119 protein-coding genes and 1 pseudogene (1 of these 120 only partly in view) are annotated in these 111,993 nt (G+C 74.8%); 57 read left to right on the top strand and 63 right to left on the bottom strand.

Annotation, left to right across the window (positions count from 1 at the left end):
• From BD833_RS13470 to BD833_RS13460, 3 genes are all read right to left on the bottom strand, one after another.
• Positions 1–619, bottom strand: partial view of an HpcH/HpaI aldolase/citrate lyase family protein gene (locus BD833_RS13470; protein WP_166533652.1) — the 5' portion only. It extends 335 nt beyond the left edge of the window; only the first 619 of its 954 coding nucleotides appear in the window; it begins with the start codon at positions 617–619; its stop codon lies beyond the left edge, outside the window.
• A gap of 89 nt (positions 620–708) precedes the next feature.
• Complete coding sequence (locus BD833_RS13465) at positions 709–1,668, bottom strand: DMT family transporter (RefSeq protein ID WP_243737652.1); 960 nt, start codon at positions 1,666–1,668, stop codon at positions 709–711.
• Positions 1,665–2,567: a PhzF family phenazine biosynthesis protein gene (locus BD833_RS13460; protein WP_243737651.1), complete on the bottom strand. Its 903-nt coding sequence runs from the start codon at positions 2,565–2,567 to the stop codon at positions 1,665–1,667. Before BD833_RS13460 ends, BD833_RS13465 begins: the two co-directional genes overlap by 4 nt.
• A 24-nt stretch (positions 2,568–2,591) precedes the next feature.
• Here BD833_RS13460 and BD833_RS13455 point away from each other — a divergent pair, with 24 nt between their 5' ends.
• From BD833_RS13455 to BD833_RS13445, 3 genes are read left to right on the top strand one after another with little or no spacing between them, the layout of a single operon-like run.
• Entirely contained in the window at positions 2,592–3,830 is a 1,239-nt protein-coding gene (locus tag BD833_RS13455; RefSeq protein ID WP_166533651.1) for a magnesium transporter MgtE N-terminal domain-containing protein, read from the top strand.
• Complete coding sequence (locus tag BD833_RS13450) at positions 3,823–4,350, top strand: DUF1003 domain-containing protein (RefSeq protein WP_166533650.1); 528 nt, start codon at positions 3,823–3,825, stop codon at positions 4,348–4,350. The genes BD833_RS13455 and BD833_RS13450 overlap by 8 nt, the downstream gene beginning before the upstream one ends.
• 34 nt (positions 4,351–4,384) lie before the next feature.
• Positions 4,385–5,170 (top strand): DUF4184 family protein, encoded by a 786-nt coding sequence (locus tag BD833_RS13445; RefSeq protein WP_166533649.1) that lies wholly within the window; start codon positions 4,385–4,387, stop codon positions 5,168–5,170.
• On the opposite strand, the gene BD833_RS13440 is transcribed toward BD833_RS13445, so the two are convergent.
• Positions 5,163–5,831 (bottom strand): DUF6518 family protein, encoded by a 669-nt coding sequence (locus BD833_RS13440; RefSeq protein ID WP_166533648.1) that lies wholly within the window; start codon positions 5,829–5,831, stop codon positions 5,163–5,165. The two genes, BD833_RS13445 and BD833_RS13440, sit on opposite strands and share 8 nt — an antisense overlap.
• Positions 5,832–5,900: 69 nt before the next feature.
• Between BD833_RS13440 and BD833_RS13435 the strand changes: the two genes are divergently transcribed.
• Entirely contained in the window at positions 5,901–6,422 is a 522-nt protein-coding gene (locus BD833_RS13435; RefSeq protein ID WP_166533647.1) for a GNAT family N-acetyltransferase, read from the top strand.
• Between the two features lie 10 nt (positions 6,423–6,432).
• Here BD833_RS13435 and BD833_RS13430 read toward each other — a convergent pair whose 3' ends face one another.
• The 4 genes from BD833_RS13430 to BD833_RS13415 form a co-directional block, all read right to left on the bottom strand.
• A complete protein-coding gene (locus tag BD833_RS13430; RefSeq protein ID WP_166533553.1) occupies positions 6,433–6,660 on the bottom strand; it encodes a hypothetical protein in 228 nt (75 codons plus the stop codon).
• A 33-nt stretch (positions 6,661–6,693) separates the two neighbouring features.
• Positions 6,694–7,008, bottom strand: coding sequence for a hypothetical protein (locus tag BD833_RS13425; protein WP_166533646.1), 315 nt, complete (start codon positions 7,006–7,008; stop codon positions 6,694–6,696).
• Between the two features lie 503 nt (positions 7,009–7,511).
• Positions 7,512–7,823 (bottom strand): AzlD domain-containing protein, encoded by a 312-nt coding sequence (locus BD833_RS13420; RefSeq protein WP_166533645.1) that lies wholly within the window; start codon positions 7,821–7,823, stop codon positions 7,512–7,514.
• Positions 7,820–8,509 (bottom strand): AzlC family ABC transporter permease, encoded by a 690-nt coding sequence (locus tag BD833_RS13415; protein WP_166533644.1) that lies wholly within the window; start codon positions 8,507–8,509, stop codon positions 7,820–7,822. Before BD833_RS13415 ends, BD833_RS13420 begins: the two co-directional genes overlap by 4 nt.
• Before the next feature lie 167 nt (positions 8,510–8,676).
• Between BD833_RS13415 and BD833_RS13410 the strand changes: the two genes are divergently transcribed.
• Positions 8,677–9,828, top strand: coding sequence for an Mrp/NBP35 family ATP-binding protein (locus BD833_RS13410; RefSeq protein WP_166533643.1), 1,152 nt, complete (start codon positions 8,677–8,679; stop codon positions 9,826–9,828).
• An 88-nt stretch (positions 9,829–9,916) separates the two neighbouring features.
• A complete protein-coding gene (locus BD833_RS13405; RefSeq protein WP_166533642.1) occupies positions 9,917–10,339 on the top strand; it encodes a thiol-disulfide oxidoreductase DCC family protein in 423 nt (140 codons plus the stop codon).
• A gap of 8 nt (positions 10,340–10,347) precedes the next feature.
• Here BD833_RS13405 and BD833_RS13400 read toward each other — a convergent pair whose 3' ends face one another.
• The 4 genes from BD833_RS13400 to sigE all read right to left on the bottom strand — a co-directional run bounded on the left by BD833_RS13400 (position 10,348) and on the right by sigE (position 13,494).
• On the bottom strand, positions 10,348–10,710 hold the full coding sequence (locus BD833_RS13400) for a twin-arginine translocase TatA/TatE family subunit (RefSeq protein ID WP_166533641.1): 363 nt from the start codon (positions 10,708–10,710) through the stop codon (positions 10,348–10,350).
• Between the two features lie 80 nt (positions 10,711–10,790).
• Positions 10,791–12,122 carry a S1C family serine protease gene (locus BD833_RS13395; RefSeq protein ID WP_243737650.1) on the bottom strand — a complete coding sequence of 444 codons (1,332 nt, stop codon included), beginning with the start codon at positions 12,120–12,122 and terminating at the stop codon, positions 10,791–10,793.
• Positions 12,123–12,340: 218 nt separating this feature from the next.
• The gene (locus BD833_RS13390; RefSeq protein WP_166533640.1) at positions 12,341–12,907 is read right to left on the bottom strand and encodes an anti-sigma factor family protein; all 567 of its coding nucleotides are present in this window, start codon (positions 12,905–12,907) and stop codon (positions 12,341–12,343) included.
• Positions 12,904–13,494 carry an RNA polymerase sigma factor SigE gene (sigE, locus tag BD833_RS13385; RefSeq protein ID WP_166533639.1) on the bottom strand — a complete coding sequence of 197 codons (591 nt, stop codon included), beginning with the start codon at positions 13,492–13,494 and terminating at the stop codon, positions 12,904–12,906. Before sigE ends, BD833_RS13390 begins: the two co-directional genes overlap by 4 nt.
• Before the next feature lie 198 nt (positions 13,495–13,692).
• On the opposite strand from sigE, the gene BD833_RS13380 reads away from it, so the two are divergent.
• Positions 13,693–14,352, top strand: coding sequence for an O-methyltransferase (locus BD833_RS13380; RefSeq protein ID WP_243737649.1), 660 nt, complete (start codon positions 13,693–13,695; stop codon positions 14,350–14,352).
• A 75-nt stretch (positions 14,353–14,427) separates the two neighbouring features.
• On the opposite strand, the gene glgC is transcribed toward BD833_RS13380, so the two are convergent.
• The gene (gene glgC, locus BD833_RS13375) at positions 14,428–15,648 is read right to left on the bottom strand and encodes a glucose-1-phosphate adenylyltransferase (protein WP_166533637.1); all 1,221 of its coding nucleotides are present in this window, start codon (positions 15,646–15,648) and stop codon (positions 14,428–14,430) included.
• Positions 15,649–15,720: 72 nt separating this feature from the next.
• On the opposite strand from glgC, the gene glgA reads away from it, so the two are divergent.
• The 4 genes from glgA (at position 15,721) to BD833_RS13355 (ending at position 20,017) form a co-directional block, all read left to right on the top strand.
• Positions 15,721–16,893, top strand: a complete 1,173-nt coding sequence (gene glgA, locus BD833_RS13370) for a glycogen synthase (protein ID WP_166533636.1) — start codon at positions 15,721–15,723, stop codon at positions 16,891–16,893.
• A 232-nt stretch (positions 16,894–17,125) separates the two neighbouring features.
• Positions 17,126–18,112 carry an ABC transporter substrate-binding protein gene (locus tag BD833_RS13365; protein ID WP_243737648.1) on the top strand — a complete coding sequence of 329 codons (987 nt, stop codon included), beginning with the start codon at positions 17,126–17,128 and terminating at the stop codon, positions 18,110–18,112.
• Between the two features lie 13 nt (positions 18,113–18,125).
• Positions 18,126–19,208 (top strand): FecCD family ABC transporter permease, encoded by a 1,083-nt coding sequence (locus BD833_RS13360; RefSeq protein WP_243737647.1) that lies wholly within the window; start codon positions 18,126–18,128, stop codon positions 19,206–19,208.
• On the top strand, positions 19,205–20,017 hold the full coding sequence (locus tag BD833_RS13355) for an ABC transporter ATP-binding protein (RefSeq protein WP_166533635.1): 813 nt from the start codon (positions 19,205–19,207) through the stop codon (positions 20,015–20,017). Before BD833_RS13360 ends, BD833_RS13355 begins: the two co-directional genes overlap by 4 nt.
• Positions 20,018–20,229: 212 nt before the next feature.
• Here BD833_RS13355 and BD833_RS13350 read toward each other — a convergent pair whose 3' ends face one another.
• Together BD833_RS13350 and BD833_RS13345 are read right to left on the bottom strand one after the other, a co-directional pair.
• Positions 20,230–21,078 carry a 5-oxoprolinase subunit C family protein gene (locus tag BD833_RS13350; RefSeq protein WP_166533634.1) on the bottom strand — a complete coding sequence of 283 codons (849 nt, stop codon included), beginning with the start codon at positions 21,076–21,078 and terminating at the stop codon, positions 20,230–20,232.
• Complete coding sequence (locus BD833_RS13345; protein WP_243737646.1) at positions 21,079–21,708, bottom strand: 5-oxoprolinase subunit B family protein; 630 nt, start codon at positions 21,706–21,708, stop codon at positions 21,079–21,081. It lies immediately after the preceding gene.
• A gap of 157 nt (positions 21,709–21,865) precedes the next feature.
• On the opposite strand from BD833_RS13345, the gene BD833_RS13340 reads away from it, so the two are divergent.
• On the top strand, positions 21,866–22,921 hold the full coding sequence (locus tag BD833_RS13340) for a hypothetical protein (protein ID WP_166533633.1): 1,056 nt from the start codon (positions 21,866–21,868) through the stop codon (positions 22,919–22,921).
• A 72-nt stretch (positions 22,922–22,993) separates the two neighbouring features.
• Positions 22,994–23,734 carry a GAF domain-containing protein gene (locus tag BD833_RS13335; RefSeq protein WP_243737645.1) on the top strand — a complete coding sequence of 247 codons (741 nt, stop codon included), beginning with the start codon at positions 22,994–22,996 and terminating at the stop codon, positions 23,732–23,734.
• 19 nt (positions 23,735–23,753) lie between these two features.
• On the opposite strand, the gene BD833_RS13330 is transcribed toward BD833_RS13335, so the two are convergent.
• Positions 23,754–24,530: a LamB/YcsF family protein gene (locus tag BD833_RS13330; protein WP_243737644.1), complete on the bottom strand. Its 777-nt coding sequence runs from the start codon at positions 24,528–24,530 to the stop codon at positions 23,754–23,756.
• Positions 24,531–24,582: 52 nt separating this feature from the next.
• On the opposite strand from BD833_RS13330, the gene BD833_RS13325 reads away from it, so the two are divergent.
• The 3 genes from BD833_RS13325 (at position 24,583) to BD833_RS13315 (ending at position 29,064) form a co-directional block, all read left to right on the top strand.
• Positions 24,583–25,701, top strand: a complete 1,119-nt coding sequence (locus tag BD833_RS13325) for a spore photoproduct lyase family protein (protein ID WP_166533631.1) — start codon at positions 24,583–24,585, stop codon at positions 25,699–25,701.
• 135 nt (positions 25,702–25,836) lie between these two features.
• On the top strand, positions 25,837–27,504 hold the full coding sequence (locus BD833_RS13320) for a SpoIIE family protein phosphatase (protein ID WP_166533630.1): 1,668 nt from the start codon (positions 25,837–25,839) through the stop codon (positions 27,502–27,504).
• A gap of 57 nt (positions 27,505–27,561) precedes the next feature.
• A complete protein-coding gene (locus BD833_RS13315) occupies positions 27,562–29,064 on the top strand; it encodes a phytoene desaturase family protein (RefSeq protein WP_166533629.1) in 1,503 nt (500 codons plus the stop codon).
• A 7-nt stretch (positions 29,065–29,071) separates the two neighbouring features.
• Here the strand turns inward: BD833_RS13315 and BD833_RS13310 are convergent, their stop codons facing one another.
• From BD833_RS13310 to dapE, 9 genes are all read right to left on the bottom strand, one after another.
• On the bottom strand, positions 29,072–30,538 hold the full coding sequence (locus BD833_RS13310; protein WP_166533628.1) for a hypothetical protein: 1,467 nt from the start codon (positions 30,536–30,538) through the stop codon (positions 29,072–29,074).
• A gap of 217 nt (positions 30,539–30,755) precedes the next feature.
• Positions 30,756–30,923, bottom strand: coding sequence for a DUF3117 domain-containing protein (locus BD833_RS13305; RefSeq protein ID WP_012947303.1), 168 nt, complete (start codon positions 30,921–30,923; stop codon positions 30,756–30,758).
• 142 nt (positions 30,924–31,065) lie between these two features.
• Positions 31,066–31,617 carry a DNA-3-methyladenine glycosylase I gene (locus tag BD833_RS13300; protein WP_166533627.1) on the bottom strand — a complete coding sequence of 184 codons (552 nt, stop codon included), beginning with the start codon at positions 31,615–31,617 and terminating at the stop codon, positions 31,066–31,068.
• A gap of 85 nt (positions 31,618–31,702) precedes the next feature.
• On the bottom strand, positions 31,703–32,110 hold the full coding sequence (locus BD833_RS13295; RefSeq protein WP_166533626.1) for a hypothetical protein: 408 nt from the start codon (positions 32,108–32,110) through the stop codon (positions 31,703–31,705).
• 57 nt (positions 32,111–32,167) lie between these two features.
• A complete protein-coding gene (locus BD833_RS13290) occupies positions 32,168–33,064 on the bottom strand; it encodes a DMT family transporter (protein ID WP_166533625.1) in 897 nt (298 codons plus the stop codon).
• Positions 33,065–33,140: 76 nt separating this feature from the next.
• Entirely contained in the window at positions 33,141–33,593 is a 453-nt protein-coding gene (locus tag BD833_RS13285; RefSeq protein WP_166533624.1) for an SRPBCC family protein, read from the bottom strand.
• Positions 33,586–33,954 carry a DivIVA domain-containing protein gene (locus tag BD833_RS13280; protein ID WP_166533623.1) on the bottom strand — a complete coding sequence of 123 codons (369 nt, stop codon included), beginning with the start codon at positions 33,952–33,954 and terminating at the stop codon, positions 33,586–33,588. Before BD833_RS13280 ends, BD833_RS13285 begins: the two co-directional genes overlap by 8 nt.
• Before the next feature lies 1 nt (position 33,955).
• On the bottom strand, positions 33,956–34,786 hold the full coding sequence (locus BD833_RS13275; protein WP_243737643.1) for an LOG family protein: 831 nt from the start codon (positions 34,784–34,786) through the stop codon (positions 33,956–33,958).
• Complete coding sequence (gene dapE / locus BD833_RS13270; protein WP_166533622.1) at positions 34,783–35,895, bottom strand: succinyl-diaminopimelate desuccinylase; 1,113 nt, start codon at positions 35,893–35,895, stop codon at positions 34,783–34,785. Before dapE ends, BD833_RS13275 begins: the two co-directional genes overlap by 4 nt.
• Before the next feature lie 104 nt (positions 35,896–35,999).
• Here dapE and dapD point away from each other — a divergent pair, with 104 nt between their 5' ends.
• Entirely contained in the window at positions 36,000–36,989 is a 990-nt protein-coding gene (gene dapD, locus BD833_RS13265) for a 2,3,4,5-tetrahydropyridine-2,6-dicarboxylate N-succinyltransferase (protein WP_166533621.1), read from the top strand.
• 107 nt (positions 36,990–37,096) lie between these two features.
• On the opposite strand, the gene BD833_RS13260 is transcribed toward dapD, so the two are convergent.
• Positions 37,097–38,212: an alpha/beta fold hydrolase gene (locus tag BD833_RS13260; RefSeq protein WP_166533620.1), complete on the bottom strand. Its 1,116-nt coding sequence runs from the start codon at positions 38,210–38,212 to the stop codon at positions 37,097–37,099.
• Between the two features lie 161 nt (positions 38,213–38,373).
• Between BD833_RS13260 and BD833_RS23270 the strand changes: the two genes are divergently transcribed.
• On the top strand, positions 38,374–39,081 hold the full coding sequence (locus BD833_RS23270) for a hypothetical protein (protein WP_208092638.1): 708 nt from the start codon (positions 38,374–38,376) through the stop codon (positions 39,079–39,081).
• Between the two features lie 84 nt (positions 39,082–39,165).
• The gene (locus tag BD833_RS13250; protein WP_166533619.1) at positions 39,166–40,749 is read left to right on the top strand and encodes a zinc-ribbon domain-containing protein; all 1,584 of its coding nucleotides are present in this window, start codon (positions 39,166–39,168) and stop codon (positions 40,747–40,749) included.
• Positions 40,750–40,828: 79 nt separating this feature from the next.
• Here the strand turns inward: BD833_RS13250 and dapC are convergent, their stop codons facing one another.
• Together dapC and fdxA are read right to left on the bottom strand one after the other, a co-directional pair.
• The gene (gene dapC, locus BD833_RS13245) at positions 40,829–41,917 is read right to left on the bottom strand and encodes a succinyldiaminopimelate transaminase (RefSeq protein ID WP_279536020.1); all 1,089 of its coding nucleotides are present in this window, start codon (positions 41,915–41,917) and stop codon (positions 40,829–40,831) included.
• Between the two features lie 29 nt (positions 41,918–41,946).
• Positions 41,947–42,273 carry a ferredoxin gene (gene fdxA / locus BD833_RS22745; RefSeq protein ID WP_208092637.1) on the bottom strand — a complete coding sequence of 109 codons (327 nt, stop codon included), beginning with the start codon at positions 42,271–42,273 and terminating at the stop codon, positions 41,947–41,949.
• A gap of 222 nt (positions 42,274–42,495) precedes the next feature.
• Here fdxA and BD833_RS13240 point away from each other — a divergent pair, with 222 nt between their 5' ends.
• Positions 42,496–45,342, top strand: a complete 2,847-nt coding sequence (locus BD833_RS13240) for a bifunctional diguanylate cyclase/phosphodiesterase (protein ID WP_166533617.1) — start codon at positions 42,496–42,498, stop codon at positions 45,340–45,342.
• Positions 45,343–45,398: 56 nt separating this feature from the next.
• Positions 45,399–46,178, top strand: a complete 780-nt coding sequence (locus tag BD833_RS13235) for a GNAT family N-acetyltransferase (RefSeq protein WP_166533616.1) — start codon at positions 45,399–45,401, stop codon at positions 46,176–46,178.
• Here BD833_RS13235 and BD833_RS13230 read toward each other — a convergent pair.
• The 8 genes and pseudogenes from BD833_RS13230 to BD833_RS13200 all read right to left on the bottom strand — a co-directional run bounded on the left by BD833_RS13230 (position 46,102) and on the right by BD833_RS13200 (position 53,263).
• Complete coding sequence (locus tag BD833_RS13230; protein ID WP_166533615.1) at positions 46,102–46,518, bottom strand: hypothetical protein; 417 nt, start codon at positions 46,516–46,518, stop codon at positions 46,102–46,104. The genes BD833_RS13235 and BD833_RS13230 overlap by 77 nt on opposite strands.
• A complete protein-coding gene (gene mshB / locus BD833_RS13225) occupies positions 46,515–47,402 on the bottom strand; it encodes an N-acetyl-1-D-myo-inositol-2-amino-2-deoxy-alpha-D-glucopyranoside deacetylase (protein ID WP_166533614.1) in 888 nt (295 codons plus the stop codon). Before mshB ends, BD833_RS13230 begins: the two co-directional genes overlap by 4 nt.
• Positions 47,403–47,522: 120 nt before the next feature.
• On the bottom strand, positions 47,523–47,837 hold the full coding sequence (locus tag BD833_RS23540) for an ABC transporter ATP-binding protein (protein WP_279536019.1): 315 nt from the start codon (positions 47,835–47,837) through the stop codon (positions 47,523–47,525).
• Between the two features lie 147 nt (positions 47,838–47,984).
• Positions 47,985–48,422 (bottom strand): annotated as a pseudogene (locus tag BD833_RS23535) (ATP-binding cassette domain-containing protein); the annotation flags it as partial.
• Between the two features lie 121 nt (positions 48,423–48,543).
• On the bottom strand, positions 48,544–49,572 hold the full coding sequence (locus BD833_RS13215; RefSeq protein ID WP_166533613.1) for an ABC transporter ATP-binding protein: 1,029 nt from the start codon (positions 49,570–49,572) through the stop codon (positions 48,544–48,546).
• Positions 49,572–50,564, bottom strand: coding sequence for an ABC transporter permease (locus tag BD833_RS13210; RefSeq protein ID WP_166533612.1), 993 nt, complete (start codon positions 50,562–50,564; stop codon positions 49,572–49,574). The genes BD833_RS13215 and BD833_RS13210 overlap by 1 nt, the downstream gene beginning before the upstream one ends.
• Positions 50,557–51,480 carry an ABC transporter permease gene (locus BD833_RS13205; protein WP_166533611.1) on the bottom strand — a complete coding sequence of 308 codons (924 nt, stop codon included), beginning with the start codon at positions 51,478–51,480 and terminating at the stop codon, positions 50,557–50,559. Before BD833_RS13205 ends, BD833_RS13210 begins: the two co-directional genes overlap by 8 nt.
• 142 nt (positions 51,481–51,622) lie before the next feature.
• Entirely contained in the window at positions 51,623–53,263 is a 1,641-nt protein-coding gene (locus tag BD833_RS13200) for a peptide ABC transporter substrate-binding protein (protein ID WP_208092636.1), read from the bottom strand.
• Positions 53,264–53,645: 382 nt separating this feature from the next.
• On the opposite strand from BD833_RS13200, the gene BD833_RS13195 reads away from it, so the two are divergent.
• The gene (locus tag BD833_RS13195; RefSeq protein WP_166533610.1) at positions 53,646–53,816 is read left to right on the top strand and encodes a CsbD family protein; all 171 of its coding nucleotides are present in this window, start codon (positions 53,646–53,648) and stop codon (positions 53,814–53,816) included.
• A 90-nt stretch (positions 53,817–53,906) separates the two neighbouring features.
• Here the strand turns inward: BD833_RS13195 and BD833_RS22740 are convergent, their stop codons facing one another.
• On the bottom strand, positions 53,907–54,662 hold the full coding sequence (locus BD833_RS22740) for a (deoxy)nucleoside triphosphate pyrophosphohydrolase (RefSeq protein WP_208092635.1): 756 nt from the start codon (positions 54,660–54,662) through the stop codon (positions 53,907–53,909).
• Between the two features lie 27 nt (positions 54,663–54,689).
• Between BD833_RS22740 and BD833_RS13185 the strand changes: the two genes are divergently transcribed.
• The 6 genes from BD833_RS13185 to BD833_RS13160 all read left to right on the top strand — a co-directional run bounded on the left by BD833_RS13185 (position 54,690) and on the right by BD833_RS13160 (position 58,872).
• Positions 54,690–55,172: an RrF2 family transcriptional regulator gene (locus tag BD833_RS13185; RefSeq protein WP_424945171.1), complete on the top strand. Its 483-nt coding sequence runs from the start codon at positions 54,690–54,692 to the stop codon at positions 55,170–55,172.
• A gap of 49 nt (positions 55,173–55,221) precedes the next feature.
• Positions 55,222–55,770 (top strand): adenylyl-sulfate kinase, encoded by a 549-nt coding sequence (cysC, locus tag BD833_RS13180; protein WP_166533608.1) that lies wholly within the window; start codon positions 55,222–55,224, stop codon positions 55,768–55,770.
• A gap of 227 nt (positions 55,771–55,997) precedes the next feature.
• Complete coding sequence (locus tag BD833_RS13175) at positions 55,998–57,671, top strand: nitrite/sulfite reductase (protein WP_166533607.1); 1,674 nt, start codon at positions 55,998–56,000, stop codon at positions 57,669–57,671.
• Positions 57,668–57,847 (top strand): hypothetical protein, encoded by a 180-nt coding sequence (locus BD833_RS13170; RefSeq protein ID WP_208092670.1) that lies wholly within the window; start codon positions 57,668–57,670, stop codon positions 57,845–57,847. The genes BD833_RS13175 and BD833_RS13170 overlap by 4 nt, the downstream gene beginning before the upstream one ends.
• Positions 57,844–58,554, top strand: a complete 711-nt coding sequence (locus tag BD833_RS13165) for a phosphoadenylyl-sulfate reductase (RefSeq protein WP_166533606.1) — start codon at positions 57,844–57,846, stop codon at positions 58,552–58,554. The genes BD833_RS13170 and BD833_RS13165 overlap by 4 nt, the downstream gene beginning before the upstream one ends.
• A gap of 24 nt (positions 58,555–58,578) precedes the next feature.
• The gene (locus BD833_RS13160; RefSeq protein WP_166533605.1) at positions 58,579–58,872 is read left to right on the top strand and encodes a 4a-hydroxytetrahydrobiopterin dehydratase; all 294 of its coding nucleotides are present in this window, start codon (positions 58,579–58,581) and stop codon (positions 58,870–58,872) included.
• Between the two features lie 18 nt (positions 58,873–58,890).
• Here the strand turns inward: BD833_RS13160 and BD833_RS13155 are convergent, their stop codons facing one another.
• From BD833_RS13155 to BD833_RS13140, 4 genes are all read right to left on the bottom strand, one after another.
• The gene (locus BD833_RS13155) at positions 58,891–59,274 is read right to left on the bottom strand and encodes a VOC family protein (RefSeq protein ID WP_166533604.1); all 384 of its coding nucleotides are present in this window, start codon (positions 59,272–59,274) and stop codon (positions 58,891–58,893) included.
• 97 nt (positions 59,275–59,371) lie between these two features.
• On the bottom strand, positions 59,372–61,630 hold the full coding sequence (locus BD833_RS13150) for a PhoX family protein (protein WP_166533603.1): 2,259 nt from the start codon (positions 61,628–61,630) through the stop codon (positions 59,372–59,374).
• A gap of 167 nt (positions 61,631–61,797) precedes the next feature.
• Entirely contained in the window at positions 61,798–62,202 is a 405-nt protein-coding gene (locus tag BD833_RS13145; protein ID WP_166533602.1) for a DUF3037 domain-containing protein, read from the bottom strand.
• Complete coding sequence (locus BD833_RS13140; protein ID WP_166533601.1) at positions 62,199–63,053, bottom strand: HipA family kinase; 855 nt, start codon at positions 63,051–63,053, stop codon at positions 62,199–62,201. Before BD833_RS13140 ends, BD833_RS13145 begins: the two co-directional genes overlap by 4 nt.
• A 159-nt stretch (positions 63,054–63,212) precedes the next feature.
• Here BD833_RS13140 and BD833_RS13135 point away from each other — a divergent pair, with 159 nt between their 5' ends.
• Both BD833_RS13135 and BD833_RS13130 read left to right on the top strand, forming a co-directional pair.
• A complete protein-coding gene (locus BD833_RS13135; protein WP_166533600.1) occupies positions 63,213–64,775 on the top strand; it encodes a putative bifunctional diguanylate cyclase/phosphodiesterase in 1,563 nt (520 codons plus the stop codon).
• Positions 64,776–64,816: 41 nt separating this feature from the next.
• Positions 64,817–65,362 carry a DUF1990 family protein gene (locus tag BD833_RS13130; protein ID WP_243737642.1) on the top strand — a complete coding sequence of 182 codons (546 nt, stop codon included), beginning with the start codon at positions 64,817–64,819 and terminating at the stop codon, positions 65,360–65,362.
• Here the strand turns inward: BD833_RS13130 and BD833_RS13125 are convergent.
• The 3 genes from BD833_RS13125 to BD833_RS13115 are packed head-to-tail and all read right to left on the bottom strand — an operon-like array spanning position 65,359 to position 67,879.
• Positions 65,359–66,096: a hypothetical protein gene (locus tag BD833_RS13125; RefSeq protein WP_166533599.1), complete on the bottom strand. Its 738-nt coding sequence runs from the start codon at positions 66,094–66,096 to the stop codon at positions 65,359–65,361. The two genes, BD833_RS13130 and BD833_RS13125, sit on opposite strands and share 4 nt — an antisense overlap.
• An 8-nt stretch (positions 66,097–66,104) precedes the next feature.
• Positions 66,105–67,007 carry an ABC transporter ATP-binding protein gene (locus tag BD833_RS13120; protein ID WP_166533598.1) on the bottom strand — a complete coding sequence of 301 codons (903 nt, stop codon included), beginning with the start codon at positions 67,005–67,007 and terminating at the stop codon, positions 66,105–66,107.
• 47 nt (positions 67,008–67,054) lie between these two features.
• Positions 67,055–67,879 carry a formate/nitrite transporter family protein gene (locus tag BD833_RS13115; RefSeq protein ID WP_166533597.1) on the bottom strand — a complete coding sequence of 275 codons (825 nt, stop codon included), beginning with the start codon at positions 67,877–67,879 and terminating at the stop codon, positions 67,055–67,057.
• 165 nt (positions 67,880–68,044) lie between these two features.
• On the opposite strand from BD833_RS13115, the gene BD833_RS13110 reads away from it, so the two are divergent.
• Entirely contained in the window at positions 68,045–68,575 is a 531-nt protein-coding gene (locus tag BD833_RS13110; RefSeq protein ID WP_166533596.1) for a DUF6817 domain-containing protein, read from the top strand.
• Here the strand turns inward: BD833_RS13110 and BD833_RS13105 are convergent.
• Positions 68,532–68,945 (bottom strand): DoxX family protein, encoded by a 414-nt coding sequence (locus BD833_RS13105; protein WP_166533595.1) that lies wholly within the window; start codon positions 68,943–68,945, stop codon positions 68,532–68,534. The genes BD833_RS13110 and BD833_RS13105 overlap by 44 nt on opposite strands.
• A gap of 233 nt (positions 68,946–69,178) precedes the next feature.
• On the opposite strand from BD833_RS13105, the gene BD833_RS13100 reads away from it, so the two are divergent.
• From BD833_RS13100 to BD833_RS13080, 5 genes are all read left to right on the top strand, one after another.
• Positions 69,179–70,156 carry an ABC transporter ATP-binding protein gene (locus tag BD833_RS13100; protein ID WP_166533594.1) on the top strand — a complete coding sequence of 326 codons (978 nt, stop codon included), beginning with the start codon at positions 69,179–69,181 and terminating at the stop codon, positions 70,154–70,156.
• 23 nt (positions 70,157–70,179) lie between these two features.
• Positions 70,180–71,013, top strand: coding sequence for an ABC transporter permease (locus BD833_RS13095; RefSeq protein WP_166533593.1), 834 nt, complete (start codon positions 70,180–70,182; stop codon positions 71,011–71,013).
• A gap of 37 nt (positions 71,014–71,050) precedes the next feature.
• Positions 71,051–72,250 carry a sensor histidine kinase gene (locus BD833_RS13090; protein ID WP_166533592.1) on the top strand — a complete coding sequence of 400 codons (1,200 nt, stop codon included), beginning with the start codon at positions 71,051–71,053 and terminating at the stop codon, positions 72,248–72,250.
• Positions 72,247–72,864, top strand: a complete 618-nt coding sequence (locus tag BD833_RS13085) for a response regulator transcription factor (protein WP_166533591.1) — start codon at positions 72,247–72,249, stop codon at positions 72,862–72,864. Before BD833_RS13090 ends, BD833_RS13085 begins: the two co-directional genes overlap by 4 nt.
• A gap of 157 nt (positions 72,865–73,021) precedes the next feature.
• Positions 73,022–74,479 (top strand): M1 family metallopeptidase, encoded by a 1,458-nt coding sequence (locus BD833_RS13080; protein WP_166533590.1) that lies wholly within the window; start codon positions 73,022–73,024, stop codon positions 74,477–74,479.
• A 43-nt stretch (positions 74,480–74,522) separates the two neighbouring features.
• Here the strand turns inward: BD833_RS13080 and BD833_RS13075 are convergent, their stop codons facing one another.
• Positions 74,523–75,245, bottom strand: a complete 723-nt coding sequence (locus BD833_RS13075) for an FAD-binding oxidoreductase (RefSeq protein ID WP_243737641.1) — start codon at positions 75,243–75,245, stop codon at positions 74,523–74,525.
• Entirely contained in the window at positions 75,238–75,843 is a 606-nt protein-coding gene (locus tag BD833_RS13070; RefSeq protein WP_166533589.1) for a sulfite oxidase-like oxidoreductase, read from the bottom strand. Before BD833_RS13070 ends, BD833_RS13075 begins: the two co-directional genes overlap by 8 nt.
• A 178-nt stretch (positions 75,844–76,021) precedes the next feature.
• Between BD833_RS13070 and BD833_RS13065 the strand changes: the two genes are divergently transcribed.
• The 5 genes from BD833_RS13065 to BD833_RS13045 all read left to right on the top strand — a co-directional run bounded on the left by BD833_RS13065 (position 76,022) and on the right by BD833_RS13045 (position 83,288).
• Entirely contained in the window at positions 76,022–76,720 is a 699-nt protein-coding gene (locus BD833_RS13065; protein ID WP_243737640.1) for a succinate dehydrogenase cytochrome b subunit, read from the top strand.
• Positions 76,721–76,732: 12 nt separating this feature from the next.
• A complete protein-coding gene (locus BD833_RS13060) occupies positions 76,733–78,679 on the top strand; it encodes a fumarate reductase/succinate dehydrogenase flavoprotein subunit (protein ID WP_166533587.1) in 1,947 nt (648 codons plus the stop codon).
• A 22-nt stretch (positions 78,680–78,701) separates the two neighbouring features.
• Complete coding sequence (locus BD833_RS13055; RefSeq protein WP_243737639.1) at positions 78,702–79,511, top strand: succinate dehydrogenase/fumarate reductase iron-sulfur subunit; 810 nt, start codon at positions 78,702–78,704, stop codon at positions 79,509–79,511.
• A gap of 108 nt (positions 79,512–79,619) precedes the next feature.
• The gene (locus BD833_RS13050; protein ID WP_166533586.1) at positions 79,620–80,585 is read left to right on the top strand and encodes a hypothetical protein; all 966 of its coding nucleotides are present in this window, start codon (positions 79,620–79,622) and stop codon (positions 80,583–80,585) included.
• A 153-nt stretch (positions 80,586–80,738) separates the two neighbouring features.
• Positions 80,739–83,288, top strand: a complete 2,550-nt coding sequence (locus BD833_RS13045; protein WP_166533585.1) for a putative bifunctional diguanylate cyclase/phosphodiesterase — start codon at positions 80,739–80,741, stop codon at positions 83,286–83,288.
• 6 nt (positions 83,289–83,294) lie between these two features.
• Here BD833_RS13045 and BD833_RS13040 read toward each other — a convergent pair whose 3' ends face one another.
• The 5 genes from BD833_RS13040 to BD833_RS13020 form a co-directional block, all read right to left on the bottom strand.
• On the bottom strand, positions 83,295–84,200 hold the full coding sequence (locus BD833_RS13040) for a DUF1028 domain-containing protein (protein ID WP_166533584.1): 906 nt from the start codon (positions 84,198–84,200) through the stop codon (positions 83,295–83,297).
• A 46-nt stretch (positions 84,201–84,246) separates the two neighbouring features.
• Positions 84,247–85,236, bottom strand: a complete 990-nt coding sequence (locus BD833_RS13035; RefSeq protein WP_166533583.1) for an LLM class flavin-dependent oxidoreductase — start codon at positions 85,234–85,236, stop codon at positions 84,247–84,249.
• Positions 85,237–85,384: 148 nt separating this feature from the next.
• Positions 85,385–86,005, bottom strand: coding sequence for an LURP-one-related family protein (locus tag BD833_RS13030; RefSeq protein WP_208092633.1), 621 nt, complete (start codon positions 86,003–86,005; stop codon positions 85,385–85,387).
• Positions 86,006–86,114: 109 nt separating this feature from the next.
• Entirely contained in the window at positions 86,115–86,441 is a 327-nt protein-coding gene (locus tag BD833_RS13025) for a PspC domain-containing protein (protein ID WP_166533582.1), read from the bottom strand.
• Positions 86,442–86,536: 95 nt separating this feature from the next.
• The gene (locus BD833_RS13020) at positions 86,537–86,989 is read right to left on the bottom strand and encodes a nuclear transport factor 2 family protein (RefSeq protein ID WP_166533581.1); all 453 of its coding nucleotides are present in this window, start codon (positions 86,987–86,989) and stop codon (positions 86,537–86,539) included.
• A gap of 136 nt (positions 86,990–87,125) precedes the next feature.
• On the opposite strand from BD833_RS13020, the gene BD833_RS13015 reads away from it, so the two are divergent.
• From BD833_RS13015 to BD833_RS12980, 8 genes are all read left to right on the top strand, one after another.
• Positions 87,126–87,665, top strand: a complete 540-nt coding sequence (locus tag BD833_RS13015; RefSeq protein WP_166533580.1) for a dihydrofolate reductase family protein — start codon at positions 87,126–87,128, stop codon at positions 87,663–87,665.
• A gap of 79 nt (positions 87,666–87,744) precedes the next feature.
• On the top strand, positions 87,745–87,975 hold the full coding sequence (locus tag BD833_RS13010; RefSeq protein WP_166533579.1) for a hypothetical protein: 231 nt from the start codon (positions 87,745–87,747) through the stop codon (positions 87,973–87,975).
• Between the two features lie 117 nt (positions 87,976–88,092).
• Positions 88,093–88,602, top strand: coding sequence for a hypothetical protein (locus BD833_RS13005; protein ID WP_166533578.1), 510 nt, complete (start codon positions 88,093–88,095; stop codon positions 88,600–88,602).
• A 123-nt stretch (positions 88,603–88,725) separates the two neighbouring features.
• Positions 88,726–89,316, top strand: coding sequence for a carboxymuconolactone decarboxylase family protein (locus BD833_RS13000; protein ID WP_166533577.1), 591 nt, complete (start codon positions 88,726–88,728; stop codon positions 89,314–89,316).
• Positions 89,313–90,182, top strand: coding sequence for an RNA polymerase sigma-70 factor (locus tag BD833_RS12995; protein WP_166533576.1), 870 nt, complete (start codon positions 89,313–89,315; stop codon positions 90,180–90,182). Before BD833_RS13000 ends, BD833_RS12995 begins: the two co-directional genes overlap by 4 nt.
• A gap of 192 nt (positions 90,183–90,374) precedes the next feature.
• Complete coding sequence (locus BD833_RS12990) at positions 90,375–90,761, top strand: DoxX family protein (protein ID WP_166533575.1); 387 nt, start codon at positions 90,375–90,377, stop codon at positions 90,759–90,761.
• 43 nt (positions 90,762–90,804) lie between these two features.
• Positions 90,805–91,698, top strand: coding sequence for an NAD(P)-binding domain-containing protein (locus BD833_RS12985; protein WP_166533574.1), 894 nt, complete (start codon positions 90,805–90,807; stop codon positions 91,696–91,698).
• Between the two features lie 103 nt (positions 91,699–91,801).
• On the top strand, positions 91,802–92,986 hold the full coding sequence (locus BD833_RS12980; RefSeq protein WP_166533573.1) for an NAD(P)/FAD-dependent oxidoreductase: 1,185 nt from the start codon (positions 91,802–91,804) through the stop codon (positions 92,984–92,986).
• Between the two features lie 16 nt (positions 92,987–93,002).
• On the opposite strand, the gene BD833_RS12975 is transcribed toward BD833_RS12980, so the two are convergent.
• Together BD833_RS12975 and ychF are read right to left on the bottom strand one after the other, a co-directional pair.
• The gene (locus tag BD833_RS12975; RefSeq protein ID WP_166533572.1) at positions 93,003–93,200 is read right to left on the bottom strand and encodes a hypothetical protein; all 198 of its coding nucleotides are present in this window, start codon (positions 93,198–93,200) and stop codon (positions 93,003–93,005) included.
• Positions 93,201–93,298: 98 nt separating this feature from the next.
• Positions 93,299–94,372 (bottom strand): redox-regulated ATPase YchF, encoded by a 1,074-nt coding sequence (gene ychF, locus BD833_RS12970; protein ID WP_166533571.1) that lies wholly within the window; start codon positions 94,370–94,372, stop codon positions 93,299–93,301.
• A 55-nt stretch (positions 94,373–94,427) separates the two neighbouring features.
• Here ychF and BD833_RS12965 point away from each other — a divergent pair, with 55 nt between their 5' ends.
• Complete coding sequence (locus BD833_RS12965) at positions 94,428–94,787, top strand: cupin domain-containing protein (protein WP_166533570.1); 360 nt, start codon at positions 94,428–94,430, stop codon at positions 94,785–94,787.
• Here BD833_RS12965 and BD833_RS12960 read toward each other — a convergent pair.
• Positions 94,762–95,964, bottom strand: a complete 1,203-nt coding sequence (locus BD833_RS12960; RefSeq protein WP_166533569.1) for an MFS transporter — start codon at positions 95,962–95,964, stop codon at positions 94,762–94,764. The genes BD833_RS12965 and BD833_RS12960 overlap by 26 nt on opposite strands.
• Before the next feature lie 57 nt (positions 95,965–96,021).
• On the opposite strand from BD833_RS12960, the gene BD833_RS12955 reads away from it, so the two are divergent.
• Positions 96,022–96,999, top strand: coding sequence for an ArsR/SmtB family transcription factor (locus tag BD833_RS12955; protein WP_166533568.1), 978 nt, complete (start codon positions 96,022–96,024; stop codon positions 96,997–96,999).
• 119 nt (positions 97,000–97,118) lie between these two features.
• The gene (locus tag BD833_RS12950) at positions 97,119–98,348 is read left to right on the top strand and encodes an HNH endonuclease signature motif containing protein (RefSeq protein ID WP_166533750.1); all 1,230 of its coding nucleotides are present in this window, start codon (positions 97,119–97,121) and stop codon (positions 98,346–98,348) included.
• Positions 98,349–98,506: 158 nt separating this feature from the next.
• Here the strand turns inward: BD833_RS12950 and BD833_RS12945 are convergent, their stop codons facing one another.
• The 8 genes from BD833_RS12945 to BD833_RS12910 all read right to left on the bottom strand — a co-directional run bounded on the left by BD833_RS12945 (position 98,507) and on the right by BD833_RS12910 (position 106,843).
• On the bottom strand, positions 98,507–99,166 hold the full coding sequence (locus BD833_RS12945) for a response regulator (protein ID WP_166533567.1): 660 nt from the start codon (positions 99,164–99,166) through the stop codon (positions 98,507–98,509).
• Complete coding sequence (locus BD833_RS12940) at positions 99,163–100,413, bottom strand: sensor histidine kinase (RefSeq protein ID WP_243737638.1); 1,251 nt, start codon at positions 100,411–100,413, stop codon at positions 99,163–99,165. The genes BD833_RS12945 and BD833_RS12940 overlap by 4 nt, the downstream gene beginning before the upstream one ends.
• Positions 100,410–101,252: an ABC transporter permease gene (locus BD833_RS12935; protein WP_166533565.1), complete on the bottom strand. Its 843-nt coding sequence runs from the start codon at positions 101,250–101,252 to the stop codon at positions 100,410–100,412. The genes BD833_RS12940 and BD833_RS12935 overlap by 4 nt, the downstream gene beginning before the upstream one ends.
• Positions 101,249–102,169, bottom strand: coding sequence for an ABC transporter ATP-binding protein (locus BD833_RS12930; protein WP_166533564.1), 921 nt, complete (start codon positions 102,167–102,169; stop codon positions 101,249–101,251). The genes BD833_RS12935 and BD833_RS12930 overlap by 4 nt, the downstream gene beginning before the upstream one ends.
• 100 nt (positions 102,170–102,269) lie before the next feature.
• Complete coding sequence (locus tag BD833_RS12925) at positions 102,270–102,692, bottom strand: MmcQ/YjbR family DNA-binding protein (protein WP_166533563.1); 423 nt, start codon at positions 102,690–102,692, stop codon at positions 102,270–102,272.
• A gap of 34 nt (positions 102,693–102,726) precedes the next feature.
• Entirely contained in the window at positions 102,727–104,997 is a 2,271-nt protein-coding gene (locus tag BD833_RS12920; RefSeq protein WP_243737637.1) for an ATP-binding cassette domain-containing protein, read from the bottom strand.
• Between the two features lie 68 nt (positions 104,998–105,065).
• Positions 105,066–105,884 (bottom strand): ABC transporter permease, encoded by an 819-nt coding sequence (locus BD833_RS12915; protein ID WP_166533561.1) that lies wholly within the window; start codon positions 105,882–105,884, stop codon positions 105,066–105,068.
• Entirely contained in the window at positions 105,881–106,843 is a 963-nt protein-coding gene (locus BD833_RS12910; protein ID WP_166533560.1) for an ABC transporter ATP-binding protein, read from the bottom strand. The genes BD833_RS12915 and BD833_RS12910 overlap by 4 nt, the downstream gene beginning before the upstream one ends.
• 106 nt (positions 106,844–106,949) lie before the next feature.
• On the opposite strand from BD833_RS12910, the gene BD833_RS12905 reads away from it, so the two are divergent.
• From BD833_RS12905 to BD833_RS12885, 5 genes are all read left to right on the top strand, one after another.
• The gene (locus tag BD833_RS12905) at positions 106,950–107,702 is read left to right on the top strand and encodes a TetR/AcrR family transcriptional regulator C-terminal domain-containing protein (RefSeq protein WP_166533559.1); all 753 of its coding nucleotides are present in this window, start codon (positions 106,950–106,952) and stop codon (positions 107,700–107,702) included.
• Positions 107,703–107,784: 82 nt separating this feature from the next.
• Positions 107,785–109,284 carry an AlkA N-terminal domain-containing protein gene (locus tag BD833_RS12900; protein WP_243737636.1) on the top strand — a complete coding sequence of 500 codons (1,500 nt, stop codon included), beginning with the start codon at positions 107,785–107,787 and terminating at the stop codon, positions 109,282–109,284.
• Complete coding sequence (locus BD833_RS12895; RefSeq protein ID WP_166533557.1) at positions 109,284–109,814, top strand: methylated-DNA--[protein]-cysteine S-methyltransferase; 531 nt, start codon at positions 109,284–109,286, stop codon at positions 109,812–109,814. Before BD833_RS12900 ends, BD833_RS12895 begins: the two co-directional genes overlap by 1 nt.
• 66 nt (positions 109,815–109,880) lie before the next feature.
• Positions 109,881–110,990: a DNA recombination protein RmuC gene (locus BD833_RS12890; RefSeq protein WP_166533556.1), complete on the top strand. Its 1,110-nt coding sequence runs from the start codon at positions 109,881–109,883 to the stop codon at positions 110,988–110,990.
• A gap of 533 nt (positions 110,991–111,523) precedes the next feature.
• Complete coding sequence (locus BD833_RS12885; RefSeq protein WP_166533555.1) at positions 111,524–111,850, top strand: DUF6542 domain-containing protein; 327 nt, start codon at positions 111,524–111,526, stop codon at positions 111,848–111,850.
• The last annotated feature ends 143 nt before the right edge of the window (positions 111,851–111,993 follow it).

Here is a 111,993-nt window from a genome sequence, read left to right as displayed (position 1 = left end):
CGTCGATGGCCTGCACGCCGCGGGCGCGGGCGGCCATGAGGATCTGCATGAGGATGTAGTGGAAGGGGTCGCCCGGGTAGTCCGGGTGCAGCGCGCCCACCACCAGCGACTTCATGTTGATGCTGGCCATGAAGTCGGCCGGGCCGAAGATGATCGTCTCGATCCGGTCGCTGGCGAACGCGATGTCGTTGACGTTGATCAGGCCCTGCGCCGTCTCGATCTGCGCCTCGATGCCGATCTTCCCGATCTCCAGGCCGTTGGCCTTCTCGATCTGGGTCAGGAGCAGGTCCAGCGCCTTCACCTGGGCGGCGTCCTGGACCTTCGGCAGCATGATCGCGTCGAGGTTGGCCCCTGCTCCGCCGACGACCTCGAGCACGTCCTGGAACGTCCACTCCGTCGTCCAGTCGTTGACGCGGACGGTGCGGATCTTGTCGCCCCAGCCGCCCTCGTTCAGCGCCGCGACGATGTTCTTGCGGGCGCCGGGCTTGGCCAGCGGCGCGCACGCGTCCTCGAGGTCGAGGAACACCTGGTCGGTGGGGAGGCCCTTCGCCTTCTCCAGGAACCGGGGGTTGCTGCCGGGAACGGCGAGGTTGGAACGGCGGGAACGGAGCTCGGCCACAGTGCCTCTCTTCGTGCAGACGACGGCGTCTTCAGCACCCGGAGGGTAGCGACGGCGCTGCCTGGCCGCGCCGGGGAGTGATCAACCCCTCAGGTGGCCGGCTCGACCAGCGTGGTCGGTCGGCCGGCCCGCACCACGAGCGCGACCCCGGCCACCACCAGCACCACCCCGGGCAGCGCCAGCAGCGGCGGCACCTGGCCGAGCAGGACGAGCGCGAACAGCAGGGCACCGGGCACCTCGAGGAGCACGGCGAGGCTGACGACCGTCGGCCCCACCGACGACAGCACCAGGTTGAGCAGCGTGTGGCCGAACAGCTGCGCGGACACGGTGATGCCGGCGATCAGCCACCAGTCGCGCGCCTCGAACCCGGCCAGCGGCGCGTCGACCAGGAGCGCCGCTGCGGCGATCACCACCGCGCAGACGGAGTAGCAGACCACCGCGTACGCCGAGGTGGCCAGCCGCTGCCGGGCCCGGGCGCCGGCCAGCACGTAGCCCCCGGCGCAGACGGCACCGAGCAGCGCGAGGGCGTCCCCGGCGAGCGCCTCGCCGCTCACCGTGACGTCCACCCCGACGATCAGGACGACGCCGGCGAACGCGAGCAGCAGCCCCCACCACACGGCCGCGGGCAGCCGGACACCGGAGATCCGGGCGGCCAGCGCCGTCCAGATCGGAGTGGTGGTGACCAGGGCGACCGACGCCGCGACGGTGGTCAGCGACAGGCTGGGCAGCCAGGCGGCGAAGTGCGCGGCCAGGAACAGGCCGGCCACCACGGAGCTGCGCAGGTCCCGCCAGCGCAGGCCGGTCAGCGTCGAGCGCTCGCGGGTCAGCAGCACCGGCACGAGCGCGGCGGCGCCGGCGGCGTTCCGCCAGAAGGCCAGCGCCAGCATCGGCGCGGTCACCATCGCGGTCAGCGGCGCGGACAGCGACACCCCCACGACCGCCAGCGACAGCAGCCCGACGTCCCGGCCGCCGGGCCGGTGCAGCGCCCACGCCGCGGCCGACCGGTCGGCGTGCGCGGTCCCGCCGGAAGCGGCAGGTGCCCCGCTCACGGCACCCGGATCCGGCCGGTCGCCACCGGCAGGACGGCGCCGCGCACGGTGGCCGCGGTCGCCCGCCGGCCGGTGGCGGTGACCGTGCACTCCAGCACCGACGGCCGGCCGAGCCGCTCGCCCTGGTGGATGACGTAGGACGACGTCCCGTCGCCGGCGAGCAGCCCGGTCTCGACCAGCCAGACGCCGGCGCCCAGGGCGGCCGAGCCGGTGGCCGGGTCCTCGCCCCAGCCCAGGTCGCGGCCGAAGACCCGCGCCCGGGCCGTGGCGGTGGCGGCGTCCCAGGACAGCACCGACACCCCCTCCCTCACCTCCAGCGCGGCCAGCGCCGCCGGGTCGGGCCGGGCCCGGTCCACCGCGTCCGGGCACACCGAGAGGTAGCCGAACGGCAGCCCGCACCCGGCCACCTCGACCGGCACCCCGGTCGTGTCGTCGCCGCTGAGCCCCATCGCCTCGGCCAGGGCGACCGCGTCCGGGCCGTCGGCCAGCGTCGGGCGGCCCCCGGAAAGGACCGCGCCGTCACCCTCGACGACCACGTCCAGCACGCCGGCGCCGCACTCCTGGCGCAGCGTCCCGGCCGGCAGCCGCCCCGCGCGGACCAGCGTGTGCGCCGCGCCCACGCTGGGATGACCGGCGAAGGGGAGCTCGGCGAACGGCGTGAAGATGCGCACCCTGTAGTCGGCCGCCGGACCGCCGGCCGACCCAGGGTGGTCGGCGCCCGGCTCGGTGGGGGCGGAGAGGAACGACGTCTCCGAGAGGTTGAACTCGTTCGCCAGCGCCTGGCACTGCTCGGTCGAGAGCCGGTCGGCGTCGAACACCACGGCCAGCGGGTTACCGGCGAACGCGCGGGGCGCGAAGACGTCGACGATCTCGTAATCCAGCATCTCCGGGCCGTTCACGGCGCCGACGGTAGCCTTCCGCCCGTGACGACGGTGAGCAGGGCGTACGTCTCCCGGCTGGCCGGGCTGACCGTGTTCGACCCGAACGGCGACCGCGTCGGCAAGGTGCGCGACGTCGTCGTCGCCCTGCGGGTGGGCAGCGCCTGCCCGCGGGTGCTGGGCGTGGTCGTGGAGGTCGTCGCCCGCCGCCGGATCTTCGTGCCGATGGGCCGGGTCACCACGCTCGACCCGGGGGCGGTGATGCTCTCCTCCGGCACGCTGAACCTCAAGCGCTTCGAGCAGCGGGCCGGCGAGACGCTGGTGCTGGGCGAGCTGCTGGACCGGCAGGTGCGCATCAACGAGTCCGGCCGGCCGGCCCACGTCGTCGACGCGGGCATGGAGCAGACCCGCACCGGCGACTGGCTGCTCACCCGCCTCGCCGTCCAGGAGCCCGGCCGGATCGGCCGGCGGGGGCAGCTGCACCAGCTGGAGTGGGACGAGGTCACCGGGCTGGCGCTGCCGGAGACGGGGCAGGGCGCGGAGACGCTGATCGCCACCTACCGGGAGCTCAACGCCGCGGACATGGCGCATGCCCTGCAGGAGCTGCCGATCAAGCGCCGGCACGAGGTCGCCGAGGCGATGGACGACGAGCGGCTGGCCGACGTCCTCGGGGAGCTGCCCGAGGCCGAGCAGATCACCATCCTCGGCACCCTCCACGAGGGCCGGGCGGCCGACGTGCTCGAGGAGATGGACCCCGACGACGCCGCCGACCTGCTGTCCGAGCTGCACGACGTCGACCGGACCCGGCTGCTCGAGCTCATGGAGCCCGACGAGGCCGAGTCGGTGCGGCAGCTGCTCAAGTACTCCGAGGACACCGCCGGCGGGATGATGACCAGCGAGCCGGTGATCCTCGCCCCGGACGCCACGATCGCCGAGGCGCTGGCGCGGGTCCGCCAGGAGGAGATCACGCCGTCGCTGGCCAGCCAGGTCTACGTCTGCCGCCCGCCGTCGGCGACGCCGACCGGGCGCTACCTCGGGCTGGCGCACATCCAGCGCCTCCTGCGCGAGCCCCCGTCGACGCTGGTCAGCGGGGTGCTGGACGACCTCGAGCCGCTGAAGCCGGAGGCCCCGCTGGCCGAGGTCACCCACTACTTCGCCACCTACAACCTGGTGGCCGCACCCGTGGTCGACGCGCAGGGCCGGCTGGTCGGGGCGGTCAGCGTCGACGACGTCCTGGACCACCTGCTGCCCGAGGACTGGCGGGAGCGGGCCCGCCGTGGCTGACGGCCCCCGGCTCGACGTCCCTCGTGGTGGCGCCCGGCGGTTCGGCAGCTTCCTGCGGCTCAACCCGGACGCGGTCGGGCAGTTCGCCGAGAGCATCGCGCGCTTCCTGGGCACCGGCCGGTTCCTGGCCGTGCAGACGATCCTCGTCGTCGTCTGGATCGCGCTCAACGTCTTCGCCGTGCAGCTGCGCTGGGACCCCTACCCGTTCATCCTGCTCAACCTGGCCTTCTCGACCCAGGCCGCCTACGCCGCCCCGCTGATCCTCCTGGCGCAGAACCGGCAGGCCGACCGCGACCGGGTGCAGGCCGAGGAGGACCGCGCCCGCGCCGCGTCGACGCGCGCGGACACCGAGTACCTCGCCCGCGAGCTCGCGTCGGTGCGCGTCGCCGTCGGCGAGCTGGCCACCCGTGACTTCATCCGCAGCGAGCTGAACCGGCTGATGCCCGAGGACGGCGGCGACGACGGCGAGCGCAAGAAGAAGGCGAAGAAGCGCCGGGAGCAGGCCGACCCGGTGGCCTGACGGGCGCCGGGGCGCCGCGGCCCAGGGTGCGGCCGTGCCCGTCACGCTGGTCCACCCGGCCGCGGTCCTGCTCTTCCTGCGGACCCCGCTCGTGCCCTCGGCGCTCGTGGCCGGGGCCGTGGCACCCGACCTGCCGTACTACGTCTCGCTGCAGTGGATCGGCGGGGACTACAACCTCACCCTGACCCACACGGCCTCCTCGGTCCTCTGGCTCGACCCCCTGATCGCGCTGGCCCTCCTCGCCGTGTTCCACCTCGTGCTCGTGCGGCCCCTGCTGGCGCTGCTCCCGCCCGTCGCCGCCGGGCGGGCGTGGCCCGCGTCGCAGGGCTTCTCCTGGCGGGGCGCCGCCGCGGCCTGGATCGTCCCGTCGGTCGTCGTGGGTTCGGCGACCCACCTGGCGTGGGACGCGCTGGGCGACGTGCTCGGGTACGGGTGGTCGCCGCGGCTGAACCTCGTCGGTGGCGTGGTCGGGGCCGCGGCGCTGCTCTGGTGGCTGGCCCGGTGGTGGCGGGTCACCCGTCCGGTGCCGCTCCCGCCGGGGACCGTGCTCCCGCGCGGGCTGCGGATCGCCGTCGTCGGTCTCCTCGGGGGGCTGGCCGTGCTGGCCGGTGGGCTCGGCGCGGGGCGGTACCTGCCGGAGGTGCGCGAGTCCCACCGCGTCCAGGGCACCGAGAGCATCGCGGCGGTCGTGCAGGACGAGGCCAGGATCTTCGTGGCGGACGCCGGCAGCGCCCTCGGTCCGGGGGTGGCGGTGTACGCCGGGGTGTGGCACCTCGGCCGGCCGGTCGCGCACCGCCGTCGGCCGCAGCGGGTCAGATGACCCCGGTGTCGTAGAGCAGCCGGTTCACCAGCTCCTGCGCCAGCCAGGCCATCGGCAGCAGCAGCCCGAGGGCCCACAGGCGGGTGCTCCGGTGCCGGGGCAGGACGAGCACGACCACGAGGACGACGACGACCTCCGCGACCGCCTGGACCGGGTGCAGCACCACGGCCGAGCCCGTCCACACCAGCCAGACCCCGCGCAGCGCCCCGTTCACCAACGCCGTGCCGGCCGCCAGGGCGAGGACGGCCCCGGCGAGCGGGCCGGGCCGCCGGGCGGCCCACGAGACGACCGCAGCGAAGGCCGCCACCGCGCTGGCCGACAGCAGCAGCCAGGCGGCGATCAGCGCGGGCTGGTAGCCGAAGCCGAGCACGAACACGGCCCAGGAGTAGTAGGCGGCGGTCATGGCGGCGAAGAACACTGCGGCCCGCACGGCGGCGGTACCGACGCCGGGCGCGAACCGGCCGATCAGCGCCACCACCAGCACCCACGCCGCGGGGTAGGTGCCGAGGTCGCCGGCCCACTGCCAGCCGGACTCGTCGCCCAGCTTGGCGGCCACCCCGGCGAGCGCGCCGAGCACGGCGAAGCCGCACAGCCGGCGCAGCTCTCCCCTGCGGGAGGGTGGCGCCGTCGTTCCCGCGGTCGGTTCGGCCAGGTCGGTCACGGCGCCGATCCTGGCCGATGCCGGCCGGGATCGGCCGTCCCGGCACGCGGATCCGGCTACCGTCGGCCGATGGACCGGCCGATCGTGCTCCCGATCGAACCGCTGCGGTCGGCCCGCCTGGACCTCGAACCGTTGTCGGTCGACCACGCCGACGAGGCGGCGCCGCTGTTCGCCGATCCCGCCCTGCACACCTACACCGGGGGCTCGCCCGCCGGCCTGGACGAGCTGCGTTCCCGGTATCGCCGCCAGTCCGTCGGCTCCTCCCCCGACGGCCGGGACAGCTGGCTCAACTGGATGCTGCGCGACCGGCGGAGCGGCCGCCTGGTCGGCACCGTGCAGGCGACCGTCACCCCGGACCGCGACGGACCGGCCGCCGACCTGGCGTGGGTCGTGGCGACGGCGCACCAGGGACAGGGCTGTGCACGGGAGGCAGCCGCGGTGGTGGCGGACTGGCTCCACGAGCATGGCGTCCACCGCCTGCGAGCCGCCATCCACCCGGACCACGAGGCGTCTGCGGGAGTGGCCCGCGGTCTCGGGCTCGAGCCGACGGACACCGTCGTGGACGGCGAGGTCCGCTGGCAGCGTGGATGAGGGCTGCGACTCAGCCCGCCACCACGAGCGCGGTCAACAGCGCGGCGGGCACGAAGTCCACGACGCGGGCCACCCGCGGCTGCTCGACCCACGTGAGGGGCACCCACAGCCCGGCCAGCTCGAGCAGGTAGCAGCCGGCGGAGTCGCTCCGGACGGGGAACGGTGGCCGAATGCCTTTCTCAGGGCATCCGCCGACCAGATCCCGGGACTGCTCGACATGGGCGACGGTCCTGTCCACGACGGACCAGGACCCTGACGGACATCGCTGCGACTACCGGCTCTCCCACGTCTCCAGCAGGTCCTCGGCATCACCCGGCAGCGGCACCTGTGCTCCGCCCTCGAGCTCGACGAGGTACAGCGACTCGTTCACCACCCCCGCGGCGCCGGCGTCGCCCGCGTAGGCCCATCGGTTGTGCGGCCCCGGAACGCTCTCCGCCTGCCCCGCTACCAGACAGGAGGCGTAGACGAACTGGAAGAGGGTCATCGGACCGCCGGTCGCAGGCCTCAACACGAGGAGCCGCGCCCGCGTGCCGGACGGGTGGACGAAGGTCTGCTCGGCGACGTCGAGTTCCGTCGCGGAGACCATCTCGCGCCCGCACGGACGATGAGGGGAAGCCTGGTCCGCAGCCACGGTGCGCGAGTCGGACCCAGCCAGTTCCCAGGGCGCGGGGAGCCACGGCTCGTCGAGCCGGGGGGCCTCCTCGGCCATCACGACCCCGTCGTCCCGGTCGTCGCCAGAGGGAGCCCACAGGGTCGCGGCTCCGACGGCGACGGCCAACGACGCGACCACCGCCGCGGCCGCCGGGTGCCTCACACGGCCGCGCGGCTGCTCGGAACCCGCTCCATCCGCGGATGCCGGCGGAGACGAAGACGACTCGCGGCGTTCCCAGCCGGCGCCGTGAGCGTCCACCCTTGCCGTGCCTCCCTACCCGGCTCCCGGCGACCTCGCGGATCGCTGGAGACACGGGACCAGGTGGCGGAAGTTACGGCACCAGATCGATCCGCACCAGCATCGGCCCCTGCGTGAACCGGCCGGAGCTGCCCCCCGCCCGACATCCAGCTGCCGTGCCGGGCGTCGCACGCCACCGCTCACCCCACGACGACGTGCACGAGCGCGCCGGCCGCGCCGGCGAGCAGCAGCACCACGATGAACGGCGCCCGGAGCGCGAGGGCCAGCGCGGCGACGGCCAGCCCGGCCAGCCGCCCGTCGACGACGATCTCGTCGCCGCTGGTCAGCCCCTGCACCACCACGAGCGCGGCCAGCAGCGCGGCGGGCACGAAGTCCACGACGCGGGCCACCCACGGCTGCTCGACCCACGCGGCGGGCACCGACAGCCCGGCCAGCTTGAGCAGGTAGCAGCCGGCGGAGGCGACGAGGACCGCCGTCCAGGTGGCGCTCACGACGCCACCGCCCGGCGCGGCCGGCCGGCCAGCGCGACCGCCACCACCGCGGTCACCACCTGCACGCCGGGCGGCACGAACGGCGTCAGCGCGAGCGCGACCACCGCCCCGCCCAGGGCCACCCGGCGCTGCACGGCCGGCTCGGGGAACGCCCGGCCCAGCCGGGGCCACAGCAGGGCGAGGAAGGCGGCCGGGACGACGGCGTCCAGCGCGGCCCGTGCGGTACCGCCGAGCGCGGCGGCGCCCAGCGCACCGACGACGGTCGTCGCGTTCCAGGTCAGGTACAGCGTCGCGCCGCCCACCAGGAACGCCAGCCCGGCCATGGCCCGGTCCGGAGCCGCCAGCGCGAGGGCCGTCGTCTCGTCGATGACCCAGTGCGCCGTCCCGGCGCGACGCAGCCGGCCGCGCGGCCGCAGCAGCGGGACCAGCCGCACGCCGTAGACGGTGTTGCGGGTGCCGAGCAGCAGCGCGCTGCCGACGGCGGCGAGGGCACTGCCGCCGGCTCCGAGAACGCCGATCAGGGCGAACTGGGAGGCGCCGGTGAACATGACGGCGGAGAGCACCAGCGCCTGCCAGACGTCGAGCCCCGCGGCGTCGGCCGCGGCGCCGAACGCCACGCCGTAGAGCCCGACGGCGAGCCCCAGCCCCACGGCGTCCCGCAGCGTCTGCGCACGGTCCGGGGGCACGACGCGACCCTAGTGACGCTCCCCGGTGCGTCCCGGATCACCCTCCGCCGACCGGGGCGGGACGTCTCCCGCCGTACAGTGGCAGGCGACCGATCGCGCAGGTCGCCGCGGCTGACGCCGACCGCCGGATGCCGGTCCCCCGCTTCACGAGGAGACAGACGAACACGATGTCCGACCAGCTGACCGGTACGCCGGCGCTCGACGCCGTCAACGCCGCTCTGGCCACCGTCCAGGACCCCGAGATCAACCGCCCGCTCCCCGAGCTGGGCATGATCAAGGACGTGCGGATCGGGCCGGACGGCTCGGTCGCCGTGGAGGTCTACCTCACCGTCGCCGGCTGCCCCATGCGCGAGACGATCACCAACCGGGTCACGCAGGCGGTCGGGGCGGTCCCCGGGGTCACCGCGGTGCAGGTCGCGCTGGACGTGATGAGCGACGAGCAGCGCAGCGAGCTGCGCAAGACCGTGCGCGGCACCGACGCCGCCGAGCCGGTCATCCCCTTCGCCCAGCCCGGCTCGCTGACCCGCGTCTACGCCGTCGCCTCCGGCAAAGGCGGTGTCGGCAAGTCCAGCGTCACCGTGAACCTGGCTGCCTCCCTCGCCAAGCGCGGGCTGGCGGTGGGTGTCGTGGACGCCGACATCTACGGCCACTCGGTGCCGCGGATGCTGGGCGTGGACGACAAGCCCACCCAGGTCGACAACATGATCATGCCGCCGCAGTCGCTGGGCGTGAAGGTCATCTCGATCGGCATGTTCACCCCCGGCAACACGCCGGTCGTGTGGCGCGGGCCGATGCTGCACCGCGCGCTGCAGCAGTTCCTCGCCGACGTGTGGTGGGGCGACCTCGACGTCCTGCTGCTGGACCTGCCCCCGGGCACCGGTGACGTCGCGATCTCGATCGCCCAGCTGCTGCCCAACGCCGAGATCCTCGTCGTCACCACGCCGCAGCTGGCCGCCGCCGAGGTGGCCGAGCGGGCCGGCGCGATCGCCACCCAGACCCACCAGCAGGTGGTCGGGGTCATCGAGAACATGAGCTGGATGGACCTGCCCGACGGCTCCCGCGTCGAGGTGTTCGGCTCCGGGGGCGGGCAGACCGTCTCCGACGCGCTGACCCGGACCCTCGGTGCCCGGGTGCCGCTGCTCGGCCAGATCCCGCTGGACACCCGGCTGCGCGAGGCCGGCGACGCCGGTGCGCCGATCGTGCTCGCCGATCCCGACTCCCCCGCCGCGCAGGCGCTGGAGAAGATCGCCGACGGGCTCGCCGTCCGCCAGCGCGGGCTGTCCGGCATGTCGCTCGGGCTGACCCCGGTCAAGCACTGAGCCGACCGACACCTCGCGGCGCGGTGGTGGACCCCGGCAGGCCCCGTCGACAGACTCCCTGACGGCTGTCCCCACCGCGGAGGTGTTCGTGCCCGTACCCACGCTGGTCTTCGACGGCGACTGCGCGTTCTGCGCCCGTTGTGCCGACGCGGCCCGGCGGATCCTGCCGGCCGACTGCGCCGTGACCCCATGGCAGTCCTTCGACCTCGCGGCCGTGGGGGTGACTCCCGAACGGGCTCAGCGGGAGGTCCTCTGGGTCGGCGCCGACGGCGCGGTGACCGGCGGCGCGCCTGCGGTGGCCCGGGCGCTGCGCGCGGCCGCCGGGGTATGGCGGGTGCTGCGGCTCGTCGGGGTGCTGCTCTCGCTGCCGCCGGTCCGGTGGGTGGCGCCGCCGGTCTACCGCCTCGTCGCCGCCAACCGCCACCGCTTGCCGGGAGGTGCGGCCGCGTGCCGGGTGGTGTTGCCGCCGCCGGAGCCGGTCACCGGGTCCGGTCGCGTCGACCGCAGCTGACCGTCAGATCAGGTCGCGTCGACGTCGAACGGCGGCGGGACGTCGCGGTCGCGCAGCTGCGCGGCGACGACCCGCGACGACGTGGCACCGCTGGGCGGAGCGGCCGGCGCGTCGTGCTCGTCGTCGGCGAGCAGCTGCTCGCGGATGAACGTGCGCGGGTGGTACTTGCGCAGGTCGAGGTCACGGAACTCGGCGAAGTCGTCACCGAGGGAGTCGTTGACCTGCGCGCGGACGCCGGTGATCGCCGACCGCACCTTCTTCAGCCCGCTCGCGGCGTCCTTGGCCAGGTCGGGCAGCCGTTCCGGGCCGAAGATGAACAGCGCGGCGAGCATCAGGACGGCGATCTCGCCCCAGCCGATCGAGTCGAACACCACCGCTCCTGTCCCCGGTCACGGCCCCGCGCCACGGAGCCGGGACCCAGCGTAGGTGGGCCGGGTGAACGCCAGGCGAACTAGGCCGCGCCGAGCGTCGCCTGCACCGTCCGGGAGCTGCCACCGCGGACGACCTCGAGCACGACGTCCTCACCCGGCTGCCGGGCGTCGACGGCCACGGCGAGCTCCTCGGAGCTGCCGACCGGGGTGTCGTCGACGGCGATGATGATGTCCTCCTCGCGGATGCCGGCCTGCGCGGCCGCGCCGCCCGGCTCCACGTTCACCACGAGCGCGCCGTCGCGGGTGCCGTCGGTGACCGACCGGGCGTTCACCCCGAGGGTGGCGTGCACGGCCGACCCCGTGGAGATCAGCTGCTCGGAGATCCGCTTGACGGTGTCGATCGGGATGGCGAAGCCCAGGCCGATCGAGCCCCCCGCCCCGGTGGAGGCGATCGCGGTGTTGATGCCGACGAGCGCGCCGCTGGCGTCGACCAGCGCGCCGCCGGAGTTGCCCGGGTTGATCGGCGCGTCGGTCTGCACCGCGCTGATGACCGCGTTGGTGTCGGTGCCGGCGCCGGACAGCCGGACCGGCCGCTCCAACGCGCTGACGATGCCGCTGGTGACGGTGCCGGCCAGCCCCAGGGGCGAGCCGACGGCGACCACCGGGTCGCCGACGACGATGCCGTCGGAGCGGCCGAGGGTGGCGGTGACCAGACCGGGCTTCTCCACCTTGATGACGGCGAGGTCGCTGGCCGGGTCGCGGCCGACGATGCGGGCCGCCGAGCCGCTGCCGTCGGAGAACACGGCCCGGATCTCGGCGCCCTCGACGCCGTCGGCGCCGGAGACCACGTGGTTGTTGGTGACGATGTAGCCGTTCTCGCCGTCGATCACGACGCCGGACCCGGTGGCCCCGCCCTGGCCCACGCGGACCTCGATCGAGACCACTGTGGGGAGCACGGCGTCGGCGATGTCGGAGACCGACCCCGGTTCGCGGGTGACGCCCGGCTCGACCTGCGAGAGCGTCGCTTCCGGGGTGAACAGCGGGGTCTCGTCGGCGGTGCGGGTGAGGTACCAGCCGACGCCCCCGCCGACGGCGCCGACCGCGAGCACGCCGATGACCACGAGGGTGGCCAGCCGCACCGAGACGTCGCGCAGCCGCACCTTGCGCCGGCCCTGCGGGTCGATCACGAGCGGACCGGGCGCGTCCTCCTCGTCGTACACCGCGGGAGCGCCCAGCCCGGCCGGGGACGACGGATCGCGCCACGGGTCGCTGGTCGCATCGGCCTTCCACCACGGCCCGCTGGCCGTCCGCCGGGCGCCGGGCCGGCCACCCGGCGGGGGCTGCAGGCCACCACGACCGGGAGCCGGCGGACCGAAGGCCCGCAGCAGCGCCTCGGGGGGCGGGGGCGGCACCGGGCGCGGCGGCAGCGCGGGCCGCCCGTCGGCGAAGCCACCGTCGACGCGGTCGGGGCGACCGAACGCGCCCGCCTGGGCCGGGGTGGCCTCCGGCGCCGCGGCCGGCCGGGGGGCGAGCCGCTCGGCGGTCGTGTCGTCGAACCCACCGGACCGGCCCGCGGGGCGCGCGAAGGCGGCGTCCCCGGTACCGGTGCGGTCGTCGTCGCGGGGCTCGCTCAGGGGGTACCGCCCGGGGAGCCGGCGTCGGGTGAGGTGTCGACGGTGATCGTCCGGACCACCGGCGGGACCACCTCGGTGTGCTGCTGGGGCCGCGCGGTGCCCGCCGTCGTCCTGTCGTCCGTGCCGGGGGGCAGGGTGAGCGCCAGCGCGGTGACGCCGGCGCCGAGCCCGGCCAGCGTGCCGGCCACCCCGCGGCGGAACCAGCGGCTCCCGGAGCCCCCGCGGCGGTGCGCCCCCTCGGTCAGGTCGACCGACCACGAGCCGGAGGCGCCGGTGATGGTGAGCTCGCCGGCGCCCGCGCTGATCGATCCGCTGCCGTCGCCGGAGCCGGGGACCGGGGCGGTGAACGGGATGGCGCAGAGCCGCGACATCAGGTCGCCGGGCATGCAGACGTCCGCGGAGCCGTGGAGGGCGTCCTTCGCCTCCCGCTGCGCCTCCACCGCCATGCGGCAGGACGCGCAGCCGGCGAGGTGCCGGGCCGCCCGGCCGGCGGGGCCGGCCGGCAGCTCGCCGTCGACCAGCGCGGCGATCGCCTCCTGCGCCAGGTGGCTCTCCGGGATCACGCCGGCACCTCCCCCTGTGCGGTCGGCCGGCGCGGTGCCAGGTGGGCCAGCGCCTCGCGCAGCTGCACCCGGCCGCGGTGGATGCGGCTGCGCACGGTGCCCAGCTTGATGCCGAGGGTCGCCGCGATCTCCTCGTAGGTGAGTCCCTCGATGTCGCAGAGGACCACCGCCACCCGGAACTCCGGGGACAGCGCGTCCAGCGCGGCCTGCACCTGCGGGTCGAGGTGGGTGTCGGCGTAGACCTGCTCGGGGCTCGGCGCGCGGCCGGGCAGGCGCTCGGTGTCCTCGGGCAGCGCGTCGAACCGGATCCGCTGCCGCCTGCGGACCATGTCGAGGAACAGGTTCGTGGTGATCCGGTGCAGCCAGCCCTCGAACGTGCCCGGCGAGTAGTCGGCGAGCGAGCGGAAGACCCGGACGAAGGTCTCCTGCGTCAGGTCCTCGGCGTCCTGCGGGTTGCCCGACAGCCGATAGGCCAGCCGGTACACCCGGGCGGAGTGGTCGCGCACGACCTGCTCCCAGGAGGGCGCCACCCAGCCGTCGGCGCCCGCCGCTGCGCTGGCGGGCTGCACGGGAGTGGCCTCGGACACGTCACCAGGATCGCAGACGGGCGCGGGCACGACTGCCCCGGCGTCGGCGGAGGGGGCGGGCACGGCTCGCTTCAGGCGCACACCACGATCAACGGACGACCGGCACACCCGTGTTCCCGGGCACCGCGTCTCCCAGGAGACCCACAGGTTCGCCGCCCGCGCGGCCTCCGGCGGCCCGGCCACTACCCTCGGCCGGTGATGAGCGCCGAGCAGCCGCCGCCCGGGGGCGGCACCGAGCAGGGCGCCGCCTACGCCGACCGGTTCGCCGCGGAGTCACCGGAGATGGGCGCGGCCCGGCAGCGGGCGTCCGCCCTCGCCGGGTCGAGGCCGGTCGAGCCACCCGTGGGCGCCACCCTCGCCGTGCTGGCCGCCACGACGGGCGCCCGCTCGGTCGTGTCCATCGGCAGCGGTGGCGGGCTGGCTGCCCTGTGGCTGCTGCGCGGCATGCGGCCCGACGGCGTGCTCACCGCCCTGGACGGCGACCCGGAGCAGCTGCGCGCCGCCCGCGCGGCGCTCGCCGAGGCACGGGTGCCCGCCAGCCGGGCCCGGCTGATCTTCGGGACGCCGGGCGAGGTGCTCCCCCGGCTCTCCCCGGGCGGGTACGACATGGTCTGCTGCGCCGGCCCGCCGCGGGAGTACGCCGAACACCTCGCGGCGCTGCTGGCGCTGGTCCGGGTGGGCGGCACGCTCACCTGCCACGGGCTGCTCGAGGGCGGCCGCGTCGCCGACCGGACGGCGCGGGACCCCCAGACGGTGGCGTGGCGGGAGATCGCCCGCACGATCCGGGACGAGGAGACCCTGCTGTCGGCCGTGCTCCCGATGGGCAGCGGCCTGCTGGTCGCGACGAAGCGCGCCTGATCCCCGAGGCATAGGAAGCTGTGCCTACGTCTGACCTGCGGAAACCGTAGGGAGAGCTCTGTGCCCGGGGACAGCTCACTGGAAGGCGCGGGTGCCCTTGCCGACGACGGTGATCCCCCCGGCGCTCACGTGGTAGCGCTCCCGGTCCAGGTCGTGGTCGAACCCGATCCGCGCGCCGGCGGGGACGACGACGTTCTTGTCCAGGATCGCCCGGCGCACCTGCGCGCCCTCGCCGACGTACGCCCCGTCCATGATGACGCTCTGCTCGATGCGGGCACCGCGCTCCACCCGCACCCCGGGTGAGATGACCGACCCGTGCACCGCGCCGCCGCCGATGATGGCCCCGGCGCTGACCATCGACTCCTCCGCGCGGCCGCCGAGCACGAACTTCGCCGGCGGCTGCTGCGGCGGCAGGGTGAGGATCGGCCAGCGGTCGTTGTAGAGGTTGAACACCGGGGTCACCGACACCAGGTCCATGTGCGCGTCGTAGTAGGCGTCGATCGTCCCGACGTCCCGCCAGTAGCCGTGGTCGCGCTCGGTCGCGCCGGGGACCACGTTGGTGGAGAAGTCGTAGACGAAGGCCTCACCGGCGTCGGCGAGCATCGGCATGATCGAGCCGCCCATGTCGTGGACGGAGTCCTCGTCCTCGGCGTCGGTGCGCAGCGCCTCGAGCAGGGCGTCGGTGGTGAACACGTAGTTGCCCATGGAGGCGAAGCTCTCCTCGGGCGAGTCCGGCAGGCCGGGCGGGTCCGCGGGCTTCTCCAGGAAGCCGAGCACCTTCCCCTCGGCGTCGGAGTCGATCACGCCGAACTCCGTCGCCTCCCGGCGCGGCACCCGCAGCCCGGCGATGGTCACGCCGGCGCCGGTCTGCAGGTGCTGGTCGATCATCTGCGCCGGGTCCATGCGGTAGACGTGGTCGGCGCCGAAGACCACCACGATCTCGGGCCGCTCGTCGTAGATGAGGTTGAGGCTCTGGAAGATCGCGTCGGCGCTGCCGGTGTACCAGCGCGGGCCGAGCCGCTGCTGGGCCGGGACCGGGGTGATGTAGTTGCCGAGCAGCTGGGACATCCGCCAGGTCTGGGTGATGTGCCGGTCGAGGCTGTGGCTCTTGTACTGGGTGAGGACGGCGATCTGCCGGACGTCGCCGTTGACCAGGTTCGAGAGCACGAAGTCGATGAGCCGGTAGTTGCCCCCGAAGGGGACTGCCGGCTTCGCGCGGTCCCGGGTCAGCGGCGACAGCCGCTTCCCCTCACCGCCCGCCAGGACGATGCCGAGCACCCGAGGACCGCCGCGCATGCAGGCACCGTATCCGCTGCTGGGAACGGTGGCGCTCTGCGTGCGCCGCATCCGCCCCCCTAGGGTGACGGCGTGCACATCGGGATCGTCACGCGCGAGTGGCCGCCGGACGTCTACGGCGGCGCGGGGGTGCACGTCGAGCACCTCGTCGCGGCCCTGCGCGCGCTGCCCGACGGGCCGGAGATCGACGTCCACTGCTTCGGGGGCGAGCGGGACGACGCCACCGCGCACCCCGTCCCCGCCGGCCTCACCGGGGCCAACGGCGCGCTGCAGGCCCTCGGCGTGGACGTCGAGATCGCCTCGGCGCTCGCCGGCGCCGACCTCGTGCACAGCCACACCTGGTACGCCAACACCGCCGGGCTGCTGGCCGGGCTGGTGCACGGCATCCCGCACGTGGTGACCGCGCACTCGCTGGAGCCGCGCCGGCCGTGGAAGGCCGAGCAGCTGGGTGGCGGCTACCGGCTCTCCTCCTGGGCGGAACGGACGGCGTACCTCGCCGCCGACGCGGTGATCGCGGTGAGCCGCGGCATGCGCGCCGACGTCCTCGACGCCTATCCCGAGCTCGACCCCGCCCGCGTGCACGTCGTGGGCAACGGCGTCGACGCGCAGGCCTACCGCCCGGTGCACGACCCCGACGTCGTCCGCTCCCTCGGGGTGGACCCCGACCGGCCGTACGCGCTGTTCGTCGGGCGGATCACCCGGCAGAAGGGCGTGGGGCACCTGCTGCGCGCGGCCGAGCAGCTGCCCGCCGACGCCGGCCTGGTGCTCTGCGCGGGCGCGGCCGACACCCCCGCCGAGCGCCAGCAGGTCGCCGATGCGGTGGCCGAGCTGCAGCAGCGGCGCAGCGGCGTGGTGTGGATCGAGGAGATGCTGCCCCGGGAGAAGCTGGTCCCGCTGATCACCGGCGCGACCGTGTTCGTCGTCCCGTCGGTGTACGAGCCGCTCGGCATCGTCAATCTCGAGGCGGCCGCCTGCGGCACCGCCGTGGTGGCCAGCGCCGTCGGCGGCATCCCGGAGGTCGTCGACGACGGCCGGACCGGGCTGCTGGTGCCCTACGACGAGGCCGACCCGGCGGGCTTCGCGGCCGGGCTGGCGGCGCGCACCGGTGAGCTGCTGGCCGATCCGGGGCGCGCCGCCGCCATGGGTGCCGCCGGTCGGGAACGGGTGGTCGCCGAGTTCGGCTGGGCCGCGATCGCCCGGCAGACCGTCGAGGTCTACGAGGCCGTGCTGGCCGCCCGCTCCTGAGGCCGCTGGTACCTTTCTGCCCGCCGGTGTCTGCCGGCGGCGCAGCAGCAGCGAAGTCCGGTGCGATGCCGGCGCTGTCCCGCAACTGTGGTGGCCCCCTGGTCCGCGAACCGGGTGACCCGAGCCAGATCGCCTGCCCTGCGTCATGCAACCGACCCTCGCGGCAGGGGTCGCGCATCGGGCGTCGGGTCAGCTCGGAGGCGACCCTTCCCGCCTCCTCTGGAGGCCTTCCTTGTCCGGCTCTTCCCCCCGTGCGGCGCGGTCGACGTCGCGCGCCCCGCGGCGGCTCTCCCCCGCCGCCCTCCTGGCCCTCCTGACCGCGCTGCTGCTGGCGCTCACCGGCTGCGGCGGGTCGGACGCGTCCGACGACGGCGCCGCGGCCCCGTCGCCCTCCCCCGAGGCCGGCGCCTTCCCGGTGACGGTGACCGGGGCCAACGGCGAGGTCACCCTCGACGAGCGCCCGGAGGCCATCGTCTCCCTGTCGCCCACGGCCACCGAGATGCTGTTCGCCATCGGCGCCGGCGACCAGGTGGAGGCCGTCGACGACAACTCGAACTTCCCGGAGGAGGCGCCGACCACCGACCTGTCGGCGTTCACCCCCAACGCCGAGGCGATCGCCGGGTACGACCCCGACCTGGTGGTGCTGAGCAACGACCAGAACGGCATCGTCGACGCGCTCGAGGCCCTGTCGGTCCCGACCCTGCTGCTGCCGGCCGCCGAGACCCTCGACGACACCTACGCGCAGCTGGACACCCTCGGCGAGGCGACCGGCCATCCCGAGGAGGCCGGTGAGGTCGCCGCCGAGGTGCAGGACCGGATCGCCGCGGCCGTCGCCTCCGTGCCGGCCGAGGTGGAGGGCACGAGCGTCTACCACGAGCTCGGCCCGGAGCTGTACTCGGCGACGAGCGGCACCTTCATCGGCAGCATCTACAGCATGTTCGGGCTGGAGAACATCGCCGACGCCGCCCCCGACGCGGCCGGCGGCTACCCGCAGCTGTCGGCGGAGTACATCGCCGGGCAGGCGCCGGAGCTGATCGTGCTCGCCGACACGGTCTGCTGCGAGCAGTCCGCGGCGACCGTCGCCGAGCGGCCCGCGTTCGACACGCTGCCGGCCGTGCAGGAGGGCCGGATCCTCGAGGCGAACGACGACATCGCCTCCCGCTGGGGTCCGCGGATCGCCGACTTCGCGGAGTCGGTCGCCGAGACGCTGCAGGGCTGAGAGCAGCCCTCCGGTGACGACGACGGCGCCCCGGGCGCGCGCGGGCACGGCCCGGTCCCGCGGCCGGCGCGGCTCCGTCGCGGCCTTCGCGGGGGCGGGCCTGGTGCTCGTGCTCGCGATGCTGGCCGGGGTCGGGGTGGGCGCGCTCCCGCTCCCCCCGGGCGCCGTCGTCGTCACCCTGCTCGACCTGCTGGTGCGGCCGTTCGGCGGCAGCGTCCCCGGCGCCCTGGAGGGCGCGCAGGCGGCGGTGCTGCTGGAGCTGCGCCTGCCCCGCGTCCTGATGGCGGCGCTGGTGGGTGCCGGGCTGGCGATCGCCGGCGCCGGGTACCAGGGCGTGTTCCGCAACCCGCTGGCCGACCCCTACCTGCTCGGCGCGGCGGCCGGCGCGGGGCTGGGCGCCACGCTGGTCATCGCCTACTCCCCCGTGCAGTCGGTGGGCCCGGTCGGGGTCGTGCCGCTGGCCGCCTTCGCCGGCGCGCTGGTCGGGGTCGGCTGCGCCCTGGCCCTGGGCTCGGTGGCCGGCGGTTCGCACAGCCCGACGCTGCTGCTCGCGGGCATCGCGGTCGCCGCCTTCCTGGCCGCGGCCCAGACGCTGGTCCAGCAGCAGAACACCGAGGACCTGCGCGAGATCTACAGCTGGCTGCTGGGCCAGCTGGGCAGCTCCCAGTGGTCCGACGTCACCCTCGTGCTGCCCTACCTGGGGACGGCCGCCCTGGTGCTGCTGCTGTGCGGCCGGGCCCTCGACGTCCTGGCGGTCGGGGACGACGAGGCCAGCTCCCTGGGCGTGCACCCCGGCCGGCTGCGGCTGCTGGTCATCCTGGCCGCCTCGCTGGCCACCGCCGCCGCGGTGGCGGTGAGCGGCCTGATCGGCTTCGTCGGGCTGGTCGTGCCGCACATCGTGCGGCGCCTCGTCGGCGGCTCGCACGTCCGGGTGCTGCCGATGTCGCTGCTGGTCGGCGGCGCCTTCCTCGTGCTCAGCGACCTCGTCGCGCGGGTGCTCCTGGCGCCCGCGGAGCTGCCGATCGGCGTGGTCACCGCCTTCATCGGGGCGCCGTTCTTCGCCGGCCTGCTCTGGGCCGGGGCGCGGCGCCGATGAGCCGCCGGAGCGCACCGCGGCCGGGCGGCACCGGGGGCGGCGCCCGGGTGGAGGTGCTCGGGCTGACCGCCGGGTACGGCCGCACCCAGGTGCTGGACGCGGTGCGGCTCACCGTGGAGCCGGGCGGCTGGCTGGCCGTCATCGGCCCCAACGGCTCCGGCAAGTCGACGCTGCTGCGGTCGGTCCTGGGCTTCCACCCGCACGAGGGCCAGGTGCGCCTGGACGGCGTCCCCACCACCGGCATGCACCGCCGCGACCGGGCGCGGGCCATGGCCTACGCCCCGCAGACGCCGGTCCTCCCCGAGGGCGTGACCGCCCGCGACTACGTCACCCTCGGGCGGACGCCGCACCGGCCCCTGCTGGCCGCGCCGCGCGAGGCGGACCGCCGGGTGGTGGCCGACGTGCTCGACCGGCTCGGGCTGGGCTCCATGGCCGGGCGGCCGCTGAGCACCCTCTCCGGCGGCGAGCAGCAGCGCGCGGTGCTCGCCCGGGCGCTGGCCCAGCAGCCGCGGGTGCTGCTCCTCGACGAGCCGACCGCGGCGCTCGACCTCGGCCACGCCCAGCAGGTGCTCGACCTCGTCGACGTGCTGCGCCGCCAGGACGGCCTCACGGTGATCAGCACGCTGCACGACCTCACGCTCGCCGGCCAGTACGCCGACCGGCTGGCGCTGCTCTCCGGCGGCCGGGTCGCCGCCGAGGGCCCGCCCGCCGAGGTGCTGACCGCGGAGGCGCTGAGCCGGCACTACGGAGCGCGCGCGGAGGTGGTGGCCGGCCCCTCCGGTCCGGCGGTCCTCCCCGTGAGGGACTGAGGCGATGACACGGCGATCCTCCGGATCGCACCGCGGCCAACGGCCGTCCCCAGTCATGCGGAGCCGATTCGTCGTCCCTGCGCGGACCCCTCCGGGGCCATGGCACTGCGGTCCTCCGGATCGCACCGCGGCCAACGGCCGTCCCCAGTCATGCGGAGCCGATTCGTCGTCCCTGCGCGGACCCCTCCGGGGCCCACTCGGGACGACCGGGATCAGGCGGCGCGGAACCGCACGACGTCTCCCGGCCGCAGCTGGGCGGCGGCCGGGAGGTCGGCGCTGACCACCACGGCGAGGACCGGGTAGCCGCCGGTGACCGGGTGGTCGGCGAGGAAGAGCACCGGGGCCCCGTCCGGCGGCACCTGGACGGCGCCGGGAACCAGTCCCTCGCTGGGCAGCTCGCCCTCCCTCGCCCGGTCCAGCCGGGGGCCGGCCAGCCGCAGCCCGATCCGGTCGCTGTCCGGGCGCACCTGCCACTCCGCCCGGAGCAGGGCCGCCCAGGCGTCCTCGGCCAGCCAGTTCCGCCGCGGCCCGGAAAGGACCCGCAGCACCGGCCGGTCGGACGGGACGCCGACCGGCGCGACGTCGACGAACGGCTCCGCACCGGCCTCCGTGCCGATCGGCAGCCGCGCCCCGGCGGCCAGCGGCGCCGGCCCCAGGCCGGACAGCGTGTCGGTGCTGCGCGACCCCAGTACCGGCGGGACGTCGATGCCGCCGCGCACGGCGAGGTAGCTGCGCAGCCCGGCCGGCGGCGTCCCGAGCCCCAGCACCGAACCCGCGGGCAGGGTCGTCGGGGCGGCGAAGGGCGCCGGCCGGCCGTCGACCGTGACCGGGGCCGGGACACCGGCCACGGCCACCAGCACCGTCCGCCCGGCGCGGACCCGCAGCCCCCCGGCGGTCGCCTCCAGGACCGCCGCGGCAGGCCGGTTGTCCACCAGCCGGTTCGCCAGCCCGGCCGCGGCCCGGTCGGCCGCGCCGGAGCGGGGCACCCCGATCGACGCCCAGCCGGTGCGGCCGGCGTCCTGCACGGTGCAGAACGGCCCGGGCGTCAGGACGGTGAGCACTCAGCCCACCGCCCGCAGCCGGACCGCCGTGCCGGGCGAGAGCAGCGCCGGTGGGTCGCGGTCGACGTCGAAGAGCACCGCGGCGGTCCGGCCGACCAGCTGCCAGCCGCCCGGCGAGGCCCGCGGGTAGACCCCGGCGTAGGGGCCGGCGAGCCCGACCGCGCCGGCCGGCACCCGGGTGCGCGGGGTCGCGCGGCGCGGCACGTGCAGCTCCGGCGGCAGCCCGGTCAGGTAGCCGAAGCCGGGGGCGAAGCCGCCGAAGGCGACGGTGAGCCGGGCGCCGGTGAGCCCGGCGACGACGGCGTCGGCGGAGCGGCCGGTGCGCTCGGCCACCTCGTCGAGATCGGGGCCGTCGAAGACCACCGCCAGCTCCACCGCCGCGGCAGCACCGCCGGCCGCCGGAGCGGCGGGCACCAGCCGGCGCAGCGCGGCCAGGTCGAGGTCGGTGGGCGGCCGGTCGAGGACCACGAGCAGCGTGCGCGCCGCCGGGACGAGATCCACCTGACCGGCGAGCGGGGTGGCCAGCAGCGCGGCCCGCAGCCCCGCGAGCGCCTCGGCGCCCGCCACCTCGAGCAGCACCGCGCGGTCGCCGTACGGCACCGCGCGCACCCCTGCGCTCCCCTCGTCCACCGGCCCATGATCGGGTACAGAAGAGCCGTGCGGCGGCCCGGTGCCCGGCGGCGCGGGGCGGCTGGAATGCTGGACCGTCGTGACCTCGACGCCGCCCGCGGACGCCGGACCCCGTGCGACCGCCCCGGCCGGCGCCGGCGCTGCGCCGGAGCAGCCCGTGCCCGTGGTCGTGGTGGGGCTGGTGGCGGCTCCCGGCGCACCGGCCGAGCTGGCCGCGGGCCTGGCGACCGAGCTCGCCGCCGAGCTGACCGCCCGGCACCCGGAGGTCGGCTGGCAGGTGCCGGTGGTCGAGGACGGCCTGGTGCAGCCACCGGCCGACGACGCCGAGCTGGTCGGCGCCACCCGCGAGCGGTTGCTGCAGGCCGACTGGGACCTGGCGCTCTGCTTCACCGACGTCCCACTGGAGGTGGCCCGTCGCCCGGTCACCGGCCACGCCAGCCCCCTGCACGGCGTCGGCGTCCTCTCCCTGCCCGCCCTCGGCGCCGTGGGCCGCCGCCGGCGCGCGCTGGAGACCGCGGTCGGCCTGGTGCAGGCGCTGGTGAGCGACGGCGACGACGACCCCGACGACCCCGGCGACCGGGCCGCGCTCGGCGCCCGCCTGCGGCAGCTGGCCACCGATCCGGCCGACTCCGCCGACGGGGTCCGGTTCACCGCGCGGGTGCTCTCGGGCAACCTGCGGCTGCTCGGCGGGATGGTGCGGGCCAACCGGCCGTGGCGGCTGGCCGTCCGGCTCTCGCGGGCCCTCACCGCGGCGATCGCCGCCGGCGTCTTCGCCCTGGTGACCGCCGACATCTGGCGGCTGGCCGACGCCTTCGGGTGGCTGCGCCTGCTGCTGGTCGGCATCGGATCGGTGGTCGCGATCGCGGTCACGCTCATCGTCGGGGCCGACATGTGGGAGCGGCCCCGGCAGCCGCGGGTGCGCAAGCAGGTGGTGCTGTTCAACATCGCCACGGCCGCGACCGTGGCCATCGGGGTGCTGTCGCTGTACCTCGCGCTCTTCGTGCTGGCCCTGCTGGGTGGCCTGCTGCTCGTGGTCGAACCGCTCTTCGCCGAGGGGCTCGGGCACCCGGCGTCGCTGGCGGACTACCTGGAGCTGGCCTGGCTGACCAGCTCGCTGGCGACCGTGGGCGGTGCGCTGGGCGCGGGGCTGGAGACCGACGAGGCGGTCCGCGAGGCCGCCTACACCTACCGACCGGACCGCTCGCCCGGCTGAACCGCACGCGGGCCGGAGGAGGGACGCGCCGGCCCGGGATGAGGACTGCCACGTCCGGGCACACAATCGGGCATGCCCATCGCCGAGCGGTTCTCCGCTGCGCTCGCCGCGGTCTCCGCACCCGCGCTGGCCGCTCCCGAGCTGCTGCCGGTGCGGCTGAGCCGGGCGTGCGCCCGGGTGCTCGCCGTGGACGGCGCCGGCCTCAGCATGAGCGACGCGAGCGGCCGGCGGGTTCCGCTGGGCGCCAGCAGCGCCGCGGCGTCGACGGCCGAGCAGATGCAGTTCACGGCCGGCGAGGGCCCCTGCGTGGCCTCCCAGCGGACCGGGCAACCGGTGTTCGCGGCCGAGGAGGACCTCCGGCGGCGCTGGCCGATGTTCGCCACCCTGTTCCTCGGCGGGACGCCCTACCGCGGGGTGGTCGCGCTGCCGCTGCGGTCGCCGCCGTCCGGCGGCGGCGCCCTCGACCTGTACGTGACCCGCGGGGATGCGGTGGCCGAGCTCGACGTGTTCGACGCCGTCGCCGTGGGTGAGCTGATCAGCTCCGCGCTCGCGGAGGCGGCGATGTGGTCGACCTGGTCGCCGGCCGAGGGGCCGGACTGGCTGCACGGGCCGGCACCGCGGCAACGGGCCGCGGTGTGGGAGGCGGTCGGCAAGATCGGCGTGGCCCTCGACATCGGGTCCGCCGAGGCGCTGGCCCTGCTCCGGGTCGACGCCTACGCGGCCGGGCGCTCGGTCGACGAGGTGGCCGCCGACCTGCTCGCCGGGCGGCGGCCGCTGGAGGAGCTGCGCGCCGACCGGCCGCCCGGCCCGTGACCGCCCGGCCCGCGACCGCTCAGCCGGCGAACGGCGCCAGCACCAGGCCGGCTGCCTCCAGCGCGGCGCGGACCGACCGCGCCAGGTGCACCGCGCCCGGGGTGTCTCCGTGCACGCAGACCGAGCCGACGTCCACCCGCACGACGCTGCCGTCGACGGCGACCGCCGTTCCGTCGCGGACCATCCGGACCGCGCGCCCGGCGACGGCGGCCGGCTCGTGCAGCACCGCGCCCGGCAGGCCGCGCGGCACCAGCGTGCCCTCCGGGGTGTAGCCCCGATCGGCGAACGCCTCGCCGACCGTCGGCAGCCCGGCCTCCGCCGCCGCCTGCAGCAACCGCGAGCCGGGCAGCCCCAGCACGGCCAGCCCGGGGTCGTAGCCGGCGACGGCCGTCACCACCGCCGCGGCCTGCGCCTCGTGGTGCACGACGGCGTTGTAGAGGGCGCCGTGCGGCTTGACGTAGGAGACCCGTCCCCCGGCCGTCCGGGCGATGCCGTCGAGCGCGGCCAGCTGGTAGAGCACGTCGGCCGCCAGCTCCTCGGGCGCGACGTCGACGAACCGCCGGCCGAAGCCGGCCAGGTCGCGGTAGGAGACCTGCGCGCCGATGGACACCCCGGCGGCGACGGCGCCGCGGCACACCCGGCGCATCGTGACGGGGTCACCGGCGTGGAACCCGCAGGCGACGTTGGCGCTGGTGACGACCTCGAGGAGCGCCTCGTCGTCCCCGAGCCGCCAGACGCCGAACCCCTCACCGAGGTCGGCGTTGAGGTCGATGCGGCGGGGGCCGGGCGCGCTCACCGGGGCAGTCTCGCACCGGAATGGCGGCCGCCTCCCCGGCGCTGCACCAGGCATGGCCGCCGCCGAGCCGCTGACCCTCTTCGACGTCGACCCGCCGGCGACGCCGATGCCGACCAACGCGCTGCTGCAGGTGCGCCGGATCTACGCCGAGCCCGCGGCGCTGACCATCCCGCGCGGCCGGCAGGTGCTCGGCCGCTTCCCCGGTGCGGAGGTCGTCGAGGTCCCGTCGCACTGGCAGATCCCGGAGCTGCACGGCAACGAGGGGCTCGTCGACCGCTGGGTGCGGGTGAAGACCGAGACGCTGGTGCTCGGCGTCCGCAAGGGGCTCGCCACCCGCCCCAACGGCCGGTCGGCGAACTTCATCGCCCCCGGCCTCGCCAACGGCTGCGCGATGGCCTGCGTCTACTGCTACGTGCCCCGGCGCAAGGGGTTCGCCAACCCGATCACCGTCTTCACCAACATCGAGCAGATCACCGGTCACCTGCGCCGGCACGTAGCGCGCCAGGGCCCGAAGACCGAACCGGACCAGTGCGACCGCGACAGCTGGGTGTACGACATCGGCGAGAACAGCGACTGCTCCGTGGACGCCCTGGTCAGCGACAACGTCGCCGACCTGGTGGCCACGTTCCGCGACCTGCCGACGGCGAAGGCCTCCTTCGCCACCAAGTACGTCAACCGGGGGCTGCTGGAGCTGGACCCGGCCGGGCGCACCCGCATCCGGTTCTCGCTCATGCCCGACGACGACGCGCGGGTCCTCGACGTCCGCACCAGCCGGATCGCCGACCGGATCGCGGCGGTCGACGACTTCGTGGCCGCCGGCTACGAGGTCCACCTGAACCTCTCCCCCGTCGTGCTGCGCGAGGGCTGGGAGCAGGACTGGGGGCGGCTGCTCGACCGGCTGGACGACGAGCTCGGGCCGGCCGCGAAGTCCCAGGCTGCGGCCGAGGTCATCCTGCTCACCCACAACGAGGCGCTGCACGAGGTGAACCTCGGCTGGCACCCGACGGCGGAGCGGTTGCTCTGGCGCCCCGACCTGCAGGAGCCCAAGCGCAGCCAGAACGGCCAGGACAACGTCCGCTACCGGGCCGACGTCAAGCGCGCGGCGGTGGCCCGGGTGCGCGACCTGGTCGCCCGGCGCGCGCCGTGGCTGCGGATGAGGTATGCCTTCTGAGCTCGGATCGCACCGCCATGTCGACTTGACCACATGTCGACTTTCCGTGCGCGCGCACTCACCCCCCGTGTGAGAACGTGAGACCTGGAACGAGCCGTCGACGGCCGTCCGCACCACCGTGCTCGAGGGGGAGAAGTGCCCGAGGCCACCTCAGGGGTGCCTGCGGCGACGCTGCTGGCGGCCCTGCCGGACACGGTCGTCGTGGCCGACGCCGGCGGCCGCGTGACGTACGTGAACCCGGCCGTGTCCCGGCTGCTGGGGTACTCCCCGGCCGACCTGCTCGGCCGCGACCTGACCGAGATCATGCCGTCCCGGTTCCGCACGGGGCACGGCGGCCACATCACCCGCTTCCTCACCACCGGGCAGGGCGAACTCGTCGGCAACACCACCCAGCTGCCCGCGCTGCACGTCGACGGGCACGAGATCTCGATCGACGTCACCCTCGCCCGCGTGGAGCCGTTCCCCGGCGCCTCGGCCGCGGAGTCCTCGATCGTCGGCGTGCTCCGTGACGCGAGCACCACGATCCTGCTGGAGCGCCAGCTCCAGGTCAGCCGCTACCTGGCGGCCACGCTGCGGGTCACCGCGGCCCTCACCGAGGCCCGCGACGCCGACGTCGCCTTCGCCCAGCTGCTGCCCACGCTGTGCACCGCGCTGGACTGGGACGCCGCCCTGCTGTGGCAGGCCGACACCGAGCACGGACGGCTGCTCCACGCGGCCACCTGGGCCGCTCCCGACGCCGACGTCCCGGCCCTGGCCACCGATGCTCCCACCCGGGTGTTCCACCGCGGTGAGGGCCTGCCGGGGCGCGCGTGGCTGCACCGCGCACCGGTCGTGGCCGAGGAGCTCGCGGCCGATCCCCGGCTGGTCCGCCGCGAGGTGGTCCGGGCCGACGGGCTCAGCACAGGGGTGGCGTTCCCCGTGCTCAGCGGCGACTCGCTGCTCGCCGTCTGCGAGCTGTTCTCCACCACCCAGCGACCGGTGCCCCCGGAGCTGCTCGAGGTGCTCGGGCACGCCGGCCGGCAGATCGGCCAGTTCCTCGCGCGGCTGCGCGCCGAGTCGGTGGTCCGCGAGCTCGCCGAGACCCTCCAGCGCAGCCTGCTCCCGTCGCACCTCCCGACGATCCCGGGCGTCGAGCTGGCGGCCCACTACCGCGCCGGAGGCGAGGCCGCGCTGGTCGGCGGCGACACCTACGACGTGATGCCGCTCCCGGGTGGCCGGTGGATGGTGCTGATCGCCGACGTCTGCGGCACCGGGGCGGAGGCCGCCGCCGTCACCGCGGTCACCCGGCACACCGCCCGCGCGGCGGCCACGGACAGCCCGGCGGAGATCCTCCGCGCCGTCAACGCCGCCCTGCTGCACGAGCAGGGCACCGGACCGCTGCGCTTCGTCACCGCCTGCTGCCTGGTCCTCGAGCCGGCCGCACGGGGCGCCCGGCTGCGCCTCGGCGTGGCCGGCCACCCGCTGCCGCTGGTCACCGGCCCCGACGGCGACGCCCGGGCGATCGGGACGGCCGGCCGGCCGCTCGGCATCGACGGCGACCTGGAGGTGACCGAGACGGTCCTCGACCTGGCACCCGGGTCCACCCTCGTGCTCTACACCGACGGGGTCACCGAGGCCCGCGACGACGCCGGCCGGCAGTTCGGGGAGGACGCGCTGCTGCGGGTGGTCGCCGGGGCCCCGGTCGCCGACGCGGAGGCCGTCGTCGCCGCGGTGTCGGCCGCCGTCGAGAGCCAGCTGGCCGGTTCCCGCCACGAGCCCGACGACCTCGCCGTCCTGGCGCTCGCGGTGCCCGCGGCCCGCTGACCGGTGCCCGGCGGCCCACCGGCCGGGAGGTCGGCGCGGGCTGGCTACGGTGGGTCCGTGGCGCGCGTGGTGGTCGTGGGCGCGGGCCTGGGCGGTCTGGCGGTCGCCGCGCGGCTGGCCGCGCGGGGCCACGCGGTGACCGTCGTCGAGCAGGCCGACCAGGTGGGCGGGAAGCTCGGCTGGTACAGCCGCGACGGGCACTCCTTCGACACCGGCCCGAGCCTGGTCACCCTCCCGCAGGTCTACCGCGACCTGTTCGCCGCCACCGGCGGCCGGCTGGAGGACGCCGTCGACCTGGTGCGACTGGACCCCGCCGTCGGCTACCGCTTCGCCGACGGCACCGCGCTGACCTTCCCCGGACGCCGGGACGACGTGCCCGCCGCCCTGGACGCCGCGCTCGGCGACGGCGCGGGCCGCCAGTGGAGCGCCCTCCTCGACCGCGCCGAGCGGATGTGGGCGATCAGCGAACGCCCGTTCCTGCGCACCCCCCTGGCCGGGGCGGGAACGCTGGCGCGGCTGGCCCGGCGCCCGGGGGACGTCGCGGCCGTCGCGCCCTGGCAGTCGCTGCGCGGGCTCGGCCGGCGCTACCTGCGGCACCCGCACCTGCGCACGCTGCTGGACCGCTACGCGACCTACTCCGGGTCCGACCCGCGCCGGGCGCCCGCCGTCCTGGCGACCGTGCCGTACGCCGAGCAGGCGTTCGGCTCCTGGTACGTGCGCGGCGGGCTGCACCGGCTCGGCCTGGCCGTGCTCGACCGGGCGGTCGGGCACGGCGCGGTGGTCCGCACCGGCACAACCGTGCGGCGGGTGCTGGTGGAGGGCGGCCGCGCGGCGGGGGTCGAGCTCGCGGGTGGCGAGCGGCTGCGCGCGGACGTCGTCGTCTCCGGCGTGGACGCCACCGCCCTGCACACCGACCTCCTGTCCGCCGGCCCGGCCACGCGCGGAGTGCGGCGGGACCTGCGCCGGGCGACCCCCTCGCTGTCCGGCTTCGTGCTCCTGCTGGCCCTGCGCGGGCGCACGCCGGGGCTGGCCCACCACACGGTGCTCTTCCCCGACGACTACGACGCGGAGTTCGACGCCGTCTTCGGCACCGGGCGGCACGCCGGCGCGCCGCGCCCGGTGGCCGACCCGACGGTGTACATCAGCGCGCCCGACGACCCCGCCCTGGTGCCCGACGGCGACAGCGAGTCCTGGTTCGTGCTGGTCAACGCCCCCCGGCACGACCCGGCCGGCGGCGTCGACTGGGACGCGCCCGGCCTGGCCGCGGGCTACGCCGACCGCGTGCTCGAGGTCATGGCCCGGCGGGGGCTCGACGTCCGGGACCGGCTGCGCTGGCGGGAGGTCCGGACGCCGGCCGACCTCGCCCGGGCCACCGGCAGCGTGGGCGGCTCCATCTACGGGACCTCCAGCAACGGCTCCCGGGCGGCGTTCCTGCGCCCGGCCAACGCCTCGCCGGTTCCCGGGCTGTTCCTGGTGGGCGGCTCGGCGCACCCCGGCGGCGGGCTGCCGCTGGTCGGCTTGTCGGCCGAGATCGTGGCAGGGCTGGTCGGTCCGGCCTGATCCGCGCTCAGGCCCGCGCGGCCCCGTACCCGAGGAGCGCGGCCAGCCCCAGGGCGCTACGCGGGGCGTAGGCGGTCCGCCAGAGGCCGCCGTGCGCCGCCTCGTAGGCCTCGTCCTGCCACGGGTGCGCGTGCACCGGCCCGCCGCCGGTGTGCAGGTCGTGCACCAGCAGCGCGGCCATCAGCACGTTGGCCGTCGCCGGCTCGAAGATCTCGACGCCGAACCGGTGCGCACCGGCGTAGGCCGCGGCCAGGGCGCGGTTCTTCACCACCGACCGGGTGCGCGTGGGCGGCGCGACGTTCATGGAGACCGTGCTCCCGGCCGCCGACGCGACGGTGGCCCGCCACCGCTGCAGCCGCTTGGCCAGCGCGTAGTTGGGGCCCTGCTGGGCGACCAGGCTGTCGGCGATCCCCGGGTCCGCGCCGGGCACGTAGGCCCGCCGCAGCAGGCGGCCGCCGGACACCGTGCGCAGCGGACGGCCGAGCAGCTTGGCCCGGCGGCTGCGGTCGGCGTAGGCCCGCACCGACTGGGCCACCGCGTCGGCAGGGACGGCGAAGACGTCGGTGGGCGTGGCGAGGAAGGCCAGGGCGAGGTCGGGCCGCGCCCCGGTCAGCCGCACCGTCAGCGCGTCGACCGCCGTGGACACCCGGACGTTGGTGGCGCCGTCGGCGTACACGTAGTTGCCGAGCACCGGCCGCCCGGGCAGGCCGGCGATCCAGTCGGCCACCGCGGGCACCTCGGCGATCAGGTCGGCGCCGGCCCGGCGCGGGTCGGCGCCGGTTCCCGGTTCGGTGACCGGGACCAGCAGCGTGCCGGCACCACCGCGCGCGGTGTCGAGCACCCGCTCCCACAGGGGAGCCCGCGGCAGGTCCACCGCGGCCACCTGCGCGCCCCACCGGAGCAGCGCGGTCAGCGGCCCCATCTCCGCGCCGGCGCCGAGCACGACCACGGTGCGGCCCGGCAGCGCAAGCCAGCCGGGGTTCGCGGCGACCGTGCGGACCGCCTCGGCCGCCGAGGGCTCGACGACCCCGCGCTCCACCCACCGGTCGAGCCGGCGCAGCAACGCGTCGCCACGCAGCCGCTCACCGCGGAAGGGCAGCGAGAGCTCGCCCTCGGGCTGCCCGCCGCCGGTCACCTCTGCCGTGTGCAGGGCCCGGCCGGCCGGGGCGGTGCTCAGCGTCTCCAGGCCGGACTCGCCGTCCGGGCCGGCCACCCGCATGCGCCGGTGCAGCGAGTCGAGGCCGGCGGCGGCGATCGAGCGCGCCGCCCCCGCCGACGGCAGGCCCGCCTCCACCAGCCGGCGGAAGTGCGGCAGGTAGCCGGCCCGCCAGTTGGTCTCCTGCTCGGCGGCCAGCGCCCCGGTGGCGTCGACCGGGCGCAGCGCGTCGGCCACGACGGCGCGGCCGAGGGCGGCGGTGCTGCGCCGGCCGTCCGGTCCGGCGGGGAACACGACCCCGAGGTCCTCGTCCGCCATCAGTCGCTCACCACCGGCACAGCATCTCCCACCGGCACAGCGTCTCCCACCGGCACAGCATCTCCCGGACGGCGTCCGGCCCGCAGCGGGGGGCCCACCGCACGGACGGCGGGCGGCGACCCCGGAGACGGCACGGCCCCGGTCACCGGCGAGAAGCCGGCGGCCGGGGCCGTGCCGTCCTGCGCGGAGCTGCCGGGAGGCGGCGTCGCGGAGGAGTTCAGCTGGTCGCGCCCTTGAGCGCCTCCGACAGCGCCGCCGCCTCGTCCGGCGACAGCTCCACCACGAGGCGACCGCCGCCTTCCAGCGGTACGCGCATGACCAGGCCGCGCCCTTCCTTGGTGACCTCGAGGGGACCTTCACCCGTGCGCGGCTTCATGGCCGCCATGCGTGCCTCCTTCGCCAGCCACGAGCCCGCCGGAGGCAGGCGCGTGGTGTCCGATGCTGTGAGCTACGGCAATGATCCCGTATGAGCTCCCGTCGTCCAACACGAACCCCGCCGGACCCTCCTTTCGGGCCTTCCACCAGGGTCAGGATCGCGCGCGGAAGCAGCCGGCCACGTGGTCGTCGACCATCCCGGTCGCCTGCATCAGGGCATAGGCGGTGGTCGGACCGACGAAGACGAAGCCACGGCGCTTGAGCTCCTTCGCCATGGCTCCCGACTCGGGGCTGGTGGCCGGCACGTCGGCGAGGGTGGCGGGGCGGGGCCGGTCGCCGGCCGGGGCGAAGGACCACAGCAGCTCCGACAGCCCCTCGGGCAGCCGCTGCGCCGCCCGCGCGTTCGAGACGGCGGCGGCGATCTTCGCGCGGTTCCGCACGATCGACGCATCGGCCATCAGCCGGGCCTCGTCCTCGGCGGTGAAGGCGGCCACGGCGTCGATCGCGAAGCCGGCGAACGCGGCCCGGAACGCCGGTCGCTTCCGCAGGATGGTGATCCAGGACAGCCCCGACTGGAACGCCTCGAGGCACAACCGCTCGAAGAGCGCATCGTCCCCGCGCAGCGGCCTCCCCCACTCCTCGTCGTGGTAGGCGATGTACTCGGGCGCGCTCGTCGCCCATCCGCACCGGCCGGGTTCGTCCACGCGCCCGACGCTAGCGACCGGTGCCGACGCTCCCCGCTCCACCCGGTTCGCTCGGCCGGGGGCGAGCGCGCCTGCCTGCCCTCGGTCAGTCCCGGTCGGGCTCGCCGGCCAGCGCCCGTGCGGCGTCCGTGTCCGCCGGGTCGAAGCCGATCTGACCCACGGCGCCGAACTGAGCTGCCTGTCCGTCGATCCAGCGCTGGTGGGCTTCCCACGCCGCCTGACGGGTGGTGCCCAGCGCCTCGCCGATCTCCGCCCAGGAGGCGCCGGCCGCCCGGGCCGTGCGCACCGTCAGCTGTCGCCCGTAGCCGGCTTTGCGGGCGACCAGCTCCTGGAGCGCAAGCAGCTCGAGCGACTCCTCCCGGCGCAGGGTCGGCAGCGCGTCCTGACCCGGCTGCTCGGGGTCGGCCACCGCTTCGCGCGTCCGCAGCTCCTCGAGCCGGGCTACGGCAGCAGCCAGCGTGTACCGGCGTTCGAGCTCCGAGAGGTCGGTCATGGGCCCACCATCCGTCAAGCCACCTTGACTGTCAAGGCAACTTGACGTCCGCAACACTCAGCCCGGAGCCACGGCGGCGACGGCCGGCTCGGCCCGCGGGGGGCTCCGCCGCGTGGCGAGCACGCAGCCGGTGAGCACCAGCGGCAGGCCCAGGGCCAGGCCCAGGGTGAACGGCTCGTCGAGCAGCAGCACCCCGAGCAGCACGGCGACCGCCGGGTTGACGAAGGTGATCACCAGGGCGCGTTGCGGGCCGACCTCCCGGATGAGCGCGAAGAACACGGCCAGGGCCACCGCGGTGCAGAGCACCCCGAGCGCGAGCAGCGACAGCAGTGCGTCCGCCGGTGCGGCGGTCACCTGCCCGAGCCGGGGGACGGCGAAGGGCGCGTAGACGAGCGCGGTGACGGCCAGCGCCACGGAGCTCGCGGCCACGCCCGGCACCCCCGGGAGCGCCCGGCTGACCACCAGCGGCGCGGTGCCGTAGCCGACCACCACCAGCCCGACGGCGAGGAGCGGCAGCAGCTGCGCGCCCTCGACGTCCAGACCCAGCAGCACGGCGATGCCGACGACGCCGATGCCCATGCCCAGCAGGCGCACCGGCGTCAGCCGCTCCTCCTCCCCCGCCACCCGGGCGGCGATCGCGGCGACGAACGGCACCCCGGCCACCAGCAGGCCGGTGAGCGAGCTGGACAGGCTCTGCTCGGCGTAGGCGAGCAGCAGCCACGGACCGGTCATCTCCAGCACCGTGAACAGCAGGAGCGGCTTCCAGTGCCGCAGCGCGGGGCGCAGCTGGCCGCGGGCGATCGTCCACGGCAGGAGCAGCGCCGCGCCGATGACGCAGCGGGCGAAGACGACCGAGACCGGCGAGACGTCGCCGACGGCGACCTTGATCAGCAGGTAGGGGACGCCCCAGATCACCGACATGGTGAGGAACAGCGCCCAGCCGCGACGGCTCACCGACCGCGCTCCGCGGCCGCGTACGGGATGTGCACGCGCCCATCCTCACCGACCGGGGAGCGCGCCCCGCAGCGGGTCAGAAGTCGCGGGCGAAGGCGGCGAACCGGCGCAGCGACAGGTCGATGCCCAGCAGCGCGAACGGCTTGACCAGCACCCACCCGACCTGGCCCAGGAGGCCGTAGGGCAGCCAGAGCCGTTCGGTCCAGACGAAGGTGGAGTGCGCGCCGCGTGGCTCGATGACGAAGATGCCCGGGCCGCGCACCAGCCGGCCGGTGTGCTGGACGACGACCCGCCGGGGCGGGTCCCACTCGGTGATCACCATGGTGTCCAGCAGGCCGACGTGGCGGCCACCGGGCAGCGGGAGCCCGGTGCGCGCGGCCAGCCGCCCACCCACGCCCTGCGCCGGCCCGCCGACGGTCTCCACGTCCGTGGCGACCATCCACTCCCCCTGCCGCGTCCAGGCGGTCAGCGCCGCCCACACCCGCTCCGGCGCCGCGTCGACGTCCACCCGCCGGGTCACCTCAGGCATCGGTGCTCCTCTCGTCCTCAGCTGACCCGGGACCGGGATCGGTCGGCAGCTCCTGCTCGCGGCGCGCGGCCAGCTCGGCCCGCAGCGCGGCGATCTCGGCATCCCGCTCGTCCAGGGTGTGCGCGAACTGGTCGAGCAGCCAGTCGACCTCGGCCATCCGGTACCCGCGCGCGGTGACCGCGATCCGCAGCGCACGCACGTCCGCAGCGGTCACCCGGCGGTCGTCCGGAAGCTCGACCGGCGAGCGGTCGACCTCGGCCGGTGGCTGGGTCTCCCCCCGCCCGAGCACCAGCGCGGCGAGCAGGAAGAGCAGCCCCCCGACCAGCAGGACGGTGACGACGAAGACGACGAACGACAGCACCTCAGGCGTCGGAGGGCGGTGCGCCGATCGCGCTCGGCAGCCCGTCGCCGGCGTCCCCCCGCTCTCGGGCGGCATCGGCGGCGCGGATGACCGACACCGCCTCCGCGACGTCGTCGGTGACCGTGACCAGCTCGAGGTCACCGGGGCCGATCATGCCCTCGGTCAGCATCGTCGCCCGGATCCAGTCGACCAAACCGGACCAGTACGCGCTGCCGAGCAGGATCACCGGGAAGCGGGTCACCTTGCGGGTCTGCACCAGCGTCAGCGCCTCGAACAGCTCGTCGAGCGTGCCGAAGCCGCCGGGCAGGATCACGAACGCCTGCGCGTACTTCACGAACATCGTCTTGCGCACGAAGAAGTAGCGGAACGAGATGCCGACGTCGACCCACTCGTTGAGCTCCTGCTCGAACGGCAGCTCGATGCCCAGCCCGATCGACATCCCCCCGGCCTCCGAGGCACCGCGGTTGGCCGCCTCCATCGCTCCGGGGCCGCCGCCGGTGATCACCGCGTACCCCGCCTCGACCAGCGCGGCGCCCAGCTGCACCCCCGCGGCGTAGTGCGGGTGGTCCCTGGGCGTGCGGGCGCTGCCGAACACGCTCACCGCCGGGGGCAGCTCGGCGAGCAGGCCGAAGCCCTCGACGAACTCCGACGTGATGCGCATGACCCGCCACGGGTCGGTGTGCACGAAGTCAGCGCCGCCGCTGCGGTCGAGCAGCCGCTGGTCGGTGGTCGTGCCCCGGTTCTGCGGGTCGGGCTCGCCCTTGCGCAGCATGATCGGGCCCTTGTGCCGGGTCGGGCGCGGGCGGTGACCGTCGGACGGCGGGGTGGTCACGAGCTGCTCCCGGAGAGGTAGGCGGTGAGGGCGTCGACGGCCGGCTGCAGCCGCTCGACGAGGACGTGTTCCTCGCGGGTGTGCGCCAGCTGCGGGTCGCCGGGGCCGTAGTTGACCGCCGGGATGCCGAACGCGGCGAACCGGGAGACGTCGGTCCAGCCCAGCTTGGCCCGCGCGGGCCGGCCGACCGCCGCGATGAACGCCGCCGCGGCCGGCTCACCGAGCCCGGGCAGCGCGCCCCCGGCGTTGTCCACCACGGTGAGGGTGGCGCCGGCGGCGATCGCCTCGGCGAAGACCTCCCGGACGTGCGCCTCGGCGGCGTCCTCGTCCCGGTCGGGGGCGTACCGGAAGTTCACCGTCAGGGACGACTCGTCGGGGATGACGTTGCCCGCCACCCCGCCGGCGATCCCCACCGCGTTGAGCCCCTCCCGGTAGGTGCAGCCGTCGATCTCCACCTCGCGCGGCCGGTAGGCGGCCAGCGCCGCCAGCGCGCCGGCCAGGCCGTGGATGGCGTTCTCGCCCAGCCAGCTGCGGGCGCTGTGCGCGCGGCGGCCCTTGGTCGACAGCACCGCGCGCAGCGTGCCCTGGCAGCCGGCCTCGATCTCGCCGTCGGTCGGCTCCAGGAGGACGGCGAGGTCGCCGTAGAGCCAGCCGCGGCGCTCGCGGGCCACCCGGCCGAGCCCGTTCTTCACCGACTCGACCTCCTCGTTGTCGTAGAAGACGAAGGTGAGGTCGTGCGCGGGCTCGGCGCCCGGGACGCCGAACGTCGCGGCCAGCCGCAGCATCACCGCATCCCCCGCCTTCATGTCCGACGTGCCGCAGCCGTACAGCCGGCCGGTGGTCTCGTCCAGTCGGCTGGGCACGTTGTCGGCGATGGGCACCGTGTCCAGGTGGCCGGCCAGCACCACCCGGCCGGGCCGGTCGAGGTTGGTGCGGGCGAGGACCGTGTCCCCGATCCGCTCCACCTCGAGCCCGCCCAGCGCACGCAGCGCGGCCTCGACCGCGTCCGCGAGCGCGGTCTCGCTGCCGGAGACCGACGGGGCGTCGACGAGGGCGCGGGTCAGCGCGAGGACGTCGGTGGACAGGTCGAGCTCGGGCGGGGCGCTCACGCCTGCCGAGCCTAGGCGAAGGACCGTGCTGGGCCCCGGGACCCGCTGGCGTTCCCCGGGTCCCAGCACCCACGCGGAGCCACGGGCTGGGTAGCGTCGTCCTCGTGACCGACGCAGCCTCCGCCGCCGTGCCCGTCTCCGCCTCCGCCGCCGGTCTGGCGACGATCACCCGGGCGGGCACCGTGCTCGACACCTGGTACCCCGAGCCGCGGCTCGACGCCCCGGACGGCGCGGCCACGGGCACCACCCGGCTGGGCGCGCTCGAGCTCTCCGGCGAGCTGGGCCCCGACTACGGCGGGCTGGTGCGCACCGACGAGGCACGGGACGTCGAGGTCGTCGCCGTCCGCACGGTCATCGCCGACCTGTCGGCCCCGCCGGTGGACACCCACGACGTGTGGCTGCGGCTGCACCTGCTCTCGCACCGGCTGATCCGGCCGCACCAGGCGGACATGACCGGCGTCTTCGGGCTGCTCACCAACGTGGCCTGGACCAGCGCCGGCCCGGTGGAGGCGGCGACGTTCAACGCGCACCGGCTGCGGGCGGCGGTCGGCCACGTGACCGTCTTCGGCGTGGACAAGTTCCCGCGGATGGTCGACTACGTCATCCCCACCGGCGTCCGCATCGCCGACGCCGACCGGGTGCGGCTGGGCGCCCACCTCGCCGACGGGACGACGGTCATGCACGAGGGCTTCGTCAACTTCAACGCCGGCACGCTGGGCCCCTCCATGGTCGAGGGCCGGATCAGCGCCGGTGTGGTCGTCGGCGCGGACAGCGACGTGGGTGGCGGCGCGTCGATCATGGGCACCCTGTCCGGCGGGGGGACCCAGCGGATCTCCATCGGTACCGGCTGCCTGATCGGCGCCAACGCCGGCATCGGGATCTCGCTCGGCAACGACTGCGTCGTCGAGGCCGGCTGCTACGTCACCGCCGGCTCGCGGATCACGCTGCCCGACGGCTCGGTGGTCAAGGCGCGCGAGCTGTCCGGCCGCGACGGGCTGCTGTTCCGCCGCAACAGCGTGACCGGGACGCTGGAGGCCGTCGTCCGACAGGGCACGTGGGGCGCGCTGAACGCCGAGCTGCACGCGAATACATAGGTCGGCCTCCGGCCTCCACCGCGGCCACGTGCCGTCCCCGCGTTGCACGGAGCCGCTGATTCGCGCCTGCCCGGGACCCTCCGGGCCCCACTCGGCACGACCGGGCGTCACCGGGGGGCGGCCGACGTCTCCGTGGCGACGTCGAGGTGCTCCAGCAGGGCCACCACGAACTCCTGCGGCCGCTCGACGTGCGGCGAGTGCCCGACCCCGGGCAGCACGACCTCGCGGTAGGAGCCCCCGGCCGCGGCGTACTCCTCGAGCACGGCGCGGGTCTGGGCGACCATCGGCTGCGGCGGGCAGACCGCTTCGCCCGGCCAGCCCGGCACCGCGCCCAGCTGCCCCAGGTGGGCCAGGTCGAACGCCGAGGTGTCCGACACGATGGCGTCGGCGTCGCCCCGGATCCACAGCACCGGAGGCCTGTCGGCCAGCGCGGCGATCCCCGAGACGTCCATGACCGTCGGCGCCATGGTGTTCAGGACGCCGCGCTTCCCCGGAGCCACGCCCGGCCACGTCGGGCTGGGCGCGGAGTCGCCCGGGTAGTGGTCCACGCCGGTGCGGGTCGACAGCATCGAGGCGACGAAGACGTCCTCCAGGGCGGGGTCCAGCGGCAGCGACCCCGGCGCCACGTAGAACGCCCGCAGGATCGACCGCGGGCTGGTCGGGCTACCGCTCCCCGAGTCGCCCGCGGCGAGCGCGGCGACGAACTCCTGGTTGGCCGCGCCGCCACCGGAGCCCGCGCCGTCCTCGGCGAGGCGGCGTCCCTCCGGCCCGGCCGTGCCGCCGAAGCCGTACGGCGAGACGGGGGCCACCAGCGTCACGGAGGCGACCCGGGCGGGCGCGTCGAGCAGGTACTGCAGGACGACGCCTGCGCCCATGCTCCAGCCGACCAGGTGCACCCGCTCGACGCCGAGGGCCTCCACCAGCGCCGCGACGTCGTCGGCCCAGTCACGCACGCCGCGGCGCGCGTCCACCGGCAGCGGATCGGTGTCGCCGTAGCCGCGCAGATCGACCGCGACCGGCCGCACGCGGGCCTCCTCCACCAGCGCCAGCAACGGCTGCTGCCAGAAGAGCGCCGAGCTGACGTTGCCGTGGACGAAGAGCACGACCTCGCCGTCGCCGGCGAGCTCCGCCGGCACCACGGCGACCGGGTGCACGACGTTCTGGGTCAGTCGCGGGGTGGCCACCCGCGTGGTGGTGATCCCGGGCAGCAGGACGTCAGCCATGGCTCCTCCTCGACGGCGGGCACACGGTATCGGTGCCGGCCGGTCGGGAACAGCCCACGCGAGGGCGGGCTGCGACCTCGGTCACCGGGCGCCACGGCGCACGCCCGGCACCGTGCCCGCGTCCCGGCACGGGCCGCGAGCTCGACCTACAGTCGGTCCTGATGAGCAGTCCCCGCACCGCGACGCGCCCCGCCGCGGCCCGGGCCCGCAGCGGCACCCGGCCGGGGTCCCGGCAATCTCCCGGACGCCGGCCCGCCCGGCGGCCGGCCGCCCGTTCCGGCGGCGCCCGGCCTGCGTCCCGCCGACGCGGCCCCGCGGCACGGCGACGTCGTCGCAGCGGCGCCGGTGGCGTCGCGCGCTGGTGGCCGGCGCTGCTGATCGCGGTCGCCCTCCTCGCCGGCGTCGCGTGGGGCACCGAACAGGATCCCGCCGACGGGACGTGCGCGCTGCCCGCCTCGTCGGTGACGCTCACCGCCGACCAGATGGCCAACGCGGCCACCATCGCCGAGGTCGGCCGCTCGCGGGGGCTGCCGGAGCGAGCCGTCGTCATCGCGCTCGCGACGGCGATGCAGGAGTCGACCCTCCGCAACCTCGACTACGGCGACCGCGACTCGCTCGGGCTGTTCCAGCAGCGCCCCTCGCAGGGCTGGGGCACACCGGAGCAAGTGCAGGACCCCGTCTACGCGGCTGGCACGTTCTACGACCACCTCGTGCAGGTGCCCGGGTGGGAGACCGGGGAGCTGACGCTCGTGGCAGACGCCGTGCAGCGCAGCGCGTTCCCACTCGCGTACGGGAAGTGGTCCTCGTTCGCCGAGGAGCTCGCAGCCACGCTGGACCCCGCTGCGACCGAGGCTCCGCTCTGCCGGTGACCTGGTCGCGCTGCGACAGGCCCGGACCCAGCGCGGGCCGGGCGGTCCACCGGAACTGTCACACCTCGCCGGCACGATCCGCAGATGGAGACGCCCGCCGGGCACAGGCCGCAGAGCTGGCAGGACCTCGACCGCGACGCGCTCGAACGCCTGTTGGCAACGGGCCTCACTGCCGACGAAGTGGGCAGGATCTACGGGCGCAGTGGCTCGCTGGTGCGTCTCGCCGCCCGCGGGTGGGGACTGGACGTACGCGCTCTGAGGGCCCGGTCCCGCGGGCTGGCCCGGACCCATCCAGAGATCGCGCTTGAGTTCGTCGGCGTGGTCGACGGCGCGCCGTCCCACTACCGGCCGGGCGACCTGATGACCGGAAGCGGGGCTCGTTGCCGTTGGCGGTGTTCGGCCTGTGGCGCGCAGTGGGTCACTTCCGTAGCCAACCGGACGAAGCGGTCTTCCGGCTGCCCCGAGTGCGCACGGCGGCGGCAGGCGGAGCTCGCACGGAGGCGGCCCGCTAGATCACGTCCCCTCAGCGAGGTCTCACGGGAACTGGCCCGTGACTTCGTGGGCAACCTGACCCGGCCTGACCGGGATGCCTCGAGCACGCCGAGCGGTTCCCACGACCGAGTCCTGTGGCGCTGCAGGCAGGGTCACGAGTGGGAGACGGCAGCCCGCCAGCGCGTGAAGTACGGCAGCCAGTGCCCGGCGTGCCTCGCCGGGCTGTGGACGAGCCGCCTCGAGTTCGAGGTGGCCGAACTCGTCCAGCTGGCCACCGGCCTGACCGTCGTCCTCGGACCCCGTCTTGCCCGCGCTGACCGCGCTGGTGACGAGCGCATCGACCTCTTGGTCACGGGAGCCGACCTACTCGTCGACCTGGACCCCAGCGGCTGGCACGCGTCCGACGAGGCAGTCGCGCGAGACGCCCGGAAGCTGGACCGGCTGGCTGGCAGACGGTACGTCCGGGTGCGCCCGCGCGTTCTGGGGATGCTCCCCCCGGGTCGCTCGGCGCCGCGGCAGCAGATCCTGCTGCCCCATGGCGACGAGAGCGACCCGGGAATGTGGGTGTCGGGAGTCTTCCGCGCGCTACGGACTTACGAGCCAGGTATGCAGACGCACCAGACCTCGATCGCGTCGCGTGCGGCAGCACGGACTCGTGCGGATGCGCGTTGGCGGCAGCTGCGGTCGGCGGCGCGCTCCCGGAGCCTTCTCTCGGAGCACCCGGAGATGGCCGGTGAGTTCGTCGAGGCGATCGGTCGACCGGGCCTCACGGCCGCGGATCTCGCGCCGTCCGGGGATGACCGCGTGCTCTGGCGGTGCCGGGGCTGCGGACACGAGTGGGAAGCACGGGTGGCCAACCGAACGGCCCTGAACACCGGCTGCCCGCCCTGTTCCTACCGTCGCGGCGCCGCGACGACCGCGGTGCCGCGCCGAGGGGAGAGCTTCGCCGACCGGCATCCTCACCTGGTGGGCCGATTCGTGCGGAACGAGACACGCCCGGGCAAGTCGTTGTTCGATATGAAGCCGAACTGCACCGACGCCTGCTGGTGGACGTGCCCGCACTGCGGTCGGCCGTGGAGGACCACTCCGCACACACTGAACCAGAACCCGGCGCGCGGTTGTCGCCCATGCGGCATACAGCGGATGGCGGCGAAGCGGCGCAGGCAGAAGGGCTGAGGTCATCCGATCGGTCGGGCCCTGTGACGCCACCCCGCCCGGCCGCCCTGCACGGGAGCGGTCTGGGCCGCCGCGCCGCTCAGCCGCGCAGCCGCTCCACCGCGGCGTCGATCCGCTCGTCGGTCGCGGTGAGCGCGAGCCGGACGTGGCGGGCGCCGGCCGGGCCGTAGAAGCTGCCCGGTGCGGCCACGATCCCGAGCCCGGCCAGCCGGTCGATGGTGGTCCAGCAGTCCTCGTCGCGGGTGGCCCAGAGGTAGAGCCCGGCCTCGGAGTGCTCGATCCGCATCCCGGCGTCCCGCACCGCCGCGGCCAGCCGGTCCCGCCGCGAGCGGTACCGCTCGCGCTGGGCGTCGACGTGCGCGTCGTCGTCGAACGCGGCGGCCATCGCGGCCTGGACCGGTGCCGGCACCAGCAGGCCGAGGTGCCGGCGCACCTCCCACACCTGGCGGACCAGCGCCGGGTCACCGGAGAGCAGACCGCCCCGGTAGCCGGCCGCGGTCGACTGCTTGGACAGCGAGTGCACCGCCAGCAGGCCGGTGTGGTCATCCCCCGCCACGGCGGGGTGCAGGATCGACCGGGGCCTCACGTCCCAGCCGAGGGTGATGTAGCACTCGTCGGCCACGACGGGGATCCCGTGCGACCGCCCCCACGCCACCCACGTCCGGAGCTCGTCGTCGGTGAGCACCCGACCGTGCGGGTTCCCCGGGGAGTTCAGCCAGACCAGCGAGATCCCGGCCCCGTCGGCGGGTGGCACGTCGCTGCGCCGGACCGCCAGCCCGGCCAGGACGGCGCCGACCTCGTAGGTCGGGTACGCGACCTCCGGGAGGACGACGGTGGTCGCGCTGCCCTGCAGGCCCAGCAGGGTGGGCAGCAGCGCCACCAGCTCCTTGGAGCCGACCGTGGGGATCAGCGGGGGTGGCCCGTCCGGCGACTCGGCGACCTCGACGTCCAGGCGCCGTCGCAGCCAGGCTGCCGCCGCCGTCCGGAGCGCGGGGGTGCCCAGCGCCGTCGGGTACCCGGGGGCGTCCGCCGCGCCGGCCAGCGCGTCCCGGAGCACGGCGGGGGTCTGGTCGACCGGCGTGCCGATCGACAGGTCGACCACCCCGCCGGGGTGCTGCGCCGCGCGGGCGCGCGCCCCGGCGAGGGAGTCCCAGGGGAAGTCCGGCAGGGCGCGGGAGGGCCCTGCGGCGTCAGCCGTCAGTGCCCTTCGCCCTGCGGCGGGAGGGCGGCCACCAGCGGGTGGTCCTTGCCGATCTTGCCGGTCTTGGCCGCGCCACCGGGGCTGCCCAGGTCGGAGAAGAAGTCCACGTTGGCGTTGTAGAAGTCCTTCCACTTGTCCGGGACGTCGTCCTCGTAGTAGATGGCCTCCACCGGGCACACCGGCTCGCAGGCGCCGCAGTCGACGCACTCGTCGGGGTGGATGTACAGCATCCGGTCGCCCTCGTAGATGCAGTCCACCGGACACTCGTCGATGCACGCCTTGTCGAGAACGTCGACGCAGGCCTGGGTGATGACGTAGGTCACGGGGTTCCCTCCCGGGGACGTTCGGGCAGCGCCGCCGGCCGGGACCGGTGCGCCAGGATGCCTCCTCAGTATCACCTGCCCCGTCGAGCGCCGTGCCACGGGCCACTCCCTCGTCCCTCCGGCGGAGGTCCCCCGGCGGCCGGCGCTGGGCCCAGCTCACCCGATCGGGGTGGGCCCCCGCACCCGGCTCAAGCGCCCTGGGAGGAAGCCGATCTTGATGACGTGCCCGAGACGACGCAGGCCGGCTCCGCCCCACGGCAGCCGTCGCCCTACGACGCCCAGGCGGCGCTGGCGCACCTGCTCGCCCGGCTGCGCGCCTCCTCCGGGGCCACCCGGGTGTCGGTGTGGGTGCACGAGGCGACCACCGAGCTCGTGGTGCCGTTCCGGCAGGCCTCCTCCCCCAGCACGCCGCGGCCCACGCACCCCGCGCTGCGCACCCCCGCCTTCGTCTCCGACTCCCCCTTCCTGTCCGCGGTCATCACCAGCCGGCAGGCCGTCGTGGCCCGGGCCGACGGCCGCCGCAGGGCCGACCGCCAGCTCGCCGAGGTGGGCATCCGCTCGGCCCACGGCGAGCCGCTGATCCTGGACGGCGAGGTCGTGGGCGTCCTGACCGTGGAGCCCGCGGCCGCCGCCGCGCCGCACCTGCTGCGCCAGGCGGCTCCCCGCCTCGCCGCCGCGCTCGCCGAGGCGTGGACCCGCCGCTCCGACCAGCGGCGGCTGGACCAGGCCGCCGTGCTGCTCGGGCTGATCGAGTCCGCCGGCCAGGCGCAGTCGATGGACGCCCTGCTCGGCTCGGCCTGCCGCCGGCTCGCCGAGCTCGGCGAGGTGGAGCGCGCCTGCATCTTCCTGGTCGAGGACGGCCGGCTGGTCCCGCGGATGGCGGCCTACGCCGACGGCCGGCGCGACCCGGTCACCTGGGAGCAGTTCCGCAACGCGCCGGTCGCCCTCGAGCTGGCCGAGACGGTCCTGCGCACCGGGGAGCCCCGGACCGCGGACCGCACGTCCGGGCTCGTCGACGGCTGGTGGGTGGACTCCTTCCAGATCGCCTCCGCGCTGGCCGTGCCGCTGGGCCGCGCTCCGGAGCTGGCCGGCGTCCTCACGCTCGACAGCACGCAGCTGCGCCCGTTCTCCGAGGCCGTCCGTCGCCTGGCCGCCGCCGCGGGAGCCCACCTCGGTGGGGTCATCGAGCAGGCCCGCACCAGCCAGGCGCGCGCCGCCTCCCTGGCCACCGCCGAGGTCGTGCGGCAGCTGCTCGTCGACGGCTCGGCGGCGACCGGCGTGGCCGAGGCCGCGGAGGTGCTGGCCCGCGCCGTCCAGCGCCTGGCCGGGACCGACCGCAGCGCCGCCTACCTGCTGGGCGCCGACGGCCGGATCGGCGAGGTGCGGCACGTCGACTGGCCCGAGTCGCACAAGGAGGTCGTCGCCACCCGGGTGGTCGGCACCCCCGCCGCGTCCGTACCGCTGTGGCGGCAGGCCAGCGCCGACCCGAGGCCGGTCTTCGTGGAGGACGCGGCCGCCGGCGACCTGCTCGACCCGCAGCTCGTGCGGGCACTGGACCTGTCCTCCTACCTCAGCGTGCCGCTGCTGTCCGGCGGCCGCCTCCTCGGCCTGGTCGTCTCCGGCTCGGTCGGCGCACCCCGCACCTGGTCCCCGGCCGTCCGGGACGCCGTCTCCCAGGTCACCCTCGAGGGCTCCCTCGTCGTGGAGAACGCCGAGCTGCGGGCGGCCGAGCAGCTGCGGCTCGCCCAACTGGCCACCGAGGCCCACCACGACCCGCTCACCGGGCTGGCCAACCGCCGCCGGTTCACCGAGGCGGTGGAGGCGACCGTCTACGCCGAGCCGGCCGGCCGGTGCGCCCTGCTCATGATCGACCTGGACCGGTTCAAGGAGATCAACGACAGCTTCGGGCACAGCGTGGGCGACGACCTGCTGTGCCTCGTCGGCCCCCGGCTGCAGGGCGTGCTGGACGACGGCGACCTGCTGGCGCGCATGGGCGGCGACGAGTTCGCCGTCCTCCTGCCCGACGCCGACGACACCCGGGCCCGCGCGGTGGCCGAGAGCATCGGCGCGGCGCTGCGCGACGCGTTCGTCCTCGACGGGATGCCGCTGCACGTCGATGCCAGCGTCGGCATCGCGCTCTGCCCGGACCACGGCCGCGACCGCTCGCTCCTCCTCGCCCGCGCCGACACCGCGATGTACGCCGCCAAGCGGGGCCGGCAGGGTCATGAGGTGTGGGCGCCCGACGGCACCCCCGCCTCGCGGGACCGCCTGGAGACCCTGGAGCAGCTCCGGGGCGCACTGGACGGCGAGCAGCTGGACAACCACTACCAGCCGAAGCTGGACCTGCGCACCGGGACCGTCGTCGGCCTGGAGGCGCTGGTCCGCTGGAACCACCCCGCGCGCGGCCTGCTGTACCCCGACGTCTTCCTGCCGCTCGCCGAGCAGGCCGGCCTCATGCGCCGGCTGGCCCTGCGCGTGCTCGAACGGGCGCTGCGGGACCTGCAGGGCTGGCGGGCCCAGGGCCACGACCTGTCGGTCGCGGTGAACCTGTCGGTCTCCAACCTGCAGGACGTCGCCCTGCCCGAGCAGGTCGAGATGCTGCTCGACGCCTTCGCCGTCCCGGCCGGGGCCCTGGTCCTGGAGATCACCGAGGACGTCCTCATGGCCGACGCCGCCCGCAGCCAGCAGGTCATGGCCGGGCTGCGCCGCCTGAGCGTCCGCCTGTCGGTGGACGACTACGGGACCGGGTACTCCTCGCTGTCCTACCTGCGGGCGCTGCCCGTCGACGAGCTCAAGCTGGACCGCAGCTTCGTCGCACACCTCACCACCGACGACCGGGCGGCCGCGATCGTGCGCAGCACGCTGCAGCTGAGCCGGGACCTCGGCATGAGCATGGTCGTCGAGGGCGTCGAGGACGCCGCGTCCCTCGCCGCCCTTCGCGCGTGGGGGTGCGACATCGCGCAGGGGTACCACATCTCCCGGCCCATGCCGGCCGAGCGGGTGCTCGGCTGGCTGGACAGCCGGCCGGTCCGCGCGCTGCGGGTTCCCGGGGCCCGGCCCCGGGTCTGATCCCGCTCCCGGCCGGGCGCCGGGAGGAGGCGCCACCGGGGCGGCAGGATCACCGCATGCCCGCGCCGCCCGACCCCGCGTCCGTGACCGCCCTGGAGCGGCTGGCCGCGCGCACCTGGCGCGGGCTGGAGGAGCAGCCCTACGGCGACTGGCTGCTGCGGGCCGGCGGTGGCTTCACCGGCCGGGCCAACTCGGTGCTCGTGCTGGGGAACCCCCCGGCCGGGCTGCCGGCGGCCGTCGCCGACGTCACCCGCTGGTACCGCGAGCGGGGGCTCCCGGCCCGCGCCTGCGTGCCGGGGCCCGCGGCCGACGCCGACGCCGCCCTGGCGGCCGCCGGCTGGGGACGCGACGAGGACACCGTGGTCCTCACCGGCCCGGCCGGCCCCTGGCCGTGCCCCGACGTGCCCGTGGTGCTCGCCGACGCACCGGACGAGGTCTGGCTGACCGGCTACCGCGCCGGCGGCGCCCTGCCGGCCTCGGCCACCGCGGTCCTGAGGCGCGCCGAGCAGCCGCGCTTCGCCTCGGTGCGGCCGTACCCGCCGCCCGCGCCGGCGGTCGCCGTCGCGCGGGGTGCCGTGGCGGAGGACGTGCTGGTGATCAGCGCGGTGACCGTGGACGAGCGGCACCGGCGGCGCGGCCTGGCGACGGCGCTGATGACCACCCTGGCCGCAGATGCCCGGAGCCGCGGCGCGCGCTGCTGCGTCCTTCAGGTCACGGCGTCCAACGCCCCGGCCCTGGCCCTCTACGCGCGGCTGGGCTTCACCGAGCACCACCGCTACCACTACCGGACCGCGCCGCCCCCGGCTGCGGACTCCCGAGGGCCTGCCCGACGCTGACGGCCGCGGCGAGCACGCCGAGCAGCAGGAAGACGGTGTTGACGATGCCCACCCCGGCACCGGCGACCACCAGCAGGTCGCCCTCGGGGCGGCGCACCATCGCCGCCAGCACGACCACCAGCCAGGTGACGGCGGGCAGGACTGCGACCGCCCTCGACCCGGACAGCCGCAGCGCCGCCGCGACCAGCAGCACGTTGCCCACCACCGCCGCGACGACGGACACCGGCACCGGCACACCGGCGACCCGCAGCGGGAGCCAGAGCACCTCGACCACCGCCAGCCACGCGGCGACGGCGACCGCGGCGATCCCCCAGCCGGCCACCGCCAGCCGGGCGGTCACCCGTCCAGCCCGGCGAACAGGTCGCCCTCGCGACCGCTCCCGTCCGCCGCCGGCCCGGGCACGCCGCGCACCAGCCGGTAGTGCTCCACGCCGACCAGCTGCTGGCCGAGGTCGTTCGACAGCGCGAAGAAGCCGCCCTGCACGGTGAGCTGGGTGGCGTGCGCCCGCATCGCGTCGGCCTTGCGGTCGACGAACGCGGCCGCGTCCACGGTGGTGGTGACCTCGTCGTCCGGGACGGCGAACGGCGCGGTGCCGGGGTCGGGCGGCCGGGTGAAGGACACCGCGTCGCCGGCCGCCGCCAGCGCGGCGGCGCCGGCCCGGAGCGCCGACCGGGGCACGCAGGACCAGTACACCTTCGCGACGGTCCAGGCCGGCCCCAGCTCGGGAGCGAAGCCGGGATCCGCGGCGGCCTCGACCGCCCGCATCGCGACGCGGTGCGCCTGGATGTGGTCGGGGTGGCCGTAGCCGCCGTCGGGGTCGTAGGTGACCACGACCTGCGGCCGGACCTCCCGCACCACCGCCACCGCGTGCGCCACCGCCTCGGCCGGGTCGGCGTTCCAGAAGGCGCGGGGGTGCTCGTTGGCCGGGGTGCCGATCATCCCGGAGTCGCGGTACCGGCCCGCGCCCCCGAGGAACCGGACGTCGTCCACCCCGAGGGCGGCCATCGCCGCGCGCAGCTCGGCGATCCGGTAGCCGCCCAGCTGGTCGGCCCGGTCGGCCGCCAGCTGGGCGAGCCCGGGGACGAGGATCTCGCCCTCCTCCCCCAGCGTGCAGGTGAGCAGCGTGACGCCGGCCCCTTCGGCGACGTAGCGGGCCATCGTCGCCCCGGTGGTGATCGTCTCGTCGTCCGGATGCGCGTGGACGAGCAGGATCCGGCGGTTCACACTGCGATCCTGCCGGACCGCACCGCGGCCAGGTGCCGCCCCCCGGGCGCGCGGAGCCGCTGCGTCACGCCTGCGCGGACCCCTGCGGGGCCCACTCGGCGCGACCGGACACCTCTCCCCTCACTCCGAGGGCACCACGTGCCGGGCCTCGGCGAAGTGGCACGCCGACGGGTGCCCCTGCCCGCGGTCGACCAGCGCCGGGGGCTCCTGGGCGCAGATGTCCTGCGCCTTCCAGCAGCGGGTCCGGAACCGGCAGCCCGACGGCGGGTCGGCCGGGCTGGGCAGGTCGCCCTGCAGCAGGATCCGCTCCTTGAGGCCGCGCAGGTGCGGCTCGTGCACCGGCACCGAGGACAGCAGCGCCTGGGTGTACGGGTGGGACGGCGACCCGTACACCTCGTGGTGCGTGCCCTCCTCGACCACGCTGCCCAGGTACATCACCGACACCCGGTCGGAGATGTGCCGGACGACCGAGAGGTCGTGGGCGATGAAGACGTAGGAGAGCCCCATCTCCTTCTGCAGGTCCTCCAGCAGGTTCACCACCTGCGCCTGGACCGAGACGTCCAGCGCGGAGACCGGCTCGTCGCACACGATGATCTCCGGGCGGAGCGCCAGCGCGCGGGCGATGCCGATGCGCTGCCGCTGGCCGCCGGAGAACTGGTGGGGGTAGCGGTTGACGTAGTCGGGGTTGAGCCCGACCCGCTCCAGCAGTGCGCGGGCCTCGTTGCGCCGGTCCTACTTCGGGACGATGTCGGCGTGCACGTCCCAGCCCTCGGCGACGATGTCGCCGACGGTCATCCGCGGGTTCAGCGAGGAGTACGGGTCCTGGAAGATGATCTGGACCCGCCGGCGGTAGTTCTTGAGCTGCCGGCGGCCCATCTTCGAGACGTCGTCGCCGTGGAACAGGATCTGCCCCGCGGTCGGCTTCTCCAGGCCCATCAGCAGCTTGGCCACGGTCGACTTGCCGCAGCCGGACTCGCCCACCAGGCCGAGGGTCTCCCCCCGGTTCAGCACCAGGTTCACCCCGTCCACGGCGTGCACCTGGCCGACGACGCGGCGGGCGATGACCCCGGAGGTCAGCGGGAAGTACTTGACCAGGCCGTTGACCTCCAGCAGGGGCGGCTCGCCCAGGGTCCGGGTCGCCTCAGGCACCGAGGACCTCCTCGCGGTAGTGGCAGGCGCTCGCGCGGCCGGGGACCCCGACCGGGAGCAGGAGCGGGACGTCGTCCCGGCAGTTCTTGCCGGGCGGCGCGTTCTCGAGCACCCGCCGCGGGCACCGGGGGTGGAAGGAGCACCCGGACGGGATCCGCGACAGGTCCGGCGGGGTGCCGACGATGGGCCGCAGCCGGGTGCCCTTGCTCTCCACGGACGGGATGGAGGCCATGAGGCCCTCGGTGTAGGGGTGCGACGGGTCGGCGAACACCTCGTCGACGGTGCCGGTCTCCACCACGCCGCCCGCGTACATGACGACGACGCGGTCGGCGACCTCGTTGACGACCCCGAGGTCGTGGGTGATCAGCAGCAGGCCCATGCCGGTCTCCCGCTGCAGGTCCTTGAGCAGCTGCATGATCTGGGCCTGCACGGTGACGTCGAGCGCCGTCGTCGGCTCGTCGGCGATGAGCAGCTTGGGGTCCAGGGCCAGCGCCATGGCGATCATGACGCGCTGGCGCATACCGCCGGAGAACTGGTGCGGGAAGGCGTTCGCCCGGCGCCGCGCCTCCGGGATGTTCACCCGGTCCAGCAGCTCGACCGCGGCCTCCTTGGCCTCCTTGCGGCTGGCGCCGCGGTGGGCCCGGAACATCTCCGCGATCTGGTACCCGACGGTGAAGACGGGGTTCAGCGAGGAGAGGGCGTCCTGGAAGATCATGGACACGCCCGGCCCGCGGACCGCCCGCTGCTCCTCTGCGGAGGAGGTCAGCAGGTCCTTGCCCTCGAACAGCACCCGACCGTTGGTCACGAAGCCGGGAGGCGAGTCGAGGATGCCCATCACCGCCTGGACGCTGACGCTCTTGCCCGACCCCGACTCCCCGAGGATCGCCACGGTCTCGCCGCGGTGCACCTCGTAGCTGATGCCGTTGACGGCGTTGACCACGCCCTTGGGCGTGCGGAACTCGACGGTGAGGTCGTCGACCTCGAGGACGGGGGTGGCGGAGGACGCCGGAACTGCTGTCATCACCGGAGCTTCGGGTCGAGGGCGTCGCGCAGGGCGTCGCCGATGAGGATGAACGACAGGACGGTCAGGGACAGGAACACGCTCGGGAAGAAGATGAGGTGCGCCGCGTCCCGGAGCCGGTTCTGCGCCGAGTTGATCTGCAGGCCCCAGGAGATCTCGGGCAGCTGCAGCCCGATGCCGAGGAAGGTCAGGGTGGCCTCCGCGGCGATCAGGGTGCCGATGAAGATCGTCGAGTAGACGAGCACCGGCGCGATCGCGTTGGGCAGGATGTGCCGCAGCAGGATCCGCGGCGTCGAGGCGCCCAGCGCCCGCGCCGCCTGCACGTAGTCGGCTTCCTTGACCGACACCACCGTCGACCGGACCAGCCGCATCGCGGTCATCCAGCCGAACACGATCAGCGCCAAGGACACCTCGAGGACGCCGCGCTCGGGCAGCACCGCCAGCAGGATGAAGGCACCGAGGATCAGCGGCAGGCCGTAGAAGATGTCGGTGATCCGCGCCAGCACGCTGTCGATCCAGCCGCCGTAGTAGCCGGCCAGCGCCCCGACGACGACGCCGATGACGAGGGTGCCGAGCATCGACAGGAAGCCGATCGCCACCGAGATCCGGGCGCCGTAGACCACGTTGCTGTAGTAGTCGCAGCCCTGGACGTCGTAGCCGAACCACGCCGCCGCGCTGGGGCCCTGCGCCGAACGGGCCAGGTCGCAGTCGCGCGGGTCGGCGTTGGTGAACAGCTGCGGGAACACCGCCATGACCAGGAACACGACCAGCAGCACCGAGCCGATGAGGAAGAACGGGTTCCGCCGCAGGCTGCGCCAGGCGTCGGACCACAGGCTGGCCTCGCCGATCTCGGGACCGGCGGACTTCGCCTCGAGGGTGGTGTCCGCCCACTCGTCGGTCCGCTGGACCGTCCCCGAGCGGTCGCCGATCGGCTCCGGCGCGTTGCCCAGCTCCCCGGCTCGCCGTGCGGCGTCGGGGCGGTTGTCAGTCATAGCGGATCCTCGGGTCGAGGAGGGCGTACAGGACGTCCACCAGCAGGTTGAAGAAGATGTAGAAGAAGACGAACAGCGTCACGATCCCGACGACGACCGCGCCCTCCTGGCGGAGGACGGCGTCGTACACGGCCCGGCCGAGCCCCGGGATGTTGAAGATCGACTCGGTCACGATCGCGCCACCCATGAGGGCACCGATGTCGGCGCCGATGAAGGTGACCACCGGGATCATGCTGTTGCGCAGGGTGTGCTTGCCGATCACCACCGACGGCTTGAGCCCCTTGGCCCGCGCCGTCCGGACGTAGTCCTGCCGCAGGTTCTCCGCGAGGCTGGTCCTGGTCAGCCGGGCCACGTAGGCCAGCGAGAGGCTGGCCAGCACCAGACCCGGCAGCACGTAGCTGTACCAGCCGTCCCCGATGCCCGACGTGGGGAACAGCCCCAGCTTGAGGCCGAAGGCGAACTGCGCGACGAAGCCGAGCACGAACACCGGGATCGAGACGATCAGCGTGGTCGAGATCAGCACCAGGTTGTCGAAGAACGAGCCGCGCCGGATGCCGGCGAGGATGCCGGCGACCAGGCCGATGACCGCCTCGAAGATGACCGCCGCCAGCGCCAGCTTCGCGGTGACCGGCAGCCGCTGGAAGATCGTCTCCGAGACGTCGCGGCCGGAGAAGTCGGTGCCGAAGTCACCCTGCACCAGGTCGCCGACGTACTTGATGTACTGCAGCCACAGCGGGTCGTCGAGGTTGTACTCGGCCCGCAGCTGGGCCTGCACGGCCGCCGACAGCGGCCGGTCGCCCGCGAGGGCGCGGATGGGGTCGCCGGGAAGCGCGTAGACCATCGCGAAGATGAGGAAGGACGCGCCGATGAGCACCGGGATGGTGAGCAGCAGGCGTCGGGCGACGTAGCGGCCCATGCGCTGCCTCCTGATTCGTGGGAAGGGCCTCGGACCGGACCGAGGCGCAGTGGGAGCCTAGGACCCCGGACACGAAGGTGCGCCCGACCCGGGGGGTCGGGCGCACCTCCATGCCCTGCGGTCGATCAGTCGGTCAGCGGACTCACTCGACGACCTCGACGGCGGCCGTGTCGATCCGGCCGTACGCGTCGATGACCACGTTGCGGACGTTCTCCGAGTGAGCGCCCTGGTTGAGCCGGTAGAACAGCGGAGCCGCGGGCAGGTCCTCGATGAGGATGTCCTCGGCGGCCTGGTACGCCGCCACCGACTCGTCCTCCGTCGCGGCGGCGTTGCCCTCGGCGAGCGCGGCGTCGAACTCCGGGTTGCTGTAGAAGGTCACGTTCGACCCCGCCGGCGGGAGGGCCGCCGTGCTGTACAGCGGGCCGAGGAAGTTCTCGGCCACCGGGTAGTCCATGATCCAGCCGGAGCGGAAGGGGCCGGTCATGCCCTGCGCGTCCTGCAGCGGCAGGTACTCGGCGAACTGCAGGTCACCGCGGAGCTGGTACTCGACGCCCAGGTTCTGGCGGATCTGGTTGCCGATCGCCTGCATCCACTCCTCGTGGCCACCACCGGCGTTGAACCAGAGGTCGACCGGCTGGGTGCGGTCGAAGCCGGCCTCGTCGAGCAGCGCGTTGGCCTCGTCGACGTTCAGCTCGCACGCCTCGCAGGCGTCCTCGCGGTGACCCGGCACGACGGGGCTGATGTAGGACTGCGCCGGGGTGCGGGTGCCGTTGAAGATCGCGTCGCTGATCGCCTGGCGGTCGATCGCCATCGAGAACGCCTTGCGGACGTTCGGGTCGGCGAAGCGCTCGTCGTAGGTCGGGAAGCCCAGCGAGGTGATGTCACCCTGCGGGGTCTCGATGAAGCGCTCGCCGAACTCCTGCTCGGCCGAGGCGATCGCGTCCGGCGGGAGGGTGTCGACGATGTCGACGCTGCCGCCCTGCAGGTCGGTGTAGGCGGTGCCCAGCTCGGTGTAGATCCGGAACTCGACCTGCTCGGCGTTCGCCGGCTGCTCGCCGCCGTACTCGTCGAAGCGGGTCAGCGTGATGCCCTGGCCCGGGGTCAGCGCCTCGTCGGCCATGAACGGGCCGTTGCCGATCGGCTGCTCGCCGAAGCCCTCGGTGTCCTCGTAGAAGGCCTCGGGCAGCGGGTAGAACGCGGTGTAGCCGGTGGTGGCCGGCCACTGGGCGTACGGGGCGGCCAGCTCGACCTCGAAGGTCTGGTCGTCGATGACGCGCAGCCCGCTCATCTCCTGGGCGGCCGGCTCGCCGCCGGTCTCGGGAGCCTGCAGGTCGCCGTAGCCGACGATGTTCGAGAAGAAGTACGAGTTGCCCTGGGCGTTCGGGCTGTAGGCGGTGTAGTTCCACGCGTCGACGAAGGACTGCGCGGTCACCGGGGTGCCGTCGTGGAAGGTCCAGCCGTCGTTGAGCGTGACGGTCCAGGTCTGCTGGTCGTCGGACTCGATGGACTCCGCGACACCGGTGTACACCGGCTCGTTGGTCTCGTTGTCGTACTCGACCAGACCGGTCCACAGCGCGTCGACGACCTGACCACCCTCGGTCTCGGTCGTGTTGCCCGGGACGAGCGGGTTCTCGGGCTCGCCGATGTAGATGCTGTAGCTGCCGCCGTCGGCCGCGGCCGCGTCTCCGCTGTCGCCGCCGTCGTCACCGCCACAGGCGGTCATCAGCAGCGCGGCGGCGATGGCCGTCGCTACGACTCCACTGTTGCGCTTGCTCAACTTCACGTGCAATGCCTCCCTCAGCCCGCGTGTAGCGGGGGCACCGGACACGTCGAGCGTCGCCTCTGACGAGGACGGCCGGATGACTTGGTTGGTCTCGAGCGGATTTCGGACCCAGGGACGCCGGACGTCTCCCGAGTGCGACGGGGCGACCCTAGGCACGCCCCGGGAGGGGTGTCCACGTACGTCATCGAGTTGTGACCTCGGCTCACGTTCCGTCGCCGCAACCGTAACTTCCGCAGCCGTTCACCCGGCAGCCGGGCAGGTCTCCGGTGTCGGCCCCGACGGACGGGAGACCTTCCGCGCCCGGCCGACTGGGCGTGTCGGCGGCCCTCCCGAGGGGTACCCAGCGCCTCAGGCACCCCGCCGACGCAGAGGAGCACGACAGATGAGCGGCACGGACAAGCTGACGAACAAGATCGAAGAGCTCTCCGGCAAGGGCAAGCAGTCGGTGGGAGACGCGACCGGCGACCGCGACCTCCAGGCCGAAGGCAAGAAGGAAGAGTCGAAGAGCAACCTCAAGCAGGCCGGCGAGAAGGTCAAGGACGCCTTCAAGTAACCGGCACCGGCCCCCGCAGCGGGGCCGTCCCCGCACGACGGCCGGGCGCCGCCCCTCCACGGGGCGGCGCCCGTCGCCGTCCCCGGGCCGTCAGAGCCGGGCGAGGAGGTCCCGGACGGCGGGGAGCAGCGGGCGGTCCGCGGGGATCCAGTCCAGCGCGTCGAGCTCGGCGGCACCCACCCAGCGCAGCTGCGCGTGCTCCCGGGCGACCGGCCGGCCCTGCTCGATCCGGCCCCACCACACCCGCATGGTCGAGGCGCCGGGCGCCCCACCGGCGACGACGCCGTCCAGCGGCACCTCGCCCAGGAACCCCTGCGGGACGACGGCCACCTCCAGCTCCTCCGCGCACTCGCGCACCAGGGCTGCCAGCTCCGGCTCCCCCGGCTCGACCTTGCCGCCGGGGAACTCCCAGCACCCGTCGTAGGGACCGCCCGACCGCTGGGCGACCAGCACCCGGTCGCCGTCCACGAGCGCGGCCCCGACCACCTGGACGACGTCGAGCGCCCGGCGGGCGGCGACCGCGGCGTAGCCGTCGAGGTGCGCCCGCATCGCCCGGGTGATCCGGCGTCGCAGCAGGACCCGCTCGACGACCCTGCCGAGGACACCGGGCAGCCCGGTCTCGGCGTCGACCTGCTCGTCGACGAGCGTCCCCGCCTCGGTGGCCGTGAACCGCCGGGAGTGCACGACCCACCCCCGGCCCACCGCGGCGGCGTAGACGTCCCGCGCCGGGCGGACAGAGACGACCTCCTCGAGCGGCAGCCGCCAGGGCCGGCCGAGCCCGCGGGCGACGTCGAACGCCACGGTCAGCGGCGCCTCCACCAACGTGGTGAAACGCAGCCGGAACACCGGGGCACTCTCCCAGATGGCGGCACTATGTCCTGCGTGCGCATCAACGCCCGGGTCGACTACGCCGTCCGCGCCGTGGTGGAGCTCGCCGCAGCGGCCCCGGGTTCGCTCACCGCCGAGCGCATCGCGACCGCCCAGGACATCCCGAACCGGTTCCTGCAGGCGATCCTCGCCGATCTCCAGCACGCCCGGCTGGTCACCAGCCAGCGCGGCCGCGACGGCGGCTACCGGCTGGCCCTCCCCGCCTCGGAGATCTCCATCGCCCGGGTCATGCGGGCCGAGCAGGGCTTCCTCGCCGAGGTGCACGGCCAGCGCCCGGAGGACGTCGTCTACCCGGGCGCGGCGGCCGAGCTGGCCAGCGTGTGGGTGGCCGCCCGCGAGGCCTACCGCCGCGTGCTGGAGGGGGTCACCGTCGCCGACGTCGTCTCCGGGCAGCTGCCGGCGCACGCCGCCGAGCTGGTGGCCATCGACACCGCGTGGCGGTCGTTCAGCGAGCCGGTCGAGGGCTGACCCACCCCGGCCGGCGGACCGCCCGGGCGCGACGGCGACACTGACCGCCATGTCCGAGAAGCGACCCGGCGTCACCGTCTTCCTGACCGGCCTCTCCGGCGCGGGCAAGTCCACGATCACCGACGCCCTGGTCGCGGAGCTCGCCGCGGAGGGGCGGCCGGTGACGGTGCTGGACGGCGACGTGGTGCGCGCCCACCTGTCCAGCGAGCTGAGCTTCTCCAAGGAGCACCGCGACCTGAACATCCGGCGGATCGGCTGGGTGGCCGGCGAGGTGGTCAAGCACGGCGGCACCGTCGTCGTCGCCGCGATCGCGCCCTACGAGGCGGCCCGCGAGGAGGCCCGGGCGCTGGTGGAGGAGCACGGCCGGTTCGTCCTGGTGCACCTGTCCACGCCGCTCGAGGTGTGCGAGGACCGGGACGTGAAGGGCCTGTACGCGAAGGCCCGCGCCGGGGAGATCCCGGTGTTCACCGGGCTCAGCGACCCCTACGAGCCGCCCGCCCGCGCCGAGCTGGTCATCGACACCTCGGTGACCCCGCTGGCGGAGTCGGTCGCCCGCATCCGCTCGGCGATGGACGGCGCGGCTCCCCCCGCCGGCTGACCCACGGCGCCACCCGCGCGGGATGTGGGAGGATCGGCGCCATGACCGACCGCGGCAGCCTGCTCGTCGCGCGTCTGCACATCGATCTGGCGCTCGTCTCCAGCGCCGCCTGTCGCGCCGCGCGCTGACCCAGGTCCCCCGCGCAGCTCCCGCTGCGTCCCGATCCAGCAGCGCCTCCGCCCGGCCCGCTGCCGGCCGGTCGGGAAGCGCAGGAAGAAGTACGCCACGTGAGCACCCCCACCCGTACCAGCAACCGGCCGCAACGCGGTCAGGGTCAGTGGGCGCTGGGCTACCGCGAGCCGCTCAACCCCAACGAGCGGATGAAGAAGGACTCCGACGGCCTCGAGGTGCGTCAGCGGATCCTCGACATCTACTCGAAGACCGGCTTCGAGGGCATCGACCCCGGTGACCTGCGGGGCCGGATGCGCTGGATGGGTCTGTACACCCAGCGCGCCCAGGGCATCCCCGGCGGCAAGACCGCCGTGCTGGAGCCCGAGGAGCTCGAGGACAGCTACTTCATGATGCGGGCCCGCATCGACGGCGGGCAGCTGACCAGCGACGCGCTGCGGATCCTCGGCGGCATCAGCACCGAGTTCGGCCGGGACGTCGCCGACGTGACCGACCGGCAGAACGTGCAGTACCACTGGATCCGCATCGAGGACGTGCCGGAGATCTGGCGGCGGCTGGAGTCCGTGGGCCTCTCCACGATGGAGGCCTGCGGCGACGTGCCGCGCGTCATGCTCGGCTGCCCGCTCGCCGGGATCCTCGAGGACGAGGTCCTCGACGCCACCGACGTCATCGCCGCGACGGTCGAGAAATACGTGGGCAGCCCGGAGTTCAGCAACCTGCCGCGCAAGTGGAAGACGTCGATGTCCGGCTGCGTCGACCACTGCACCGAGCCCGAGATCGACGACGTCTCCTTCGTCGGGGTGCGCAACGAGGCGGGCGAGGCCGGCTACGACCTGTGGGTCGGCGGCGGCCTGTCCACCAACCCCATGTTCGCCCAGCGGATCGGCGTCTTCGTGCGGCCCGACCAGGTCACCGACGTCTGGGCCGCCTGCACGAGCGTCTTCCGCGACTACGGCTACCGCCGGCAGCGCAACCGCGCCCGGATCAAGTTCCTGATGGCCGACTGGGGCCCGGAGAAGTTCCGCCAGGTGCTGCAGGACGAGTACCTCGGCGAGGCGCTGCCCGACGGGCCCCCGCCGCCGCCCGCGAAGCACGACCAGCGCGACCACGTCGGCGTCAGCCGGCAGAAGGACGGGCTCAACGCCGTCGGCTTCGCGCTGCGCACCGGCCGGATCAGCGGCTCGCTGCTGACCACGATCGCGAACCTGGCCGACGAGTACGGCCAGGGCCGCATCCGGACGACGACGCAGCAGAAGCTGGTCATCCTCGACGTCCCGGACGAGCGGGTCGAGGCGCTGGTCGACGCGCTCGCCGAGCACGACCTGCAGGTGCGGCCCAGCGCCTTCCGCCGCGGGACCATGGCCTGCACCGGGCTGGAGTTCTGCAAGCTGGCGATCGTCGAGACCAAGCAGCACGCGCAGGACCTCTACGCCGAGCTGGAGAAGCGGCTGCCGGACTTCGACGTGCCGATCGGCATCAACGTCAACGGCTGCCCGAACAGCTGCGCCCGCTTCCAGACCGCCGACATCGGGTTCAAGGGCTCGATGGTCCGCGACGACACCGGCGAGATGGTCGAGGGCTTCCAGGTGCACCTGGGCGGGCACCTCGGGGTGGAGGCGACCTTCGGCCGCAAGTTCCGCGGCCACAAGGTGACCAAGGCCGAGACCGCCGACTACTGCGAGCGGGTGCTGCGCGGCTTCCTCGAGCGCCGGACCGACGGCGAGTCCTTCGCGCACTACGTCTCCCGGGCGGACGAGGAGTGGCTGCTGTGACCGAGCAGCCGCCGGAGGGCGGAAGGAGCCGGCAGCTGCCGGTGTTCCACTGCCCGTACTGCGGGGACGAGGAGCTGACCCCCTACGAGGGGGAGTCGGCCGGTGGGTGGCGCTGCGGCGCCTGCCTGCGGGCGTTCTCGGTCCGCCTGATCGCAACGGGGGTTCAGCAGGGATGACGACCGCCATCGCAGCGACGCCGGAGCTCGCCGCCGACGCCGACGCCCGGTTCGAGGGCATCGCCGACCCGGTGGAGCAGGCGCTCGCCGTGCTGCGCTGGGCCGGGGAGACCTTCGGCGACCAGTTCGCGATCACGTCGTCCATGGCCGACGGGCTGCTGTCGCACCTGGCCTCCCGCGTGATCCCCGGGGTCAACGTGGTCTTCCTCGACACCGGCTACCACTTCGCCGAGACGATCGGGACCCGCGACTGGATCAGCAGCGTGCTGCCCATCACGCTGCACAACGTCACCCCGCCGCAGACCGTGGCCGAGCAGGACGCCGCCTTCGGGCCGGCGCTGCACGACCGGGACCCGGACCTGTGCTGCGAGCTGCGCAAGGTGAAGCCGCTGGCGCAGGCGCTGGCCGGGTTCACCGCGTGGGGCTCGGGCGTGCGGCGCGACGAGTCGCCGACGCGGGCCGGCACCCGGCTGGTCGACTGGGACGCCAAGCGCGGCATGGTGAAGGTCAACCCGATGGCAGCCTGGACCCAGGACGTCGTCGACGCCTACACCACCGAGCACCAGATCCCGGTGAACCCGTTGTTCGAGATCGGCTACGGCTCGATCGGCTGCGCGCCGTGCACCCGGCCGGTCGCGCCGGGCGAGGACCCGCGGGCCGGCCGCTGGGCCGGCAAGAACAAGATCGAGTGCGGCCTGCACACCTGAGGTGACCGGCGGGACGATGGGCGGATGCCCCGTCCACCCCGCCTCTCCCCCGACGAGCTCGCCGCCGCCCTGCACGGCCTACCGCTGTGGGCGGGGAACGGGGACGGCATCCGCCGCACCGTCGAGCTGCCCACCTTCCGGGACGCCGTCGCCGCGATCGTGGCGATCGCCGACGTCGCGGAGGAGATGGACCACCACCCGGACGTCGACCTGCGGTACCGGAAGCTGCACCTGACGCTGGTCAGCCACTCCGCCGGCGGGGTCAGCGAGCTGGACCTCGAGCTCGCCCGCCGGATCGACGCGCTGCTGCCGGGCTGACCACCTGCCGCGGGACGGTCAGCCGGGCAACGGGCAGAACACGTCGACCCGGTAGCCGTCCGGGTCGGCCACCGTCGCGTACCGCTGCCCCCACGGGGCGTCGTACGGCTCCTTCACGACGGCGTGCCCGGCTGCCCGCACCCGGCCCACCGTCTCGTCGACGGCGCCCGGGGACGCCACCACCATGGCGAAACCGGCCGTGGTTCCCGGCCGCGGCGGCTCGCCGTAGAGCTCGGTGATCGTCTCGGCGGCATCGATCATCAGCCGGACGCCGGAGTCGTCCGCCGCCTCAAGGTGCGGGTCGTCCGGCGCCGTAGCGGGGAAGCGGAAGCCGAGCAGCTCGTAGAAGGACCGGGCACGGGGCAGGTCGGTGGCGCTCACGGCGACGGCGTAGATCTTCATGGCGACCGGTCTACCCGACGCTGCCGACACATCTGCCGGGCACGAGCGAGCCCCCACGCCGTGAACGGCGCGGGGGCTCACCCGGGGACGTGGCCGGTCAGCTGCCGACGCGACCGCCGTCGGGGCGGTAGACCACCGCGACGCTCGGCCGCGGGAACGGCCGGTACGCCTGCATGTCGGGCCACCGGCTCGACGGGTTCTCCACCGTGGACCCGGTGGTCTCGCCGGGGTGCTGCACGGAGACGAACACCGACCGGCCGTCCGGCGGGATCATCGGCCCGCTGCACTCAGCACCGATGGGAACGGTCAGGAACGCCTTGAGGTGGCCGCGCTCCGGGCCCGCGGTGGGCACCGCGAACAGCCCGTCGTTCGTGCCGCCGATGGTGCCGGCCTCCTGGTTGCGCGTGGAGAGCACGTTCCCGTCCGTGGAGATCCACAGGTTGCCGGCCGGGTCGAACTCCAGGTTGTCCGGGCACGAGATGGCGCTGACCTGCGACTTGTCGTACCCGGCGAAGTACGTGCCGGGGAAGTCCGGGTCGCCGGCGATGAGGAAGATCCGCCAGTTGAAGGTGTCGCCGGTGGCCGAACCCAGCTCCTCCCACTCGATGACGTGCCCGTTGCGGTTGCCGGGCTGCAGCTCGAAGGACGCCGGCGTGCCGGCCTCGTCGTCCGCGGGCTCGAACGCGTAGGAACGGGTGAGCGGGTTCGCCTCGTCCGCCCCCGGGCGGCCGTCCGCACCGGTACGCCTGGAGTTGTTGGTCAGCGCGGCGTAGACCCGGCCGTTCACCGGGTTGACCTGGATGTCCTCCGGCCGGTCCATCTTGGTCGGCACCTTCGACGGGTCGATCACGACCGGGTTGGCCGGGTCGGGGAGGTCGCCGTTCTCGTCGACCTGCTTGCCCAGCAGGTCGGCGGCCAGGCGGGTGAACACCAGGACCCAGGCCACGTCCTTGCCCGGGATCATCGACCGGCCGTCCTCGACCAGCGGGATCCAGTGCCCGACGCCGTCGAACTCCCCGTCGCTGGGGAGCGTCCCGCTGCCGTCGATCTCGGCGGCCGGCGAGTCGCCGGTGAACTGCGCGACGTAGAGGTCGCCCTCGTCCAGCAGGGTCATGTTGTGCTCGCGCGTCGCCCGGTCGGTGCCCGCCCGGAACGTCTTCTTCGACACGAACTTGTAGATGTAGTCGAAGCGCTCGTCGTCGCCGGAGTACGCCACCACCCGGCCGTCCGCGGCGATCTGCACGTTGGCACCCTCGTGCTTGAAGCGCCCCATCGCAGTGTGCTTGCGGGGTGTCGAGGTCGGGTCGTAGGGGTCGACCTCGACCACCCAGCCGAAGCGGTTGACCTCGTTGGGCTCCTTGCTGAGGTCGAACCGCTGGTCGACGGTGTGCCACTGGCGGGTCGGGACGTCCTCCGGGCTCACGCCGTACCGCCGCAGCGCCGCGAGCTGGGTCTGCTCGCTGATCGGCGCCGTCGTGCCGAAGTACTGGTTGAAGTTCTCCTCGCCGTGCAGCGTCGTGCCCCACGGGGTCACGCCGCCGGCGCAGTTGTTCAGGGTGCCCCGGACGGTCCGGCCCTCGGGGTCGGCGCTGGTCCGCAGGTACTCGGACCCGGCGGCCGGCCCGGTCAGCCGGAACGGGGTGTCCGTCGTGATGCGGCGGTTGCGGTCGCGCTCGCGGGTCGCCCGCCACTGGCCGGCCGGCCCGTCCCGGCGGATCTTCACGACCGAGATGCCGTGCGCCATCATCGCGATGCGCTTCTGCTCGTTCGAGATGTCGCCCGCACCCTCCTCGTCGGCGACCCCGGCGAACATCAGCTGCTCGTCGGTGTACTCGTGGTTGACCACGAGCAGCGCGTTGCGGTCGTCCAGCGGCAGCCACCCGATGAAGTCGCAGTTGTAGCCGAACTGCAGGGCCTGGGCCTCGGGCGTCTGCCGGTCGATGCGGAACGGCGGCGCGCCCGGCAGCACCGGGTCGCCCCAGCGCATGACCACGCTCGAGGCGTACCCGGACGGGATCACGAGGGCGTCCAGGAAGTTCTGCTCGACCGGCTCGAACGTCAGAGCGCCGCCGGTGTCCCCGCCGCGGCCGCGCGGAGCAGCCTGCGCCGGGGCCGGGAGGGCCGGTCCGGCCGCGATGACCAGGGCGCTGGCGCCGGCCACCTTCAGCAGGTTCCGCCGGCTGAACGCGGTCTGGACGACGTCGGCGAAGGTGGGGTTGTCCGTCGGGTTGGGCACGGCGCTGTCGCAGGCGTTGCCGCACTTGTAGAAGCAGGTCGTGTGGCTGCGGCTGCCGTGCCGGATGCCGGAGAACAGGGGCAGCAGCGCGCGCTTGCGCGGCTCGAGGATGTCGGTCATCAGAACCCTCTGGATCGAGACGAAGTGGGGCCCGCGCAGCCAAACCGGCTCCGGCCACCACGACGTGACGAGCGGGTGAACGGCTGGGGTCCGCCGGGCCACCGTTCTCACCGCTCGTGGTGGTCGCGCGTTCACCGGCCGACCGCGACCGGACCGCTGGGTCGGGGTCAGCCCTCGACGGGGAGGACCAGCAGGCGCAGCAGCCGGTCGGCCTCGGCATCCGGGTCGGCGGTAAGCCCGGTGTGCACCGGGCCGGGCTGGATCACCGTGCTGCGCGGGGCGGTGAGCCAGCGGAACCGCGAGCCCAGCGCCTCGCGCCCGGCGGCGCCGGCCCCCGGGTGGGCCGAGCAGACGTCGGCGGCCGCCTGCAGGGCGCGGCCGATGGCCACCGGGTCGGCCGTCGGGTCCAGCGCCCGCAGCCGGTCGGCGTCGAGGTGCAGCCGCGAGCCCAGGTAGTCGCGCTGCCGGCAGTAGACGAGCACACCCGCGTTGAGCGACTCACCGCGCTCCACGCGCGGGACGACCCGCAGCACGGCGTACTCGAAGGTCTCCCTGGCCGATGCTGCGTTCATCGCTGGCTCATCCCCTCGGGCGGCGGCGGCCCGAGCCAGCCCGGCCGGTTGGCGCCGACCGGACCGCGCCGGCGGCCCGCTCCCCCGGTGGCGGCGGCCGCCACCAGCCCGGGCAGCCACGCGTCACGGGCGGCCAGCCGCGCGAGCAGCTGCCCCGTGTAGCGGTTCCGGACCGCGTGCGCCGGCTCCCCGCCGTCGTCGGTCAGCCACTCGTCGGGCACCTGCTCCAGGACGCCGTCCAGCAGCGGCCGGGTGACCCGGCCGGCCAGCGCCGCGTCGGCCGCCGGCACGTCGGGCGCGCACTCGACCAGCGCGTGCGCCGAGGCGTCGTAGGGCCGGGTGACGGCGGCCTCGGCACCGGGCCAGTGGTGGTGGAAGGTGAGCGCGGCGCCGTGGTCGATCAACTGCAGCCGGCCGTGCCAGAACAGCATGTTCGGGTTCCGCCAGCTGCGGTCGACGTTGCCGATCAGGGCGTCGAACCACAGCACCCGGCCGGCGAGCTCGGGATCGACGCCGTCGGCGCCGGCCTCGAAGTCGAGCGCTCCCGGCAGGTAGTCCAGCCCGAGGTTGCGCCCGGCCGAGCGCTGCAGCAGCTCCTGCACCTCGTGGTCGGGCTCGCCCACCGCCAGCTCGGCGGCGACGTCGACGGTGACCAGCGCCGGCACCGGCAGCCCCAGCGCGCGGGCCAGCTCGGCGCAGACGATCTCGGCCACGAGCACCTTCACGCCCTGGCCGGCCGCCCGCCACTTCACCACGTAGGTGCCGAGGTCGTCGGCCTCCATCAGCCCAGGCAGCGACCCACCCTCGCGCAGCGGGGTGACGTAGCGGGTGGCGGTGACGACGGGCAGCACAGTGCGGTCAACCTACGCCCGGACACCGCCGTCCCCCACGCGACGGCGCCGCGCCGGCCGTGCGCGCCACCCGACGGGGGGACGCCCGCGCCCGGGCGCTCAAGGGCTCCCGGCGGGGCGCCGATCTCCCCCGGAACGACGCCACTCGAGGGGGTGCGCATGGAGCGACCCGGCCGGCCCGGCGGGATCGGCGCGCTGCGGGCGCGCGTCCTGCGGGAGGCCCTCGTCGTCGCGGTGCTCACCGCCCTGTCCGCCGTGGCCAGCGTGCGCTGGGACCTGCCCGAGCTGCTCGGCGGGCCCGCGGACGACGTGGTGCTCGTCCTCGCCTTCTCCCACCTGCTGATGATGGTCTTCGGCAAGCGCCGGTCCGACGAGCTCAAGGCGGAGGTGCTGTCCCGTCGCGCCGCCGAGGAGGAGCTCCGGCACCGCGCGCAGCACGACGCCCTGACCGGCCTGCTCAACCGGGCCGCGCTGGTCGAGGAGATCGAGCGGGCGGTGACCGAGGCGCTCGCCGGCGGCCCGGCCGCCGCGGTCGTCCTGATGGACCTCGACCGGTTCAAGGAGGTGAACGACACCCTGGGCCACGACGTGGGCGACATCCTGCTGCGGGCGGTGGCGCTGCGGCTGGCCGACGAGCTGCGCGGGGACACCGTCCTCGCCCGGCTCGGCGGGGACGAGTTCGTCCTGCTGCTGCGCGGCTGCGACGCCGACGAGGCCGCCCAGGTCGCCGAGCGCGCGCTCCGGGCCGTCCGCCGCCCGTTCCCCCTCGCCGGGGTCACCCTCGAGGTCGACGGCAGCTGCGGCGTCGCCGTCGACGGGCCCGGCGCGGCGGATCTGCTCCGCCACGCCGACGTGGCCATGTACGCGGCGAAGGCCGACCACCTCGGGGTCGCCGTCTACCGGACCGCGCTCGACGCCGACGCCCCCGCGCAGCTGAGCCTCTTCGGGGAGCTGCGCCGCGCCATCCGCGAGGGCGAGCTGCTGGTCCACTACCAGCCGCGGGTCGCCGTCGCCGACGGGCGGGTGCTCGGGGTCGAGGCGCTGGTGCGCTGGCGGCACCCGGAGCGCGGGCTGGTGCCGCCGTCGGAGTTCGTCCCGCTGGCCGAGCAGACCGGGCTGATCCACCCCCTGACCGAGGCGGTGCTGGACCAGGCGCTCGCCGCGTGCCGGCGGTGGCGGGACCAGGGGCTGGCGCTGACCGTCGGGGTGAACCTCTCGGCGCGCAGCCTGCTCGACGCGGGCCTGGCCGACCAGGTGGCCGCGCTGCTGGCGCGGCACGGGCTGCCACCGGCCTGCCTGGAGCTGGAGATCACCGAGAGCGCGGCCATGAAGGACCCGGAGCGGGCCCTGGAGGTGCTGCACCGGCTGCGCGACCTGGGCCTGGAGCTGGCCGTGGACGACTACGGCACCGGCCACGCGTCGCTCGCCTATCTGACCCGGCTGCCGGTGAGCACGCTGAAGATCGACCGGTCCTTCGTCCAGACGATGGAGCTCGACACCAGCGACCGGACGATCGTGCGGTCCACCGTCGACCTGGCGCACAGCCTGGGCCTGCGGGTGGTGGCCGAGGGCGTGGAGACCCGCGCCACGTGGGACGAGCTCGGCCGGCTCGGCTGCGACGCCGCCCAGGGCTACTGGCTGGCCCGGCCGCTCCCGGGCGAGGAGCTGCCCGCGTGCGTGGCCGAGCTGGAGGCCCGGCTCACCGCACGGCGGGTGGGCTGACCGCCCCGGCGGGACCGGCGACCGGGCCGCAGACTGCGGACGTGGGCCTCCTGCGCGCGACCGATCCCGCCTCCCTCTCCGCCGTGCCGTTCAGCTATCCGGAGGTGGGCGCGACCGGCGACGCCGTCCTGCCCGCGGGCTACCACGCGGCCGAGCACCGGGCCGTCGTCGGCACCGGCCCAGCGGCGTTCGCGCGCGCCACGGCGGCGGTGTTCGGCTGGCGGGCCCAGCGGGGGGCCGGCCTCCGGGTGCACGCCGACGGCCCGGCGAGCAGCCCGGGCACCGTCGTCGTCCTGACCGCCGGGCTGCCCCGGCTGGGCTACGACCTGCCGTGCCGGGTGGTCTGGGCTCGCACCGAGGGCGCCGAGCGCGGTTTCGCCTACGGCACGCTGGCCGGCCACCCGGAGAGCGGCGAGGAGCGGTTCACCGTCCGGCTGACCGACGACGGCGACGTCGTCTACGGGATCCGGGTGTTCTTCCGGCTGGCCTCCCCGGCGGCGCGGCTCGCCGGTCCGCTGAGCCTGGCGCTGCAGCGGCTGGGCACCGCGCGGTACGTCGCGACGATCCGCCGGGCCGCCCGCAGCTAGACGTCCCGCCGCTCCAGGAGGACGGCGCCGAGCAGCCAGGCCGCACCGGCCCACGCGCCGGCCACCAGCAGCCCGGTCTGCCAGGAGGTGGCCACCGCGAGGAAGGAGTCCTCGCCCACCCGGAACGCCGGCAGCAGCCGCGAGAGCCGGACGGTGAGCTCGGTGCCCGCGATCGCCAGCACCGGCGGGAGCACGAGCACGAGCCCCAGCGCGACGCCGAGCGCGCCGGCCGCCGAGCGCAGCAGCGCCCCGAGCCCGACCGCGAGCACCGCGGTCAGCACCGCGCCGGCGGTCTGCAGACCCAGCTGGCGCAGCACGTCGGGATCGGTGAGCGGGATGCCCCCGGGCACGGCGGTGAGGGTCCGCGCGGCGAGCAGGCACGACGCCGCGAGGAGCGCAGCCAGCAGTCCCGCCCAGGCGACGACGACGACGGTCTTGGCCAGCAGCAGCCGGACCCGCCGCGGCACCGCCGTCAGCGACGCCAGGGCCAGCCCGGTGCCGAACTCGGCGCTCATCGTCAGCACCCCGGCCACGACCAGCGGCACCTGGCCCGCGCCGAACCCGGTGAGCGCGGAGCTCACCGCGACACCGGCGCTGGGCGCGGCCTGCGTGGTCGCCGCCGCGAGCCACCCGGCGCCCCCGACCAGCAGCACGAACAGCGCCGTGCACCACCAGGCGGAGCGCGTCGCCACGAACTTGGTGGCCTCGCTGCGCACGACCGCGGCGAACGGCACGCCCCGGCTCACGACCCGGCCGCCCGGTACTCGACGTCGTCCCCGGTGAGCGCCAGGTAGGCCTCCTCGAGGGACGTGCTGATGCCGGCCAGCTCGTGCACCCGCACCCCCAGCTCGTGCGCCAGGTCGCCCACCCGGGCGGCGGCCAGCCCCTCCACGCGCAGCGCCCCGTCGATCTCCAGCTCGACCCGCCCGCCGGCCCGCCGGATCCCGGCCGCCAGCAGCGGGGCCTCCGGGCTGCGCACCCGCACCGCCGCGTGCGCCCCCAGCAGCTCGTGCACCGGGACGTCGGCGAGCAGCCGGCCGCGCCCGAGCACGACGAGGTGGTCGGCGGTGTCCTGCATCTCGCTCATCAGGTGGCTGGAGACCAGGACCGTGCGCCCCTCGGCGGCCAGGTCGCGCAGCAGCCCGCGGACCCAGCGGATGCCCTCGGGGTCCAGCCCGTTGACCGGCTCGTCCAGCAGCAGCACCTCGGGGTCACCGAGCAGCGCGGCCGCGATGCCCAGCCGCTGGGCCATCCCGAGGGAGAACCCGCGCACCCGCTCGTACGCGACCGGGCCGAGCCCGACCAGCTCGATGACGGCGTCGACCCGGGAGCGGGGCAGGGCGTTGCTCCGGGCCAGCGCCAGCAGATGGGTGTGCGCGGTGCGCCCCGGGTGGCGGGCGCGCGGGTCGACCAGCGCACCGACGTCCCGCATCGGGTGGGCGAGCTCGCGGTAGGGCCGGCCCAGCACCGTCGCCGTCCCGGCGGTGGGCCGGGCCAGGCCGAGCACGCAGCGCATCGTCGTGGTCTTGCCCGAGCCGTTCGGGCCGAGGAAGCCGGTGACCCGGCCGGGCTCGACGGTGACCGTCAGGTCGTCGACGGCGACGCGCGACCGGTACCGCTTGGTCAGCCCGTCGAGCTCGATCACCGGGCCAGGATGGCCAGTGCACCGGTCGGGGCGGTGCAGGCGCGCCCCTAGTTCTCCCGCTGGACGGCCGCGCGCTCCCGCTCGATCAGCTCCTTGCTCCGCACCAGGCGGATCAGCGTGATGACGAAGAGCCCCCCGGCCATGTTGAGCAGGAGCGTGTACCAGAACCACGCCAGCCAGTCGACGTAGCCGAACGGGGCGCCGGCGTGCAGGGCGCCGAAGATGAGCAGCGAGTCGAGGATCGAGTGGAAGAGCATCAGCCCGGCGAGCAGGAATCCCCCGATGACCGAGGCGACGATCTTGCCGCCCTCCGAGTGCGCGCCGTGCTGCATGCGGGTCATCAGCGTGATCACGCTGCCGCCCAGGAAGGCCAGGCAGGCCGACTGCAGGTTCAGCGGCGCCTCGACGAAGTGGGTCGCCGACTCGATGGCGTAGCCGGTCAGCTCGGGGAACCCGTGCACGACCACCCACATGACCAGCCAGCCACCGAGGAGGTTGGCGACCAGGGTCCCCGCCCAGAGCTTGCCCAGCTGAGCCGCGCTGGCACGGCCGGCGAACACCGCCGTCACCGGTACGAGGAAGCCCTCCGTGAACAGCTCGCTGCGGCCCAGCATCAGCGCGATGAAACCGATGCTGAACGCCAGCCCGGCGAGCAGCTCGCTGCCGGTCGCGGCGAGGACCGCCAGCAGGGCCAGCACCCCGACGGCCACCTCGAGCCCACCGGCCAGGCCGGTCGCCAGCACCTCCCGCCACCGGCGGTGCAGGCGCTGCGCGCCCTCGCTGACGATCTTCTCGAACGCCTCGGCGACCTCGTCCTCGGCGGGGGCGTCGGTCTCCCCCAGCTCCGCACGCTTCTGGTCCTGGTCCTCCACGCTTCCTCCTCGCGCGGCACCGGGACCACGGCGTGGCTCCGGTGCATCCGCCCGGCCCTACCCGCCCGCCGGTCGCGCACACCGGCCCGGCGGCGGTGGCCTCCGCCGGCGGCTGCCCCGTCCCACCGGCGGCTGCCCCGTCCCACCGGCGGCTACGGTCCGGCCGTGGACACCTCCGACCGGCTCGCCGCCCTGCTGCGGGACCGCGGCGCCGAGCGCATCGAGCACCCCGGCGGCACGCTGGCCGCGCACCTGGAGCGGGTGCAGCTCCTGCTGGCCCGGCTGGGGGCCGGCCCCGACCTGCAGCTCGCCGGCCGGGCGCACGCGGTCTACGGCACCGACGGCTTCGACGTCCGGCTGCTGGCCGACGACGAGCGCCCGCTCCTGGTGGAGATCATCGGTCCGGCCGCCGAGGAGCTGGTGCACCGCTACGGCGGCTGCGACCGCGACCGCACCTGGCCCGACCTCGCGGCCACCGGGCTCGTGCACGACCGGCGCAACGGGCAGGCCGAGCGGCTCGAGGGGCCGCAGCTGCGCGACTTCGCCGATCTCAGCCTGGGAAACGAGCTGGACGTCGCCGGGCACGCCCCGGGCTTCGTCGAGCAGCACGGCGGCTACTTCCGCCGGCTCACCGAGGCGTGGGCGCCGGTGCTCAGCCCCGCCGTGCTCGCCGAGGCGCGCCGCGTCCTCGGCTGAGGTCCTCCGCGCCACGGGCGACGGCCACCGCCCAGCCGATGTAGCCCACGTTCACGACCAGCCGCGCGGCGATCCCCGGCCGGCGGTCGAACAGCGAGGTGGCCGTCGACGCGTGGCGCAGTGGGTCCAGGTGGGCGGGCAGGTACGCCGTGACGAGTCCTGCGGCCAGCCACGCGCCCTCCCGGCGGGTGGCCGGGCGGAGGAGCAGCACCCCGGCGAGCACGTCGGCGGCACCGCTGAGCGCGACCGCCACCCCGGGCGCCGGCACCCACGGCGGGACGAGACCCCGGAAGTAGCCGGGGACGACGGTCCGGGCGGCGCCCGACCCGATCATCAGCCCGGCCAGCGCCGTCGCGGCCGCACCCGTCACGTCGCCCCCTCTCCACGGCGCCGGCACGCTGCGTCCGTCGCTCGGGCGTCACCGTGGCACGACGGTCCGGTGGCGGACCAGACCATGACGCGCGTCATGGGTCCGCCGTGCGGACGGCGCCGCAGGGCGTGAACGACGGCACCTGTGCCGCGGCCCCGCGGGCGGCAGCGTCAGGGGTGCGTTCCGCAGCACCGGCCCGAAGGCGGCCGGCGGAGCGCCCGAGGAGGCCGCTCATGACCACCGTCCAGGACTCCCCGCGCCGCCGGAGCGGTCCTCGCGCCGGCGACGGGCCCGCCGTCGAGGTCGTCGACCTGCGCCGGCGCTACGGCGACTTCGAGGCCGTGCGCGGCATCTCCTTCGAGGTGCACCCCGGCGAGGTGTTCGCGCTGCTCGGCGTCAACGGCGCCGGCAAGACCTCGGCGCTGGAGGTGCTGGAAGGGCTGGCCCGCCCGGACGGCGGCACGGTGCGGATCCTCGGTGCCGACCCGGGCCGCGACCGCGCCGCCGTCCGCCCGTACCTGGGCGTGCTGCTGCAGAGCAGCGGCCTGCCCGGCGACCTCACCGTCGGCGAGACGGTGCGCACCTGGGCCCGCACGCTCACCGACCCCCGGCCGGTCGACGAGGCGCTCGCGCAGGTCGGCATGACCGGGCGCACCGACGTCCGGGTGCGCAGCCTCTCCGGCGGCGAGCGCCGCCGGCTGGACCTCGCCCTCGCCCTCCTCGGCCGCCCGCGGGTGCTCGTGCTGGACGAGCCGACCACCGGGCTGGACCCGGAGAGCCGGCGGACGGTGTGGTCGCTGGTGCGCGAGATGGTGCGCGGCGGCACCGCCGTCGTCCTCACCACCCACCACCTCGAGGAGGCCGAGGAGCTCGCCGACCGGATCGCCATCCTCCGCGCGGGGTGCATCGGCCTGGAGGGCAGGCCGGCCGAGATCGCCGCCACCCAGCCGGCCACCGTGCGGTTCGTCCTCCCCGACGGTGCCCCGCCGCTCCCCCCGGTGCCCGGCGTCGAGGTGGTCGGTGCCGCGCCCCGCGTCGAGCTGCACACCCGCGACCTGCAGGCGGCGCTGACCGCGCTGCTGCCCTGGGCCGCCGAGAACGGCGTCGCGCTCGGCGGCCTGCAGGCGCGGTCGGCCTCCCTGGAGCAGGCGTTCCTCGCCGTCGCCGACGGCGCCAGCCCCACCGCACCGTCCCCGTCGCCGTCCCGATGACCTCCCGAGCACAGGAGCACCCGATGCCCACGTCCGCCCCCTCCCCGACCAGCCCGCCGGTCGCCGCCCCGAGGGGCCCCGGCCGCCTCCGCCGGACGATGGCGCTCGCCGGCGCGGAGACCCGGCTGTTCCTCCGCAACCGCACGGCGGTCGTGAACTCCGGCGTGCTCCCGCTGCTGCTGGTGGCCACGGTCCCGGCCCTCGGCCTGGGCGACGGCGCCGTCGCCGTGGGGCCCCAGCTCGTGGTCACCAGCATCGCCGTGATGCTCACGTTCCTGACCTACTACAACCTGCTCACCACCTTCGTCGCCCGCCGCGAGGAGCTGGTCCTCCAGCGGATGCGCACCGGCGAGCTCACCGGCACCGAGGTCGTCCTGGGAACCGCGGCGCCCACGCTGCTGGTGACCGCCGCCCAGATCGCCCTGGTCACGGCGGGCATCGCCGTGCTCGGCGAGTGGTCGGCCCCGGTCGACGTCGTGCTGCCGCTCGTCGCCGTGGTCTTCGGAGCGGCGCTCATGGTGCTGCTCGCCGCGGCGAGTACCGCGTTCACCCGCAGCGCCGAGAGCGCGCAGATCACCGCGCTGCCCCTGCTCGTGGTCTCCTCCGGGCTGTGCGGCATGTTCTTCCCGCTGACGGCCATGCCCGACGCGGTAGCCGCCGTCGCACGGTTCCTGCCGCTCACCCCGGTGGTGGAGCTCAGCCAGCTCGGCCTGGCCGGCCGGACGTGGGACGGCGAGCTGGTCGACCTCGCCGGCGCGTGGAGCTCCGCCCTGCAGCCGCTGGCCGTCCTGGCCGGCTGGCTGGTCGTGGCCGCGCTGCTGGCCCGGCGCGGGTTCCGCTGGGCGCCGCGCCGGTGAGCGCGGCCCCGCTCCCGGGTCGGGCAGCATGGGCACCGTGCCGACCGTGACCGGCTGGTGGGGCAGCCGAACCGACCCCGAGCGCATCGAGCTCTACACGCGCTGGTCGTTCTACTCGTTCCTCGGCGCCATCCCGCTGTTCGCCGTCGCGGTGCTCGGCGCCGCCGCCCAGCAGGTCTCCGACCTGGCCGTCGGGGTCTTCTTCGCCGGCGCCGTCGGCACCACCGTCGGCGGGGTGGTGGTGACCCGCCGCGGGCTGGCTGCGCACCGGCGGGGCGAGCCGCTGCCGACCACGACGGTGATCGCCGCGTTCGCCGCCGCCGGGGTGATGGCCGCGGGAGGTGTCTGGGCCTTCGGATCCGGAGAACCGTCGCCCGCCGTCCCCTGGTCGGTAGCGCTGCCGCTCGGCATGGTGCTGACCGCCTGCTCGACGGTCTGGACGACCCGGCAGCTCGTCCCGCACACGCTCACCATCGGGGTGCTGAGCGGCTTCGCGTCCTACCTGGCCGGGACGGCGGCCCCGGCGGCGGTGGCGCAGGGCGTCGCGCTCACCGCCGCGGTGATCGGGGTCGTGCTCGCCTTCCGGTTCTCGGTGTGGGTGCTGGACGTGGTGCAGGAGACCGCGCGCAGCCGGGGGGTGCAGCTGCAGCTGGCGCTCGCGGAGGAACGGCTGCGCTTCGCCCGCGACCTGCACGACGTGATGGGCCGTGACCTGTCGACCATCGCCGTGAAGAGCCAGCTGGCCGGTGAGCTGGTGCGCCGCGGCCAACCCGGTGCCGGGGACGAGCTCGCCGACATCGCCCGCATCGCGGAGGGCTCGCTGCGGGAGGTGCGGGAGGTGGTGCGCGGCTACCGCACGGCGGACCTGGCCGCGGAACTCACCGGCGCGCGGTCGGTGCTGCGCGCGGCGGGCGTGGCGTGCACGGTGACCGGCGAGGACGCCGGTGCGGCGCTGCCGGCCCAGGTGCACACGGCGCTGGGCTGGGTGGTGCGGGAGGCGGTGACCAACGTCCTGCGGCACAGCCGCGCCGCGGAGTGCACGATCACCCTGTCCGTGACGCCCGAGGAGGTGCGGTTGTCCGTGGTCAACGACGACGCCGGCGAGGCCGCCCCCGGCCGGGGCAACGGCCTCACCGGGCTGGCCGAGCGGCTGGCCGGCCTCGACGGGCGGTTGCGCACCCGGTCCGAGGACGGCCGCTTCCTGCTCGACGCGACCCTGCCGCGGGCCGCGACGTGACCGGCCCGGCGATCCGCGTCCTGCTCGCCGACGACGAGAACCTCATCCGCTCGGCGCTGGCGGCGCTGCTCTCGCTGGAGGAGGACCTGACCGTCGTCGCCGAGGCCGCCTCGGCCGGCGAGGCGCTGGCCATGGCGCGGGCGCACGCCCCCGACGTGGCGGTGCTGGACCTCCAGCTGCCCGACCGCGACGGCATCTCGCTGGCCGCCGAGCTGGCCTCCGTCGTCCCCGGGTGCGGGCTGGTCATCGTCACCGGGCACGGCCGCCCCGGCCACCTCAAGCGGGCCCTGGAGGCCGGCGTCCGCGGTTTCCTGCCGAAGACGGTGAGCTCCGCCGTGCTGACCACCGTCGTCCGGACCGTGCACCGGGGTGGCCGCTACGTCGACCCCGAGCTCGCCGCGGAGGCGATCAGCGCCGGCGACAGCCCGCTGACCCCGCGCGAGGCCGACATCCTCGAGCTGGCCGCCGGCGGGGCTCCGGTGGAGGAGATCGCCGCGCGGGCGCACCTCTGCCCCGGCACCGTCCGCAACCACCTCTCCGCCGCGGCGGTGAAGCTCGGTGCGCCCAACCGGCACGCCGCCGTCGCCGAGGCCCGGCGGCACGGCTGGATCTGACGTCCCGCCGTCGCACCGAGCGACCGGGCGTCTCCGCCACGTGGTCCCACGCGGCCGGGGGAGGTTCACCGGTCCGCGCGGCGGCCGGTTCCGGCACCGGCCGGTTACCGTCGCCGTCTCCGCAACCGGAGGCCCGCGACGGCTCAGGGGAGCAGCCATGTCCCGGAAGATCTCGTTTCTGACCATGTCGACGGTGCTGGTGCTGGGGCTCGGCCCGGGCGCCGCCGCAGCCGGCGACGACCGGCCCGACCACGGCACACCCGGGGCCCCGGGCATCGGTGACCCCTACTTCCCCCTCGACGGGAACGGCGGGTACGACGTCCTCCACTACGACCTGGACGTCCGCTACGACCCCGCGACCGACGTCCTCAGCGGCGTCGCGACGATCCGGGCGCGGGCCCTGCAGGACCTGTCGGCCTTCAACCTCGACCTGGAGGGCATGGAGGTGCGGTCGGTGCGGGTCGGCTCCGCGGCGGCCACCTGGACCCGCGAGGGCGGCGAGCTGACGATCACCCCGCGCAAGGCCGTGCACGCCGGGCAGATCTTCGGCACCACCGTCACCTACGACGGGGTTCCGCAGACCATCACCGACGCCCTGGGCACCTCCGGGTTCATGCACACCGACGACGGCGCGATCGTCGCCGGCCAGCCCGACGTGGCGGCCACCTGGTTCCCGGCCAACGACCACCCCCGGGACGCCGCCTCGGTCAGGGTGCGGGCCACCGTCCCGGAAGGCCTGGAGGCCGTCTCCAACGGCGTCCTCCGGGACAGCCGCACTGCGCGCGGGTGGACGACGTGGGCGTGGGACGCCCGGGAGCCGATGGCCACGTACCTGGTCACGCTGGCGATCGGCGAGTTCGACCTCCGCGAGTACGTCGCCGACGGCATCCGGTACTGGGACGCGCTGGACCCCGACCTGTTCGCCATGGATCCCGACCCGGAGACCGAGGGACCCAGCGTCGGCGAGCTGGCCGAGGGGTCGCTGGCCCGGCAGCCGGAGATCACCGAGTTCCTGTCGGGCATCTTCGGCCCGTACCCGTTCCGCGCCTCCGGCGGCATCGTCGACGACCACCCGGAGTTCCAGTTCGCGCTGGAGACGCAGACCCGGCCGATCTACGCCTCGGCGTTCTTCAGCGACCCGGTGAGCGGCGACCTCGTGGTGGTGCACGAGCTGGCCCACCAGTGGACCGGCGACCTGCTCCGGATCGACGAGTGGCGGCACATCTGGCTCAACGAGGGGTTCGCCACCTACGCCGAGTGGCTGTGGCTGGAGCAGGAGGGGCTGTCCACCCCGCAGCAGGAGTTCGACGCGATCGCCGCGGGCGCGCCGCCGCAGTTCTGGGAGCTGACCATCGGCGACCCGGGGGCGGCGACGGAGAACCTCTTCGACATCGCGGTCTACTACCGCGGCGCGATGACCCTCCAGGCGCTGCGGAACGAGGTGGGCGACGAGGCCTTCTTCGCGATCATCCGGGAGTGGGTGGCGTCGCAGGCCGGCGGCACGGTGACCACCGACGAGTTCGTCGCGCTCGCCGAGAAGATCTCCGGGCAGCAGCTGGACGAGCTGTTCCAGCGCTGGCTGTTCACCCCGGGGAACCCGACCGCGGGCGGCTGAGCCCGGCCGCCTCCGGAGCGGCTGAGGGGCCCGTCCGGGCCCCTCAGCCAGTCGGGCCGAACTGCTCCACCCGGATGTCCGCCGCCGGGACGCCCAGGGACTCCAGCAGCCGGGTGGTCGCGCCGGCGAAGGCGGCGGAGCCGCAGACGAAGGCGGTCTGGCCCGGCTCCCACAGCGGCACGAGGTCGGCCGCGGTCAGCCGGCCGGCGGGGCGGATGCCGCGCGGCTCCCGGGTGGTGGCGACCAGCGCCCCCGCCGCCAGCAGCTCGTCGGCGTAGGGCAGCTGCTCCAGCGTGCGCACCGAGACGGCGATCCGCAGCTGGTCGGTGCGGCCCAGCGCCCGCGCGGTCCGCAGCATGGAGACGAACGGCACGACGCCGCTGCCGCCGGCCAGCAGCAGCGCCGGGCGCTCGCCGTCCCAGACGAACCAGCCGCCGATCGGCCCGCGGATCTCCAGGACGTCCCCGGGCTCGACGACGTCGGCCAGGTGCGTGGACACCTCGCCGTCGTCCAGCCGTTCCACGAACAGCTCCAGCAGCGGGTCGTCCGGCGCCGACGCGATGGAGTAGGAGCGCTGCGCGGTGTACCCGTCCGGAGCGGTCAGCCGCACGACGTAGTGCTGCCCGGGCAGGTGGTCCACCCGGTGCTCGACATCGAGCCGGAGCTGCACCGAGCGCGGCACCGGTCGGCGCACGCCCGCGACGGTCGCCGTCCGCCAGCCACCGGTGGGCGCGCCGACGACCCCCGGGCCCAGCGGGTCAGTCACCCTGGTAGCGCTGCTGGCGCCAGGGGTCGCCGCGGTCGTGGTAGCCGTTCTGCTCCCAGAAGCCCGGCTGGTCGCGGGTCAGCAGCGTGAGCTTGCTGATCCACTTCGCGCTCTTCCAGAAGTACAGGTGCGGCACCAGGAGCCGGACGGGGCCACCGTGCTCCGGGGTCAGCGGCCGGCCGTCGAAGTCCCAGACCAGCCACGCCTTCCCCCCGGTGACGTCGGCCAGCGGCAGGTTGGTCGTGTAGCCGGTCTTCGACGTCGCCATGACGAAGTGCGCCTCGGCGGTCGGCCGGGCGGCCTCCAGCAGGGTGTCCACGCTGATCCCGGAGAACCGGGTGTCGAACTTCGACCAGGTGGTGACGCAGTGGATGTCGCCGCGGTACTCCGCGGGCGGCAGCCGGTGCGCCTCCTCCCAGGACCAGGTGGTCGGGGACTCCACCTTCCCGTCGACGGTGATGCTCCAGGTCTCCGGCGAGATGCGCGGCGTCGGCTCGGCGGTGAGCACCGGCCAGTCACCGCCGACGTCGTACTGGCCGGGCGGGAGCCGCGGATCGCGCTGCCGGCGGCCGAGGAAGCCTCGTGTGGGGGTGGGCACGGGTGAATCGTGCCGCACTTCCCGCCGACGGCACCACCGCCGGGGCGCCGGAGGCCCTCACCTGCACGGATGCGCCCGGCGGCCCGCTGACCTGCGGTGAGGCGACCCTTACATGAGCCGTGTCACCCCGTGTTGGCTTGGTGGCAACGCCGGAGTAGTCCTACCGTGGCGAATTGTGGTGACGGTGACGCACGCGCAGCGCAGGACCCCGAAGGTCGCGAAGACCAACTCGGTCTTCAAGAAGGCCGTGATGGCCGTCAGCGGCATCATCCTGGTGCTGTACCTGATCGCGCACATGATCGGGAACCTGAAGGCCTTCTCGGGCGCCGAGTCGTTCAACTCGTACTCGGGCTGGATCCGGACGGTGGGCAACCCGGCCCTGCCGGGCGCCACGGCGCTGTGGATCATCCGCATCGTCCTGCTGGTCGCCGTGGTCGCCCACATCTGGGCCGCCGTCTCGCTGTGGCGGCAGGCCAAGCGGGCCCGGCCGCAGGGCTACGTCACCAAGAAGGCCGTGGCCCAGAGCTACGCCTCGCGCACCATGCGCTGGGGTGGCGTGATCATCCTGGCCTTCATCGTCTTCCACATCCTCGACCTCACCCTGGGCACGGTGAACGCGGAAGGCTTCGACAGCGAGCCGTTCGACCGCATGCTCGCCAGCTTCCAGAACCCGGTCGTCACGATCTTCTACGCCATCGCGGTGATCCTGCTCGGCATGCACCTGCGGCACGGCATCTGGAGCGCCACCCAGACGCTCGGCCAGAGCAACCGCCGGCGCGAGAAGACCGTCAGCGCCTTCGCCGTCGTGCTCGCCACGGTCCTCACCATCGGCTTCCTGCTCACGCCGTTCGCCATCCTCTTCGGGCTCATCGACTAAGGAGCTCCCCCGATGCCTCTCGAGCTGTTCAACGTCGGCGAGCCGATCGCCGACACCAAGGCCCCCATGGACGTGCCGATCGGCGAGCGGTGGAGCGAGCGCCGCTTCCGCGGCCGCCTGGTCAACCCGGCCAACCGGCGCAAGCTGACGGTCATCGTCGTCGGCACCGGCCTGGCCGGCGGCTCCGCCGCCGCCACGCTCGGCGAGGCCGGGTACAAGGTCAAGTCGTTCTGGTACCAGGACAGCCCGCGCCGGGCGCACAGCGTCGCGGCGCAGGGTGGCATCAACGCCGCCAAGAACTACCGCAACGACGGCGACAGCGTGCACCGGCTGTTCTACGACACGGTCAAGGGCGGTGACTTCCGCTCGCGCGAGAACAACGTGCACCGCCTCGCCGAGGTCAGCGTCAACATCATCGACCAGGCCGTGGCGCAGGGCGTGCCGTTCGCCCGCGAGTACGGCGGGCTGCTGGACAACCGCTCCTTCGGTGGCGCGCAGGTGTCGCGCACCTTCTACGCGCGCGGCCAGACCGGCCAGCAGCTGCTCTACGGCGCCTACCAGGCCCTGGAGCGGCAGATCGCCGCCGGCAACGTCGAGGAGAACTCGCGCACCGAGATGCTCGACCTGATCGTGGTCGACGGCCGCGCCCGCGGCATCGTCGCCCGCGACCTCGTCACCGGTGAGATCAGCACCCACTACGCCGACGCCGTCGTCGTCGCCAGCGGCGGCTACGGCAACGTCTTCTACCTGTCCACCAACGCCAAGGGCTCCAACACCACGGCGATCTGGCGGGCGCACAAGCGGGGCGCGTACTTCGCCAACCCCTGCTACACCCAGATCCACCCCACCTGCATCCCGGTCAAGGGCGACTACCAGTCGAAGCTGACCCTGATGTCGGAGTCGCTGCGCAACGACGGCCGCGTGTGGGTGCCCAAGGAGCGCGGCGACGACCGCGACCCGCGGCAGATCCCCGAGGACGAGCGCGACTACTACCTCGAGCGCATCTACCCGGCGTTCGGCAACCTGGTGCCCCGCGACATCGCCTCGCGCCAGGCCAAGAACGTCTGCGACGAGGGCCGCGGCGTCGGCCCCGGCGGGCTCGGCGTCTACCTGGACTTCAGCGACGCCATGGAGCGGCTGGGCCGCCCGGCGATCGAGGCCAAGTACGGCAACCTCTTCGACATGTACGCCCAGATCACCGGCGAGGACCCGTACGAGACGCCGATGCGGATCTACCCGGCCGTGCACTACACGATGGGCGGGCTGTGGGTCGACTACGACCTCCAGTCGACGATCCCGGGCATGTTCGTGATCGGCGAGGCCAACTTCTCCGACCACGGCGCGAACCGGCTCGGCGCCAGCGCCCTCATGCAGGGTCTGGCCGACGGCTACTTCGTCCTGCCGGCCACGATCAGCGAGTACCTGGCCGACGGCCCGTTCGACAAGGTGGACGACAGCCATCCGGCCGCCCGCGAGGCGCTGGAGGGCGTGCAGCAGCAGACCCAGCGGCTGCTCAGCATCAACGGCAACCGCACCCCGGCGTCGTTCCACCGGGAGCTCGGCCAGCTGATGTGGGACCTCTGCGGCATGGAGCGCACGGACGAGGGGCTGCGCAAGGCCATCGACCGCATCCGGGAGATCCGGCAGGAGTTCTGGACCGACCTGAAGGTCGGCGGGGACTGGCACTCGTTCAACCAGACGCTGGAGCACGCCGGCCGGGTGGCCGACTTCATCGAGCTCGGCGAGCTGATGTGCATCGACGCCCTGCACCGCCGCGAGAGCTGCGGTGGGCACTTCCGCGCGGAGAGCCAGACCCCCGAGGGCGAGGCGCTGCGCGACGACGAGAACTTCGCCTACGTCGCCGCCTGGGAGTGGACGCCGGAGGGCCAGCCCCCGGTGCTGCACCGCGAGAACCTCGAGTACGAGTACGTCCACCTGGCTCAGCGGAGCTACAAGTGATCACGATCCAGCGGAGCTACAAGTGACAGCCAGCATGCAGTCCAGCGTCGGCAACCCCGGCGCCGAGAAGCGCGGGATGAACCTGACCCTGCGCATCTGGCGTCAGCAGGGGCCGACGGCCAAGGGCAAGATGGTGACCTACAAGATCACCGACATCTCCCCCGACATGTCGTTCCTGGAGATGCTCGACGTCCTCAACGAGCAGCTGATCCTGCAGGGCGACGACCCGGTCGCCTTCGACCACGACTGCCGCGAGGGCATCTGCGGCATGTGCGGCGTCATGATCAACGGGCAGGCGCACGGGCCGCAGCAGACCACCACCTGCCAGCTGCACATGCGGTCGTTCGCCGACGGCGACACGATCGACGTCGAGCCGTGGCGGGCCACGGCCTTCCCGGTGATCAAGGACCTCGCCGTCGACCGGCGCGCGTTCGACCGGATCATCCAGGCCGGCGGCTACATCAGCGTCCCGACCGGGACGGCGCCGGACGCCCACGCCACCCCGGTGCCCAAGGCCGACTCCGACGCCGCCTTCGACGCCGCCACCTGCATCGGCTGCGGCGCCTGCGTGGCGGCGTGCCCGAACGCCTCCTCGATGCTGTTCACCGCGGCGAAGGTGACCCACCTCGGCCTGTTCCCCCAGGGCCAGCCCGAGCGCAACGACCGCGTGGTCAACATGGTCGCCCAGCAGGACCGCGAGGGCTTCGGCGGCTGCACCAACATCGGCGAGTGTTCGGCCGCCTGCCCGAAGGGCATCTCGATGGAGACCATCTCCCGGCTCAACCACGACCTGCTCGGCGCGCTCCGGGCCGGGGCGCGGCCGAAGAGCTGACCCATCCCGGCGTCCCCGGGACGCCGTTGTGCACGAAAGCCCCTCTCCGCGCGGCGGTGAGGGGCTTTCGTGCACAACCGACCCCCCGCGGGCTGCCACACTGCGCCCGTGCTCCCCACGTCCCCGGCCGGCGTCCCCGCACGTCCGTCACCCACGGCGGGCCCGGCCCGGGCCCTGCTGCACGTGCTGCTCGCCGGGCTGCTGGGCATCCTGTCCGCGCTCGTCGGCGCCCCCGTCGTCATCGCCTCGACGTTCGGCGGCTGGACCGCCGTCCTCGTGGCGCTCGCGGTCGTCACCGCGGTCGCGTGCGCGCTCGCCGTCGCCCTGGACCGCACCGCCGGCCCGGGCGGCTGCGGCCGCCCGGGATCCCTGTCGCGCGGCATCGCGCTCGGGCTGGTGTCGTCCGGGGCCGTCGCGGTGCTCGGCTACGTCGCGCTGCAGGAGGACATCGGCGACGGGCTCCCCGTCATGCTGCGTTACGCGGCCGCCGGACTGCCGTTCGCCGCGGTCGCCGGCCTGCAGTGGCCCGGCGTGGTCCGGATCGTCACCGCGGTCGTCCTCGTCGGAGCGACCGCCGCGGTCGCGATCCCGCACAGTCAGCACGAGGCGCGGGAGGTCCACGCCGAGCGGGTCGTGACCGAGGTGGGGACGACCGAGCCGCCCTGGGTCACCGAGGCAGACGGGTACCGCCTCTCGGCGTCGCAGGTCACCGGCACCCCATTGATCTGGACCCGCCTGGAGCGCGCTGACCTCCGGCCGGACGCCGTGCTGTGGCTCTTCCGGGACGACCCGGTCAACACCGCTGCGGCGGACCCGTGCGCCGCCACCTCGCTCTGGACGCCCGACGGCGACCAGCCGATGACCTCGTGCGGCATCGTCCGGGACGGCGTCTGGCTGCGCGCCTCCGCCGGCTGGCAGGAGCTCGCCCGCTACGAGGCGGACGTGCGGGTGGGGGTGACCGCCGCGCCGGAGGTCCCCGTCCCGGTGCTCGAGCAGGCCCTGGCCGCCGCCCGGCCCATGACCGACGACGCCTACGCGGTCTGGCTGGACGAGGGGCTCACCCCTGGTCGGTAGGCGCCGGCCAGCCCCCTCGTCGGACTGATCCGCGGCACGGCACGGGGACATCCGGTGGGCCGCCCCCCGGACGGGTGAGGCGGCGTTCAGTTTCCCCGCCGATCCGCCGACAACCGTCCGGATCCGCACCGAGCGCAGGAAGGAGGACCATCCGTGGCGACCGAGCCCGAGCAGGGGCACGAGAGCGGGCTGTCCCGGCGTGTCCGCTTCCTGTGCCTGCTGACCCTGATGGCCGGCCTCCTCGGCCTGGCGGCGGTCCTGGCTCCCGGCCTGCTCGGCCAGGGGCCGGCGATCCCGGGCCTCCCGCTGCCGTGGTGGGCGATGGCGCTCGGCTTCGCCGCCACCGAGGCCTTCGTGCTGCACATCCAGACCCGTCGCGAGGCGCAGACCATCTCCTTCAGCGAGGTGCCGCTGGTCCTTGGTCTGTTCTTCGCCGCACCCCTGGCCGTGGTGGTCGGCCGCCTGGTGGCCGGCACCGTGGCGATGGTCGGGTACCGGCGCACCCCGCCGCTGAAGATCGCGTTCAACATCGCCCTGCTGGTCGGCGAGACCAGCCTGGCCATCGCCGTGTTCCGCGCGCTGGCACCGGCGCCCGACAGCTCGTCCCCGGGCACCTGGCTGGCGGCGTACGCGGCGGCGCTGGCGGCCGACGTGCTGGCGGCGGCCGCCATCAGCGGCGTCATCGCCGCCTACGACGGCGGCGTCGACCTGCGCGCGCTGCTGTCCGACGCCGGCTCCCTGGTCGTGCCGCTGATCGGGACGACGCTCGGCCTCCTCGCCGTCCTGGCCCTGACCGCCTCCCCGACCGCGGGGTGGCTGCTCGCGATCTGCGGGGTCCTCTCCCTGCTGGCGTTCCGGAGCTACGCCGCGCTCGCCCAGCGGCACCTGAACCTGGAGCGGCTGTACCGGTTCAGCGAGTCGGTGAGCCGGACCTCCGACGCCGGCGAGCTGCTGGCCGACGTGCTCGCCGAGGCCCGGGACCTGCTGTCCTGCGAGTCGGCGACGGTCGTCTCCGCGCCGACCGCCGACGGCGTCGTCACGCGGGTCTCCCTCGGCGCGTCCGGCGAGCTGGTGCGCTGGGTGGGCCCGGCGCCCGCGTCGGCGTCCTGGATGACCGACGCCGTCGTCCGCGAGGGCCGGCCGGTGCTCCTCCCCCGCGGCACCCGCGACCCGCGGGCGCGGGGCTGGCTGGCGGAGCAGGGCCTCCGGGACGCGGTCGTCGTCCCCCTCAGCGGGTCCGCCGGCATCGCCGGGGCGCTCGTGGTGGGCAACCGGCTGGGCGACGTGCGCACCTTCGACCGGGACGACGTCCTGCTGCTGGAGACGGTGGCCAACCACGCGGGGGTGGCGCTGCACAACGACGAGCTGATCGGCCGGCTGCGCCACGACGCGCTGCACGACGCGCTCACCGGCCTGCCCAACCGCACCCACCTGCAGCGCGGGGTCACCGCGGCCCTGGACGACGTGGCGGCGGGCCGGGTGCCCGGGACCACCGTGATGATCCTCGACCTCGACGAGTTCAAGGAGGTCAACGACACCCTGGGGCACCACCAGGGTGACGCGCTGCTGGTGGAGGTCGGCGTCCGGCTCACCGCCGCGGTGGGTGCGGCGGGCACGGTGGCCCGGCTCGGCGGCGACGAGTTCGCCGTCCTGCTGCCGGCGAGCGCCGACGAGGAGCACGCCTTCCGCATCGCCCGCCGGCTGCTGCAGGTGCTCGAGCAGCCGGTGCCCCTGGACGGCCTCGCCGTCGAGATCGGGGCGTCGATCGGCATCGCGCTGGCGCCGGCGCACGCCGCGGACCCCGCGGCCCTGCTCAAGTGCGCCGACCTGGCGATGTACGACGCGAAGTCCTCGACCGGGGGCATGCGCCTGTACGAGCCGGACCTGCACGCGACCAGCCCGCGGCGGCTCACCCTGGTGTCGGAGCTGCGGGCCGCCCTGCACGACGGCTCGGTGGTGGTGCACGTCCAGCCCAAGGCCGAGCTGGGCTCCGGCCGGGTCGTGGGCGTCGAGGCGCTGGTCCGCTGGGACCACCCCGAGCGCGGCTGGGTGCCGCCCGACGACTTCGTGCCGGTGGCCGAGCGCAGCGGGCTGCTCGGCGTGCTCACCAGCCGGGTGCTCGACGCCACGCTGGCGGCGTGCGCGCGGTGGCGGGCGGACGGGCAGGACCTCGGTGTCGCGGTGAACCTGTCCACGCGCAGCCTCCAGGACCCGGCGCTGGTCGACGAGATCGCCGAACTGCTGCTGCAGCACGGCGTGCCGGCCGACCGGCTCACCCTGGAGGTGACCGAGAGCTCGGTCATGGCCGACCCGGGTCGCGCGATCGCGTTGCTGGAGCAGCTGCGCGGGCTGGGCGTCCGGCTGTCGATCGACGACTTCGGCACCGGGTACTCGTCGCTGTCCTACCTGCAGCAGCTGCCGGTGCAGGAGGTCAAGATCGACCGCGGCTTCGTCGCCGCGCTGTCCACCGACGCCGAGAACGCCGCGATCGTGCGGGCCATCGTCGACCTGGCCCGGCACCTGGGTCTCGAGGTGGTCGCCGAGGGCGTGGAGGACCAGGCCACCTGGGACCTGCTCAGCTCGATGGGCTGCCACCTCGTGCAGGGCTGGCACCTGGCCCCCGCCATGCCCACCGAGGAGCTCCCCCGCTGGCTGGCCGCGCACCAGGGGGCCCCGGGGAGCACGCGGCTGCCCGCCGTCTGAACCCGGTCAGCGGGCGGGGACCGGCGGCATGATCCGCTCCACGACGTCGGCCGGCATGAGCCCGGCCTTGCCGAAGCGGGTGGCGGCCTCCAGGAACTGGGGGGCCGTGGCCGCCAGCTCGACCAGCATCGCGCGGGCGGCGTCCTCCCGGCCGGCCAGCGCGGCGACCACCGCGCGCCACATCAGCTGGTCGGGCTCGGTGCGCGGGTCCATCGGGCGGAGCAGCTCCAGCTCCCGGTCGGCGGTCACCGGGTCGCCGTCGATCGCCATCTGGAACGCGCGGACCACGTCCTGGTAGCGGGCCCGGGTCACGGTGAGGTCGGCGAGCACGCCCAGCGGGTCCGGGGAGTCGTCGACGCGCAGGTCGACCACCATGTCGTGCCACGGGCGCCCGGTGGTGGTGGCGCGGACGACCATGATCGCCGCCGACCGCCGGCCGCGGAAGTCGCCGCCGGCCTCCTCCCCCGCCTCCAGCGCACCGAGCAGCCGCTGGGCGAGCGGCCCCGCCGAGCCCTCGAACCGCTCGACCATCGCCTCCCAGACCGCGGGCGAGCTGGCCATGTTCGCCAGCGCCACGCAGGTGTCCCCGAGCAGGTGCCCGGCGTCGTCCACGCAGCTGGTGCCGGTGTACGCGGCGAAGTCGCCGGCGACACCGAGGACGGCGACCTGCCGCCGCTCGGGCTGCGGGTCGACGCTGCTGAGCGCGGTCAGCACCTCCTGCGCGGTGAACCCGCCCTGCAGCAGGTCCAGCCCGACCGAGCCGTACATCGGCTCGGCCATCGACTGCGTGGCGATGACGCCGTGCCCCGGGAGGGCGAAGGGCACGCTGTTGCCGACGGCGAAGGCCTGCGACTGGGTGGCGACGCCCATCTCCCCGGTCTGCGGGTCACGGGCCACGATCGAGTACGTCACGGTCGCGGGCTACCCGCCGCCGCCGGGGTGCCGAAACACCGGCCGGTCACGCGGTCACCGACTCCATGGCCTCCGCGGTCAGGGCCACCGAGCGCAGCCGCGCCTCCGCCGTGGGCGCCTGGTGGGCGACGATCAGCTCGTCGGCGTCGGCCGTCCTCGCGAAGCCGGTGAGGTAGTCGCGGACGTCGGCGGGGGTGCCGATGGCGGCGTAGGTGAGCATCTGGTCGACGTGGTGGGCCGCGCCCTGGGCGAGCAGCTGGTCGGCCTGCTCGTCGGTGAGGTCCCGGCCCCGGCCGAACAGCGCGACCGCGCGCACCCGGCGGGAGATCTGCGCCTGCTCCTGCGCCTCGGCCAGGCTGTCGGCGGCGATGGCGTTGACGCCGGCGATCACGTAGGGCCGGTCGAGCTGCGCGGAGGGCGTGAACTCCCGGCGGTAGGCGGCCACGGCGGACTCGAGCATGGCCGGCGCGAAGTGCGAGGCGAAGGCGTAGGGCAGCCCGAGGGCGGCGGCGAGCGTGGCCCCGAACATCGAGGACCCGAGGACGTACAGCGGCACCCGCGAGCCCTTGCCCGGCACGGCGTCGACACCGGGCACCCGCGTCTCACCGGCGAGGTAGGCCTGCAGCTCGAGCACGTCCTGCGGGAACGTGTCGGCGGAGTTGGGGTCGCGGCGCAGCGCGTACATGGTGTTCTGGTCGCTGCCCGGGGCGCGGCCGAGGCCCAGGTCGATCCGGCCGGGGTACATCGCGTCGAGCGTGCCGAACTGCTCGGCGATGGTGAGCGGCGAGTGGTTGGGCAGCATGATCCCCCCCGCGCCGAGCCGGATGCGGCTGGTCTGCGCACCCACGTGCGAGATCAGCACGCTGGTCGCCGAGGAGGCGATCGAGGGCATGTTGTGGTGCTCGGCGTACCAGACGCGCTCGTAGCCGTGCTCCTCCGCGCACCGGGCCAGCGCGACGCTGGCGGCGATGGCGCTGCTCGCGGTCTCCCCGCGCGGGATGGGAGCCAGGTCGAGGACGGACAGGGTGATGCTCATGTGCGGGGCCTTTCACGTCGGTTGCCCAGCGCAACACCGCTGGTGCCGGTGGGCTTCCCCGCGTCGTCCCCTGCTCAGGGGGTGTTCCTCCCGCCTCGGGCGTCCGGCAGGACCGCCATGGCGCGAGGAACACCCCGGGAGGCTCCGGTCAGCGGCTCTGCAGCGCGTCCAGGGCCACGGCCATCGACGCCGCGACGCGGAAGTCCAGCCGCGGGTCGGGGACGGTGACCGTGTAGTGGTCGCGCAGCGCGATCCGCTTCTCGCTGCTCAGCACCGTCGCGCCGGAGCGGGTGTCGGTGAAGTCGAAGTGGAAGAGGAAGGGCACCGGGATGTTGTTGAGGATCGGGATGAAGTTCCACACCCGGCGCAGGACGGCGATGAACGGGTTGCGCTCCTGCCCGACGGCCTCGATCCCGGGGGCCGACAGGTTCCAGGTCGAGCGGAACAGGCTGGCGCCGAACTGCTTGCTGAAGTAGCCGATCGGCGTGCCGAACTCGTCGAACACGTCGTGCTCGGCGCCGACGTCCATGCGCTGGCGGGCCTTGAAGGAGAACACCCGCCGGCTCTGCGACTCGTCGGCGAAGAAGACGACCTCCTCGCGCAGCTTCATCCGCTTCTGCTGGGCGACGGCCATGACGGGGCCCTCGCTGCCGTCGGGGTTGGCGACCCGGATCTCGTAGCGGTTGACCATCATGGTGATCCGCTGCTTGACGAAGAACTGGGGAACCACCATGGGGGCCGGCGGCTGGTGCCCGGAAGGGACGGTCACGTCGGTGCTCCGTTGCGGGTCGGGGACGGCGAGGTCCCCATCCTGGCCGACGGCTCCCGGTCGCGGACAGGGCGCGACGCCGTGTCGCGCGGCCGGGGAAGCCGATCGGTCACCGTGGTGCGGTCCACCGGTTCCCGGTGAGGGCGGCGTTCAGCCGCCGGGCCAGCTGCTCCAGGGGGCTGGGGGTCTCGTCGGCGCGGTCGGGCGCGGGGGGCAGCAGCACCCAGAGCAGCAGGTAGAGCCAGAAGCCGACGCCACCGGCGACGGTCAGCCCGACGAAGCCGACCCGCCACAGCACGGGATCGATGCCGGTGTGGTCGGCGAGGCCGCCGCAGACCCCGCCCGCCATCCGGTCGGTGCTGCTGCGGCGCAGGCGGGGGCGCTCCGGCGCCGGCTGCGGGTCGGAGGGGCTGGGCGGAGGAAGCGTCTCGGTCATGCCACCAGCCTGGCCGCCGGCCCCCGCCCCGACCATCAGGTGACCCCCTGATCCGTCCCCGGTTCCCGGCTCAGGGTGTCCCCGCGCCGCAGGCCTCAGCGCAGCGGCAGCGGGGTGGTGTCGCCGTCCTCCCGCGGGCCGAGGATCCAGCGCTCCTCCATCGCGATCGGCACGTCGTTGATGCTCGCCTCCCGCCGGCGCATCAGCCCGTCCGGGGCGAACTCCCAGTTCTCGTTGCCGTAGGAGCGCCAGGTGCGGCCCTCGGCGTCCTGCCACTCGTACTGGAAACGGACGGCGATCCGGTCGTCGGTGAACGCCCACAGCTCCTTGCGCAGCGCGTAGTCCAGCTCGCGCTGCCACTTGCGGGTCAGGAAGCCGACCACCTCGTCGCGGCCCCGCAGGAACTCGCCGCGGTTCCGCCAGACGGTGTCCTCGGTGTAGGCGTGGGCGACGCGCTCGGGATCACGGCTGTTCCACCCGTCCTCGGCGGCCTGCACCTTCTGCCGGGCGGTCTCCAGGGTGAACGGCGGGAACGGGGGACGGGACACGCGGGCCTCCTCGACGCGGCGGCCGCCCTCGGGCCGCTCCCCCACCCTGCCCGGACGGCGCCGACCCTGCCAGCGATGATTTCCCGCATCCCGCCCGGTCCACCACCTCGACGACCGCACACCGAAGGAGTTCCCCGTGGGAAAGATCGCCGCCAGCCTGTTCACCACCGTCGACGGTTCCGCCGAGCGGCCCGACCAGTGGCACTTCCCCTACTTCGACGACGCGATGGGCAAGGCTGTCGACCGGCACACCGACCGGTGCGAGGCCTACCTCATGGGCCGGGTGCTGCACGACCAGTGGTCGCAGTACTGGCCGGGCAACGAGAACGACGAGTTCGCCGGGTTCATCAACCCGATCCCGAAGTACGTCCTGTCGACGACGCTGGAGACCTCGGACTGGGCGGGCACCACGGTGCTGCGCGACCTGGACGAGGTGCGGGCCCTCAAGGAGCGCACCTCGGGCACCATCGGGATGTCGGGGAGCCTGACCACGGTGCGGTCGCTGCTGGAGGCCGGGCTGCTCGACGAGCTGGTCCTGCTGGTCGACCCGATCGTGGTCTCCGGGGAGCGCCGGTGGACCGACGAGCTGGGCCGGACGCCGCTGGAGCTGGTCTCCTCCGAGGCCCTGCCGACCGGCGTCCTGCACCTGGTCTACCGGCCGGCGTCCCCGGCGTGAGGCGCCGGCCCGGGTGGCGCGCACCGAATGTTCGAGGCCGCGTCACCCGGCCGACATCTGCGGCCCGCACCCTGGCGGCATGACGGCGAGCCTCTTCACCACCGGCACCTGCGTCGGCTGGACCGGGCGCGATCCCCGCGCGGCCGGCGCCGGCTCCGACGAGGGCGTCGCGCACGCGGTGGCCAGGCCCGTGGTCGACGGGCTGGCCTCGTCGGTGTGCGGCCTGCTGGTCATCGCCGCCGCCGACCTCGACTGGATGTCGGTCGGGTCCGCGACCCGCTGCGAGGAGTGCGCCCGCGTCGTCGGCTGAGCCGGGCCCCCACTGTTGGCGGCCCGCTCGTCCTGCGTGCGCACGCTGCTCGCTCCGGGGTCATCCGCGGGTCGGAGTCTCGAGGAGCCCGCACGGGCCCCGACCCAGGAGGAAGCCATGACCACGCCGACGCCCAAGACCCCGACCGCATCCGGCACCCCGGCGCGCGACCGCACCCGCCCGGCCGACGACCCGACCGGGACGGGGACCGCCGCCGGCGACCCCGGCGAGATGGCGGAGCTCGCGCGCACCCGCGACGAGGCGGAGGACCGGGCGCGGGAGCTGCTCGCCGCCCAGGTGCTCCAGGAGGCTCGCAACGGCTCGCACGACGAGCGGGCGCGGCAGCTCGTCCTGGCGGTCCGCCGGGACCTGCTCACCGAGCTGCGCGAGCAGGAGCAGCAGCAGGCCCGGCGGCAGCTCGCCTCGGCGGCCGACAGCAGCGAGGACGCCGTCGCCGGCCTCGTGCAGGGCGTGACCACGATCGCGCGCGGCTTCGTGCCCGCCGTCCTGGTGCGGCCCGAGGAGGTCATCGAGACCACGTACGCGCTGGCCGACCAGGGTCTGCGCGTGGCGCGGCGGGTGGCGCTCGCGGTCACCGAGAACATGCGCGGGCTGCTCACCCCCTGACGGCCCGCCCCCGCGTCAGGGTGGCCGCCGGGACCGGACCCGGCGGTCACCCGGACGGCGGGTGTCACATCCGCGCCGCGGCCGGTGTCTCCATGTCGACCCACCCCACACCCTGGAGGAGACATGGCGAGCACCCGCATCCCCGCGACCGAGGTCACCGGCGTCCGCGGAGCCCTGGTCACGGCGTTCAGCCGCCGGATGTTCGGCCGGGTACCCGAGTCGATCGGCGTGCTGTGGCACCACCCCGCCGTCTTCACCGGCCTGATGGGCCTCGGCCGGAAGGCCGACTCGTGGCGACACCTGGACCGGGAGCTGGCGACGTTCGCGTCGATGGCCGCGGCCGGCGTGGTCGGCTGCGGCTTCTGCCTGGACCTGCACTACTTCATGAGTCACCACCGCGGCCTCGACGAGGCCCGGGCGCGCGAGGTGCCGCGCTGGCGGCAGTCGACCGTCTTCTCCCCCGTCGAGCGGCGCGTCATGGAGTACGCGGAGGCGATGAGCCAGACGCCGCCGGCCGTCACCGACGAGCTGTCGGCCGCCCTGCTCGCCGACCTCGGTGCGCCGGCGCTCGTCGAGCTGACCGCCCGGGTCGGCGCGATGAACCTCAGCGCGCGGACCAACGTCGCGCTCGGCATCCGATCGGAGGAGTTCGCGGCGTCCTGCGGACTGGCCCCGCTGGCGGCCCGACCGGCGGAGGGGCACACCGCGGCATGACCGAGGACCCGTTCACCACCCACCGCGGCCTGCTGTTCACCGTCGCCTACGAGCTGCTCGGCTCCGCCGCCGACGCCGACGACGTCGTGCAGGAGACCTGGCTGCGGTGGGCGGAGGCGGACCGGGCGGCGGTGCGCGACCCGCGGGCGTACCTGGTGCGGATCACCACCCGCCAGGCGCTCAACCGGCTGCGCACGCTGGCCCGCCGCCGGGAGGACTACGTCGGCGAGTGGCTGCCCGAGCCGCTGCTCACCAGCCCCGACGTCGCCGACGACGTGGAGCTGGCGGAGAGCATCTCGATCGCCATGCTGACCGTGCTGGAGACCCTCGGCCCGGTCGAGCGCGCGGTGCTGGTGCTGCACGAGGTGTTCGCCGTCCCCTACGACGAGATCGCCGAGGCGGTGGGCAGGTCGCCGGCGGCGGTGCGACAGATCGCGCACCGGGCACGCGAGCACGTCGCCGCCCGGCGTCCCCGGACGGTGGTGAGCCGCGGCGAGCAGCAGCGGGTCGTGGACCGGTTCCTCGCCGCGGTGACGGCCGGTGACCTGCAGGGTCTGCTGGACGTGCTGGCGCCCGACGTCGTCGTGGTCGCGGACAGCGGCGGGCTGGCGCCCGCCGCGCGGCGCCCGGTCTCCGGCCGCGAGCGGGTGGCGAACGCGCTCTCCCGGTTCGCGGAGCTCGCACCCGGGGTCCCGATCACCACCCCACTGATCAACGGTGCGGTCGCCGCCCGGATCGACCCCGGCGGCCGGTTCGACACGGCCCTCACCTTCGTCGTCGAGGACGGGCGGATCAGCCGCGTCTACGCCGTTCGGAACCCGCACAAGCTCGGCCGGCTCGACGAGGTGGCCGACCTGCGGCGGTGACGCCGCTGCTCCGCTCGCCGGAGCGAACCGGGCGCACCCCCGGGAGGCCGTCGACCGGCTGGCAACCCGGCCCACAGGACCGCGTGTCGCCACCACCGTGTCGGCGGCGTCCGCGCGTCCGACGACACGAAGCACCCAGGACGACCGCTCGACCACCTGACGGCTGTCGCCCGCAACTCGACTGGGAAGACCATGAACCTCGCCCTGTGGATCGTCACCGGACTGCTCGCCGCCGTGTACTTCTTCGGTGGCGGCGGGAAGGTCGTCATGCCGAAGAAGAAGCTCGCGGCCGCCACCGCGAGCGCGCAGTGGGTGGACGACTTCAGCGCCCGCAGCGTCACAGTCATCGGCGCGCTCGAGGTGCTGGGCGCACTCGGGCTCGTCCTCCCCGCGTTGTTCGACGTCGCGACCTTCCTCGTGCCGATCGCGGCGATCGGACTGCTGCTGATCATGATCGGTGCGGTGATCACCCGGCTGCGCCGCCAGGAGCACAAGCTCATGGGAGTCGACCTGACGTACGTCCTCCTGCTGATCTTCGTGATCTGGGGACGGTTGGGCACGGAGTCGTTCAGTGGCTGAGCCGTTGCCGAGCGCAGGCAGACGGGTGCCGGGATGGAGACTGATGACGGGGGATGAGACGACTGACTCGCCCACCTCGGTGGCCGTGCTGGGCACGGGGGCCATCGGTACGGCCGTGACCCGTGCGCTCCGGCGGGCCGGCTTCCGGGTGATCGTGTGGAACCGCACGCCCGAGCGCGCGCGGGCCGCCCTCGATCACGGCGCACGCCGAGCGGAGACCGCCACCGACGCTTTGGACGCGGACATCGCGATCCTCGCCCTCTCTGACGGGCAGGCCGTGCTGGACGTCCTGGGTGCCGTCGCAACCGTCCTCGCCGGGAAGGTCGTCGTCGCCCTCGGCACCGTCTCGCCGCACGAGGCTGAGGCGGCCGCCGACCTCGCGGAACGTGCCGGTGGCGACTACCTGGGAGTCGGCCTTCAACACGGACCTGAACAGATCGGAAGTTTCGAGGTGCAGTTGCCGGTCGGCGGGCGCGACGACGTGCTGGACAGGGCACGTCCGGTGCTGGAGGTCATCGGAAGCGTCCGACATGTAGGAACCGGGGCGGGCGCAGCCGCCATGTGGGACCTAGCGCTCTTCGGCATCTGGTACGACGCGCACCTCGGCCTGCTGCGCGCGTTCGACAACGTGCGCTCGGCCGGCGTCGACATCGCCGCCTTCGCCGAGGCCGCTCGCGTGCAGCTGCAGTACGTCGTCGAGGGCGCCGAGGGTGCCGCCACCGAGCTGGTGAGCCACCAGTACCCAGCCGGCCCGGCGGACCTGCGCCAGCATGCGCCGGTGGTCGAAGCGCTCGCCGATCTCCGGCAAGGCAGCACGCTGGGCGACGGCGGGCTGGTGGCGGTTCAGCGACTCCTCGAGGTACGGATCGGTGAAGGTTGGGCCGACGCCGGCCTCACTGCTCTCCTCGCCGGTTCGCGCGAGCAGGCAGGAGCGTAGTTGGCGAGGTACACCGTTCGGAACCCGCACGAACTGGGCAAGCTCGACGAGGTGGCCGAGCTGCGGCGGTGACGGAGGTCCGCAGCCTTCAGTCGGGAGCGACGTGGAACGCAGCGAGATCCTCATCATCGGTGGCGGCAACGCCGGCATGTCCCTGGCGGCGCGGCTGCTGCGCGACGGCGTCCGCGACGTCACCGTCGTGGCCCCGCAGCCGGTGCACCGGTACAAGCCGCTGCTGAACTACGTGGGGGCCGGCGAGGCGTCGATGGCGGACCTGGAGCGGCCGATGGCCGACGTCGTCCCCGACGGCTGCACCTGGGTGCGGGACGGCGTCGAGGCCGTCGACCCCGCGGCCATGACGGTGCGCACCCGCGCCGGGCGGACGCTGCAGGGCGCGACGCTGGTCCTCTGCCCGGGGCTGGTCGAGGACTGGGAGGCGACGCCGGGGCTGCTGCAGGCCTACGCCGACGGGTGGGTGGCCTCCACCTACGTGCCGGGCAGCACGCCGCAGGTGTGGCCGCGGCTGTCGTCGGTGCGCGCCGGCTCGGTGGTCTTCACGGTGCCGCCGGAGCCGGCGTCCTGCGCGCCGACCGCGCTGAAGCCGCTGCTCATGGCGTGCGACTCCTGGCGGCGCAGCGGCGTCCTCCCCTCCCTCGACGTCCGGCTGGTGCTGCCGGCGGCGTCGGCGACCGGCGTCCCGCAGGCCGACCGCGTGCTGGAGGAGGCGTTCGCCGACTACGGGGTGGAGGTGCTGCGCGAGACGCGGATCGAGCGGGTCGACTGGGACACCCACGCCCTCCAGGTCGCCTCGCCCACGGGTCGCCGCGTGCTCCAGGACGTCGTGTTCGCGCACGCCGTCCCGCACTACCGGGCGCCCCGGTGGATCGCCGACGCGGGGCTCGCCGCCGATCCGGCGCCCGGCCTGGTCGACGTCGACCCGGAGACGCTGCGGTCCCGCCGGCACGCGTCGATCTGGGCGCTCGGCGACGCGGCCGACCTCGCCACCCGGCCCTCGGGCGGTGCGCTGCGCAAGCAGGTGGACGTGCTGAGCAAGAACCTGCAGGCCGCCGCGGAGGGCAAGCAGCTGAAGCGGTACGACGGCTACACGGTCATGCCGATCACCCTGAGCCACCGGAAGCTCATGCTGAACGAGGTCGACCGCGACGGCCGGCCGCAGCCGTCGGTGCCGTTCGTGGACCCGTTCGTGCCGCACCGCTGGGCCTGGCTCTTCGACCGCTACGGGCTGCCGCAGGTCTACTGGCGCCGGATCCTCCGCGGCCGGGTCTGACCGGCTGGGAGCTGCGTCACCGCTGCTGGCGACGGGCGATGAGGATCAGGCCGCCCACCAGGACCGCGATCGGCGCCCAGGACGGGAGGCCGAACGGCCCGATGATCAGCTGGATCACGAAGAGCAGGACCTGGAAGACGACCAGGAAGGCCACCAGCATCCCGAGCCCGAAGAGCAGCGGCCGTTCCGCCTGCAGCTGGCGCAGGTAGTCCATCAGGTCTCCTCGGTCGTGGGCTCCGGCAGCAACTGTCCCACCATGCCCGACCGGGGCGCGGCAGGCGCCGGCATGGCGGCCGCCACCACCCGGTGGGGTCAGACGTTGAAGCGGAACTCCACGACGTCGCCGTCGGCCATGACGTACTCCTTGCCCTCCATGCGGACCCAGCCCTTGGACTTGGCCTCGGCCATGGAGCCGGCCTCGACCAGCTGGTCGAAGGAGACGATCTCGGCCTTGATGAAGCCGCGCTGGAAGTCGGTGTGGATGACCCCGGCGGCCTGGGGGGCGGTGGCGCCGACCGGGATGGTCCAGGCACGCGCCTCCTTGGGGCCTGCGGTCAGGTAGGTCTGCAGCCCGAGCGTGCGGAACCCGACGGAGGCCAGCTGGTCCAGCCCCGGCTCGTCCTGCCCGATCGAGGCGAGCAGCTCGGCGGCCTCCTCGGCGGGCAGCTCGACCAGCTCCGACTCGGTCTGCGCGTCGAGGAAGATCGCCTCGGCCGGTGCGACCAGCCCGCGCAGCTCGTCGAGCATCTCGCTGTCGGCCAGCTCGTCGGCGTCGACGTTGAAGACGTAGAGGAACGGCTTGGTGGTCATGAGCCCGAGCTCGCGCAGCGGCGCGGGGTCGATGCCGGCGGCGAAGAGGGTCTTCCCCTCGTTCAGCACGCCCTGCGCCTCGACGGCGGCCTTGTGCAGCTCGGCCCGCTCCTTGTCCTTGCGCATCTCCTTCTCCAGCCGCGGGATCGCCTTCTCCAGCGTCTGCAGGTCGGCCAGGAGGAGCTCGGTGTTGATCGTCTCGATGTCGTCGGCCGGGCTCACCTTGCCGTCGACGTGCACGACGTCGGGGTCGGTGAAGACGCGGATCACCTGGCAGATCGCGTCGCTCTCACGGATGTTGGCGAGGAACTTGTTGCCCAGCCCCTGCCCCTCGCTGGCGCCGCGGACGATGCCGGCGATGTCGACGAACGACACCGTCGCCGGGATGATCTTCTGGCTGCCGAAGATCTCGGCCAGCTTCCCCAGCCGCGGATCGGGCACCCCCACCACGCCGACGTTGGGCTCGATCGTGGCGAACGGGTAGTTCGCCGCGAGGACGTCGTTCTTGGTCAAGGCGTTGAACAGCGTCGACTTGCCGACGTTGGGCAGGCCGACGATCCCGATGGTGAGGCTCACGGGAGTTCAGAGTACGGCCCTGGCGCGCCGCCCCCGGACGCCCGACGATGCACCCATGCCGGAACCGGTCGACCTCGCCGCCGTCCTCGCCACCGTCGACTCCCCGTGGTCGCCCCGCACCGTCGCCGTCCTCAACGACTACGACGTCCGGGTGGTGCACGCCCGGGGCGAGTTCACCCGGCACAGCCACCCGGAGACCGACGAGGTCTTCCTGGTGCTGTCCGGCTCGCTGACGATCCGGATGGACGACGGCGACGTGACCCTCGGCCCCGGGCAGCTCTACGTCGTGCCGAAGGGGACGCCGCACCAGCCGTACTCCCCCGACGGCGCCCAGGTGCTGCTGGTCGAGCCGAGCGCGACGGTCAACACCGGCGACACCCCGAGCGAGCTCACCGCGGAACGCCGGCTGGCCTGACGCGCTCCACCGCAGCGCTCGCGGCCCGCCGCAGCGGCGCGGTGAGGACGAGCGAGGCGACGAGGGAGCCGGCCGCGAGCAGCGCCATCGCCGGGGCGGCGGTGAGCAGGTCGGCCAGCCCCCCGGCGAGTACCGCGCACAGGCCCTGGAAGGTCATCCGCGCCGACGACTCCACGCCGAGCACCTGACCCCGCAGCTCCGCGGGGCTCAGGGCCACGAGCCACTCCTGCTGGGCCAGCGAGGCGCCGTAGCCGGCGGTCGCCAGCGCGACGAGGACGACGGCGACCGGCAGGCCGGGCTCGAACGCGAAACCCAGGAACGGCGCGGCGAGCAGCAGCCGGAGCCCGGTGTTCGAGCGCCGCCGCCCGTCGGCGGTCAGCACCCGGCCGACGACCAGGTCGCCGGCGAGCATCCCGACGGCGGCGGCCGCCAGCAGCCACCCCGCCCGCGCGCCGGCGTACGGGACGAACAGCGCCTCGCACCCGACGATCAGCCCGTTCGGCAGGCAGAGCGCGAGCAGGATCGTGCGGGTGTGCCGGCCCTCGAGCAGCGCCCGGTTGCCCCGCCACGTCTCCCGGAGCCCCACCCGGGCGGTGCGCCGGGGCGGGCGCTCGGCGAGGCCGAACCGCAGCACCGGCACCGCGACGAGCGCCACCGCCGCCGCGAGCGCGAACACCTGCGTCGCGCTGAACGCGGTGAGCAGGAAGCCGCTGGTCGCGAAGCCCACGATCTGGAACGCCCCGACGGCGACGTTGATGGTCGACCGGCCGAGCACGAACGCCTCGGCGGGGAGCAGCTCGCCGAGCAGCCCCCAGCGCGCACCGCCGCCGATGGAGACGACGTAGGCCGCACCCAGCACCAGCAGCAGCCGGACCGGCACGGGCAGGCCGGGCAGCGTCTGCACGGCCAGCGTCGCCGCGGTGACGGTCGCGACCAGCACCAGCGTGCGGCGGGGCGGGCTGGCGTCGGCCGCCGACATCAGCGTCGTCGCGCCGAGCACCTGGGCCAGCGACGGCCCGAACATGGCCACCGCCGCCAGCAGCGCCGACCCGGTCTGCCGGTGGACCACCGTGGCCAGAGCCAGGCTCGACATCGTCGAGGCGATGGTGGTCAGCGCGGTGCTGGCCCACAGCGCCCGGAACTCCGCATGGGCGAAGAGCGCCCGGTACGTCCGCACGCGGAAACCGTCGCGCGGACTGCGCCTGCGGCCCAGAGTTTCGCCTAAGGTCGAAACGTGGGTGAGTTCATCGTCGACGCCGACGTGCTCGCGCGCACCCGATTCGGCACCTCGCAGCTCGCCGAGACCCTCTCCGGCCTGGTCATCCTGCGGACGCCGGACGTCCGGCCCTGGCACCGGACGTGGCGGGAGGCGCACACCGACGCCTTCCGCGACCGGCTCGCGGACGATCCCGTGGCGGCCGCGCTCCTGCGACAGGCGTTCGGCCGGACCTGGACGGCCGACTTCCTCACCGTGCCGCCCACGGCACCGGACCTGACGCTCGACGAGGAACTGGGCTACCTCGAGTCGCTGGACGACGACCGCATCCGCGCCGACCTGGAGTTCACCAGCGGGCCGCTGCCGCCCGAGCTGACCGCGTCGGGGCTGGCCGGTACGGCGGCGGAGCTGATGCGGTGGGTGTGGAGCCAGACGATCGCGGCCGAGTGGGACCGGCGGCTGCGGGTGCTGCGCGCCGACGTCGTCTCGCGGACCGCACGACTGAGCCGGGAGGGCTGGTCGGGCGCACTGGACGGCATCGGGCCGGGCGTCCGCTGGCTGGCCCACGGGCGACTCCAGCTGAACCCGCACCCCTACCCACCACGGGACATCCGCGGCCGGGACCTGCTGCTCCTCGCGACCCACTCCCGCGGCAGCTGGGTCAGCTGGCGGCTGCCGGACACCTACGCGCTGGTCTACCCGGTCACCGGCGTCTTCGCCTCGGCGCCGGCGCCGCTGCCCGAGCCGCTGGCTCGCCTCCTCGGGCGCAACCGTGCGCGCATCCTCAGCCGGCTGGCCACCCCGACGAGCACCAGTGCGCTGGTCGCCGAGACCGAGCTACCACTGGGCAGCGTCGCCGGCCACCTACGGGTGCTGCTCGACGCGGGGCTGCTCGAACGGCGCCGGTCGGGCCGCGAGGTCCTGTACTGGCGGAGCGCGACCGGGCAGGCGCTGGTCGAGGCACCGGGCGGCGACGCCGCTCCACTACCCCACTGACCGGCGGCCGGGCGGGCGCCGATCCGGTCTGTGGACAGCGCGCTGACCTCGGGATTCGTGTTGTCGACGCCCCTTGCGGCCGGTATCATTCGTACGTGCGTTCGAACGGTTCCCCTGCGATCAGCCGGTTGTCGGCTGCGCTGGACGAGCTGGCCGCCGAGGACCTGAGTGGGAAGTTCGGGCCGGAGCTGCTGGAGCGGCTGGGTGGGCTGGTGGTGGCGTCGAACCGGCTGTCCGCGGAGGTCGCGCGGGTGGTGCGGGAGTGCGAGGTGACCGGCGCCGCGGAGCACGACGGGCAGAAGACGATGGCGTCCTGGCTGCGCGGGCACGCCCGATTCTCACCGGGTGCGGCCGCGCGGGTGGTGCGCTGCGGGCGGGCGCTGGCCGAGCTGCCCGCGGTGGCGGCCGCGGCGGCATCGGGTGCGGTGAGCGCGGAGGCGGTCGCGGCGATCGCGCCGGTCGCGGCGCCGGCCAGCCTCGCCGCCGCCGAGGAGCAGGGCGTGGATGTGGCCGGGGTGGACGCCGCCCTGGCCGAGGTCGCCGCGTCGCGGCCGCACGCGGAGCTGCGGCAGGTGGTCGAGCACTACCTGGCCCGCCTCGACCCCGACGGCACCGAGCCCGACCCGACCGAGGGCCGGTCACTGACGTTCGCCAGGCACGCCGACGGGTCGCTGTCCTTCCGCGGCGAGCTCGACGCCGTGGGCGGGGAGAAGCTGCAGGCGGCGGTGGAGTCGATCGTGCAGGCCTCCCGCCCCGCCGGGGACATGCGCACCCGCGCCCAGCAGTCGGCGGATGCGCTGGTGCAGCTGTGCGACAACGCCCTCGCCGCCGGGAACCTGCCGACGCTGCGGACGGTGAAGCCGCACGTGGTCGTGCGCGTCGACCTCGACGACCTGGTCGACCCCGCCACCGGCCCCGGCGCCGCGCACCTGGGCTTCGGGGCGACGATCTCCGCCGCCCGCGCCCGCTGGCTGGCCTGTGACGGCAACGTCACCCGCATCGTGATCGGCCCCGACGGCCAGCCCCTGGACCTCGGCCGCACCCACCGGGTCGTGCCCGCCCGCCTGCGGCGGGCCGTCGAGGCACGCGACGGCGGCTGCGTGTTCGCCGGCTGCGACGCCCCCGCCCACTGGTGCGACGTCCACCACGTCCTGCACTGGGCCGACGGCGGCGAGACCTCCCTGGGCAACTCAGCCCTGCTCTGCGAACGCCACCACACCAAGGTCCACCACGGCTTCCGCATCGAACGAGATCACCAGGGCCGATGGCACACCTACCGGCCCGACGGCACCGAGATCCTCGTCCTCCCACACATCACCGAGCAGCCCGCCCGCTCCCGCGCCGGCTGATCGATACCGGCCGGCCCACCGGCCCCCTGCGCGACGACCCCCTCCCGGGCCCGGGAGGGGCTGTCGTGGTGCCCGGCCGACGGAGCGGCGTGCCGACCCGCGGAGCGGCGTGGCGACCCGCGGAGAAGCGTGCCGGCCGGCGTCCCGACGGCCGCCGTCTACCGCCCGGGCGCCGGCAGGAGACCCCGCTCCACCGCCACCATCACCGCCCGGGTGCGGTCGTCGACGCCGAGCTTCGCGAACACCCGCAGCAGGTGCGTCTTCACCGTGGCCTCGCCGATGAACAGGTCCCGGCCGATCTCCGCGTTGGTCAGGCCGCGGGCCACGCCAGCGAGCACCTCCAGCTCCCGCGCCGTCGGTGCCTCCACCGCGGGCGCGCGCATCCGCGACACGAGCCGCGCCGCGACCGGCGGCGCCAGCACCGTCTCCCCGCGCGCCGCCGCCCGCACGGCATCGGCCAGCTGGGGCAGCGGGGTGTCCTTGAGCAGGTAGCCGGTCGCGCCCGCCTCGACGGCGCGCACGATGTCGGCGTCGGTGTCGTAGGTGGTCAGCACCAGCACCCGGACACCCGGGTGGGCGGCCGAGATGCGCTCGGTCGCCGCGACGCCGTCCATCCGCGGCATCCGCAGATCCATCAGGACGACGTCCGGCGCGTGCTCGGCCACCAGCGCCAGCGCCTCCAGGCCGTCGCCGGCCTCGCCGACCACGTCGATGTCCGGCTGCGCGGCGAGCCAGCCGACCACGCCGCCGCGCACCACCGGGTGGTCGTCGACCACCAGCACGCGCACGGCGCCCTCGGTACCAATCGCACCGCTCATCGAGCCGGCACCCGCACGGTCACCCGCGTCCCCTCCCCCGGCGCCGAGACGACGTCCACCGCTCCGCCGACCTCCTCGGCACGGTCCCGCAGCCCGGCCAGCCCCACACCCGACGCCGCCGGGTCGAAGCCGACCCCGTCGTCCTCCACGTGCACCGACACCTGGCCCGCCCCGTCCGTGCCGATCCGGCTCACCCGCAGCACCACCGCCGTCGCGGCGGCGTGCCGGCGCACGTTGGCCAGCGCCTCCTGCGCCCCGCGCAGCAGCACGATCTCCTCGCTGCGGCTCAGCTCCGCACCGCCGTTCCCGAGTGCCGACGTGTCCAGCCGGGTGGCCAGCCCCGTCTCGCGGCCGAACCGCTCCACCAGCCGCTCGAGCGCCTCGACGAGGGTGGCCGAGTCCAGCGCGACGGGGGCGAACGCCGCCACCATCGCCCGGGCCTCCGCCAGGTTCTCCCGCGCGACCTCCTCGATGACCGACAGCCGCTCCGCCGCGACCGCCGGCGACCCCGGCAGCGCCGCCGCCGCGGTCTGCGCCAGGACGACGATGCTCGTGTAGCCCTGCGCGAGGGTGTCGTGCACCTCGCGGGCCAGTCGCTCCCGCTCCGCGGCCATCCCCTGCGCGTGGTTCAGGTCGGCGACCTGGGCGCGGGTGCGCTCCAGCTCGGCGATGAGGGAGGCCCGCTCGGCGCTCTGCCGGAGGACGTGGCTGATCCACAGCCCGAGCGCCAGGCTGAACACCAGGCTGATGACCGACTCGCGCAGGACCTCCAGCGTCGATTCCCCGGCCCCGACCCCGGTCACCGGGCCGATCGCACTGGCGACGGCGAGCAGCACCGTCCACAGCACGCCGGTCCGCGTCCCCTGCACGACGAACCACACCTGCGGGTAGGCGAGGAAGAGCAGGAAGAGCAGCCCGGGGGCGAGCGCCCCGATCAGCCCGAAGGAGACGACCACCACGACGAGGTGGACGAGCGCCCGCCAGCGGTGCCCGCCGCTGAGCGCCGGACCTCCGGCGAACGCGTAGGACAGCGCCAGGGCTCCGAGGACGGCGAGCACCGGGCCGCGGTCGCCGCCGTCCACCACCTCCGCGGAGGCCACGCTGATCACGGCCAGCGCCCACAGCGCCGCCGAGATCACGTGCATCCCGACGACGGTGGCTCGCCACCCGCGCTCGGGCAGCGGCTGGCCGCCGTCGTCCTCCGCGGGAGGGAGGACGACGGCGGCCAGCCGGTGCCGGAAGGTCACCCGTCCGCCCGGCGCCAGCGGAACGTCCGCACGCACACCACGGCACCGATGATCACCCATGCGGCAAGCACCAGGGCCGTCCGGCCGTGCTCCCAGCTGCCGGCGACCTCGAACGCGGCCGCCTCCTCGGGCAGGAAGGCCGACCGCATGCCCTGGGTCAGCCACTTGAGCGGGAAGAGCGCCGCGGTCTGCTGCATCCAGCTCGGCAGCTCCGTGAAGCCGAAGAAGACGCCGGAGAAGAACTGCAGCACGATCGCGAAGGCGGAGATGCCCGTGGTCACCGAGGCGGCGCTGCCGCGCAGGGCCGACACCGCGACCCCCAGGACCGTGCCGGCCAGCGCGCCGAGGACCGCGACCCACGCGAAGGTCAGCCAGTGCTGCACGTCCGGCGGCATCGGGACGTCGTAGGCGTAGTGGGCCAGCGGGAGCAGCAGCGCCAGCTGCGCCGCCGTGGTGACCAGGACCTGGCCGGCCTTGCCGGCGAAGTAGGCGACCGGCGGCGTGCCCAGGAGCTGGAGCCGCTCCAGCTGACCGTTCTCCCGCTCGGTGGCGATCGACGTCCCGATGGCCTGGAAACTGGTCAGCATGATGCCGGTGGCCGCGATCCCGGCGAGGAAGTAGTGCGTGAACGGGACGTCGCCGGGACGCTCGTCGCCGCCCAGGACCGCCGCGAAGATCACCAGCATGATGACCGGGTAGGCGAAGGAGAAGACCACCTGCTGGCGCTCCCGGAAGAAGAGCTTCAGCTCGAGGCCGACCCGGCGGAGCGCGATGCGCGCCGCCGACGGCGGCGCGGGACGGTCGCGCACGGCGGGCGGCGACGGCAGGACGGCGGTCATCGGAGGTCTCCCTCGGGGGCGGTGGGAACGGTGGACGGGGCGCCGACGAGCGAGAGGTAGACGTCCTCCAGGCTCGGGCGGGTCACGGTGAGCCCGGGGACGTCCCCCGGACCGGAGAGCAGGTCGCGCAGGACGGCGGCCGGGGACTCGGTGCGCACCTCGCGCACCGCTCCGTCCTCGGTCCAGCGGACCCTGGCCAGCCGCCGCAGGTCGGCGCCGAGCTGGTCGGGAGGAGCCACCTCGACCAGCCGGCCGTCGGCGATGACACCGACCCGGTCGGCGAGCTCGGCCGCCTCGTCGAGGTAGTGGGTGGTGAGCAGCACGGTCGCGCCGTCGGCGCGCAGGCCGCGGATCAGCTCCCAGAACTGCCGGCGGGCCACCGGGTCCATCCCGGTCGTCGGCTCGTCGAGGAACACCAGCTCCGGCCGGCCCTGCACCCCGAGGGCGACCTCCAGCCGGCGGCGCTGGCCGCCGGACAGCCGGGCGATGCGCGTGCCCGCCTTCTCCTCCAGCCCGACGGCCGCGATCAGCTCCTCCGTCGGGCGGGACGTCACGTGGTAGCCGGCGAAGTGGTCGAGGACCTCCCGGACGCTGAGCTCCTGCGGGGCACCCTCGCCCTGGCTGACGACGCCGAGACGAGCCCGCCAGGCACGCCCGCCGCGCGCCGGGTCGACGCCGAGGACGCGCACCTCGCCGCCATCAGGCTTCCGGACGCCCTCGAGGATCTCGATCGTCGTCGTCTTGCCGGCGCCGTTGGGCCCGAGCAGGGCGAACACCTCGCCGCGGAACACGTCCAGATCGAGGCCGTCGACGACGGCCCGGTTCCCGTACCGCTTGACCAGCCCGCGCACCCGCACGGCCGTTTCCCTCTGCGTGGCCGTGGCCCCCGGGCGGGGAGCGGCCTGTGTCGTCGTCATGGCACGAGCCTGCTGCGGGGACCGGCCGCCAGGGACGGCCGAACCGCTGGTCCGCCGTCCACCGGACGGTGGACGGCGCGGCTCCACCGGGCGGGTGCGGTCAGCCCGGCCCCTCCGGCGCGGGGCGGGGCACGGCGGCGGCCAGCCCCCGGGGTGCCAGCAGGCAGTAGCTGTCGGTGACCAGCTCGCGCACCTCGGCCCAGTCGACCTCCGCCCCGCCGGTCCCGCCGTCCAGCACCATCCCGACCTCGTCGCCGCGCCACACGGGGGCGAAGAACGGCGCGCTGGTGTGCCGGAGCACCTCCAGCTCGGTCCCCGACGACCGGAAGGTCAGGACGACGCACGGCCCGGCGGTGCCGGCGGCCCGCGCGTGGGACTGCGGCCGCCCGCCGTCGATCGTCAGCAGGTGGGCGAAGGTGCGCGACCGGACCCGCCACCGCGTGCCGACCCACGCCGGCTCCTCGTAGGCGTCCGGCAGGCCGAGGGCGATCGCGCGCACCCCGTCGAGCAGTCGTGCGTCCATCGCTCCACCTCCTGGTCGTGGGGTGCCGGCGCGGTCAGACCGCGGCCGGCGTCCGGACGTGCGCCCGCAGGTGCTCGGCGGTCAGCGTGTCGGCCGTCAGGAGGTCCCCCGGCGTGCCCTCGAAGACCACCTGGCCGCCGGCGTGGCCGGCCCCCGGGCCGAGGTCCAGCACCCAGTCGGCCCGGGCGACCACGTCGAGGTCGTGCTCCACGACGACCACCGTCCGCCCGCCGTCGACCAGGCGGTGCAGCAGGCCGATCAGCCGGTCGACGTCGTCCATGTGCAGGCCGGTGGTGGGCTCGTCGAGCACGTAGACCGACGAGTCGCCGGTCATCTCCACGGCCAGCTTGAGCCGCTGCCGCTCACCGCCGGACAGCGTCGACAGGGGTTGCCCGAGCGTGATGTACGGCAGGCCGACGTCGGTGAGCGCGGCGAGCACCGGCTGCAGCGGCTTCTCGGTGAGGAACTCCCGCGCCTGGTCGACGGTCAGCCCCAGCACCTCGCTGATGTCCTTCCCGCGCAGCCGGTAGCCGAGCACCTCGTCGGTGAACCGGCGGCCCTCGCAGGCCTCGCAGACGCTGACCGCGGTGTCGAGGTAGGCGAGGTCGGTGTAGATCAGCCCGAGCCCCTTGCACGCTGGGCAGGCGCCCGCGGAGTTGGCGCTGAACAGCGCCGGCTTCACCCCGTTGGCCTTCGCGAACGCCTTCCGGATCGGGTCGAGCATCCCCGTCCACGTCGCGGTGTTCGACCGGGTCGAGCCGCGGGTGAGCTTCTGGTCGACGACGACGACGTCCGGGTGCTGCCGCGGCAGGACGCCCAGCACGAGCGAGCTCTTCCCCGACCCGGCCACCCCGGTGACCGCGGTGAACACGCCGCGCGGGACGTCGACCGTCACGTCGCGGAGGTTGTGCAGCCGCGCGTGCTCGATCCGCAGCGACCCGGTCGCGGTCCGGGGTGCCGGGTTCGCCTCGTGCACCCGGTCGAGGTGGCGGCCGGTGAGCGTCCCGGAGGTGCGCAGCCCCTCGACCGGGCCCTCGTAGACGACCGCTCCCCCGTGCGTACCCGCGCCGGGGCCCATGTCCACGACGTGGTCGGCGATCGCGACCACCTCCGGCTCGTGCTCGACGACGATGACCGTGTTGCCCTTGTCCCGCAGCCGCAGCAGCAGCTCGTTGAGCCGCTGGACGTCGTGGGCGTGCAGGCCGACCGTCGGCTCGTCGAAGACGTAGGTGATGTCGGTCAGCGCCGAGCCGAGGTGGCGGACCATCCGCACCCGCTGCGACTCGCCGCCGGAGAGCGTCGCCGTCGACCGGTCGAGGGAGAGATAGCCCAGGCCGATGTGCACCAGGTCGCCCAGCAGGGCGGCCAGCCCGTCGAGCAGCCGCTGCAGCGCCGGCGCCTCGATCCCCCGGACGAAGGCGAGCAGCTCGTCGACCTGCATCGCGGCGCAGTCGGCGATGGAGACCCCGCCGATCCGGCAGTTCCGCGCGGCCTCGGACAGCCGGGTGCCGCCGCAGGCGGGGCACGGGCCGGACGTGGTGATCCGCTCGATCGCTGTGCGGATGTGCGGCTGGAGGTCGCCCGGCTCCTTGGTCAGGTAGGACCGCTGGAAGCTGGTGATGATGCCCCGGTAGGTGAGGTTCATCTTCCCGTACTTGAGCTTGACCTCCTCGCCGTACAGGAGGCGCTGCCACTCCTCGTCGGTGTAGTCGCGCAGCTTCTTGGACGTGTCGAAGAAGCCGGAGTGGGCGTAGATCGTCCAGGGCCAGGAGTCGACGGCGTGACCCGGAAAGCGGATCGGGTCCTCGTCCAGGCTGCGGTCGCGGTCGAGCAGCGCGTCGACGTCGATGCTGGACGCGCGGCCGAGCCCCTCGCACTCCGGGCACATGCCCGCCGGGTCGTTGAACCCCAGCGCCGATGCCGGGTGCACCGGTGGGTCGCCGAGCCGCGAGTAGAGGATGCGCAGCAGCGAGGCGGCGTCGGTGGCGGTGCCGACCGTGGACCGCGCGTTGCTGCCCATGCGCGCCTGGTCGACGACGATCGCCGCCGAGAGGTTGTCGACCGAGTCGACGTCGGGCCGGCCGTAGTGCGGCAGGAACGACTGCACGAACGCCGAGTACGTCTCGTTGATCAGCCGCTGCGACTCCGCCGCGACCGTGTCGAACACCAGTGACGACTTCCCCGACCCCGACACCCCGGTGACGACGGTCAGTTTCCGCTTCGGGATGTCCAGCGACACGTCCCGCAGGTTGTTCTCCCGGGCACCGCGCACCTCGATCGCGCCGTACAGCTCCCGACCGGTCACGTCCACCTCCACCTCTCGCACGGCGCCGTCATCGTGGACGACCCCTCTGACACCGATAACTGAGCGGTTCACCGGGACAGCCCCTGGAAACGGCGCACGGCCAGCGCCGCGAAGACCACCGTGAGCACCAGCGGCCATCCGACGGCGAGCAGCGCGGCGTGCTCGGTCGCCCACCCGCCACCGGTCCCGACCGGCGAGCCGAACAGCTCCCGCACGGCGGTCACCGTGCCGGCGACCGGGTTCCACTCCGCGACCGCCGACAGCCAGCCCGGCATGGCCGAGGCGGCGACGAACGCGTTGGAGAGGAAGGCGAACGGCCACACCAGCACCTGCACGGCCACGACCATGGACGGGTCGCGGGCGAGCAGCCCCAGGTAGACGCCGATCCAGAGGAACGCCACCCGCAGCAGGAGCAGCAGGCCGACGGCGGCCAGCGCCGGCGCGACGCCGGCCGGCCGCCAGCCGATGGCCAGCGCCGCAACGATCAGCACGGCGAGGCCCACCGCCGAGGAGGCCAGGTCGGCCAGGCAGCGGCCCGCGACCACGGCCGACGGCGCCATCGGCAGCGACCGGAACCGGTCGGTGATCCCCCGCGCGGTGTCGGTGACGACGGCGGTCATCGTGGCCTCGACACCGAAGACCATGGCGAGCGCCAGCATCCCGGGGACGAGGAAGTCGCGGTAGTCACCGCCACCGGGCACCGCCATGCCGCCGCCGAGCAGGTAGGTGAACATCAGCAGCAGCAGGACGGGGAACAGCGCGCCCACCAGCACGGCGGCCGGCTGCCGGCGCCAGTGCGCGAGGTCCCGGCCGGCCACCGCGAACGCGTCGGCGACCGCCCAGCGCAGCCGCCCGGCGAGGGGCTCGCGGGTCCGGAGCGCGGTCATGCCGGCACCTCCGACCGGGCGCGGTCGGCACCGGTGATCCGCAGGTAGGCCTCGTCCAGCGTGGTGGGCCGCAGGACGAGGTCGTCGACGGCGATCCCGGCCTCGTCGAGGGCGCGCACCACCGCCCCGACCGCGCCGCGCCGCCGGGCGACCGGCACGACGACCCGTTCCCCCGTTCCGGCCGGGGCCAGCACCGGGAGCTCCCCGGCGACCCGCTCGGCCAGCGCCGCCGCTTCCCGGGCCCGCGCGGGGTCGGCCACCACGAGCTCCAGCCGGTCACCGCCGACGGCGGCCGTGAGCTCCCGCGGGGTGCCTCGGGCCACCACCCGGCCGCCGTCGAGCACGCAGACGTCGTCGGCCAGCTGCTCGGCCTCCTCCAGGTACTGCGTCGTGAGCAGCACCGTGGTGCCTCCGGCGACCAGCGCCCGGACGGCGTCCCACACGTCTCGCCGGCCGGCCGGGTCCAGGCCCGTCGTCGGCTCGTCGAGGAACAGCACCTCCGGGGCCAGGACCAGCCCCGCCGCGATGTCGAGCCGGCGGCGCATGCCGCCGGAGAAGGTGCGCACCGGCTGACCGCCGGTACCGGCCAGGCCCACCTGCGCCAGCAGCTCGTCGGCGCGCGCCTGCGCCGCGCGCCGGCCCAGGTGGTGCAGCCGGGCGAACAGGACGAGGTTCTCCCGCGCACCCAGGACGTCGTCCACCGCCGGCTGCTGGCCGATCAGGCCGATCCGCCGCCGTACCGCGCGCGGGTCGCGGGCGACGTCGATCCCGGCCACCTCGGCCCGCCCGCCGTCGGACCGGACCAGCGTCGCCAGGATCCGGACGGCGGTGGTCTTGCCCGCCCCGTTGGGCCCCAGCAGCGCACAGACCGATCCGCGCCCCACCTCGAGGTCGACCCCGTCGAGCACCGCCCGCCCGCCGTACCGCTTGACCAGCCCCTGCATTTGCACCGCCGCCATGCCGACTCCACTCCGTACGCTGTACGACAACCCGCCGGTCGGCTACCGTACGCTGTACGGAGTGGTCGCGCAAGGGTGGCCGCAGGGCATGCGGGAGGCTGGGCGGATGGCGACGGAGTTCACCGGGCCGGGCGACCCGGCGCGCACGATGGCCCTGCTGTGGCGTCCCGAGGGCGACGCCCGGCGTCCCGGCCCGCGGGCGGGGCTCGACGTCGACCGCGTCGTCGCCGCCGCGGTGGCCCTCGCCGACCGGGAGGGCCTGGCCGCCCTCTCCATGCGCCGGCTGGCCACCGAGCTCGGCGTCGGGGCGATGACGCTCTACACGCACGTGCCGGGCAAGGCCGAGCTCGTCGACCTCATGCACGACGCCGTCCTCGGGGAGCTCTACCCCGAGCCACCCACCGGAGAATGGCGCGCCCGGCTCACCGCCGTCGCGCGGGCCAACTGGGAGCTCTGCGTCCGGCACCCGTGGCTCGTGCACGTCGGCACCGGACGGCCGATCCTCGGCCCGCACCTCATGGCCAAGTACGAGACCGAGCTGGCCGCCGTCGACGGGCTGGGACTGTCGGAGGTCGACATGGACCTGCTGGTCAGCGCGCTCAACGGCCTCGTGCAGGGCGCCGTCAGCGGGCTGCACCAGAAGGTCGACGCCGAGCGCGCCACCGGGCTCACCGAGGAGCAGTGGTGGGCGGCCACCGCGCCGTACGTGGACCGCGTCTTCGACGCCGAGCGGTACCCCACCGCGGCCCGCGTCGGCCCGGTCGCCGGCCCCGAGCTCGGCGGGTACGCGCCCGAGCGGACGTTCGAGTTCGGCCTCGCCCGGCTGCTCGACGGGGTCGCCGCCCTCGTGGAGGGCTGAGCCCGCGTTCCGCCGGCCGGTCCGCACGGCGGTGTCCGAAAACCGCCAGAGACCGTCGCCCGGCACTGGCATGCTCGACGTCGTGAGCGAGCCACTGGACCACGAGCGCTGCTACCGCGCGGTCGCGAGCCGGGACGCGCGCTTCGACGGCTGGTTCGTCACCGCGGTGCGCACCACCGGGATCTACTGCCGGCCGTCGTGCCCGGCGCGCACCCCGCTGGCCCGCAACGTCTCCTTCTTCTCCACCGCGGCCGCGGCCCAGGGCGCCGGCTACCGCGCCTGCCGCCGCTGCCGGCCCGACGCCGCACCCGGCTCCCCGCAGTGGGACGTCCGCGCCGACGTCGTCGCCCGCGCCATGCGGCTGATCGCCGACGGGGAGGTCGAGCGCTCCGGCGTGCCGGGGCTCGCGGCCCGCCTCGGCTACTCCGAGCGCCAGCTGCACCGGCTGGTCGTGGGCGAGCTGGGCGTCGGCCCCCTGGCGCTGGCCCGTGCCCAGCGGGCGCAGACCGCCCGGGTGCTGATCGAGACCACCGGCCTGCCCATGGCCGACGTCGCCTTCGCCGCCGGGTTCGCGAGCATCCGCCAGTTCAACGACACCGTGCGCGACGTCTTCGCCGCGACCCCCGGCGAGCTGCGCCGGAGCCGGCGCGGCACGCACGGCGGCCCGCCCGGCTGGCTGACGCTCCGGCTCGCCGCGCGTGCCCCCTACGCGGCCGACGAGGTGCTGCTGTTCCTGGGCGCGCACGCCGTCCCCGGGCTGGAGGAGTGGGACGGGACGACGTTCTCCCGCGTCCTCGACCTGCCGCACGGCCCGGCGGTCGTGCGGCTCTCCCCCGCGCCCGACGGCGGCGCCGGTGTCACCGCCGGGCTGCTGCTCACCGAGCTGCGGGACCTCGGCGCCGCGGTCAGCCGCTGCCGCCGGATGCTCGACCTGGACGCCGACCCCACGGCCGTCGACGCCGTACTGGCCGCCGACCCGGCGCTCGCCCCGGTCGTCGCCGCCGCCCCCGGGCGGCGGGTGCCCGGGTCGCCGGACGCCGAGGAGCTGGCGGTGCGGGCGGTCCTCGGCCAGCAGGTGTCGGTCGCCGGTGCGCGCACCCTCACCGCGCGGCTGGTCGCGGCGGCCGGCACCCCCCTGGCCGAGCCGGTCGGCACGCTCACCCACGCCTTTCCGCGGCCGGCGGCGCTGGCCGCGGCCGACCTCGGCACGGTCGGCCTGACCGGCGCGCGGCGGCGCACCGTGCACGCCCTGGCCGCGGCCCTGGCCGACGGCGCCATCACCCTCGGCCCCGGCGCCGAGCGGGCCGGGGCCGCACGCGCACTGCTCGCCGTTCCCGGCATCGGGCCGTGGACCGCGGCCCTCGTCGGCCTGCGGGGCCTGGCCGACCCCGACGTCTGGCTCCCGGGCGACCTCGCCCTCCGGAGGTCGCTCACCGCCCTGGGCAGCACCGACGCCGACGCCGCCGGCCGGTGGCGCCCGTGGAGTTCCTACGCCGTCCTGCACCTGTGGGCGCTCGCCGCACCCGCCCTCTTCACCCGCCCCGCGCCACCCACCCCGCCCGCCCTCCCGAGGAGCGCCTGATGACCGGTTCCGCCCGGCACGCCACCATTCCCACCCCGCCCGGCCCGTTCACCGCGGTCGTCACCACCGACGACGACGGGCACGACCTGGTCCTCGCCAGCGGCTGGACCGCCGACGTCACCGAGCTGCTCGCCGTCGTGCACCCGGCCCTGCGGCCGGTCACGTCCACCCCGGTGGGGCGGGTGCCCGTCCTCGACGCCGTGGAGGCCTTCGTCGCCGGGGAGGTCACCGCCATCGACGACGTCCCCGTCCGGCAGCGCTCCGGGCCGTTCCTCCAGGAGGCGTGGGAGGTCCTGCGGACCGTTCCCGCCGGCCGGCCCGACACCTACGCCGCCTTCGCCACCCGGTGCGGCCGGCCGGCGGCGGTGCGGGCCGCGGCCAACGCCTGCGCCCGCAACGCCACCGCACTGTTCGTCCCCTGCCACCGGGTGCTCGGCTCCGGCGGCGGGCTGGGCGGGTTCCGCTGGGGAACACCGGTGAAGCGCTGGCTGCTCGACCACGAAGCGGAGCACGCGACCGTCCCCGCCTGAGCTCCCATGCCCCCGACCCCGCGGGGCTGACCGGTTCTGTCGGACCCGTCCGGCAGGGTCCCGGGCATGGACGCCGCTTCCCTGCTCCTCGGGCTCCTCCTCGGTGCACTGCTGGCCACCGCCGTCACCCTGGGGGTGGTCACCCTGCTGGCCCGCCGCCGGCCGGAGGACGCCGGGCTCGATCCCGTGCACGAGTCGCTGGACCACCTGCACCGGCTGCTGGCCGGCATGGAGCGCGCCCGGGCCACGGCGCACGGGGAGCTGCGCGAGCAGATGGGCACGGTCGGCCAGGCCTCGGCGCAGCTCAAGCACGAGACCGCCGCGCTGGTCACCGCCCTGCGCACCCCACACGTGCGCGGCCGCTGGGGCGAGGTGCAGCTGCGGCGGGTGGTCGAGGTGGCCGGCCTCGTGGAGCACTGCGACTTCGTCGAGCAGCCCTCCGGCACCAACGACGAGGGCGCCGGCGTGCGGCCCGACCTCGTGGTCACCCTCGCCGACGGCCGGCAGGTGATCGTCGACGCCAAGGTCCCGTTCACCGGCTACATCGAGGCGGTGCAGGCCGAGGACCGGGCCGTCCGCGCCGAGCGGGTCACCGCGCACGCCCGTCAGCTGCGGGCGCACATCGACCAGCTCGCCGCCCGGCGCTACCCGACCGCCTTCCGCCCGGCGGCGCCGTTCACCGTCCTGTTCGTGCCGTCCGACGGGTTCCTCACCACGGCGCTGGAGGCCGAGCCGGGCCTGCTCGAGTACGGCTTCGCCCGCGACGTGGTGCTCGCCACGCCGAGCACGCTGCTGGCTTTGCTGCGCACCGTCGCCTACTCCTGGCGGCAGGAGCGGCTCGCCCGCGACGCCGACCAGGTCCTGGAGGTGGGGCGCCGGCTGCACGCCCGCCTGAGCACGCTGTCGGGGCACCTGACCCGGCTGGGGTCGGCGCTGTCGACGACGCTGAGCCGCTACAACGAGACGGTCGGCTCCTACGAGCGCTCGGTGCTGACCGCGGCCCGGCGCTTCGACGACCTGGGCATCGCGGAGTCGGCGGTGCCCGAGCCGGCCCCGGTGGAGGCGACCGTCCGCACCCTCCGCCCTCCCGAGCTCCCGGATCCGCTGGACCGGTCCGACCCCGTCGGCCGGCTGGACGTCGTGGGCGACCGCGAGCGGGACGGCACCTCCGGCTGACGCCCCGGGGAGGCCGACAGAACCGACCCGTGCGCCCCGCGTGTCACAGCGATGACGCTCAGTCACTGAGCCACCACGGCAACGCTGCGACGCGGCGCCGTCCTCCCGCGAACTGCCAGCTCGGGTCGCTACCGTGACGCGGAAGGTCGACCAGCCCGGTCGCCTGCGGAACGGGACGGAGGTGCGCCATGGCGACGGCGAGCACGGCGGGCGCATGGCAGGGCGGTGGACGCCCCGAGCGCCCCTACCCCGCACGCGCACCGCGACCGGTCTCCCGCGACGAGCGCCTCGCTCGCCCGTCCGTACCGGTGCCGGACCGGCTGCGCGCAGCCGAGCGGGAGCGTTCCCGGGACCGGCTCGACGACCCCCGCGCGGGCGCCCCGCGCCGGGGACAGCCCGGACCGGCGCGTCCCGCCGGTTCGCGTCCCGCCGGTCCGCGTCCCGCCGCGGCGCCGCAGGCGCAGCCGCGGAACCGTGACCGGGCGTCCGCGCCCGCGCCCGCCCGGGACAGCAAGCTTCGCGGCTCGTTCGCCGTGGCCCTGGTCTTCCTGCTCACGCTGGCCGGCTGCGCCGTCGACTCGTTCGTCGGCATGGGCCTCGGCATGATCACCATGGTGGCGCTGGCCGCCGGGACGGTGGCCGCCGCGCTGCTCGTGCGACGCCGGGACCTGCTGACCGTCGTCGTCGCGCCGCCACTGGTCTTCGTGCTGGTCGCCGTGCTCAACATCAGCCTCGCCCCGTCGGCGACGCTGAACCTGCCCACCATGGCCACGCTGCTGGTTCGTGGCTTCCCCACGATGGCCGTCGCCACCGCCGCCGCCATCGTGCTCTCGCTGGTCCGGCTGGTCAGCCGCCGCTGAGCACGCATCGCCGCCCCGGTACGGGGCGGCGGGGGTCGACGACCCCGGTCAGATGGCCCGAACCAGTCCGCCGTCGACGAGCAGGTTCTGCCCGGTGAGGTAGGTGTTGGCGCCGGAGACGAGGAAGGCGGCGACCCGGCCGA

Origin of the sequence: Blastococcus xanthinilyticus, from assembly GCF_008124835.1 — a bacterium.
GTDB lineage: Bacteria > Actinomycetota > Actinomycetes > Mycobacteriales > Geodermatophilaceae > Blastococcus > Blastococcus xanthinilyticus.
This window is presented reverse-complemented; position numbering and strand designations above follow the sequence as displayed.

Excerpts from the sequence above, each read along its gene's own strand:
- BD833_RS12975 (WP_166533572.1), bottom strand. The coding sequence starts at position 93,200 with ATGGACTACCTGCGCCAGCTGCAGGCGGAACGGCCGCTGCTCTTCGGG.
- glgC (WP_166533637.1), bottom strand. The coding sequence starts at position 15,648 with ATGCGCGGCGGTCCTCGGGTGCTCGGCATCGTCCTGGCGGGCGGTGAG.
- BD833_RS13215 (WP_166533613.1), bottom strand. The coding sequence starts at position 49,572 with ATGACAGCAGTTCCGGCGTCCTCCGCCACCCCCGTCCTCGAGGTCGAC.
- BD833_RS13165 (WP_166533606.1), top strand. The coding sequence starts at position 57,844 with ATGACGACCGCCATCGCAGCGACGCCGGAGCTCGCCGCCGACGCCGAC.
- BD833_RS13160 (WP_166533605.1), top strand. The coding sequence starts at position 58,579 with ATGCCCCGTCCACCCCGCCTCTCCCCCGACGAGCTCGCCGCCGCCCTG.
- BD833_RS12915 (WP_166533561.1), bottom strand. The coding sequence starts at position 105,884 with ATGACCGCGCTCCGGACCCGCGAGCCCCTCGCCGGGCGGCTGCGCTGG.
- BD833_RS13310 (WP_166533628.1), bottom strand. The coding sequence starts at position 30,538 with ATGGCGGACGAGGACCTCGGGGTCGTGTTCCCCGCCGGACCGGACGGC.
- BD833_RS13185 (WP_424945171.1), top strand. The coding sequence starts at position 54,690 with ATGTCCTGCGTGCGCATCAACGCCCGGGTCGACTACGCCGTCCGCGCC.
- BD833_RS13000 (WP_166533577.1), top strand. The coding sequence starts at position 88,726 with ATGGCGAGCACCCGCATCCCCGCGACCGAGGTCACCGGCGTCCGCGGA.
- BD833_RS13295 (WP_166533626.1), bottom strand. The coding sequence starts at position 32,110 with ATGACCGACCTCTCGGAGCTCGAACGCCGGTACACGCTGGCTGCTGCC.
- BD833_RS12930 (WP_166533564.1), bottom strand. The coding sequence starts at position 102,169 with ATGACGACGACACAGGCCGCTCCCCGCCCGGGGGCCACGGCCACGCAG.
- BD833_RS12910 (WP_166533560.1), bottom strand. The coding sequence starts at position 106,843 with ATGGCGGCGGTGCAAATGCAGGGGCTGGTCAAGCGGTACGGCGGGCGG.
- BD833_RS12905 (WP_166533559.1), top strand. The coding sequence starts at position 106,950 with ATGGCGACGGAGTTCACCGGGCCGGGCGACCCGGCGCGCACGATGGCC.
- BD833_RS13035 (WP_166533583.1), bottom strand. The coding sequence starts at position 85,236 with ATGAGCATCACCCTGTCCGTCCTCGACCTGGCTCCCATCCCGCGCGGG.
- BD833_RS13355 (WP_166533635.1), top strand. The coding sequence starts at position 19,205 with ATGAGCCGCCGGAGCGCACCGCGGCCGGGCGGCACCGGGGGCGGCGCC.
- BD833_RS13425 (WP_166533646.1), bottom strand. The coding sequence starts at position 7,008 with ATGGTCTCCGCGACGGAACTCGACGTCGCCGAGCAGACCTTCGTCCAC.
- BD833_RS12995 (WP_166533576.1), top strand. The coding sequence starts at position 89,313 with ATGACCGAGGACCCGTTCACCACCCACCGCGGCCTGCTGTTCACCGTC.
- BD833_RS13335 (WP_243737645.1), top strand. The coding sequence starts at position 22,994 with ATGCCCATCGCCGAGCGGTTCTCCGCTGCGCTCGCCGCGGTCTCCGCA.
- BD833_RS13380 (WP_243737649.1), top strand. The coding sequence starts at position 13,693 with ATGAGCGCCGAGCAGCCGCCGCCCGGGGGCGGCACCGAGCAGGGCGCC.
- BD833_RS13145 (WP_166533602.1), bottom strand. The coding sequence starts at position 62,202 with ATGAACGCAGCATCGGCCAGGGAGACCTTCGAGTACGCCGTGCTGCGG.
- BD833_RS13080 (WP_166533590.1), top strand. The coding sequence starts at position 73,022 with ATGTCCCGGAAGATCTCGTTTCTGACCATGTCGACGGTGCTGGTGCTG.
- BD833_RS13155 (WP_166533604.1), bottom strand. The coding sequence starts at position 59,274 with ATGAAGATCTACGCCGTCGCCGTGAGCGCCACCGACCTGCCCCGTGCC.
- BD833_RS12935 (WP_166533565.1), bottom strand. The coding sequence starts at position 101,252 with ATGACCGCCGTCCTGCCGTCGCCGCCCGCCGTGCGCGACCGTCCCGCG.
- BD833_RS13305 (WP_012947303.1), bottom strand. The coding sequence starts at position 30,923 with ATGGCGGCCATGAAGCCGCGCACGGGTGAAGGTCCCCTCGAGGTCACC.
- BD833_RS13005 (WP_166533578.1), top strand. The coding sequence starts at position 88,093 with ATGACCACGCCGACGCCCAAGACCCCGACCGCATCCGGCACCCCGGCG.
- BD833_RS12925 (WP_166533563.1), bottom strand. The coding sequence starts at position 102,692 with ATGGACGCACGACTGCTCGACGGGGTGCGCGCGATCGCCCTCGGCCTG.
- BD833_RS13095 (WP_166533593.1), top strand. The coding sequence starts at position 70,180 with ATGCCCACGTCCGCCCCCTCCCCGACCAGCCCGCCGGTCGCCGCCCCG.
- BD833_RS13060 (WP_166533587.1), top strand. The coding sequence starts at position 76,733 with ATGCCTCTCGAGCTGTTCAACGTCGGCGAGCCGATCGCCGACACCAAG.
- BD833_RS13410 (WP_166533643.1), top strand. The coding sequence starts at position 8,677 with ATGTCCGACCAGCTGACCGGTACGCCGGCGCTCGACGCCGTCAACGCC.
- BD833_RS12965 (WP_166533570.1), top strand. The coding sequence starts at position 94,428 with ATGCCGGAACCGGTCGACCTCGCCGCCGTCCTCGCCACCGTCGACTCC.
- BD833_RS13285 (WP_166533624.1), bottom strand. The coding sequence starts at position 33,593 with ATGCCTGAGGTGACCCGGCGGGTGGACGTCGACGCGGCGCCGGAGCGG.
- BD833_RS13210 (WP_166533612.1), bottom strand. The coding sequence starts at position 50,564 with ATGACTGACAACCGCCCCGACGCCGCACGGCGAGCCGGGGAGCTGGGC.
- BD833_RS13100 (WP_166533594.1), top strand. The coding sequence starts at position 69,179 with ATGACCACCGTCCAGGACTCCCCGCGCCGCCGGAGCGGTCCTCGCGCC.
- BD833_RS13205 (WP_166533611.1), bottom strand. The coding sequence starts at position 51,480 with ATGGGCCGCTACGTCGCCCGACGCCTGCTGCTCACCATCCCGGTGCTC.
- BD833_RS13435 (WP_166533647.1), top strand. The coding sequence starts at position 5,901 with ATGGACCGGCCGATCGTGCTCCCGATCGAACCGCTGCGGTCGGCCCGC.
- BD833_RS13135 (WP_166533600.1), top strand. The coding sequence starts at position 63,213 with ATGGAGCGACCCGGCCGGCCCGGCGGGATCGGCGCGCTGCGGGCGCGC.
- BD833_RS13250 (WP_166533619.1), top strand. The coding sequence starts at position 39,166 with ATGGAGACGCCCGCCGGGCACAGGCCGCAGAGCTGGCAGGACCTCGAC.
- BD833_RS12890 (WP_166533556.1), top strand. The coding sequence starts at position 109,881 with ATGGACGCCGCTTCCCTGCTCCTCGGGCTCCTCCTCGGTGCACTGCTG.
- BD833_RS12990 (WP_166533575.1), top strand. The coding sequence starts at position 90,375 with ATGAACCTCGCCCTGTGGATCGTCACCGGACTGCTCGCCGCCGTGTAC.
- BD833_RS12945 (WP_166533567.1), bottom strand. The coding sequence starts at position 99,166 with ATGAGCGGTGCGATTGGTACCGAGGGCGCCGTGCGCGTGCTGGTGGTC.
- BD833_RS13235 (WP_166533616.1), top strand. The coding sequence starts at position 45,399 with ATGCCCGCGCCGCCCGACCCCGCGTCCGTGACCGCCCTGGAGCGGCTG.
- cysC (WP_166533608.1), top strand. The coding sequence starts at position 55,222 with ATGTCCGAGAAGCGACCCGGCGTCACCGTCTTCCTGACCGGCCTCTCC.
- BD833_RS12895 (WP_166533557.1), top strand. The coding sequence starts at position 109,284 with ATGACCGGTTCCGCCCGGCACGCCACCATTCCCACCCCGCCCGGCCCG.
- BD833_RS23270 (WP_208092638.1), top strand. The coding sequence starts at position 38,374 with ATGAGCAGTCCCCGCACCGCGACGCGCCCCGCCGCGGCCCGGGCCCGC.
- BD833_RS12985 (WP_166533574.1), top strand. The coding sequence starts at position 90,805 with ATGACGGGGGATGAGACGACTGACTCGCCCACCTCGGTGGCCGTGCTG.
- BD833_RS13025 (WP_166533582.1), bottom strand. The coding sequence starts at position 86,441 with ATGACCGAGACGCTTCCTCCGCCCAGCCCCTCCGACCCGCAGCCGGCG.
- BD833_RS13260 (WP_166533620.1), bottom strand. The coding sequence starts at position 38,212 with ATGGCTGACGTCCTGCTGCCCGGGATCACCACCACGCGGGTGGCCACC.
- BD833_RS23540 (WP_279536019.1), bottom strand. The coding sequence starts at position 47,837 with ATGTACCTGGGCAGCGTGGTCGAGGAGGGCACGCACCACGAGGTGTAC.
- BD833_RS13010 (WP_166533579.1), top strand. The coding sequence starts at position 87,745 with ATGACGGCGAGCCTCTTCACCACCGGCACCTGCGTCGGCTGGACCGGG.
- BD833_RS13195 (WP_166533610.1), top strand. The coding sequence starts at position 53,646 with ATGAGCGGCACGGACAAGCTGACGAACAAGATCGAAGAGCTCTCCGGC.
- BD833_RS13150 (WP_166533603.1), bottom strand. The coding sequence starts at position 61,630 with ATGACCGACATCCTCGAGCCGCGCAAGCGCGCGCTGCTGCCCCTGTTC.
- BD833_RS13325 (WP_166533631.1), top strand. The coding sequence starts at position 24,583 with ATGGCCGCCGCCGAGCCGCTGACCCTCTTCGACGTCGACCCGCCGGCG.